We start from the raw sequence: 115,343 nt of genomic DNA, 5'->3' as shown, positions 1-115,343 counted from the left end.
TTTCAGATTTACCCCTTTAAAGTTCAGGCGAGGGATACCTTCAAATATATCTCTGAAAGAATCTCGGGAAACAATGGTGATTTCCAGATTGGGGTTCTGTTCGAGTATCTCTCGGAAGACGGGGGCGGTCATCGCTACATCTCCCAGAGCGGAAAAGCGATATGCAACTACTTTTATCAAGATTTCAACTGATATGCTACGGCGTAGAATTTTATTTGTTTAGTCATTGCAGCCAGTCCATTGGCTCGGGAGGGGGAGAGGAACTCTCTGAGCCCTATTTCTTCTATAAATTTAAAGTCAGAGGATAGGATTTCCTCCACAGGATGCCCGCTATATACGCTGGCAAGTAGAGCGACGATGCCTTTTGGGAGTATCCCGTCTGAATCTACATCAAAGTAGAGCTTGCCTTCTCGGAAATCAGGTGAAATCCATACTTGGGACTGGCAACCTTTGATGAGGTTTTCCTCCGTTTTCTTATCCTCAGCCATAGGTTTTAAGCCCTTACCGAGATCTATAATGTATTCGTATTTCTGTTCCCAGTCTTCGAGGAATTCAAAATCATTGATGATTTCCTGCTGTTTCTCCTGTATCGTCATCTTATGAATTTGAGGGTTTGTTTTTGCTCTCTTTTATCAAAAAGAATATTTGGACTACAGAGAGTATTGCATTGGGAATGATGACAGGGTAAAAAGGTTTGTCGCCACTGTAAAAACCATAAACTACAAAGCACATACAACCAATCATATTGATAATTCTAATGGTGGTTATATTCTTAAATACAAAACTTAATACGATGAAAATAGAGGCTGTATAACCGATATACTCGGCAATTTGGCTGTTCATAGAAATTTATTTTTGAGAGGGCAAATGTAACAAATCATTTTTATTTGGCTTCTGCCATAAAGTCAGAAACTCCATATTGGTAAAATATTTGTAATTTTGGTCGGCCTAAGGACAAAACCCCTTATTTTGTGAGAAAAGATTATGGATTACAAGTTATCAGAAGACTTTAAAAAAGTGCTTAGTCAAAGCACAAATGAAGCAAGAAGACTCAACAGTGAGTTTGTCAATACAGAACATCTCTTACTTGGGATTGTGAAGACAGAGAATACAGCGAGAGATTTATTACAATCTCTTAATGCAGACCTTACCCAAATCAGGCGAAAAATAGAAAACCTAAGCGAGGCAGTAGCTCCAAGCCCTCTGTCTGAACCTAAGCAGAGTATTCCGCTTACTAAAATGGCGAATTCGGCTATTCTTCGTGCTCAGCTGGAGTGTAGGCTGTATCAAAGTGAAGAGGTAAGCGCTATACACCTTTTGCTCGGAATTCTTCATAAACAAGAAGATCCAGCAGCTCATATCTTAGCAGCTTACGATATAGATTACAATAGAGTAGAGGAGGAGCTTAAATCTACCTTGAAAGATTCAGATGCTACCCAGCCCAAAATGGGCGCTTATGAAGATGAAGACGATAGAGAAGAATACAACCAGATGAAGCATCTTACAGGAAGTATCAGTTCTGGAAAGACTAAAACCCCTACGCTTGATAATTTCGGGCGAGACCTTACAGCTCTAGCAAGAGATGGAAAACTTGACCCCGTTATCGGTAGAGAAAAAGAAATAGAAAGAGTTTCGCAGATACTCTCCCGAAGGAAAAAGAATAATCCATTACTTATAGGTGAGCCTGGTGTTGGTAAATCTGCCATTGCAGAAGGTCTGGCACTTAGGATTCATCAGAAAAAAGTCTCTCGAGTGCTTTATAATAAAAGAGTAATTACCCTTGACTTGGCAAGTTTGGTTGCAGGGACAAAGTATCGTGGTCAGTTTGAAGAGCGAATGAAAGCCATTATGACCGAATTAGAGAAAAACAGAGATGTTATACTCTTCATTGATGAGCTTCATACCATCGTAGGGGCAGGAGGTGCAGCGGGCAGTTTGGATGCTTCCAATATGTTTAAACCTGCATTAGCAAGGGGAGAGATTCAGTGCATCGGAGCTACCACCCTTGATGAGTACAGGCAGTATATAGAAAAAGATGGTGCTCTGGAAAGGCGCTTCCAAAAGGTAATGGTAGAGCCAACTTCTGTGGAGGAGACCATTCAGATTTTAAATCAAATCAAGGATAAATACGAGGAACACCATAATGTAACCTATACATCGGAGGCTATTATGGCGTGTGTTAATCTCACTTCAAGATATATTACCGATAGATTTCTTCCAGACAAGGCTATTGATGCAATGGACGAAGCAGGCTCCAGAGTTTATATTAAGAATATAAAAGTCCCTACCAAAATCATTGAACTTGAACAAAAGATAGAAGAGGTAAAAAGCCTAAAACAGAAGGCTGCAAAAGCACAAGACTACCTTGAAGCAAGGACATATAAAGAAGAGGAAGAACATCTCCTTCGCGAACTGCAGGTAGTACAGGACGAGTGGGATAAGAATACAAAAGAAGCCAAAGAACTCGTAACCGAAGAAAATGTAGCTGAAGTAGTTTCTATGATGAGCGGAATCCCTGTAACCAAAGTAGGCAAAAACGAGCTGGATAAACTCGCACAGATGAATGAGCTTATCAATGGTAAGGTAATAGGTCAGACAGATGCGGTGAATAAAGTAGTAAAAGCCATACAGAGAAACCGCGCAGGGCTCAAAGACCCCAACCGACCGATAGGTACTTTTATCTTTCTCGGCTCTACTGGGGTGGGTAAAACTGAGCTTGCCAAAGTAATGGCTCGTGAGCTTTTTGACTCAGATGAAGCCCTCATTCGTATAGATATGAGTGAGTATATGGAGAAATTTGCTGTTTCTCGATTGGTAGGAGCTCCTCCAGGCTATGTGGGTTATGAAGAGGGTGGTCAGCTCACCGAAGCTGTACGCAGAAAACCCTATGCAGTGGTTCTACTGGATGAGATAGAAAAAGCACATCCTGATGTATTCAATCTGCTTCTTCAAATCTTGGATGAAGGCTATGTAACCGACTCTCTTGGTAGGAAAATAGATTTCCGAAATACCATCATTATCCTTACCTCAAATATTGGTACGAGGGATTTGAAGGACTTTGGAGATGGCGTAGGTTTTGGCACTGCAGCAAGACAATCTACCAGTGATGCCCGTGCTCGCGCAACTATAGAAAGTGCACTTAAAAAGGCATTTGCACCAGAGTTTCTTAACAGGATAGATGATATTATTATCTTCAACTCTCTGCAAAAAGAAGATATAAGAAAAATCATAGACCTTGAGCTTACTAAACTCTATACAAGACTGAATAAGCTCGGCTATAAACTTCAGCTTACTGATGAAGCTAAAGACTTCATTGCTGAAAAAGGCTGGGATAAAGACTTTGGGGCAAGACCTCTGAAACGAGTTGTTCAAAAATATATAGAAGACTTGCTGGCAGAGATGCTCGTCAATAAGCAGATTGATGAAGGTGAAGAACTCCTTCTCTCATTAAACGAGACCAAAGATGCGCTTGTGAAGGCATAGATAATATTTGACCTTTTAAAGGAGTAATAAACCAGGGCTATACAATTTGTATAGCCCTGGTTTAACATTAGTTTTTCCTCTCTTGTGAAGATTGTTCTAGAAAGGCAAGTCATCATCTTCATCCTCTTCAAAAACATTGGTAGAAGAAGATGTGTCTTGTACTTCCTGCTCTGGTGCTGGAGTAGCTTGAGTTGGCTCTGAATAGCCTCCATTGTCAGCTACTTTTTCTAGCCTCCAGGCTGTAATACTATTAAAGTATTTCGTTTCTCCCTGAGGATTTACCCACTCTCTTCCTCTTATATTAATACCTACTTTTACATTATCTCCTTCTGAAACATTGTCTAATAAATTCATTTTTTCAGATAGAAATTCGATGCTGACAGGCTGAGGATATTGCTCCTGGGTAAGTAAAATCATTTCTCTTTTTTGAAATCCTGAAGGAAAAGATTGGATTTCAAATATTTTTTTAATTGTTCCTTGTAATTCCATTTTCTTAAAAATTAATTATTGGCGTAAAAGTATAAAAAAATATCTGCCCGATAAAATCTGAGATTATTTTCTCCAAAAATTTGGAGAATAGAAAATTTATTCTATCTTTGCACCCACAAACAGCGAAGAGGTCTTTTATTTTAAGCGGATGTGGTGTAATTGGTAGCCACGCCAGACTTAGGATCTGGTGCCGTGAGGCGTGGGGGTTCGAGTCCCTTCATCCGCACATAATGCGAAAATAGCTCAGTTGGTAGAGCACAACCTTGCCAAGGTTGGGGTCGCGGGTTCGAGTCCCGTTTTTCGCTCAAAGAAAAGTAGAAGTTTCGGCTTCTATTTTTTTTGGCTGCCCTGGTGGTGGAATTGGTAGACACGCAGGACTTAAAATCCTGTGTCCGCAAGGACGTACGGGTTCAAGTCCCGTCTGGGGTACGATTAAAAAGAGTATATACTTTATACTCTTTTTTCTTTTTTCAAAAGATATAATCTACATTCTTAATCCTGAATATTTTCCAACTTTGATATAAAATAGTCTTTATCTCCCTAAGGAGGATAAGAGTTAAAGACCTGGTCAAAACAGAGTAGAGAAAAAGGAAAATCCCCTCTTTAAGCAATGCTTTAAAAAGGGAATTTAATAATCAAAAAGTACTAATATGATTTCTTAATTTATTACTTCACTGCGTGCCAAACTTGTGTTCTTACTGCTATTCCAAGAAGTAGAGCTTTCACTTTTAGGGTGTTTCCATCTTTTATAATGATGGTTTTGTAGTCTCTTCCATCGGCTGGGTTGGTTATTGTTCCGCCACTGTATTCATCGCCGTCTTTTTTCAGTCCGCGAATGATTTCCAGTCCAATCAAAGGCTTATCCTTACGGTCGTCTTTGCATTTCACACAGTTTTCATTTTTTGGAGGTTTCATCAGCTGGAGAATCTTTCCGTAGTATTTCCCATCGGATTTTTTAAAGATTTCTACAACGGATTTTGCTTTCCCTGTTTCGTCGTCTATGGTTTTCCATTTTCCCTCGATTTGAGCACTGGCAAGGCTTCCTAATACAAGTGCTGTAGCGAATATTAACTTCTTCATAAGTGATAAATATTAGTTTATGCCCGCTAAGATAGGCTTTTTCTATTTACTGCATAAAATAAGAAAGAATAATTTATATACCTTTGTTTTCCGATTGAAAGAAGGCAAGGCGAACTTTAAAATCAATTTTTGAAATGGCAAAAAAAAGAAAATACAGATCGAAGAAAAATGATAATAAACTGAAAGAAATAGGAAGGCAGATTATGCGTTTCCTCAATCAGAACACATCAAAAACCTATAATTATAAACAAATTTCCGATGCGATAGAGCATAAGAACCCTCGCCAGAGAGAGCAAGTGATACAGGCACTGCACCTATTGAGGGCTCAGGAGAAAATCAAGGAAACAGAAAAAGGAAGATATGCTGCAAATATTCTGATAGAAGCTACTGTAGAGGGTATTATTGATTTTAATCAGTCGGGAAATGCTTATGTAAATGCAGAGGGGATAGATGAGGATATATTCATCCACTCTAAAAATGTAAAAGATGCCTTGCAGGGAGACAAAGTCTTGGTTGTAACTTATCATTACAAAGGCAAGAGGTTAGAAGGCTCTGTTTTGCAGGTATTAGAACGGAAAAAAGACTCATTCGTCGGTACTTTTGAGTTTATTAAACATAAGGAATTTGGCTTTGTAGTAGGGGATAAGAAGACCATTAATACTGATATTTTTATTGCAAAGTCTCATTTTAATGGTGCTCAGAATGGTGATAAAGTCGTTGTAAGAATCCTAAAATGGGAGCCGCAATCCAAAAACCCCGAAGGTGAAATCATCCGTATTCTCGGTAAGCCAGGCGAGCACGAAACCGAGATACATTCCATACTTGCAGATTATGGTTTGCCACACGATTTTCCAGAAGAAGTAGAGCAGGAAGCTGCGCATATAGACCGCTCCATAAAGGAAGAAGAGGTACAAAAGCGCAGAGATATGCGAGAGGTGCTCACCTTTACCATAGACCCCAAAGATGCTAAGGACTTTGATGATGCCCTCTCCCTTCAAAAGTTGGAGAACGGTAACTGGGAGGTAGGCGTACACATCGCGGATGTTTCTCACTATGTGGTTCCCGATTCGCTGTTGGACGAGGAGGCTTACCACCGCGCTACCTCCGTCTATCTTGTGGATAGAGTTGTTCCAATGCTTCCCGAAATCCTTAGCAATGACCTCTGCTCCCTTCGCCCAAATGAAGATAAATACACCTTCTCGGCGGTATTTGAGTTGAATGATAATGCTGAAATCCAGAAACAATGGTTCGGCAGGACGCTTATACATTCCCGCAGAAGATTTACCTACGAAGAGGCTCAGGAGAGGATAGAAACCCAGGAAGGAGACCTCGCTGAGGAGATTCTTACCCTTGACCGATTGGCAAAAATCCTTCGTGAGAAGAGAATAAAAGATGGAGCCATCACCTTTGACCGCTCAGAAGTTCGTTTCAACCTTGATGAGAATAACGAGCCTATCGGAGTATATTTTAAGATGAGTAAAGATGCCAATCACCTCATAGAAGAGTTTATGCTCCTCGCCAATAAAAAGGTATCGGAGTTCATCTCCCTTAATCAGAGAAAAGAGCCTACGCACAAGACTTTCATCTATCGTATTCACGATAATCCCGACCCTACTAAGCTCGAAGCCCTCAGAGATTTTGTCTCTACTTTTGGTTATAAAATGGATATTTCAAATCCTAAAAATATAGCCCAGAGTATGAATCATCTGCTCAAAGAAGTAAAAGGCAAAGGCGAGGAGAATATGATAGAAACCCTCGCTATGCGCTCTATGAGCAAGGCCAAATACTCCACCGAGCCCATTGGGCACTACGGTTTGGGCTTTGATTATTATACCCACTTCACATCGCCCATCCGCCGATATCCAGACATTATCGCCCATCGGCTTTTGCAGTATTACCTTGATAAAGGCAAAAGCGTAGATGCCTCCGAGCTGGAAAGCCAGTGCAAACACTGCTCAGATATGGAGATGCTTGCCTCTAATGCCGAGAGAGAAAGCATAAAATTTATGCAGGTAAAGTTTATGGAAAAGCATATCGGAGAGGTTTTCACAGGGATTGTTTCTGGTGTAGCAGAGTTTGGCTTCTGGGTAGAAATCCCAGAGAATGGCGCCGAAGGACTGATAAAACTTCGTGATTTAATGGATGATTCCTATACCTACGACCCACAAACCCACTCCGTAATAGGCTCCCGAACAGGAAATGAGTACCGGCTCGGAGACCCCGTACAAATCAAAGTAATGAAAGCAAATCTCCTCCAAAAACAGCTTGACTTTAAAATCATTTCTTAGCCCTACACACCTTGCAGGTGTGTGCACTTAGCCCTAGCACGGCAGTCACACCGTAGCCAGTGATGCACTTAAAAACAATTCCTCTCCACGCACCTTGCAGGTGGAGCACTTAAAAAATAATTGCTCCCCACGCCAGTGGGCTGTCGGGAACAAAAATGAACTTGTCGGGAATAAAAATGGGCCTGTCGGAAAGGAAAATGAAATAATTGCTCCCCACGCTAGTGGGTTATTAGCCAATAGCAAATAGCAAAAAAAAATACAGCCCTTTAAAGGCTGTATTTTTTTTATTGCCAAAAGCTAGAAGCTAAAAGCCAAAAGCTACTTAACGAGGTCTATAATTTCGTTTACAATTTGTAGCTCTTCATTGGTTGGGATAATGAAGATTTTTACCCTTGCACCGTCTTTCTGTACTTCTACAGGGTGTTTTGGGTGGTTGAGCTGTTCATTCTTTTCTTCATCAAGCTCTATTCCGAGGAAGCTGAGGTCTTGGCATACCAGCTTACGAACGAGGGCATCGTTTTCTCCCAGACCTGCGGTAAAGATAATGGAGTCTAAACCATTGAGTGCTGCAGTATAGGCACCGATGAATTTCTTGATTCGGTAGGCATACATCTCGTAGCAGAGAATAGCATTGGCATCACCTGTGTGGTATTTATCCGAAACATCTCGAGCATCGGAGTATCCAGATACGCCGAGCATCCCTGATTTTTTATTGAGAATGGTATTAATTTCATCATTGCTAAGCCCCAGCTGAGAGCCCATATAGAAGATAACGCCTGGGTCTATCTGTCCGCATCTCGTACCCATTACCAAACCATCAAGAGGGGTGAAGCCCATAGAGGTATCTACGCATTTTCCTTCAGCATTTACGGCAGACATACTCGCTCCATTACCGATGTGTATTGTAATATTTTTAGCATTAGGTTTATTGAGGAGTTTTCTCGCTTCTCCATCTACAAATTTATGGCTGATACCGTGGAAGCCATACGCCCGTACTCCATTTTTCTCATAAAATTCAGCCGGGATAGCATATCTGTACGCTTTCGCAGGCATTGTCTGGTGGAAGGCAGTATCCAATACGGCACAGTGGGTAGCCTTTGCAAAGAGTTTTCTCGCTACGCGGATACCGCTGAGGTTGCCAGGGTTGTGAAGCGGAGCAAGGGGAATGAGCTCTTCTATGATTTTTTCTATTTCATCGGTGATGATGGTGGGCTGTACCAGTCTTTCACCTCCGTGGACTACTCTATGCCCTACGCCTTTTATATCATCAGGGTTGGAGATTACGCCCACTTCTGCATCGCACAAAAGCTCTGTTACAAGGTTGAGCCCCTCTTCGTGGTTGGCAATTGGGAGCTGTTTTTTCACCTCTATCTCTTTGCCGTTTTTTAGTGCTACATACTTTATGGTGCTACCATCTATTCCGATTCTGTCAACCAAACCTCTTGCTTTGGATTCTCCTGTTTGGGAGTCTATCAACTGATATTTTAGGGAAGAACTCCCAGAGTTTATAATAAGTATTTCCATTGAATAATCTATTTTAATGTTAATAATGAATGTTTTTTTTAGTGAGTTTAATCCTCCATTACTGCCTGTATAGCTGTGATGAGTACTGTGTTATAAATATCGGGGATTGTAGCGCCTCGGCTAAGGTCATTCACAGGCTTTTTAAGCCCTTGAAGCATTGGACCGATGGCAAGAGCTCCTGTTTCTCTCTGTACTGCTTTGTAGGTATTATTCCCCGTATTCAAATCTGGGAAGATGAGCACATTTGCTTGCCCAGCTACTGGAGAATTAGGAATTTTCTGTGAGCCCACCTTTGGATCTACCGCAGCATCGTACTGAATAGGACCTTCTACGAGGAGATCTGGTCTCTGCTCTTTCACAATGGCAGTTGCAGAGCGTACTTTATCTACATCGGCACCACTTCCAGAGTTTCCAGAGGAGTAGGAGAGAAGGGCTACTTTTGGCTCTATACCGAATGCTTTAGCAGAATCTGCAGAGGTAATGGCAATCTCTGCAAGCTGCTCTGCCGTAGGGTTTGGCACTATGGCACAGTCGCCATATACCAGCACTCTGTCTGGGAGGAGCATAAAGAATACGGAGGATACGGTATTCACTCCCGCTTTTGTTTTTACGAACTGTAGCGATGGGAGAATGGTGTGTGCCGTAGTATTTACAGCACCAGATACCATACCGTCGGCATCGCCTAAGAAGACCATCATTGTTCCGAAGTAGGAAACATCAAGCATTAGGTCTTTTGCTTGGGAGAGCTCCAAACCTTTTGCTTTTCTCAGTTCGTAGAGTTTCTCGTAATAGTCTTTATATTTCGGGCTTTCAATAGGGTTAATGATGGATATTCTGTCATTATTCCACTTCAATCCGAGTTCATTTACTCTTCTCAATATGCCGTCTCGCTCTCCTAAGATGGTGAGTGTTGCCAGCTCATCACTTGCGAGTTGAGAGGCAGCGGTAAGGATTCTGTCGTCTGTACCTTCTGGGAGTACAATATGTTTCTGTGCTTTTTTAGCAGCTTTTACCATATTGTATTGGAACATCCTTGGTGTAAGGGTGTCAGATTTAAAGGAGGAAATCCTTGTGTTGAGGTCAGAAATATCGGTGTGCTTATCGAAGAGCTGTAGGCAGAGTTTGATTTTCTCTTCACTTTCTGGATAGATTCTCGACCGTATATTCCCAATGATATTTGCCGTTTCGTAGGTTCCCGTCTGAGCGTGGATAATAGGAACACCAATGCTGGTTCCCTCGATGATTTTACTAATCGCCTCTTCTGGCTCAAAGCCACCATAGAGCACAATACCCGCTACTCTTGGGTAGTTGGTAGAGAAGCTCGCTGCAAGTGTCCCCACGATAAGGTCTGAGCGGTCTGCTGGTATTACTGCAATACAATTTTCGGTAAGGCGAGGCAGGAAATTGTGCAATCTCATCCCTCCAACGATGGTCTTTTGAGCGATTACATTTACATTTTTGTCTTCGTAGAGGAAGTCGGCATTAAGGGCATTGGCTATTTCCTTTAATGTTGGTTTTTCCAGAATTTCTTCCTGTGGAATGATGGTGAAATGTATGTTTTTAAATTCTCTTTCGAGGGTTTGTTTGGTTTCAGAAGTATGATTTTCGGCTTTGTTAATGAAAAGTCCGAGTACTTTTATCTCATTTTCCAGTAGGGTATTCAGCTCCACTCTGGTATGGCTAAGGAGGGCTTCTTCTGTGGTGAAGCTGTCTTTTACTACAGCTAAGGCAGGGGTGTTGAGCGAGCGAATGATGGAAATATCAAAATTAAAGTCAAAAGTGCTGGACTCCTTCGCAAGGTCTACCCCTTCTACAAGAACGAAGTCAAACCGCTCTTCCAAAGCCTTATATTTATTAATAATCGTATCATAGACCTCAGAGATTTTACCCTGATTTTTCAGTGTAATTGCCTGGTCTCGCGTAAAGGCAAATGCCTCTTCGTATTTCATATTCAGGTTAAACTGAGAAATCATCGTAGAGATATGATTGTCATCTGCTCGTTCCAGAATAGGTTTAAAGTAAGCCACATTAGGCGTATTTCTGATAATGGTTTGCATTATTCCAAGACTCACGAGAATCTTGCCGCTGTAGCTATCAGGAGTGATGATATAGATGGACTTATTCATTTTGATATGAGGTTATTATAGGGTTAATAATTAAAATAATGGCGTAAAAGTAAACATTTTTATGAGAATAATAAAGACTGATGCGTATTTTATTATAATAATTGTATTTTTCTATTAAATAGGGTGTATTTAAAATTTGATAATGGGATAGATAATTGGTGATTTCAGTAGGTCTGTACTATTTTTTTAGATATGATTAAATTTTTTTGTGGGGGACAATCCAGTTTTTATTGAATGTAGATTTCTATGATTAGAAAAAGCGGGCTAATAATTCATTAACCCGCTTTCAAATGATTAAGCTATGAAAAACTTACCTTACTGAACGATGAGCTTAGCCGTTTGCTTCTCGCCTTTGTTGTTGGTGAGGTGCAATAGATATACTCCTTTCGGATACTGAGTAAGGTTGAGATCTGCTCTGCTACCGCTATACTCCTTCTTGAAGATCAGCTTGCCTGAGAGGTCATACACTTGCGCTTCAAGGGAAGAAGTACCGCTACCCAGCTCGATGATAAATCTACCATCAGATGGGTTTGGATAGATTTTCAGACCGCCTTTCACCACTTCGGAAGAAGAGAGATCGGAGATGGTAATGCTTACGCTCACCTTATCAGACTTCTTACCATCGGAGTACACCGCATATACATCGTAGGTATAAGAACCTGTTTGGGTAAGAGTATCGGTATGCTTCAAGGTATTGATATCAGTGATATCGGTGAGTTTTACATTATTTCTCACGATTTCGTAGCCTTTAAGGGTGGGGAGATTGAGAACGCCCATCTCGGTAGGCAGCCCTTGAGAATTGACAGTAAGCAGCTCATCAGGCTTAGTATCGAGGATAAGAATATCTTCATTGGCATTGTTCTTCAAATCTGAGATAGGCACTGATGCCGACTGCTTTTTATTGGCCAGAGGAGTTTTGTCGGCGCTTACTCTGTCTCTATACCCCACTTGGATGTCGTCTAAAGCAAAGTAGAAACCTTTATCCTCTTTTTGGGTTCTGTGGTGGAATGCCACAAAGAAGTCCTGAGCGGTGTGTTGCTTAATGTCCACCGTGTTCTGCTTGAAGTCGCCACTTGTATAGCCTGCATCAAACTTATAGACGATGCTTCCAGTGTTTTTGATTTCATCAATGGTTGGGGCATTACCAGAAGTAGGAGCAGGGACTACATAGACATCATACCTCTCTTTGAAGAAGTGCTTCTCGTAGTATTTGAGGACTTCTGCACCGCTCTTGATTTTTGGAGTAATGAGCCAGTCATCCACAGTAATGTCACCAGTTTTACCAGAGGAGAAGTTTGCCACACCTTTCTGCCCAGAGTTAGGGTATTTAGTTGTTATTTCCCAGCTATTGCCATCTCTATTGGCATCTATCACTGTGATATCAGCAGGCATATCCAGCTCAAAACCTTCGGTATAAATGGGAGCAATGAGCGGTCTTACCCATTTCAAATCAACCGTATTATTTCGCTGGGTAGCGGTAAGGTGAGTAACCTTATTCAGCACTTTGGAGATGCTTATTTTCTGCTTCACTGTATTTGCATTATGAGGGGAGGTTGCCTTTAATGATATTGTATAATCTCCTTCTTTATTGAATTTGAGTATAGGGCTGGAGGAGGTGGTAGAAGTTCCGTTGATAAACTCAGCGTCTTCGCTTGGGCTTACAGTCCATTCAAACTCGGTAGGAAGAGGGTCTCCTGTGGATTGATTGATGAGTACAATGCCCTCACCTGCGTATGCCCTCGAATTAGAAGGGGTAAATACGGCTTTCGTAGGGGTATTCTTAATGGTAATAAGTGCTGTTTTTTGTATAGAATCTTCACCTGAAGTATTTTTGGCTTTTAAGGTTACAGAGTACGCTTTCTCTTCTATAAATCTCACTTTCGGGTGCTCGGAAGTACTAGCAGTACCGTCTTTATACTCTATTGTATTCGGGCTGAATGACCATTCATAAGTGGCAGGCTGCGAAGGAGCATTTGCTGTTTGGTTTAGTAGCTCTATAGTTTCGTAGGAATTGGCTTTCGTTTTACTCGGTTTGAAGTCTGCATCTGGCTTGCCTTCGGAGCGCCTTACAAGGATGTCATCTATACCAATAGCATAGGAGGATTTATCGGCATCTACCTTATTGTGGAAACCGAAATAGATAATCCCGTCTTGAGTTGGAGTAAATTCTCTAATGACTTGTTGGTACTCCAAATCTTCGGAGGCGATGAGCTTCTCACCGAGCTGATTTGTCATAGAAGTCTTATCTGGCTGTGCTCCATAGAATACTTTGAGGGATTCTTCTGCATCTTTATTGAGCTTTCGGAGGTAGAATCTCAGTCGGTAGGGCTTGCCACCTTTTACTTTTATTGGGTTGGAGAATAGCCAGTCGTCCGCTCCTTTAGTACTGTTAGGGAAATTCACTCCAAAGCTCTTGCCTGTTCTTGCTAATTTAATATCTGGATATACTCGCCAGGTTCTTCCGTTTCCATCTGTATCTTCTACTGTCCAACCGCTCTTTTCTAATTCTTCCTCAAAGCCGTAGGAATAGGATTCTCCTACATTCTCTACCGTTGCAATAATACCGTAGGCTTTTGCAGATACAGCGTTGTTTATAGCGACTTCATCACCTGTAAATTCTACTTCTGCCTCTATGCTATAGTTCACAAATGATTTGGATAAATCTACATTAAACGATTTGCTAAGCGTTACTCCTTTAGCAATTTCTTCCAATGCTACTTCTCCTGTGTGCTCTACTGTATCAGTATCTGCATTTACGAGTTTGTATTTAAGTTTAGCTCCTGTTGCAGATGTACTTCCTAAGTTCTCTACCTCTACCGTTACTGGTGTTTGGTCAGTATAGTCCTTCGCTTGTGGCAAGGATACAGATTTTAAGGCTAAGTCATTTGCAACACCTGTATTAATTCCCGTTGCAATCAGTGAGAAGTCTTGAGAAGTTGCTGGGACGAGTTTTCCATCATTATCATTCTTTCTTAGGCTTCCTTTATGGCTTACGGTAATAGTGTATTCCTGACCAGCAACTGGGTTTTCTATTACCACTTGCTCTACATTGTCTTTTACATTATTTCCTTTTGTAGCAGCGTTGGCTGGATTTTCCACATCCAATACCCAAGGGAAGAAAGTGGTTGCTCCATCAGAGATACGGAGGTCTAAGTCATTTACCAAGACAGATTCTCTGTTGTTTAATACATAATCTGGAAGTTTTTCTACTACGGCATCATCCCAAACAATGGTTACAATAAGTGGAGTATTCCCCAGAGCAGTGAGCTTGACTGTGTAAGGAGTATTGTTATTTAAAGTAGCTTCCTCTACTTTTGAGTACTTGTCTTTTGTTGATAATACCTTTGCGGCTTTATATGCATTGAGAAGCCCCCAACCGAATTGATAATCTGGACCAGGGTGCTTACCTGCCTCGTTCGCTGTATGAATTGCCAATGCTTTTAGGGTAGCAGATTTCATAAACGAACGGTACAATTTATTATGATGCTCTTGTAATAAGGCAAGAGAGCCCGTTACATTTGGAGACGCCATTGAGGTACCATTTAAAGAGGTGTATTGGTCATCGCCTGTGGAGTTGGTAGAATATACACCTACACCTATACCTGCTAAATCTGGCTTGATACGACCATCATCGGTAGGACCGAAAGCTGAGAAACTCGCTACTTTTACATCGCTTGGCTGTTTGTAACCTCCAGGGATTTTATGTGCTGCTGCGATAATGAGTCCATTTTTACTCGTTCCTCCGTTGGCAATACAATCAAAGCCACTTGCACCTCCGTTCTTTTGTCGGGTTTTGGTAGAGCGAACCCAAACGATGCGCTGATTTTCTTTCCTTCTTACATAATGAACTCCGCCAGGCTCTGGCCCGCCTCCTCTTGGGTTACCTGCTGCTTTTAGGAAGAGGTAGTACGGAGCGTTTCTCGAAATCAAGTCCCATTTTGCGTCTTTTTCTCCATAATGACCATAGCCTATGAATTCGGTTTCATCTTCCTCACCGAACCAGTGCCAGCCTGTAAATCCTGACCAGTTGCCTTGCTGATAGCCCGCTGTAGTACCATAGGAATGGTTAGAGAGAAGGGCTCCATTAGTTGCAGCGTCTGACATTTCTTTAGAATCATCCGTCCAATCATAGGCAATAAGCTCTGCTTTTGGTGCCATTCCTTTGGCTTGCTTATCTATACCGCTGGCGATCATCGTACCCGCCACATGGGTAGAGTGGCTATTAGGGAATTTAGAGGAATCTCCCATTTTAGCTCTTCCACCAAACTCTTGATGGGAAATTCTCACCGCTCCCGCATCCCACTCGCGAAGGGTAATACCATCTCCTTGGAGGTTAAACGCAGGGCTGTTTTGCAGGATGCTGGTGTAGACAGATTCGGCAGCCCCTACATTATCTGTTATATAATAGAAGGGCAGTCCATTATGATTGAAGCCTTGTAGCTGATACAGCTTGCCATCCACTTCCCCTGTGAAAGGGATATTGAGCTCTTTTGCTTTGGATTGAAGCCTTGCCGTGCTCATCTCTTCTTTTTGAATACGGCTACTGAGCTGGCTGAGGGCTTTTAGATCGGTTTTGCCTTGAATGGCTCTTATTTCCTCTGCATTCTGAGCGAATACTGCTGAAGCAAATAAGTAGCAGAGTGCTATGGGTAAGTTTCGTGCAAGCACTCCTACTTTAAATATAGATTTAGTCATTATTATTTTGATTTAAAATAAACTGAGCAATACTACGGATTTTTTAATTAAATACCAAAACCTAATGTTGGGGATTGATGTTGAATATTACTGTGCTTCCTAAACCTGAAAAAGAGTATTTCTATCTCCTAATTTGCAAACAAGGTATTTACAATTAAGACAATAAATCTTCTCAGTGGCAAGATCCGCAAGCGATAATAAATAAAGCAGTACAGAAATTCTATACTGCTTTTTATGCTTTTATGGAGCTTAATGGTCTTTCAATTGTGCGATGGTGTCTAGTCCACCCTTAGTAGTATCACCTATCTTACAGAGAATTTGAGTATCAAGGGGGAGGAATACATCCATTCGGGAACCGAATTTAATGAATCCGAACTCGTGCCCTGCTTTGGCATCATCACCTACATTCGTATAGAAGACGATTCTTCTGGCTATATAGCCCGCAATCTGGCGAAAAACTATTTTGTGATGAGTCTGAGTCTCTACCGCCACAGTAGTTCTCTCATTATCGGTGGAGGACTTTTCATTCCAAGCCATCAGGTATTTGCCTTTGTGGTATTTCTTGTAAATCACCTTACCTGTAACGGGATATCGGCAGATATGAACATTAAGCGGAGACATAAAAATGGAAACCTGTATGCATTTTTCTTTAAGAAATTCTGTTTCCTCCACTTCTTTTATCATTACCACCTTACCATCTACAGGGGCTATTACTTCTGTTTTGTACTCACCAATTTGTCTATTGGGTACTCGAAAGAACCACAAAACAAGAGCATAAAGCACCAAAAAGGGTAAAGTGATAAGCCAAGCCCAAGCACTTAAAAATAGAGTGCTGAGGATATACACCGCTAATACAATCACCGTAGCCAATACAATACTACCTTTTCCTTCTCTATGTAATTTCATAATTAATTATAAAAGTTTATCTAAAATAAAGTACAAATATAGAACAGGAGCACAAATCATAAAACTGTCGAGCCTGTCGAGTATCCCACCGTGCCCGGGAATAATGTTTCCACTATCTTTCACATTAAAGGTTCGCTTGAGCTGGCTTTCTACTAAATCACCCATCGGAGCGAATACAGCGACGAGGAAGCCTACAACCATCCAATTCCCCCGAAGATAGCCAAACTTCTGCTCAATAAAGTAAGAGAAGATCAGTGTAAGCAATACCCCTCCTGCAAAGCCTTCCCAAGTTTTTTTAGGGGAGATGGTGGGTGCCATTTTGTGCTTGCCGAATAGCCTTCCAGAGAGGTAGGCAAAGGAATCACTACTCCAAATCAATATGAAAAGAAATAAAGGTTCGAGACTGAAAGTGTTCTCACTATTATAATAAGGCAAAGCTAAGGCATAACCGAAAGTAAGAGGAACATAGATTAGGGTAAAAATGAGCTTCCCGCTTTCAAAGTCCAGTTCGCTTTTAAACCTGAACAGTGTAATGACAGCAATGAGAATAAGGGAAAGTCCTAAGATTTCAGATAGATTAAACTCAAATGAAAACCCGTGGTAGAAGTATTTCTTGGAAAATCTATACAAGATAAGTATTGCAATGGGGAAAACGGCAAGCCTCTCCCAGCCTTTCCTAAACTCCATTATTCTAACACACTCCCATAAACCCACGAGGATAAAGAAAACAATAAGCCCGTAATACAGCTGATACTGCTGTACAGGAAAAATATTTTGTAGTAATTCTGAACCCATAGGATGAGTGCAAAACACCACAACTAAACAATAAAGCAATCCGAAAACAATCCTCTGAAAAAAGTTTTTATCCAAAATACTAAGTTTTAATCTTCAAGTAATAATAGGAAGAGTTTGGTATGATTCGCCTCTGTACCTCCTAACTTAGACTGGCTACCACTGATGGAAGTAAGGTTTTTTAGCATAGTTTTTCGGCGTTTTATCTTCATCATTGCCATATTAAGATCAGGAACAATCTGAGAGACATTTGCCATAATAATCACCTTCTTTGGTAACCGAGAGGAATGATAATGTAAAATATTATTATACGAAAGCATTATACTTCCATTATGTGCTATAAGATATTCGCAAGTGATGAGTGCAGCATCGTTATTTAGCGTTAGCTCAGTTGATTGTGGTACATTAAGTACAGATAGAAAATTCTTTAAGTCTTCATCGCAGCAGAATACAGATTTCAAGTCTTCGTTCTTTATAATTTGATTGAGGATGCCGAGTGCTTCTGCTTCATCTACACAATAAGAAAATATACCGCCAGAATGACTAAAAAGCTGGGCAAACTTGTAGTCCATATCAGCATGTTTTAGCTCATCCCCCAATCTTACAAGATTAAGCTCATCATCTTCTTCCTGCTTTGGAGTAAATAGTTTTAGTATATTTCTAATTAATCTCAAGGTTAGCTAACTGATTTTGTAGACAAAAGTATAAAAATTATATAACTAAATGAAAAATGTAAGAATAATTTTTAAAAACAGACGAATTTCTCTAATAAAAAATGAGTTTGAAGATTATCTCCAAACTCGTTTAGTAATATTAAACCTTTAATTTTCCAATTTTATTTCTTCTGCTTCTTGCGTGCTGTCTTGTTCTTTATTGAGCTCCTCTTGGAGGGGTTGCTCTGTAAGTTCGGGGTCCCAAGCACGCTTTCCAAAAATCTCTTCGAGGTCTTCGCGGAAGATCACTTCTTTCTCCAAGAGCTTATTGGCAAGGATATCAAGTTTGTCCTTATTATCAGTCAAGATACTTATCGCTCGCTGATATTGGTTTTCTATAATGAACTTAATCTCTGCATCTATCTTGGTAGCTGTTTCTTCAGAATAAGGTCTATTGAAGCTATAATCTGACTGACCAGAGCTGTCGTAATAAGATATATTACCAATATTCTCGCTAAGTCCGTAGATGGTTACCATAGCTTGCGCCTGCTTGGTTACCCTTTCCAAATCTGATAGGGCTCCTGTAGATATATTATTAAATATCACTTGCTCTGCTGCTCTACCACCGAGGGTAGCACACATTTCATCGAGCATTTGTTCGGTAGTGGTAAGCTGTCGCTCTTCTGGTAGATACCAAGCAGCACCTAACGAGCGTCCTCTTGGCACAATAGTCACTTTAAGAAGTGGAGCAGCGTGCTCAAGAAGCCAAGATACAGTAGCGTGCCCTGCTTCGTGGTAAGCAACTCTTTTCTTTTCGGAGAGTTTAATTGCTTTATTTTTTTTCTCCAATCCTCCGATAATTCTATCCACAGCATCTAAGAAATCTTGTTTAGTAACGGACTCTCTTCCGTTTCTGGCAGCGATGAGAGCAGCTTCATTACATACATTTGCGATATCAGCACCGCTGAAGCCAGGGGTTTGTTTTGCTAGGAATTCTCTATCTACGGAGTCATCGATTTTTATGTTTTTAAGGTGTACCTCAAAGATTTCTCTTCTCTCGTGAAGTTCAGGAAGATCCACATAGATAGAGCGGTCGAATCTTCCAGCTCGGAGCAAGGCTTTATCCAATATATCTGCTCTATTGGTTGCTGCCATTACAATCACATTGGTATCTGTGCCAAAGCCATCCATTTCGGTGAGGAGTTGGTTGAGGGTATTTTCTCTCTCGTCATTACCTCCAGTAAAGTTTTTTCCACCTCTGGCTCTACCGATAGCATCTATTTCATCTATGAAAATAATCGCTGGAGATTTGGCTTTTGCCTGTGCAAATAAATCCCTCACCCGAGATGCTCCTACACCGACGAACATCTCCACAAAATCGGAACCTGAGAGGGAGAAGAAAGGTACTTGCGCCTCTCCTGCTACGGCTTTTGCCAATAGGGTTTTACCTGTACCTGGAGGGCCTACGAGGAGCATTCCTTTTGGGATTTTACCTCCAAGTTTGGTATATTTATCTGCATTTTTTAGGAAATCTACTACCTCTTGTACCTCTTCCTTAGCGCCTTCCAAACCTGCTACATCTTTAAAGGTAATTTGCATTTTATCTTTTTCATCAAAGAGCTTAGCTCTTGATTTTCCGATGGAGAACATTCCACCTCCAGAACCGCCATTCATTCTCCTAAATATAAAGTAATAGAATATACCCAATAGACCTACCCACATAAGTATGGGGAGGAGGATTTCCACCAATGGATTTCTCTCTTTGCTAAAATCCATTTTTGTTTGTACTTCGGGGTTTGATGCTTTTACTTTTTTAAACTCGTCTTGGAAGGACTTTATATCACCAAAAGTAAAGTCATAATCAGGAACAACTCTAGTCGTAAGACCATCTAATGGATTCATAGATGGTTTGTTGTTTATATGCTCGGTTTTAGCTTCTTTGGTTAAGAATACTTCAGCTTTATCGGTATCTTTATAAACTACAACTTTGCTTACTTTGCCTTCTTTTAATTTCTGAAAAAAGGTATCTTCATCTATCCTCTTAGCATCAGCTCCTCCAAACGAAGGCTGGAAAAAAATATACAATATACCTATAATGACAATTGGAAAAAACCAATTAAATCCTTTGCTATTCATTATCTTTTATTTCAATGATTATTGCTTAGTCTAAATTCTGTATTTCTGTAATTTTGGCATCTCCCCAAAGCTCTTCTATCTCGTAATAATCGCGTATATGCTTCTGGAAAATATGTACGACAACAGACACATAATCTACCAAAATCCAAAGTGCATTATCTGCCCCCTCCACATGCCAAGGTCTATCTTTTAACTCATTACGAACTTTTTTTTCTATACTCCCGGCTATGGCAGATACTTGAGTATTAGAGTTTCCACTGCATATAATGAAAGTCTCAGTTACTGAGTTTTCAATAGTAGAAAGGTCAAAGATCTTAATATCTTCACCTTTTGTATCTTGTATTGCCTCTACAATCTTGTCTATTAATAATTGTTTTTCTGTTAGTTTATTCATCTAAAATTAGGGTATAATCGTGCAAATTTATTGTTTTTTTCTGTATTAATGTTTAGGTTTGGCATCTCAATATTATAAATATTTCTTAAATGTATCCTCTCTTCTATCTATCAGAAAGCTTAGAATCTACCAATGAAGCCATCCTGAATTATCATACTCCCAGCCGACCAAATATCGCAATTTATACATTTAATCAGATAAATGGAAAAGGGCAGTATGGCAATACTTGGAAGATGCCCAAAGACCAAAATATAGCCTACTCTCTACTAATAGATGCGAGCTTAATCCCAATAGGGGGCAATTTTGTCAATTTTTATACCGCTGTTATTATTCGGGATTTTCTTGACAATTTGTCAGATGAGGAAGTCTTTATCAAGTGGCCTAATGATATTATTATCAATAGAAAAAAAGTAGTAGGGATTCTTATAGAGCAAATAAAAATTGATGGTAAGAGTTTTTATATTATCGGTATAGGGATTAATGTTCTACAGCGGGATTTTTCAGAGCTAACCAAAGCAGGCTCAATACTTACACAAACCCATCAAAGGTTTAATCTCACCTCATTATCTGAAAATTTTCATTTCTATTTTACAAAACATATCACTCATCAGCCTTCATACAACATCTTGGAAAGATATAATCACCACCTCTTCTGCCGAAATTCTGTAGCTCTTTTTTCTAAAAGTAATATCAGACAAAATGGCATTATTCAATATGCTGATGAGAAAGGTTTTCTTCATATTCTCCTCGAAAAAGATGGGCTCCAAAAATTTTTTCATAAAGAAATAGAAATGCTTTATTAATAATAGCTCAAGTCTGTTTTTGGTAATTTCAAAACTGTGTTTATACTGAAAAAAGAGCTTTTCTAAGCAGAAAATACAAATAAATTTTTATAATTTATAATGGCGATATTTTTATAATATCATAAAGATTGATAATGTGATTGAGGTATAAATATCACAATTTAACACTTATTTGAATGAATATTTATTGTTATATGGCTAATATAATGTATATAATTAAAAAATATCATCTATGAATTTTGTATATAATTAAAATGTATGTGTTTTGTGGTATAATTAATTTTATTGCATAAAATAATCGTTAATTATATTAAAAATTTATTAAAATAAATAAAATTTTGTAGTATTAAAAATATTGTGTAGTATTGTCCAGTTAATTTTAAATGAATTAATAATGAGAAAGTCTACATTAGAGTTCGGGTCATTTACCCGAAAATTGCCAGTAGCATTATGTTACTTATTTGCTACGGCAGTGTTTGCACAGAATGCCCAAGAGGTAAAGGTTCTTCAAAGCAAGACGAACCTAAAAGGATTGAATTTATTAGGCAAGCAATTCCGCAAAGGAACGCTAAGCAGAGCGCAGCTGGAGTCCAGAGCAAAGGAGATGAACATTCCGTTCACCACCGAGTTTGGAGGTAAGTTTTACCAGTTGCAAGGTTTTAACGCTAAGGGCTTCCCTTTGTACTATGTAACGAGCAATGCTGGAGCAGCAGAAGGTACGGGAGTTTCAAGGCTTCAGACGAGCCCAGGATTGGAACTTCAAGGAGAAGGTATTGTTCTCCGTGAGTGGGATGGAGGAGCTGTAAGGCTTACCCACCAGGAATTTGGAGGAAGAGCCAAAATGGGTGATACCTCTACACGGCTTAATAGCCACTCTACCCATGTGGCGGGGACAATGGTTGCCAGTGGAGTAGATAAGAAAGCGAAAGGAATGGCACCAAAAGCAGAGCTTATCGCCTATGACTGGAATGATGATGAGGATGAAATGACAACAGCTGCAACTAACGGGGCACTTCTTTCAAATCACTCTTATGGTTATTTAGGAGGTTTTGAGTATGGTAACTGGTCAGGAGCTACAGGTTGGCACTGGTTAGGAACTGATGATGATACAGAATATGTAGGCTATGGACATTATGGAGAAACGGATGCTCAATGGGATTTAATCTCAAAAAATGCTCCTTATTACTTGGCGGTAAAAGCAGCAGGTAACCCAAGAGGAGATGGTCCTGAACCTGGTGGAGCACACTATGTAAGAAAATTAGAGAATGGTAAATTAGTATGGGCAAAATCTACAAAAGTTCGCCAAAAGAATGGGGGAGCCAATGGTTTTGATTGTATTAACCACGGTGCAACAGGTAAAAATGGGCTTATTATCGGAGCGGCTCATAAAATCCCAGGTGGCTACAAACAGCCAAGTGATGTAAAAGCAGCGAGTTTCTCAGCTTTCGGTCCTACCGATGATGGTCGTATCAAGCCGGATTTAGCGGGGATAGGCGTAGGAGTTTATTCTACCACCTCCACCGGCGATAGCCAATATACCTCTTTGAGCGGTACCTCAATGGCGTCTCCGAATGTAACCGGTTCACTCGCTTTATTACAAGAGCATCACAATAAACTCTACAGCTCGTTTATGAAATCTGCTACGCTAAAAGCATTGGCGATTCATACAGCAAATGAAGCTGGCGAACATCCGGGACCAGATTATCAGTTCGGTTGGGGACTTCTCAATACTTTTAAAGCTGCAGAAGTATTATCCACCAAAAATAAATACTCAAAAGTAGAAGAGGTTACCTTAAATAATAATGGCACTTATACCCTAAAACTCACGGCAACGGGAAGTGCACCATTAGTTGTAACCATTGTTTGGGATGATGCCGTAGTAGAGAAACTTCCAGATGCTACGCTTAACAACAGAGAATCCGTATTGGTAAATGACTTGGATTTACGAGTATCCGATGGAGCAACCACTTTCTTCCCTTGGAAATTAGATGTAAATAATCCAGCGAACGCTGCTACCAAAGGCGATAATACCAAAGACAATGTAGAGCAGGTAGTGATAGAAAACCCGGTAGCAGGCAAGGAATACACCATCACCGTAAGCCATAAGGGTGACCTGAAAAAGAACGATGACCAGGGTAAATTAGTTCCTGCAGCTTCTCAAGACTTCTCTCTTATTGCAACGGGAATTAACAATGGTGTATCAAAAGACTTGGCATTAAAATCCGTATCCTTACCACCAGCTAAGGAGTATACAAACCAAACGCCAGTAACGGTAGAGGTAGAGAACTTAGGAAGTGCATCTGCAACAGGAGCTAAACTTAAATACAAACTCGTAAATGTAGACAATGGTAATGCCGTAGAGCATACAGGAGAAGTAGCATTAGAAGAAGTAGCACAAGGAAAGACGCTTAGCAAGTCGTTTAATGTAGATTTATCCAAATCATTTGTGAATTACAATGTAGAGGTAGAAGTAGTATTTGTGGGAGATGAGGTAACGATGAACAATACTGCATCAGTAAGTGCGTATGGGGTAGTTGCATCAGTAGAGAATCCGGGCGAGTCTCATTTCTTCGGTTTTGAGGAAGACTTCGAGAAGAGCGGCTGGGTATCTAAGGATGTAGATGGAAATGGAAGAACCTGGATGAAATATACAGATGCAGACTTAGCAAATACAGGAAAGAGCTTTGCGGTGAACTTCCCTAATAGAGCAAAAGGTACAGACGATTGGTTATTCTCCAACCCTATCAAGGTGAAAGCAGGTAAGCTCTATATGCTGGAGCTCTACGCAGGTAGATTCCAGAATGATGAAGAAAATCTTGAATTCTTCTATGGTGATAGCCCGGAAGTATCAGCAATGACCAATAAGTTAGGAGATAAATTAACCCTTGCTCCAAGTTATAATAAAGTAAATAGAGAATTTACTCCTACAAAAGATGGCGTCATTTATTTAGGCTTCCACAATAAGATGGACGCCGATAAGGCCTCTTATGCTGTAGCAGTAGATGATGTATTGGTAAGATTTGCAGAAGGGAAACCATCAGCAGACTTTACAGTGGCTAAACCAAGAGTTAATTCTTATGAGACAGTTCAGCTTAATAATAATACAACAACTGCCTCTACTCAGCCAGCGACTTATGAATGGTCATTCAGCCCGAATACAGTAGAGTATAAAGACGGTACAACAAGCACATCTAAAGATCCGAAAGTAAGATTTACAGAAGAGAAACAGTATTCAGTAACATTGAAGGCAACGAATTCTTCAGGTAATGATGTTAAGGAGAAAAAAGACTTTATCACTGTTAAGAATACGCCATCTCAAGCTAAATTTATCACTTCAGGAAATTCAATCTTTGAAACTGAAACGGTAGCATTTACTAATAAATCTACTGGTGATCCGCTTCCTACATCATTTGAATGGACGGTAACGCCAAGCGATAATACAGAATTTGTAAGTGGTACTACTTCTACATCTAATAACCCAGTAGTTAAGTTTAATAAATCCGGAGACTATAAAGTTTCTCTAAAAGCAACTTCTCCACAAAACGAAACCACTGCTGAGGTAGATATAAAAGTAGCAGGAGTACATAATTCCGTGAAAGATCTTTCAGCTACTCAAGAGAATAACAAGGTAAATCTCAAGTGGGTAAGGCCTAATATGAACCCTTCCTATACCGAAGGATTTGAATCTGGAAAAATACCTACCGAGATGACAGTCTATGACAATAATGCAGATAAAATGAGCTGGATGATTTCTGCTTTTAATAAAGCAAGTGGAAATTATGGACTACTCAATTATGGTTGGTACTTCAGAAGTATGGATGTAGATGACTGGATCGTAACTCCTAAAATAAAAGGAGGAGCAGAAGTGCTTAAATATTTTGTGAAACACGACTATGTAGAAAGATATGATGTGTATGTAGTGAAAGCACCAGCTTCTGGTAAAGCACCAACGATAGATGAAATCAAAGCAACAGGTGAAATTGTTTACAAGTTTGATGGAACTGAAAAAACTAAAGGTACATTTGTTGAAAGAGAAGTTGATATCAAAGAACACTCTAAGGATGACTTCTTCGTAGTGTTCCACCACAGAACTACAAAAGATGATGACGCTCTTCTCCTTGCATTAGATGATATCCAGATAGGATATAAAGATAATGTAAGCTCTGATAAGACAGTAGCTGCAAAACCATCTGATGAAGCATCTGTTGACTTGAAGCAAGTAGTAAGAGAAGGTACTAAGATTCTGAAATCTGGTGATTTTGAAGATCCATACAAAGCAGAAGCACGAGAGCAAGTGCCAGTAGAGTTTGGAGCTACAGACCTTCCTAAACTTGAGAAGTATGAGATTGTGAGAAACAATGTAAAACTCACCGATATCAATGACTATAACACATTGAAACACACAGATAATCTTACACAGACTGGTACTTATACCTACGATGTATACGCTGTGTACTCTGATGGTAAGAAGTCTGATAAGGCAAGTGTAACGATTGTTGTAGATAACCTTTCTGCTTCAGAGGTAGTGAAAGGTGGTCTGAAAATCTATCCAAACCCATCCAATGGTAGATTTACTATCGAGCTTGGTAGTGGAACTTCTTCAGTTCAAGCACAGGTTTATGACCTTTCAGGTAAGCTACTCTTCAAGAAGGATTATAGCGGTAGCAGAGCTGATCTCGACCTTACCCACTATCCGAAAGGCGCATATCTATTGCACCTTACCAATAGCAAAGGTGAGAAGCAAACGGCTAAACTCATCGTTCAGTAAGGTAAGTTTTTCATAGCTTAATCATTTGAAAGCGGGTTAATGAATATTAGCCCGCTTTTTTATTCAATAGTAAATCTATCTATCAATCCATTGATAAAAGGAGAAGTATCTGAAAGCAATTTATTTTTTTACTCTATATTTGCATCTTGATTTCATAAAAGAACTTATGTCGGGAAATAATTCCACTCAGCATCTTGATACAAGTAAGCTCACGCTCATTGGTCTTTTGGTATCTATGGGCATCGTTTTCGGAGATATTGGTACTTCTCCGCTCTATGTAATGAAGGCGATTATTAATGCCCGTTTGGAGACGGCAACTATGCCTTTGGACGAGTATATAGAGGGTGCACTCTCGTGTATTATCTGGACGCTTACCTTGCAGACAACCATAAAGTATGTAGCGATTGCCCTGAGGGCAGATAACAAAGGCGAGGGCGGGATACTCTCCCTCTACTCCCTTGTGAAGCGGATGAAGCGCAAGCATCTTTATCTCTTTGCGATTATTGGGGCATCTACTTTGGTTGCGGATAGTGTGATTACGCCATCGCTTACGGTAATATCGGCTATTGAGGGGCTTAAAATCTATAACCCCGATACTCCTGTGGTGCTTTATACCTGTTTTATACTCTTTATCGTATTCTTTGTGCAGCAGTTTGGCACGAGCAAAATAGGGAAGTTCTTCGGCCCAGTGATGATTATTTGGTTTCTGGCATTGGGGATTTTCGGGGCTAATCATATTATGGGCAACTTATCCATTCTTAAATCCTTTAACCCCATCTATGCGTATAATCTCATCTCCCATTCTCCGAGTGCCATTGTGGTGATGGGGGCGGTATTCCTTTGTACTACGGGTGCAGAGGCGATGTATTCGGATCTGGGGCATTGTGGGAAGCAGAACATCCGTGTGAGCTGGATTTTTGTGAAGGCAATGCTTATCCTGAACTATCTGGGGCAAGGTGCGTGGCTGCTCGATAATCATTTAAAGGTGCGTGAGGGAATTAATCCATTCTTTGGGATAATGCCAGATTATATGGTATTCCCAGGTGTGCTGCTCGCTACGATGGCAGCGATTATTGCCAGCCAGGCAGTAATCACGGGGGCATTCACGATGTTTTCTGAGGCAATGTCGGTTGCCTTTTGGCCTAATCAGCAGATTGAATACCCGAGTGGGGTAAAAGGGCAAATGTATATTCCGAGAATCAATTGGGGGCTAATGGCGCTTTGCTTCATCATCGTGCTCTACTTTCAGGAGTCTCACAAGATGGAGTCTGCCTACGGGCTTACCATTACCATTACGATGCTGATGACTTCTACGCTGCTCATCTTTTGGCTTAAAAAGAAACGGGTAAAGAAATGGCTCATCATCGTCTTTGCCATTACTTATCTCTCGATAGAGCTGGGCTTTTTCTATGCAAATATCATCAAGTTCTTAGATGGAGGCTGGATTACGATTGCCCTTAGCGGGTTTATGATGGTGTGTATGTATGCATGGTTTAATGGGAGAAAGATTAAGGCAAAATTCCTGAAATATGTGAAGTTTGAGAAGTATGTCTCCGTCATAAAAGATATGAAACTGGATGAGACCATCCCTAAATATGCTACTAATTTGGCTTTTCTTAGCCGTGCTAAAAGGGAGGACGAGATAGAGGCAAAAATCATCTATTCCATTATAAGGAAGCAACCGAAAAGGGCAGACCATTACTTTATTTTAAATATCATTAACCAAGAAGACCCTTATACATTTAAGTATTATGTAGATGAAATAATGCCGAGTACGATATATAAAATTAACTTCCTCCTCGGGTTTAAGGTAGATAGGAGGATTAATGACTATTTTGACCAAGTGCTGAAAGACTTGATGGAGGCCGAAGAAATCCCATCGAGGAGCGGTTTCCCATCATTGAGGCAGCATAATGTACCCCCAGATCTGAAGTATGTGATTATAGATAATACTTATATTAATGACAATCTCCTCACCCTGAAAGAGAAGATTATTCTCAATATCTATAGTTTTGTACGGTATATCGGCAGTGATGATTTCAAGGCGTGGGGGGTATCTCCTCACAATGTAGTGGTAGAATCTGCTCCTCTGCTCGACCAAGAGATTGTAACAAAAAAACTCGAGCAAATCGAGTTTAGAAGGTATCATGCGTAAAGGCTAATTGCTAATAGCCAGTTGCTAGAAACCGATTAGAGTTCTTTTCTAAGCCTTGCTACAGGTATATTGAGCTGCTCACGATACTTGGCAATTGTTCTTCTGGCGATATTATAACCTTTTTCTTTCAAGATGATTACAAGAGCATCGTCTGTATAAGGTTTTTTCTTGTCCTCTTTTGCAATAGCTTCGAGCAGGTGTGTTTTTATTTCTTTTGTAGAGACTTCTTCTCCATCGTCATTTATAAGGCTGTCTGAGAAGAGGTCTTTAAGAAAAACAATTCCATTGGGTGTATCCGCATATTTACTCCTCACCACTCTTGAAATCGTAGAGATGTCAAACCCTGTTTTATCGGCTACATCTTTTAGAATCATTGGTTTTAATGATTTATCATCTCCTGTAATAAAGAATTCTTTTTGTAGCTCTGTAATGGCTTTGATGGTTTGTAATAGTGTGTTTTGTCGCTGATTCACCGCATCTATATACCACTTAGCAGCATCGAGTTTTTGCTTGATGAAAAGCGCTGCTTGTCTATGCTCGGCAGAGTCTTTATTATGCGAGTAGGTAGAGAGGATATCTTTATACTCATCAGATACACGGAGGGTGGGTGCGTTTTTACTGTTGAGAAGAGGAACTACCTGTACATTTCCCTCGTTATCTTCATCGAGTTGGATAGTAAAATCGGGGATAATCTCCTGATTGATGGTGATGGTCTGGGTATCAAAATTTCCTGCAACTCTCGGTGAGAGTTTTGAAATCTCATCAAGGGCATCTTTCAGTTCTTCTTCAGAGATGCCGTATTTGTTCATTATTTTGGAGTAATGCCTATTGGTAAGGGCATCAAATTGATTTCTCAGGATATCTGCTGCAAGGGAAACTGCTTTATTACTGCTGATTTTTTTCTCTATTTGCAGTAGCAAGCATTCTTGGAGATTTCTGGCTGCTACACCTGGTGGGTCGAGTTTCTGTACATAGTTCTCCAGTATATTTTCTACCTTTTCTTGGGTAGTGTATATCCCTTGCGAGAAGGCAAGATCATCTACCAAGGACTTTACTTCCCGTCTTAGATAGCCATCCTCAGGGTTTAGATTTCCTATGATATAGTGTGCGATGTTGAGGTCTTCTTCAGAGAGGTCTGCCATACCTATTTGCTCCATCAGATAGTCGTAGAGGGTTTGTCCTTCAGTGAGGAGGCTTTGGTTATCAAATTCTTCGTCATCTGGGGAGTAGTTGCTGGCTGCTGTTTTATAGCTTGGCTCATCATCAAAGAGGTATTCATCTACATCAAAGTCGGTTTCTATGGATTCACTTCCTTCACTTTCAAGTTCTTCATCGGCTGCTTCGTATTCATCTTCATTATCATCGTCAGAGACTTTTTCAAGGGCAGGATTTTCTTCCAGCTCTCGTTCTAAGTCCTGTTCAAAGTCAAGGGTATGAAGCTGGATGAGCTTCATTAGTTGAATTTGCTGAGGAGCAAGTCTTTGACCTAATTTTAATTGAAGATTTTGTTTCAGCATAATTTGTTTTATTTATTTTGGCAAGGCTGATGAATTCCACATATTTAAAACTTAAAACTCTGCATTTTTTGGCGTTCTTGGGAAAGGGATTACATCTCGGATATTCGTCATTCCCGTGATGAAGAGCACAAGCCTTTCAAGTCCCAAGCCGAAACCTGCGTGTGGTACAGAGCCAAATTTTCGGGTATCAAGGTACCACCAAAGTTCTTTTTCATCTACATTCATCTCCTTCATTTTTTGGATGAGTACATCATATCTCGCTTCTCTTTCGGAGCCACCGATAATCTCCCCGATTCCTGGGAAAAGTACATCCATTGCTCCTACGGTTTTACCATCTTCATTGAGTTTCATATAAAACGCCTTGATTTCCTTAGGATAATCAAAGAGTACCACAGGGCATTCAAAGTGTTTCTCTACGAGATAGCGCTCGTGTTCAGACTGGAGATCTGCCCCCCAAGCCTCAATAGGGAATTGAAACTTGCCTTTCTTGTTTTCCTTAGACGCGAGTAAAATCTCAATAGCCTCAGTATAGGAAACCCGTTTAAATCGTTTGGAAACCACATTTTGAAGTTTCTCTATAAGTCCTTCTTTGGCTCTCTCTCTTTCGGGTTTTTGTTTTTGCTCTTCTGCAAATCGTTTGTCAAGGAATTCTAAATCATCTTTGCAGTTGTCTAATACATAATTGATAACGAATTTCAGGAAGTCTTCTGCAAGGTCTATATTATCCTCTAAGTTGTTAAAGGCTACTTCTGGCTCTATCATCCAAAACTCGGCAAGATGTCTTGTGGTGTTGGAATTTTCAGCTCTAAAAGTTGGCCCAAAAGTATAAATCCTTCCCAGTCCCATAGCTGCTGTTTCGCCTTCGAGCTGTCCAGAAACGGTTAGGTTGGTTTTCCTTCCGAAGAAATCTTGGGTATAATCAATCTCGCCATTCTCATCTTTTGGGAGGTTGTTCAGATCAAAATTTGTAACGGAGAACATCTCTCCAGCACCTTCTGCATCAGCTCCCGTGATGATGGGTGTATTAATATAGAAGAATTGGTTTTGATTAAAGAACTGATGAATAGCAAACGAAATAGCACTCCTCAATCTAAATACAGCACCGAAAAGATTGGTTCTGAAACGGAGGTGTGCCTGCTCTCTGAGTACTTCCAGAGAGTGTTTTTTAGGTTGAAGAACGGTTTTTTCCAGTTCCTCACTGAAATTGTCCCCTAAAACGGTGATTTTTTTTGCTAAGATCTCTATGCTCTGCCCCGCTCCTTGGCTTTCTATAACTTCACCTTCTATTTTGAGGGAAGAAGCGGTCTTGATGTTTTTAATAAGCTCTTCATCAAACTGTTCAAAATCTACTACTATTTGAAGATTAAGTATAGTAGAACCGTCATTAAGCGCGATAAATCTATTGGAGCGAAAAGCTCTTACCCATCCTTGAACAGTGATATTGTGATGAAGAAATCTCTTATAATCCGATAAAATATCTTTAATCGTGTGTTTTTTCATTGTCTAAAAATATGCTGCAAATGTAATAAAATACCCTTTATTCATCAGGAAGTAGTATGGGCTTTATTTCTTTTTCCTGTTGTAGAGGACTTCTGTGATTTTACCTCCTACCCAAGAGAAAGGGAAGAAGGTGAGGAAGATACATATCTTGTAAAAAGTAGGATGATGGGGAAAGATTATAATATCCAGCATTGCGAAAAACAGCAGAATAAAGCCTATCAGTAAAGCATAAGCTACTTTGGCATATTTCACGATGATGGCAGTAGCTACGCCTCCCACTATGGCAGAGATACCTGATAAAAAAAGCAGGTAGGCAAAGAAGCCTGTATCTCCTTTCCTCGTTTCCAGGAAGTTTTCCCAGTTCTGAAAGGGGGAGAAATGCTCGTAAGTAACCCATTCAGAGTTGAGCCTAATCCCCAAGCTGATAACGATACCCGAAACTAAAAGTCCAACAAATACTCCTAATGTATTCCTAAGAAAGTTCATTTCCAAAAATTTATTCAATAGCTCAATTGAGCACTATTGATGTGCAATCATAGAGATTTCCACCTCTACATTTTTAGGGAGGTAAGACACTTGAACCGTTTCCCTTGCAGGATAGAACCCCTCTTCCAAATATGAAGCATAAACCCCATTCATTACGGAAAAGTCCTCCATATTTTTAAGGTATATCGTAGTTTTTACTACATTTTTAAAAGTCATTCCTGCTTCTTTTAAGATGGCTTCAAGATTTCTCATTACTTGATGTGTTGCCTTCTCTATCCCTTCTATAATTCTCCCTGTTTCTGGGTCTGCGGGCATTTGTCCAGAGATATATAATATCCCGTTTGCCATATTTGCTTGTGCATAAGGTCCAATTGCCGCTGGGGCTTTTTCTGTAGAAATAATAGTCTTCATATACTTAAAATATGATGTATAAAATCTCACAAATATAATATTAACTCACAAACTGGCAAAACCGATAGCATTGGTTAAACAAGTATATCACTAAAAAATAATACATTTTTTTAAAAAAAAATTTGGAGGTTTCGAAAAAAGATATATCTTTGCACCCACAATTGAGACAGAGATATGGCAAATCATAAATCAGCATTAAAAAGAATCAGACAAAACGCAGTAAAAAGAATGCGTAACAGATACTATCATAAGACTGCAAGAACAGCTATGAAAGTATTAAGAAATGAAGAGGATAAAGCAGTGGCTCAAGAACAATTACCTAAGGTGATTTCTTTATTAGACAAGTTGGCTAAGAAGAATATTATTCATAAGAATAAAGCAGCTAACTTAAAAAGCAAGCTTACAAAGCATGTAAATAAATTAGCTTAATTATAAAGCTGGCCCGTTCGTCTATCGGTTAGGACTCAAGATTTTCATTCTTGCAAGAGGGGTTCGATTCCCCTACGGGCTACAAAAGGAGAAACTTATTTAAGTTTCTCCTTTTTGTTTTGGGTGGTTGCTCGCTATTGGTCAAATCCAGTACTTTGAGTAATATTACCATTATCCTCTATGATAAGATATTGATAGCTGGGAAATTTTTTAAGGAGGCGGAGCCCTTTTTCTTTGCCCAAAACCATTACGGAGGTGCTGAGCCCATTGGCAGTTTCTGCATTTTCTCCTGTGATGGTTACACTGGTGAGCCCTGTGGAGGGATAACCTGTTTTAGGATTGATGATATGGGAATAGCGTTTGCCACCAAATTCTACAAATTTTTGGTAATCCCCAGAGGTTACGATAGCTGTGTTTCGGAGTTTTAGAACTTTGAGGACTTCACCAGACTGGAAAGGGTCAGCAATACCTACCGTCCAAGCACTACCATCGGGTTGAGTTCCCCAGAGGGCAATATCCCCAGAGGCATTAATGATGCCAGCCTGTACGCCAAGTTGCTGCATTAGAGCTTTGGTCTTATCGGCAGAGTAGCTCTTTCCTGTAGCTCCAAAACCTATTTTCATCCCTTTGTTTTTTAGGAAAATGGTAGATTTTTTTCGGTTGATAATAATATTTTTATAGCCCACATTTCTTATTGAGGCTTTCACCTGTTGAGGAGTGGGTGGAGTATCCATAGAATCATCAAACCGCCAGATTTTATCCATTGCAGCGATACTAATATCAAATGCTCCATCTGTAATTTTGGAGAACCAAAGTGCCCTTTCAGTAAGTTTGATAACTTCTGGGCTCACTTTTACTGGGCGAATTCCTGCATTTTTATTCACCTCTGAAATCTCTGTGGAGGCTCGCCATTCCGAGATGAGGTTTTCTATTCGAGAGATTTCGGCAATGGCAATATTTATTTTCTCCTCTGCAGCGGTAGAGTCTTTATCTACGATGGTAATATCAAACCTGCTGCCCATTAGCATTATGGTTCTGTGCCTTGCGGTTTGGGCATAGGTGATTTGCAGGGAGAGTAAAAAGATAGCGAGGGTCTTCATTATTTAATAGCAATCACTTAGAATTCTGGAATTGTGTTTATATCTTTCAAGGCTTGGGAGCTGATGCCTTTCGCAGACTTCAGTGAGGTAGGCTTCTACATCGGCGAGCATAGAAAGCGCTCCACAAATCATAATAACACCATCGGATTTCAGGATTTGAACCAAAAATTCTTCATCTTCACGGATGAGGTCGGTTACCCGCTGAGGCTTTTCACCTCGAGAATATCCAACGGTGAAGCTATGCAAGTTTCCTTTTTGGATGAGGCTTTTTGCCGTTTCTTCTATCTGTTGAGTATTTGCATTTCTAAATCTAAAGCCGCAGTAGAGATGTTTCTTTACACCTGGATGTTGCTCACTCATCATTCCGAGGAAAGGTGCAGTACCTGTACCATTAGCAATCATCACTACATCGCTTGTGTCTTCTGGGAAGTGGAAGGCAAGGTTCTCTACCACTTTTGCTTTTATGGTTTGCCCCAGTGGTAATCTATACAAATACTGAGAGCCGAGCCCATTTTCGTGTAGCTTTACGAAGAGCTGAATGCTATTGCCCTTTTTTCCGATGGAGTAGAGCCTTTCTCTGCTGTCGTTTGCAGGATATACAGTGAGAATATCTCCAGATTGGAATGCTCTCTTGCGGAATTGAGGCTTAAGGGAGATGGAGAAGGTTTGATTATCTTCATCAAGAGGGGTTTTCTCCACTACTTTGAATTTTTTAAGTCCAGAAATCTTAGCATTATAGAATGAAGGAGAGGTCATCAGTGGGGTAGAGGTCTTTTCATTCCAGAGCTTCACCCATTCTACGAGTTCATCGGCAGATTTATCATTCACCAAATGTAGGGGGATACTTCTTTCTGCCCATTCTTGTGAGGAGAGGAGAGCATCTATCTTTTTAGCAAATCCACAGAAGTTGGAGTATGTTCTCGAACCGAAGCCCACAACAGAAAACAGGGTATTGGGGTTTTGCTTAATGTCGTTAGCGAGTAAAGTCTCAAATTTTTCAGCATTGGCAGGGGCATCTCCATCACCATAAGTGGAGGTGAAGATAAGGATGTGCTCCGCTTTTGGGAAATACTGATAGTTATTAAGATACGAGAGAAAGACTTTTTTGCCACTTGTGAGGAGCTGTTGCTGTACCTTATTAGCAAAACCTAATGTAGTTCCGTTTTCTGAACCTACGAGGATAATGCAGTCTGCATCTTGGGCTTTGAACTTATTCTTCACCTTGGACGCGGTTCTTTTTAGGGTGATAGCAAAGCCTGTGTAGATAAATACAAGAATGTTAAGCGTAGCAATTGCCAACACGATTGCCCACCAGAGACTGGTTCGTCCCGTATGTAAGTTCAGGCTGAGATTGGCTAAGAGTACAGCGGAAGGGTAGAGGGTTTCCTTAGTGATTTCACCAGAAAAAGCATTTACTTCTAATTCCTTGGACTTTAATTTTAATATAAAGACCTCGTCTGGGTCGTCATCTGAGAAGGGAAATTCTATTTTTTGTACCTCGCTGAGCTTGGTCTGCCTGAAAACTTCAAAATCGGCGATGTTTTTTTGTGTATCGGTGTGTTTTGCTTCATAGGTTTGGGTGATTTCTTTTTGTTCGGGGATGATTTTAAACCTTTTCAGAAATAAATAAGTCCCCGTAAGCGATACTACGAAGATGGGAACTAAGAACCACCTCCCCGCTGAGGTGTGTAGGAATTGCGAGAGCGAGTCTTTGTGTATTTTAGCAAAGAAACCGAAGAATCCTTTTTGTCTTTTGATAATCATTATGGTGCCTGTAAGGCTAATCATCAGGAGGAGAGCTGCCATTATCCCTACTATAAATCGTCCTTTTTCGTGGAGAAGAAGCGAGCGGTGAATCCCTTTTACTTCCTGTATAAATGGGCTTTTTTTAAGGGGCTTGCCAAGTATTTTCCCATTGTTTGGGTTGATGATGGCTTTTACTGCATTGCCGTCTTCATCAAAACCATCGATGCTTACGAAATGGTTAGGATCTATGCTCATCTCTGTAATCTCAGGGTAGTTTTTTTTGAGTACAGGCAGCGTTTTGGCAAGGCTAAGCTCTTCAAAATTCTCTACTTTATAAGGGTATTGGGTTTTATTGATAATGATATTCCCCGCTAAAATAACGCCTGTAATTGAGATCACGAGTAAGAATACCGACGAAATAATCGCAAGGATAAGGTGTGCTTTTCTCCAGATGGATGATGTCATTTTATTTTTTTAATAGATAATAATGCGTGTATAAATAGAAAAATCAGGGAGAAGACTTTTTTGGATGATTTCATCGCTGGTGCAATCTCCCCGATTGGTAGGCGGGTGCCTTTTGTATGGTGGTTAGAGTTTGTTCAGTTTTACGGTGCGCACATAGCCTTTGCCGCTTACTTTTTTAGAAAAATCAGCTTGAGTAAGGGGGATTACAGCGTCTTCCGTATGGTATTTTGCGTGTTCTACGGCAGATTCTATTCTGAGTTTGTAGCCTTTATCAAATACGGAATCATCTATATTGAGAACGGTAGTGCTTCTATCGCCTGCACCTACCGAAGCTCCCGTAATCGCACTGAGCTGCTCGGGTTTTTGGTTCTGAGCTTTAAACCACTCTTTGAGCCCTTTGTACCATTTCTTATTATCTCCCATTACGGCGAGGGTTTTTTCGTATTCCCCATTAGGATTGATGAGAGAGACTACAAGGTAAGCATTTTCTCCATCGTAATTGGTCATTTGGAGCATTAGTTTGTACTTGCTGCTCTGTGCCTGTGCTTGAGTGCTAAACAAGAGCGCAAAAAATCCGAATAAAAAACTTTGTTTTAAAAATCTCATAAAAATTTAATTTATAATTATTGATTCAATTTATTTTAAAAAGCTGAGGTCTATATTCTGATGAGCGAGGGCTTCATTATCCTTAGCGATGTCATAAGCCGTTTCGTCTAGGTCTGTTTTAATTTTTTTATCAGCCCCAAGCGAGATGAGGTATTTCAGAATCTGATCATCCTTTGCCACTAATGCTGCCTTGTGCAGCGCGGTGAGCCCATCATTATTCTTCGCATTAATATCTGCTTTTATAGGCGAAAGGCTTCGGATGAACTCCAAGTTATTCTTAGTCGCTGCGATATGATAAACCGTGCTCCCATCTCTGAAGGGCTGGGCAAAATTAATCCCTTTTTCTTGTAGGAGGAGGAGCTTCGGGAGGAAATCTTTATCGGCTTGCCTACCTTTTTTTGGTACTCGGAACGAATCCACGAGCACAAAAGCAAGGCTATTCCCCTTCGCATCGGTAGTGCGGAGGCTTGCACCCTTTTGGAGGAGGAAATTTACGATTTCTGTGCTCCCCGTTTTTACGGCATTCAGTAGGGCGGTCTCTCCATTCGCATTTTTAGCATTGATGTCTCGGCAATAAGGGAAAAGCTGTTTCACGATGCTAAGACTTTTACCACCGCAGACCAGCATAAAGGCGGTGTTTCCGTTTTTATCTTTTCGTGAGGCATCTGCTCCGCTTGATAAAAGGTAGTTGATCACTTCCTCCTGCTTAGGCTTCCTCGCTACGATGTGGAGCAAGGTCTCTCCTTGTACATTCGTGATTTTGGGGTCTAATTTCAGCTCACCGATAAGGTAGAGGTAGGGCTGCACACCATTCGTTACCTTATGTGCCCCTTCGGCTACGGCGAGCAGGGCAGAGGAGTCGTATTTTACCCCTCGTTTTACGAGCGTTCTCAGGTTTTCTACATTATCACCGACCAATGCCGCGTAGTAGAATGCACCTCGCCCCTTTTTGTCCTCTACTTGGAGGCTAAGCCCTTTGGAGATGAGCTCATCGGTTATTTTGAGCCCCTTATCCTGTCCAATGCAGAGCAGAAGCAGATCGGCATCCTCAAGCTGCGGGTATTTTTGGCGGATATCAAACCTATTTTTAATATAAAGTTCTAATATTTCTGGGGTAATATTCCCACCTCTACAAGCATAAACTAAGGGATTTGCCCCTTTATCATCTAAGGCATTCAGGTTGGCTCCTTTTTTTATCAGGTGCTTTACTACCTCGTAGAGTTTAGCATTGGTTGCCCAGTGCAGGTAAGTTCTCTCGTGGAAGATTTTTTTTTCTATATCCACCCCTTTTTGGTCTATGAGGTATTTGATGACCTCTGGGCTTGCTTTCGCCATTATGGCTGCGAAAATAGGGTCGCTCGCGCCTTCGGTATTTTTAAAGTCAAAGCCTTTGCGCACCTCTTTCTTTACTTCTTTTAGGCTTGGTGCGCCTTCCCAGAATTTAGCCTCCGAAAGAGGAGATTTTTGCTGGGCAGAAATCAGCATCCCAGCGCAAAAGAATGATGAAATGATGAACTTTTTCATAAAGCGGTATTTTATATTTTGCTTGCAAATATAGAGAACAAAAACCTGATAAGTGCCATTTATTTATAGATGGTCTTAATTAAAATTTCTGAATAATGAATTGAATAGATTGGAATGTCCTCTTTGCAAAACAATCCTTTGGATAAGGAGAAGAGAGAATAGTTAAAATGCTACAGCTTCGAGCTATTGAATGTGTCTAATTATCCATAGAATGCATATCATTAATAAGTGGGGTAGATCAACTAAGTAGTGGGATTGGTATAAAAATACTACCTTTGGTCACAAATTTTGATGAGATGCAGGGTATTCTTTATTTCGTACCTACACCTGTTGGGAATTTAGAAGATATGACTTTCAGAGCGATAAAAATACTGAAAGAAGCAGATTATATCCTCTGCGAAGATACCCGCACTTCGGGAGTTCTCTTGAAGCATTTTGAGATTTCAAAACCGCTGAAATCTTATCATTTGCATAATGAGCATCAATCCACCCAAAAAATTATAGACGATTTAATGAATGGGCAGCGCATCGCGATGATAACCGATGCGGGTACTCCTGGGATTTCAGACCCAGGCTACCTCCTTGCAAAAGCCTGTGCAGATAACGATATCCAGATGATATGCCTGCCCGGAGCTACGGCTTTTGTTCCCGCTTTGGTGGTATCGGGCTTGCCCAACCACGATTTTTATTTCGCGGGCTTCCTCCCTCAGAAAAAAGGGAGGCAAACCAAACTGAAACAGCTCGCAGAGGAGAAAAAAACCATCGTTCTCTATGAAAGTCCCCATAAAATCAACACAACTTTGGAGCAAATACAGGAATTTTTCGGCGAAAATACGAGGATAAGCCTTAGCCGAGAGATTTCTAAGAAGTTTGAAGAGACAAAAAGAGGTACAATCGCCGAACTGATCGCATTTTCCAAGTCTAAAACCCTCAAAGGAGAAATCGTTCTGGTGATTAATAACAGTATTTGATTTGAAATTTATAAACTATAACATAAAATGAAACAATTAGAAGGAAAAGTTGCCATTATTACAGGAGCAACACGAGGCATCGGAAGAGGTATAGCCGAAGTTTTTGCGAAAGAAGGAGCTAAAATAGCTTTTACCTACGCTGGCTCGGTAGATAAAGCTCAATCCCTCGAAAAAGAGCTTTCTGCGCTTACCAAGATTAAAGGTTATCAGTCTGACGCCTCCGATTTTGATGCCGCACAAAAGCTCGTAGATGAGGTTCTCACAGAATTTGGCCAGATCGATATCGTGGTGAATAATGCAGGGATTACTCGGGATAATCTCCTTCTCAGAATGGGGAAAGAAGATTGGGATACGATTATAAAAGTAAACCTTGACTCTGTATTTAATCTCACAAAAGCGGTTATAAAACCAATGATGAAGGCTAAATCTGGTGCTATTATCAATATGACTTCCGTAGTGGGCGTGAAAGGAAATGCGGGGCAAGCAAATTATGCGGCATCAAAGGCGGGAGTTATTGGCTTTACAAAATCTGTGGCATTAGAGCTCGGCTCGAGGAATATCCGCTGTAATGCTATCGCACCAGGTTTCATAGAAACAGAAATGACTGCCGTTCTTGATGAAAAAGTAGTGCAGGGCTGGAGAGATGCCATCCCTCTAAAACGAGGAGGTCAGCCAGAAGATATTGCGAATGCTTGTGTATTCCTCGCAAGCGATAAATCTTCTTATATTACAGGGCAAGTGCTTAATGTAGATGGAGGTATGCTTACCTAAATAAGAAAAAAAATAATGAGACTTTAAGGCAATTGGTTTTACCAGTTGCTTTTTATTTTATGCTTGTAATTCGTTGATTTTTAGATTTTGAAAATCTATATTATATGATGATTAAAATTTTTAGCCGGATATTCGTCTTTAAAAAGCTGTTGATTTTCAAAATATTTTACTGCTAAAATTTGGAGATAAGAAAATATTTTATACATTTGCGCACTCATTTTAGGGGTGTAGTGTGCTCATTTGAGAGCGAAGCCCTTAAAATACTGGAGAATAAAAAGATAATTTTTATATATATTTTTATAAACAATGTCAGGTATTATTGGAAAAAAAATCGGGATGACTTCCCTTTTTGACGAGAACGGAAAAAATATTCCGTGTACCGTTATTCAGGCGGGTCCTTGCTCGGTTTTACAAGTCAGAACCTTAGAAAAAGACGGCTATAAAGCTGTTCAGTTAGGTTTCGATGACAAGAGTGAGAAGAATGTCGGTAAGGCATTGGCTGGTCATTTTAAAAAGGCTGGTTCTACACCTAAGGCAAAGTTGGCAGAATTCTATCACGAATTCGTAGATACTTTGAATGTAGGTGATGAAGTGAAAGTGAATCTTTTTGCTGAAGGAGAGTATGTAGATGTTACAGGTACTTCTAAAGGTAAAGGATTTCAGGGGGTAGTGAAAAGACACGGCTTTGGTGGTGTTATGCAAGCAACTCACGGTCAGCATAACAGGCTAAGAGCTCCTGGTTCTATCGGTGCGGGTTCAGACCCATCAAGAGTATTCAAGGGGATGAGAATGGCTGGAAGAATGGGAGGTAAGCAAGTGACTGTTCAAAACCTTCAAGTGTTAAAAGTAGATGAAGAACAAAATCTTTTAGTTGTAAAAGGTGCTGTTCCGGGAGCTAAAAATTCTTATGTAATTATCAGAAAATGGAACTAGTAGTATTAAATACACAAGGAAAGGAAACCGGAAGAAAAGTAACTCTTGATGAATCAATTTTCGGAATTGAGCCTAATCAGCACGCGGTTTACCTAGAAGTGAAACAATACCTTGCAGCACAAAGACAAGGTACTCATAAGTCTAAAGAAAGAAGTGAAATAACCGCTTCTACTAAAAAGCTTAAAAAACAAAAAGGATCTGGTTCTGCAAGATATGGTGATATTAAATCTCCAGTATTTAAAGGTGGAGGTAGAGTATTCGGGCCTAAGCCAAGAGATTACAGATTTAAATTAAATAAAGCTGTTAAAAGATTAGCTAAAAAATCTGTTCTTTCTCAGAAATTGAGAGATAACAGCATTAAAGTTTTGGAAGATGTGCAGTTTGCTGCTCCTAAAACAAAGGATTTCATCAATGTATTAAATGCATTAGAGCTTAATGGTAAGAAATCTTTGTTTATCCTTCCAGAGGCTAATAAGAATGTATATTTATCTTCAAGAAACTTGCCAAAAACTAAGGTGTTAAATTATAATGAGATTTCTTCTTATGATTTAATCAATGCAGGTGAGATTGTTTTCTTAGAAGGTGCAGTAGATAAATTTCAAGAAAACTTAAAGAAATAAATCGTATGTCAGTAATTATCAAACCAGTTATTTCAGAAAAAGCTAACTATCTTACAGATCTTAGAGGGGCTTATTCTTTCTTGGTAGATACTAAGGCGAATAAGATCGAAATTAAGAGAGCGATAGAAGAGGCTTATGGAGTGAAAGTAGCAGATGTAAGGACGATGATTTATGCACCGAAAGTTTCTGCTAAGTATACAAAAAAAGGACTTCAAATCGGTAAGACAAATAAGCTGAAAAAGGCTGTTGTTACTCTTGCAGAGGGAGAAGTTATCGATATTTTTTCAGTATAAAATAAGTTTTAAGCAGTAAGTGAAATCGCTTATTGCTTAATCTATTAAGTGTAAATAAATAATTTAATAATTAATAAATAGTAATGTCTGTTAGAAAATTAAAACCTATCACCCCGGGACAGAGATTCAGAATTGTAAACAATTTTGAGGAAATTACTACTAACAAACCAGAGAAATCTTTGGTTGTAGGTATTAAAAAGTCAGGTGGGCGTAACAACACGGGTAAAATGACGATGCGTTACACCGGAGGTGGACACAAAAGGAAATACAGAATTATTGACTTCAAGAGAAACAAATTCAATGTTGAAGCTGAAGTTAAATCTGTAGAGTACGATCCAAACAGAACTGCTTTTATTGCTCTTCTTGAGTATGCAGATGGAGAAAAGAGATACATCATCGCTCCAAATGGTATTAAGGTAGGTCAGAAAGTGGTTTCAGGAGAAAATGTAGAGCCTAATGTAGGTAATGCAATGAAGTTGAAAAACATTCCATTAGGGACTGTTATTTCTTGTGTAGAAATGAGACCTGGTCAAGGAGCAATCCTTGCAAGAAGTGCAGGCTCTTCTGCTCAATTAACTTCAAGAGATGGTAAATATGCTATCATAAAGCTGCCTTCTGGAGAATCAAGAATGATTTTAGTAGAATGTGTAGCTATGATTGGTTCTGTATCTAATGGTGACCACCAGCTTACAGTATCTGGTAAAGCAGGTAGAAGCAGATGGTTAGGCAGAAGACCAAGAACAAGAGCAGTAGTAATGAACCCTGTGGATCACCCAATGGGTGGTGGTGAAGGTAGAGCTTCCGGAGGTCACCCAAGATCTAGAAACGGTAAACCAGCTAAAGGTTATAAAACCAGAAAGAAAAATAAAGTGTCTAACCGTTATATCGTATCTAAAAGAAAATAATTATGGCAAGATCACTTAAAAAAGGTCCTTTCATTCATTATAAATTAGAGAAAAAGGTTCAGGCAAATATAGAGTCTGGTAAAAAAACGGTAATTAAAACTTGGTCTAGAGCATCTATGATTTCTCCAGACTTTGTAGGACAAACCATCGCTGTACACAATGGGAAAACTTTCGTTCCTGTTTATATTACAGAAAATATGGTGGGTCATAAGTTAGGTGAATTTTCTCCGACAAGGTCTTTTAGAGGACACGCGGGTAATAAAAATAAAGGAAGCAGATAATGGGATCAAGAAAACAAGATAGTGCAATCGCAAGAAAAGAAGCAAACAAAGATGTTGTAAAGGCTTCATTGAACAATTGTCCATCTTCTCCGAGAAAAATGAGACTTGTTGCTGATATTATTAGAGGAGAAAAAGTAGATAAAGCACTTTATATCCTGAAATATTCTAAGAAAGAGGCTTCTAATAAATTAGAAAAACTCCTTCTTTCTGCTATTGCCAACTGGCAAGTGAAAAATGAGGGTGCTGATATTGAAGAAGCAAACCTTATTGTAAAAGAAATATATGTGGATAGTGCAAGACAATTGAAGAGACTAAGACCAGCTCCGCAAGGAAGAGGTTATAGAATCAGAAAAAGATCAAACCACGTAACAATAATCTTAGGTAATAAAGAAAATTAATTCAAGGTATGGGACAGAAGACAAATCCAATTGGTAATAGATTAGGTATCATCAGAGGATGGGATTCTAACTGGTTTGGAGGTAATGACTATGGAGATAAAATAGCAGAAGACTACAAAATCAGAAGATACCTTGAAGCGAGATTATCTAAAGGTGGTATTTCAAGAATCTTTATAGAAAGAACTCTTAAATTAGTTACAGTAACTATTACTACAGCAAGACCAGGGCTTATCATCGGTAAGGGCGGTCAAGAGGTTGATAAATTAAAAGAAGAATTGAAGAAACTTACTGAAAAAGAAGTTCAAATCAATATCTTCGAAATTAAGAGACCTGAACTTGATGCTGTATTAGTAGCTGATAGTATTGCTAAGCAAATTGAAAACAGAATTTCTTATAGAAGAGCTGTTAAAATGGCGATAGCAAGCACAATGAGAGTAGGAGCAGAAGGAATAAAAGTTATGATTTCTGGTCGTTTAAATGGTGCTGAAATGGCAAGAAGCGAATCTTTCAAAGAAGGAAGAATCCCATTGTCTACTTTCAGAGCAGATATAGACTATCACTGGGCAGAAGCTCACACTACTTATGGTAGATTAGGTGTAAAAGTTTGGATTATGAAAGGAGAAGTTTATGGTAAAAGAGAATTATCTCCACTCGTAGGACAACAAAAGAAATCTGCATCAAGAGGTGGTGATAGAGATAACAGAAGACCAAGAAGAAATAATAAATAATTAAAAATTTTAGATTAGACATTTTTAATTTTAAATTACCGTTACTTTTTTAAAATAGAAAATCTAAAATCTAAAATAGGAAATCTAAAATTTAGAAATTATGTTACAACCAAAAAGAACCAAGTTCCGACGAGTTCATAAAATGAAGATGAAAGGTAATGCTAATAGAGGTGCTCAATTAGCTTACGGAACATTCGGAATTAAAGCCATTGAAGGAGCTTGGATTACTGCAAGACAAATCGAGGCAGCTCGTATCGCGGCTACCAGATATATGAAAAGGGAAGGACAGCTATGGATTAAAATATTCCCAGATAAACCGATTACTAAAAAACCAGCCGAAGTAAGGATGGGTAAAGGTAAAGGTGCTGTGGAATACTGGGTAGCTGTAGTAAAACCAGGAAGAATAATGTTTGAAGTAGGTGGAGTGCCTTACGAAGTAGCAAAAGAAGCTCTTAGACTTGCTGCTCAAAAGCTTCCAGTGGTAACCAAGTTTGTAGTAGCTAATGATTTTGTTAAACCTCAATAATCTTTGAATAATGAAAAGTACTGAAATTAAAAATTTAAGTGTAGAGGATCTTCAAAATAAATTGGCAGAAGTTCAAGCTCAGTATCAGAAACTGACTTTGGCTCATAGAATTAGCCCAATTGAAAATCCTATTCAAATCAGAGATTTGAGAAGAACAATTGCAAGAATAAAAACGGAGTTAACTAACAAACAATAATTTCATTTTACAATGGAAAGAAATTTAAGAAAAGAAAGAATTGGAGTTGTTTCCAGCAATAAAATGGAAAAGACCATTGTTGTTAGTGAGACAACGAGAGTGAAACATCCGCTGTACGGTAAATTCGTTTTGAAAACGAAAAAATATACTGCACATGATGAGAATAATGAGTGCAACGAAGGAGATACTGTTCTTATCCAAGAAACAAGACCTTTGAGCAAAAATAAAAGATGGAGATTAGTAAGAATCATTGAAAAAGCTAAGTAATGTTACAAACAGAATCAAGATTAAAAGTTGCTGATAATACAGGTGCAAAAGAGGTACTTGTAATCAGAGTTCTCGGAGGTACGAGAAGAAGATATGCTTCAGTTGGTGATAAAATCGTAGTGACTATCAAAGATGCAACACCATCAGGAAATGCTAAAAAAGGTCAGGTTTCTAAAGCTGTTGTAGTGAGAACTAAAAAAGCGGTTAGAAGAAAAGATGGTTCTTACATCTCTTTTGATGACAATGCTTGTGTTCTTTTAAATGCAGCTGGAGAAATGAGAGGAACTCGTGTTTTCGGACCGGTTGCTCGTGAGTTGAGAGATAAAGAGTATATGAAAATCATTTCATTAGCTCCTGAAGTACTTTAATTTTTAAAATCTAAAAGAAATGGCAAAAGTTAAAATTAAAAGAGGAGATAATGTAATCGTTACTACTGGTAAAAATAAAGGTAGTAAAGGTGAAGTTATTGAAGTGATAAGAAAAGAAGGTCAAGATCCAAGAGTGATCGTAGCAGGTGTAAATATCGTGAAAAAACACGTAAAACCATCCGCTCAAAATCCTCAAGGTGGTATTATAGAGAGAGAGGCTTCTCTACATATTTCTAATGTAGCTTTGGTCGACAAAGACGGTAAAATCGTTAAAGTTGGCTTTAAGAGAGTAGAAGTAGAGAGAAATGGTAAGAAGAAAACGAGAAGCGTTAGAATCTCTAAGGCTACAGGTGAAACCTTATAAAGTAGAAAACAATGACGTATATAGCAAGACCAAAGAAAGCGTATAAAGAGAAAATTGTTCCAGCAATGATGGAAGAATTTGGCTACAAGTCTATTATGCAGGTTCCTAAATTAGAGAAAATCGTTGTTTCTCAAGGTTTGGGTGCTGCTACAGCAGATAAGAAAATTGTAGATTATGCTGTAGAAGAGCTTACTGCAATTACAGGTCAGAAAGCCGTTGGAACCGTTTCTAAGAAAGATGAGGCTTCTTTTAAATTGAGAAAAGGAATGCCAATCGGAGCAAGAGTTACCCTAAGAGCTGACAGAATGTATGAGTTCTTGGATAGATTAACTTCTTCTGCTCTTCCAAGAATTAGAGATTTTAACGGTATCAAAGCAGATGGATTCGATGGAAGAGGAAATTATAACCTCGGTATTACTGAGCAAATCATTTTCCCTGAAATCGTAATCGATAAAGTGAAAAAAATCCAAGGGATGGACATCACTTTTGTAACATCAGCAAAGACTGATAAAGAAGCAAAAGCATTATTAACTCACTTCGGTTTACCATTTAAAAAGAACTAAGAAATGGCAAAAGAATCAATGAAAGCGCGTGAGCGCAAAAGAGAAGCATTAGTTGCTAAATATGCTGCAAAAAGACAGGCTCTTAAAGAAGCTGGCGATTATGAAGCATTACAAAAACTTCCTAAAAATGCGTCTCCAGTGAGACTACACAATAGATGTAAACTTACAGGTAGACCAAGAGGTTATATGAGAACTTTTGGTATTTCCAGAGTAACTTTTAGAGAAATGGCTAACCAAGGTCTTATACCGGGAGTTAAAAAAGCAAGTTGGTAATAATTAAAATTTAATAACGATAATTAAGTTTAAAGGCAAATGGATGATGATATCATCTCTGCTTAGATTGATAAAATTGTCTTTTTGCCTTTGAAAACTGATTATTTTTGACCAATAATTAATAAATAAAGAATGTTAACAGATCCAATTTCAGATTTCCTGACTAGAGTAAGGAACGCACAAAGCGCAGGCCACAAAGTGGTGGAAATTCCTGCATCAAAAATTAAAAAGGAGATTACGAAAATCCTGTTTGATCAAGGTTATATCTTAAACTACAAGTTTGAAGATAACAATGTTCAAGGGACTATCAAAATCGCTTTGAAGTATGATAAAAAAACTGGAAAACCTGTGATTAAGAAGATTCAAAGGGCTTCTAGACCAGGTCTAAGACAATACGCTGGAGCTACTGAGCTGCCAAGAGTATTAAACGGTTTGGGTATCGCTATCATCTCTACATCTAAAGGTGTAATGACTGATAAAAAAGCGAGAGAAGAGAAAGTAGGAGGTGAAGTAATCTGCTATGTATATTAACCATTAATTAAAGGAAAATGTCAAGAATTGGTAAAGCAATTATAACAATTCCTGCTGGTGTTACTATTACAGAAAATCAAAGTGTAGTAACAGTAAAAGGTCCAAAAGGAGAATTATCTCAGGAGCTTACAGGAGGGATTACGATTGAGCAAAAAGATGGAGTACTTACAGTAAACAGACCATCTGATTCTAAACAGCATAAAGCACTTCACGGTCTTTATAGAGCTTTGATAAACAATATGATTGTTGGAACTCATCAAGGCTTCGAGAAAAAATTAGAACTTGTGGGTGTAGGGTATAGAGCATCTCATTCAGGTCAGAAACTTGAATTAGCTCTTGGTTTCTCTCACGGTATCGTGGTAGAACTACCAAAAGAGATTGCTGTAAATACAGAAACTGAGAAAGGTAAAAATCCAATCATTACTTTAACATCGCATGATAAACAGCTTCTAGGAATGGTGGCTGCGAAGATCCGTTCATTTAGAAAACCAGAGCCATATAAAGGTAAAGGTGTGAGATTCGTAGGTGAAGTTATTAGAAGAAAAGCTGGTAAATCTGCATAATAAATTTTAAGACAATGGCACTAAATAAGTTAGAAAAAAGAAATAGAATTAAAAGAAGAGTGAGAGGGAAAATCTCTGGCTCTGCAGAATTGCCAAGATTATCTGTATACAAAAGTAATAAAGAGATTTATGCTCAGTTAATCGATGATCAAAGCGGTAAGACTTTGGTATCTGCATCTTCAAGAGAGAAGGGAGTAGATGCTAAAGGTACTAAGACTGAAGTTTCTGCTACTGTAGGTAAAGCTATTGCTCAGAAAGCAAAAGCTGCGGGCATTGAGAAAGTGGTATTCGATAGAAATGGTTTCGTATATCACGGAAGAATCAAAGCTCTAGCTGATGGTGCAAGAGAAGGTGGTCTTCAATTCTAATCAAAAAATTTCGGAAAATTATGTTAGGACTAGATAATATAGAAAAAGTAAAACCGGGAGGATTAGAGTTAAAAGATCGTCTCGTAGCTGTAAATAGAGTAACGAAAGTAACCAAAGGTGGTAGAGCATTCGGATTTTCTGCTATCGTAGTAGTAGGAGATGAAAATGGGGTAATTGGTTTTGGTTTAGGTAAATCTAAAGAAGTTGCATCTGCAATTGCAAAAGCAGTAGAAGATGCTAAGAAAAACTTGGTTAGAGTGCCAGTAATGAACCATACTATACCTCACCAGACTTCTGCAAGATACGGTGGTGCGGATATATTCCTTAGACCAGCTTCCCACGGTACTGGGCTTATTGCTGGTGGTGCTGTAAGGGCTGTATTAGAATCCGCAGGTATCCACGATATTCTTTCAAAATCTAAAGGTTCATCTAACCCGCATAATGTGGTTAAAGCTACATTCAAAGCGTTATTAGATATTAGAAGACCTGAAGAGATTGCAAGATTGAGAGGTATTTCTTTAAGCAAAGTATTTAACGGTTAAAAAATTCACAACAATGGCAACTATTAAAGTAAAACAAGTTAAGAGCGCTATTGGGAGAACAAAAACCCAAAAAAGAACGCTTGAAGCATTAGGATTTAGAAAACTTCACCAGGTTGTAGAGCACGAAGCTACACCCGCTATACTCGGGATGATAGCAACTGTAGCACACTTAGTAGAAGTTCAAAAATAAATTACAGGTAGAGATTAGTATAATCCATTATTCTAATCTCTCCTTAATCATATTAATTAAATAAATAATGAATTTAAATAATATACAGCCAGCAAAAGGCTCTACTCATAACTCTAAAAGAGTAGGTAGAGGACAAGGAAGTGGAAAAGGTGGTACTTCTACAAAAGGGCACAAAGGTCAGAAATCAAGATCTGGTTATTCTGAAAAAATCGGATTTGAGGGTGGTCAAATGCCTTTGCAGAGAAGATTGCCTAAATTCGGCTTCAAAAATGTAAATAGAAAAGAATATAGAGGTGTAAACTTAGATACTATCCAGACCCTGATCGATACTAAAAATATCTCTGGAGATATTACAAAAGAAGTTTTAGTAGAAAATGGATTAGCATCTAAAAATGAACTTGTGAAAATTTTAGGTAGAGGAGAGCTTAAATCTTCAGTATCTATTACTGCTGACAAGTTTACTAAATCTGCTGAGGAATTAATTTCCAAAGCAGGAGGTAAAGCAATTACTCTATAAAAATAAAAACTGAATATGAAAGTAGGATTTATACAAACCTTAAAAAACATTTGGAGCCTCAAAGAACTGAGAGATAAGATACTCTTTACTTTGGGTATTATATTGGTGTATAGATTTGCTTCATATATTTCACTTCCTGCTATTAATATGGCAGAGGTGGGTAGTTTGTTGGAACAATACAGAAGCCAAGGAGGCGGCGGACAAGGTGCTGGCCTTCTTGGTTTGCTTTCATCTTTTACTGGTGGGGCTTTTAGCCGTGCATCCATTATGGCATTAGGAATTATGCCTTATATTTCGGCATCGATTATAGTGCAGCTGATGGGAATGGCGATCCCTTATCTTCAAAAACTACAGAAAGATGGAGAGAGCGGTAGAAATACTTTGAATCAGATTACAAGATGGCTTACAATTGCCGTGTGCTTAGTACAGGCACCATCTTATCTTACTTCAATTACACAGTATTTCTTACCATATAACCAGTTTGCACAAGCATATTATGTTGACCCAAATACATTTATGTTTTGGTTTCCAAGCATAGTAATCTTAGTTGCAGGCTCACTCTTCGCTATGTGGTTAGGCGAGAAGATAACAGATAAAGGCATTGGAAATGGTATTTCTATCCTCATTATGGTTGGTATTTTAGCAGATTTCCCTGCAGCATTCTTGCAGGAATTCTCTACTCAAACAGGTAAAGGAGGATTAGGAAATGTAATGATTCTTGTTGAAGTTCTATTCTGGATGTTGGTAGTTTTACTTGCAATTGTACTTTCAGTTGTGGTTAGAAAAATCCCTATCCAGTATGTGAGCAGAGCACACGCAAGAGGTGGAGCTACTCGTAACTTAACACAAGGAGCAAGACAGTGGATACCATTAAAAGTAAATGCAGCAGGGGTAATGCCAATTATCTTTGCACAGGCATTGATGTTTGTTCCAGGGCTATTGACGAATATTGATGAAACGAATCAGTTTTTCGCAGGATTCAAAAATGTATTCAGTTGGCAGTATAATGTGCTGTTTGCCATACTTATTATTATCTTTACATTCTTCTACACAGCAATTACGATTCCAGTAAATCAAATGGCTGATGACCTTAAGAAAAATGGAGGATTAATACCAAAAGTAAGACCTGGTAAAGACACAGCAGATTATCTTGATGATATTTTATCAAAAATTACTTTGCCGGGATCAATATTTTTGGCTATATTTGCCGTCCTTCCCGCATTAGTGTATGGATCTCTTGTACAGACAGACAGATTTGCGCTGTTTTTTGGAGGAACATCACTACTGATTATGGTAGGGGTAATTATGGATACCGTTCAGCAGATTAATACTTATTTGTTGAATCATCATTATGATGGCTTAACGCAATCAAAATTATCAAGAACAACCGGGCTATAATTATGGCAAAACAGAAACATATTGAACAGGATGGCGTAATAGTAGAAGCTCTTTCTAATGCTATGTTCCGCGTAGAATTAGAAAATGGGCATATACTTATAGCTCATATCTCTGGTAAGATGAGAATGCACTATATTAAATTGCTACCTGGAGATAAAGTAAGACTTGAAATGTCCCCTTATGACTTGACTAAGGGTAGAATTACATTTAGATATTAACGCTTATAAAGCAAAAAGAAATGAAAGTTAGAGCATCTATTAAAAAAAGAAGTGCTGATTGCAAAATTGTACGAAGAAAAGGAGTACTGTTTGTAATCAACAAGAAAAACCCAAAATTTAAACAAAGACAAGGTTAAGAATTAAATTATGGCGAGAATTGCAGGTATTGATTTACCAAAAAACAAAAGAGGTGTTATCGGTTTAACTTATATTTTCGGAATCGGAAGAAGTACCGCTTCTGAAATTCTTAAGGCTACCGGTATCAGCGAGGACAAGAAAGTCAATGAATGGAATGACGATGACTTGGCAGCAATTAGAACGTATATCTCCGAAAATGTGAAAGTAGAAGGAGAGCTTCGTTCAGAAATTCAACTAAACATTAAGCGATTAATGGATATTGGTTGCCAACGAGGAATACGTCACAGACTAGGATTACCTTTAAGAGGCCAAAGAACGAAAAACAATTCTAGAACCCGTAAAGGAAGAAGAAAAACTGTTGCTAATAAGAAAAAAGCAAGTAAATAATCGTTAAGAATTATGGCAAAACAAACAAAAACAGTTAAAAAAAGAAAAGTAAAAGTAGAGGCTATTGGAGAAGCACATATCCAGGCATCTTTTAATAATATTATTATTTCTTTGACAAATAAAAATGGAGAGGTAATCTCTTGGGCTTCCGCTGGTAAAATGGGGTTCAGAGGTTCTAAAAAGAATACTCCTTTTGCAGCTCAAATGGCAGCTGAAAATTGTGCAGCAGTAGCTCACGAAGCTGGTCTTAGAAGAGTAAAAGTATTTGTGAAAGGTCCAGGTGCAGGTAGAGAATCTGCTATCCGTTCTATTCACAATTCTGGAATTGAAGTGAGTGAAATCATTGATGTGACTCCTATGCCACACAATGGATGTAGACCACCAAAAAGAAGAAGAGTTTAATTTTTAGAATTTACCATTATGGCTAGATATATTGGACCTAAAACTAAGATTGCTAGAAAATTTGGTGCAGCAATCTATGGCGATGATAAAAACTTCGAAAGAAGAAGAAACCAACCACCAGGACAACACGGACCTAACAAAAGAAGAGGTGCAAAACGCTCCGAATACGCAGTGCAGTTAGCAGAAAAACAAAAAGCTAAATACACTTATGGTATCCTCGAGAGACAATTCGCAAACCTCTTTACTAAGGCTGATAGAAGTAAAGGAGTAACAGGTGAAGTTCTTTTACAATTATGCGAATCAAGATTGGATAATGTAGTGTATAGATTCGGTTTTGCTAAAACCAGAGCCGCTGCAAGACAATTGGTTTCCCATAGACACATCACTGTAAACGGAGAAGTTGTAAATATCCCTTCTTACTTGCTAAAAGCTGGTGATGTGGTTGCTGTAAGAGAGAAATCTAAATCACTCGATGTAGTAGCTGATGCCTTGGCTTCAAGAGTAAACTACGAGTGGTTACAATTTAATGACGAGAAAAAAGAAGGTACTTTTGTATCCGTCCCTGAGAGAATTCAAATCCCAGAAGATATAAAAGAACAACTTATCGTCGAACTTTACTCTAAATAATTTTATAATTAAATTTTTGCTCAACCAACAATATGGCAATTTTACAATTCATCAAACCCGATAAAGTAATCCTCCTTAATTCAGATAATTTTAAAGGTCAGTTTGAGTTCAGACCTTTAGAACCTGGTTTCGGCCTTACTATCGGTAATGCATTGAGAAGAGTGCTTCTTTCTTCTCTGGAAGGATATGCTATTTCATCTATCAAAATTGAAGGTGTAGAGCACGAATTTTCAACAATTCCAGGAGTTATTGAAGATGTAACTGAAATTATCCTAAACTTGAAACAAGTAAGGTTTAAAGCAAAAGCTGAAAACCAAGCTAATGAACAAGTTTCTGTGAAAGTCTCAGGTAAGAATACGGTAACAGCTGGCGATTTAGCTAAGTCAATAAGCGGTTTCGAGGTTTTAAACTCAGACCATATTATCTGCAACTTAGATAAGAATGTATCATTTGAGATAACTTTCAATATTGAAAAAGGTAGAGGATATGTACCATCAGAGCAGAATAAATCTAATAATGCTCCTATCGGAACTATCGCTATTGACTCTATCTTTACACCGATAAAGAAAGTGAAATATACAGTTGAAAACTATCGTGTAGAGCAAAAAACAGACTACGAAAAACTCGTACTGGATATAGAAACCGATGGTTCTATTTCTCCTCAAAAAGCACTTACAGAGGCTTCCAAGATATTGATATATCACTTTATGCTATTCTCAGACGAGAGAATTACATTAGAGACAGAAGCCGTGAAAGCATCCATCCAGTATGATGAAGAAACTCTACATACAAGACAACTACTCAAGTCTAAACTTTCAGATATGGATCTCTCAGTGAGAGCCCTAAACTGCCTGAAAGCAGCAGAAGTAGAAACTCTTGGTGAGCTGGTTTCTTATAGTAAGTCTGATCTTATGAAATTTAGAAATTTCGGTAAGAAATCTTTAACAGAATTGGAAGAGTTAGTACACTCTAAAGGTCTTAACTTCGGTTTTGACGTAGCAAAATATAAATTAGACGCTGATAATTAATAAAAAATGAGACACGGTAAAAAATTCAATCACTTAGGAAGAACTGCTTCTCACAGAAGCGCACTCCTTTCTAATCTCGCTTGTTCTCTTATCGAGCATAAAAGAATCAACACTACTGTTGCTAAAGCTAAAGCTTTAAGAGTATTCGTTGAACCCATTCTTACTAAAGCTAAAGAAGATACTACACATAACAGAAGAACAGTATTCTCTTACCTGCAAAATAAATATGCAGTAAGCGAGCTCTTCAGAACTATCGCTCCAAAAATTGCAGAAAGAAACGGAGGCTATACCCGAATCATCAAAACAGGATTTAGACCTGGCGATGCCGCAGATACTGCAATTATCGAGCTTGTAGACTTTAACGAGCTTTACAACCCTAAAGCTGAAGAGAAAAAAGCAACAAGAAGAAGTAGAAGATCTACTAAAAAAGCTATAGATGCACCCGCTGCAGAAGAAGCAAAAGTAGAAGCTACTGAAGAAAAGACTGAAGAATAATTTTTTCAGTATATAACCTAAAAAAGCCATTCAATCGAATGGCTTTTTTTATTTGGTGAGCTTGTTTAGTTCCTTATAAATCAGGTGGGTTGGTAGCCCCATAATGGTATAGTAGCTCCCCGAGATTTTATTTATTTTCGCCATCCCTATCCAGTCCTGTATCCCGTAGCTCCCTGCCTTATCCAGCGGTTTAAACTCATTGATATAGAAATCGATTTCCTCACTGCTGATAGGCATAAATTCTACTTCGGCTTTATCCGTAAGGGTGGTGGTTTTTGTGCTGGTTTTTAAGGTAATTCCCGTATAGACTTCGTGGGTGTTCCCAGAGAGTTTTTTTAGCATCTGGGCGGCTTCTTGTTTATCTCTGGGTTTTCCTAATATTTGGCCGCTACAGCTCACAATAGTATCTGCGGTGAGGAGGATTTCGCCCGAGCGCAGGTGAGTGTAGCTGTTGGCTTTTTTTAATGAAAGGTAAGCGGCTACTTCACAAATGGGGAGCTGGGAGGGGTAAGACTCATCGCAATGGATTGAGACGACCTCGAAGGGGAATCCCAAGCATTGGAGGAGTTCTTTCCTTCGGGGGGATTGGGATGCGAGCAGGAGTTTCATTTATATGGATGGGGTTTCATCGGTTACATCCCAGTGGCCCTGGGCTTTCAGTACTTGTTCTATCACATCGCGCACGGCGCCCGAACCTCCTTTTATGGGACTGATATAATCCGCTATTTTTTTTATTTCGGGTACGGCGTTCGGTGGGCAGGCAGCGATGTGGCTCTGCTTGAGCATTTCTCTATCAGGGATGTCATCACCCATTGAGAGTATTTCTTCGTCTTTCAGATTATAAATTGCTTTGAAATGCTCTAAATCTTTTATCTTGTCCTTAGACTTTGGGTAGTAATCCACCACTCCCAAGTATGAGAATCGGTACTTTACCATCGGGTCGCTCCCTCCTGTGATGATTCCTACTTTGTATCCTTGCTTCAGGGCTTTTATTACGGCGTAGCCATCTAAGGAGCTCATTGCTCTGCACATATTTTCGCCTGGGAGGAGGTATACCGTACCGTCGGTGAATACTCCATCTACATCAAAAACGAATGCCTTGATGTCTTTTAGTTTTTCTTTATAGTTCATTTATTATTATTTTTTGTTTGTGTAGTGTCCATTGTATTTTGGAGGGGAGAGTTAAGCGCTGACCATTTCTTTTATCAGGTTGAGTTTCATCAGTGCTTCGATGGGGGTGAGGGCATTGATATTGATTTTGTTGAGCTCATCGCGGATGCTTTCCAGCGTAGGGTCGTCCAATTGGAAGAAGGAAAGCTGGAGGTTCTTTTCGGTGGTTTGTTTAATCTTTTTAGACGCCTTTTGGCTACGGCTGCTCTCCAAGGTTTCCAATATTTCATTGGCGCGGTTAATCACTTTGGAAGGCATACCCGCCAGCTTCGCCACGTGGATACCGAAGCTGTGCTCGCTACCGCCTGCGATGAGCTTTCGGAGGAAGATAATGTTCCCTTTATTCTCTTGGATGGAGATGTGGAAATTTTTAATCCTCTCAAAAGATGCTGCCATTTCATTGAGCTCGTGGTAGTGGGTGGCGAAGAGGGTTTTGGGCTTTGTGGGGTGCTGGTGCAGATACTCGGCAATCGCCCAAGCGATAGATACCCCGTCGTAGGTGGAAGTTCCCCTCCCGATTTCGTCGAGGAGGATGAGGCTGCGCTCGGAGATGTTGTTTAAGATATTCGCGGCCTCGTTCATCTCCACCATAAAGGTAGATTCTCCAGCGGAGATATTGTCGGAGGCACCTACTCGGGTGAAGATTTTATCGAGCACTCCAATTTCGGCAGATTTTGCGGGCACGAAGCTGCCTGTTTGTGCCATCAGTGCGATGATTGCCGTCTGCCTTAGGATGGCGGATTTACCTGCCATATTCGGGCCTGTAACCATTAGGATTTGCTGGCTATCTCTATCCAAATAAATATCATTGGGGATGTATTTCTCGCCTAAGGGGAGGGTGTTTTCAATAATCGGGTGCCTTGCTTCTTTCAGGTTGATGGCGTATCCATCGTTTAATGAAGGTTTGGTATAGCCTTCGACAGTGGCGAGGTCGGAGAATGCCGTTGCGATATCGAGCTGGGCAGTGATTTGGCTGTTTTCCTGTATGAGGTCTATATATTTCATCGCTTCGTAGCAGGTTTCTTTGTAGAGCTGCTGCTCGAGTATGGAAATTTTTTCTTCTGCCCCCAAGATTTGCTCTTCGTAGTCTTTGAGCTCTTCGGTGATGTAGCGCTCTGCATTTACGAGGGTTTGCTTACGAATCCAGTCTGCGGGTACTTTGTCCTTATGGGTATTTCTCACTTCTATATAGTAGCCGAAGACATTATTAAAGCTGATTTTAAGGCTTGAAATCCCTGTTCGTTCTATCTCTCGGTTGCACATTTCTTCCAGATAGTCCTTTCCTTTGTTTTGAAGGCTTCTGAGGGCATCCAGCTCGGTATTTACTCCAGATTTTATTACATTTCCTTTGGCGATGCTTATGGGGAGCTCTTCATTAAGGTGGCTTTCTAAATAGGAGATGAGCTCGGAGAGTTCGTTAAGGGGTTTTATCCAAGCGAGGAGGTCGTGCTTAGGGCTGAGGAGCTCTTTTATCTTTCTAATATTGATAAGGCTCTGCCTCAAGTGCCCGAATTCTTTTGGACTAATGCGTTCGGAGGCGAGTTTTCCCATCAGCCTATCAAGGTCCGAGAGGCTTTTTAGAAGCTCTAAGATTTCAAACTTTAATGCGTCTTCTTTATTAAAAAAGTCTACGAGATGTAGCCTCCGTTCTATATCATTTACGGTTTTAAGGGGGAGGATGAGCCTCCTTCTGAGGAGCCGTGCCCCCATAGGAGTTGCTGTACGGTCTATGATGTCCAGCAGGCTTTTCCCTTCTTTGGAGGTTGGGTAGATGATTTCCAGATTTCTTAGTGTAAAGCCATCCATCAGCAGGTATTCGTCATCTGGAATTTTTTTTATGTTGATGATGTGTGCCAGCAGGTTGTGGTGTGTATCTTCTATCAGATAGGCGAGGATAGCTCCTGCGGCGGTTATTGCCAGTGGCATATCTTCTATACCGAAACCTTTTAAGGATTGGGTTTTGAACTGCTGGGTGAGTTTTTCCTTGGCATAGTTGTACTGAAATGCCCAGTCTTCCAGTTTAAAGGTTGCCCTGTTTTTCAGTTGTTCGGGTAGAGCTTGTGTTCGTTGGTAGATGATTTCGCTTGGGTCAAAGCTGTGGACAATATGGATGAGCTTCTCAAGATTGCCTTCGCTTACCAAGAATTCACCTGTGGAGACATCTATCAGTGCGATGCCAAATTTTTCCTTTTCCCTGTGCAAGGATAGCAGGAAGTTGTTTTTCTTTGAGCTAAGGACTTGGTCATTAAAGGTTACTCCAGGGGTTACAAGTTCTGTTACCCCTCGTTTTACGATACCTTTTACCATTTTGGGGTCTTCTAATTGGTCGCATACGGCTACCCTCAGCCCTGCTCTTACGAGTTTTGGCAAATAAGAATCTAAGGAATGATGTGGAAAACCTGCCAGTTCTGTATGTGAACTGCCATTATTCCTTTTGGTGAGGACAATGCCCAGTACCTCTGCCGTTCGCACTGCATCACTTCCAAAGGTTTCATAAAAGTCTCCCACTCTAAACAGTAGTATTGCGTCTGGGTATTTTGCTTTTATCGTATTGTACTGCTGCATTAGTGGGGTTTCTTTGCTCTTTTTTGCCATAATTTTTTATTGATGAGCAAAAATAAGGAATAATCTCATAGCCTTACGCTTTGTATGATGACAGGGTATTGTTTTATAACTATTTTACCTATAATTTACCCCCTTGGAAGGGGTGAAGAATAAGATTATTCTACCTTTAAAAATGGCTTTTCTTCCTTAAAGCAAAAGAAAAATATTTTTCTATCAAGAAGGAGGATATGCAGGAGTATTTTTAAGTTTCAGGGGAGTTTGTTATATGGTTTCTAATTAATTAGAGACCTCTTTGTCTTAATTAAAAAAAACTTATATTTGCTGATAAATATCATATCTATGTCAGTAGAGAAATATAATCATATCGAAGCAAGCCTCCATAAGGCACTTGATACAGAAGGACTGAGAGACAGATTGCCGAAAGAGTATTTTGATAGACTACTACGCTCACGGAAGTTTATAACTTTCCGAAAGGGAGATACGATGTTTGATGATGGAGATAATGCTAAGGGAGTTTATATTATAGAAAAAGGTATTGCTAAACTCTCCAAGTCTGGAGTTTATGGCAAAGACCAAATCCTCAGGTTTATAAAGGAAGGAGATCTTGTAGGCTATCGCTCACTTCTTTGCCATGAGGCGTTCCAGGCAAAAGCAGAGGCTATGACCAGTGTAGAGACTTACTTTATCCCTGCTGAGACCTTTCTCCTTATACTGGAACACGATTCTAAACTTGCCTATGCAATGCTTCAAAAAATAGCTTATGAGCTGGGAGAATCTTCCAATACCATTACACTACTGGCACAGAAAACCGTAAGAGAGCGACTTGCAGAAATCCTCCTCCTCCTCGAAGACCGTCTTGGCACAGACCCTGAAGGATACATAAAAATAGCCCTCACCCGAGAGGAAATAGCGAACCTTATCGGTACAGCAACAGAGAGTGCCATTAGACTCATCTCCGAATTTAAAGCCGATAGATTGATAGAGGTAGAAGGGAGGAATATTAAGGTTTTAGATCGCTCAAAGCTGATGAAACTTGGGCATTGTAACTAAAAGAAAAAAGGAAGCTAAATGTCAACCTACTCAGAAATAAAAAAAGTAACCACAGAGACTCTAAGAAAGATGAAGTTTGAAGGTGAGAAAATCACAATGCTCACCTCGTATGACTTTACCACTGCTAAAATGGTAGATGCAGGAGGGGTAGATGCTATTCTTGTAGGAGACTCTGCCTCTAATGTAATGGCAGGGCACGAAACTACACTCCCAATTACCTTGGATCAGATGATTTATCACACTCAATCCGTAGTGAGAGGCGTAAGTAGAGCATTAGTAGTGGCAGATTTACCTTTTGGGACTTATCAATCCAATGCCGAGAAAGCTCTCGAGTCTGCCGTGAGGATGATGAAAGAAGGCGGAGCACACGCCATAAAAATCGAAGGAGGTAAGGAGATAGAAGACTCCATACAAAAGATTGTAAATGCAGGAATCCCCGTAATGGGGCACCTGGGGCTTACTCCACAGTCCATCTACCAGTTCGGTACCTATAAAGTAAGAGCAAAAGAAGAGCAGGAAGCAGAGAAACTCATCTCCGATGCAAAACTCCTCGAGAAGCTCGGATGCTTTGCTATTGTATTAGAGAAAATCCCGGCAGAACTGGCAAAAAAAGTCTCCAAAAGTCTTACGATACCTACTATCGGCATTGGTGCTGGGGCAGATTGCGATGGTCAGGTGCTCGTCTATCACGATATGGTGGGGATGAATCAAGGCTTCTCACCTAAATTCTTAAGACGCTACCTTAATCTCTACTCCGAAATTACAGGAGCCGTTTCCCAATATGTAAAAGATGTAAAGGGAAAAGATTTTCCCAACTCAAACGAAAGCTACTAACCGATGCAAGACCAGATTCTGTATGAGGATAACCACCTTTTGATTATCAACAAACGGGCTGGGCAGCTCGTGCAAGGAGATAAAACAGGTGATGAATCTCTCTTGGAAACCCTAAAGCATTTTATCAAAGAGCGAGACCATAAACCAGGGAATGTATTCCTCGGCTTGGTTCATCGTATAGACAGACCTACTTCGGGCTTGGTGATTTATGCTAAAACCTCAAAGGCACTCTCTCGCCTTACTCAGATGATAAAAAACAGAGAGATAAAGAAAACCTATTGGGCTATTGTGCCTAAGGAAATCGTCCCTAAAAGCCAGAGGCTGGTGCATTACCTCAAAAAAAATGAGAAAAATAATAAGGCTATTGTCTTTACAAAGCCTACGGATGGGGCTAAGGAAGCCATACTTACCTATACCATTATAAAAGTATTGGATAATTACCAGCTCTTGGAGGTAGATTTAGAGACGGGCAGGCATCATCAGATTCGGGCACAGCTCTCAAAGATAGGCTTGCCGATTAAAGGAGATTTAAAGTATGGTGCACCGCGCTCAAACCAAGATGGAGGAATCTCTCTACACGCCAGAAAACTGGAGTTTATTCACCCCGTAACCCGAGAGCGTATAGAAATCACGGCTCCTGTACCTCAGCAAGATACCGTTTGGAGTGCGTGTGAGGAGGGGAAATAAAAAAAAGAGGCAATTCATTTGCCTCTTAAATAGTATTACCTGAATTAGAATGAGTATCAGAGAGATTTGCTGCCTGCTTTTCCAGTTTTTCTTTTTCCTTTTGCAGTGCTTTAAATTCCTTTTCTTTCTGAGCGGTTTTTATCGCTACACCTTTGGAAACATAGCCTACTACACCTCCAATGATAAGCCCAATACCAATTCCACAAATAATCCCCATTAGGATAGCGGATTCAAAAAGGTCTCGTACTTTAAAGTCGGCAATATAAAAAAATCCAGTAGCCACAGCTAAAAGGATTACTCCAATGATTAATAAACTTCGCATAGATTTAAATTTTAGGCGTCAAATGTATTAAAATATTTATTTACCTCCTGCTTGTTTGTAATAATTCAATGCTCGAGGCAAGTGCCTTGTGATATCTGCTCTTCGGCTTTCGGGGTGGGGGTGGGTAGAGAGAAACTCTGGATTTCTCTGTCCGCTGGATTGTGCCTCCATTCTCTCCCAGAAGGGGAGGGCTTGCCTTGGGTCATAGCCTGCCATTGCCATTAGGTAAAGCCCTATTTCATCGGCTTCTAATTCCTGACTACGGCCGTACTTTAGAAGCACCATCTGCGAGCCCAGAGGATAGGCCTCTTGGAATACCCTTGCCCATTGAGCATCTGAGATAGCACTACCGAGAATCGCTCCACCATACTGAGCTACCATCGCTTGAGATATTCTCTCATTACCGTGCCCTGCAAGTGCGTGGGCAATTTCGTGCCCCATTACTACTGCCATTCCTGTTTCATTTTTTGTTACAGGGAGTATCCCGGTATATACCGCTACTTTGCCGCCAGGCATACACCAGGCATTTACCTGTTTATCCTCTATGAGGTTAAATTCCCAGGCATAAGATGCCAAATCTCGCTCCCTTCCTATACTTCTGTAATAGGCGTGGGCAGCATTCCTTATCCTTTGTCCTACAGCTTTTACCTGCCTTGCTGCAGAGGTATTATTAATCACTTTGCTCTTGTTGAGTGTAGCTCTGTATTGGCTAAAAGAGCTCGCTTGTATCTCTGGGTTGAGAGAAGTTAGCTGAAAGGATTTTCTACCTGTAATAGGATTAGTAGTACAGCCGAGTAAAGATAGGGACACTAGCCCTGCTGAAATATATGCTGAAATTTTCATAATGATGCTATTAAATGCCGTGTAGATTTGCAATTAGTATTCCAAATGTGCCGTGATTTGCATAGATTTTGATGATAAGCTCCCTGTTTAATAATAAAAACTTCTCCCAATGAAAAAGTTCGTTTTGGTTTACTTTGGATTTTTAGTGGTTTTAAGCTCTTGTGCTTCTAAACGCTATGTAGAATCAGGGGTTTTATCTCAGATGATTGCAGAAGACCGTTTCTCTTTTGTGGCAGAGAAGGCTACGCCTATGGATTATTCGGCGGTAAATAATGCCTCTGCATCTATCCCTGGAGCAGTCCCTATGAGGATTTTAGATTTATCAGGGCAGGGCTATACATTAGAGGTGCAGAAAGACGCCCTCTTCGTACATCTCCCCTATTTCGGGAGGGCGTATAACCTCTCCTATGGTGGTAGAGATGCCGGTTTTAATTTTGAATCCAAGGATTTTTATATGACGAAAACCGATAGAGGCAAGCGCGGTATGCTCTATACCTTTGATGTAAAGGATCAGCCTTCGGTAAAAAGGATGAGCCTTGAAATTTTCTCTAATGGCAGGGCATATCTTTCTATAAGTTCATCTGATCGCCAACCGATTTCCTACGACGGTTTTGTAACCAAAGTAGAAGAGAAATAGCCCTCACTAAAACAATTCCCCTGGGTGAGAAGGCTTGGAAAGGTTGAGGTGCTTATACGCTTTCTCGGTAACCTCCCTACCTCGAGGGGTGCGGATGATAAACCCCTCCTGAATCAGGTAAGGCTCATAAACCTCCTCTAAGGTCTCGGGGTTCTCCCCAATCGAAGTCGCCAATGCGGAGATGCCCACAGGCTTACCTTTAAAGTTCTCTATCATCACCCGCATAATTTTATTATCCATATCGTCCAGTCCGTATTCATCTACATTGAGTGAGTTGAGTGCGTACTTGGCGATTTCTATTTCTATCTTGCCATTCCCCTTTATCTCGGCAAAGTCCCTCACTCTTCGCAGCAGGGCATTGGCTATTCTTGGCGTTCCTCGGCTTCGTCTGGCGATTTCTATGGCTGCATTTTCATCAATCGGAACCCCTAAAACCCTTGCTGTTCGCTGTATAATGCTACTCAGGAGCTCTATGTTGTAATACTCCAACCTGCTTTGGATACCGAATCTTGCGAGCATCGGTTTGGTAAGCATTCCGCTTCTGGTCGTAGCTCCGATAAGGGTAAAGGGATTGAGCCCTATTTGTACCGAGCGGGCATTAGGACCTGTCTCGAGCATTATATCGATTTTATAATCTTCCATTGCCGAGTACAGATATTCTTCCACGATGGGCGAGAGCCGATGTATCTCGTCGATGAAAAGCACATCATTTTCTTCTAAATTGGTCAATATCCCTGCGAGGCTACCGGGTTTATCCAGCACGGGACCTGAGGTTACCTTACAATTTACCCCCAGTTCATTAGCGATAATGTGCGAGAGGGTAGTCTTCCCCAGCCCTGGCGGGCCGTGAAGCAGGGTATGGTCAAGGGCGCTCCCTCTTTTCTTTGCAGCGGCAACGAATACTTCCAAGTTCTCAAGCGTCTTCCTCTGCCCCGCAAAATCGCTGAACGATTGCGGACGAATCCTCTCCTCCATATCCAAGTCCTGAGGCGAAAAATTCTCCTTATCTGGATGTAAAAAATCTGGCATTTTCTCTAATTTTTCCCGACAAATATACTAAAAAGGCAGTAGGCTTTAGGCAGTAAGCAGTAGGCGATGTGTGGTTAGGCTTACTGCCTAAAGCCTAAAGCAAAAAAGTACAGCCTCTTTAAAGGCTGTATTTTTTATTTATAGGTCTATCACCTGAGAGAGCGAGCCACCCTCGCCTGAGAGAGCGAGTCACCCTCGCCCGAGAGAGCGAGTCACCCTCGCCCGAGAGAGCGAGCCCGTCTCGCTTTTCTAATTACCCCAAGAGGATAGTAATATACAGCTTTAATAGCTCTATCATAGCCCCTCGTGCTAATGAGAGCGCCACCTGCGATATGCTGCGGCGTGGGAGGCGAGGGCAGTAAAGGAAACTACAGTAATGGAGCTTATCGGCATTAGAATGGCAGCAATAAGAGGAGAGAGATTGCCAGAAACAGCAAAGCCAAGCCCTATAATATTATAGAGAAAACTGATGACGAACATTGCTTTGATGATGTTCATCGCGTCTTTGGTCAGGGTGATGTAGTTTCTTAGGTGTGGGAGAACCTGCCCGCTCATAATAACATCGGAGGAGGGGGTAAAGGCATTGGTATCATCGGCTATAGCGATTCCTACGCTGCTTTGTTTTAGGGCTCCTGCATCGTTTAGTCCATCGCCCAGCATTGCAACTTTGCGCCCTTGCTCTTGCAGCCGTTGGATGAAGTTGAGCTTATCCTCAGGGCTTTGATTAAAGGATAATCCAGAGATATTCGGTGCTTTCTCGCGAAGGGTTTGCTCTTCGGAGGCATTATCACCGCTGAGGATATAGATTTTGTAGTCTTTTAGGTCTGAAAACATCTGTGAAATCCCCTTTCTGTATTCGTTTTTAAAGAGGTATTTGCCGAGAAATTCATTATCTCTTCGGATATAGACGGCGGTTTCTATTTCGGAGGAGGTCTCTCCTATGAATTGAGCAGAGCCGATGAGGTATTGATGGCTTCGTATGGTGGCAGAATAGCCTTTTCCAGAGGTTTCCTGGTAGTTCTCCACAGGGAAATATTCATCGGGGATATTCAGAAACTCATAGAGTGATTTGGAAAGCGGATGGTTGGAGTTCTTTAATAGGGTTTTGATATTTTGAGCATCAAATTCCGAGAGGGCTTTGCCTTTGTACTCTATCTGAGATTTCTTAGTCTGGGTAATGGTTCCTGTTTTATCAAAAACGAGGGTATCTATCTTTGAGAGTTTTTCTATGGTCAATGTATCTTTTACATAGAATTTATGCCGCCCGAGTATTCTCATTATATGCCCCAAAGTAAAGGGTGCCGACAGGGCTAAGGCACACGGACAGGCGATGATGAGAATGGCGGAAACGACTTGGAACATCTTCTCGAAATCTACTTGGCTCCAATAGACTCCTGCAATGAGTGTAATGGCGAGGATAACGAAGGTGAAGTACTTGCTTACGCGGTTGGTGAGGTTATCTAATCCCGTTTCTGCTTTCTTGAAAGCCTCTTTGTTCCAAAGCTGAGTCAGGTAGCTCTGATCTACGCTTTTTATCACTTCAAGTTCGAGGATGGAGCCGATTTGTTTTCCTCCGGCAAAGATTTTATCTCCTGCCTTTTTAGGAATGGTGGCGCTCTCTCCCGTGATGAAGGAGTTGTCTATATTCCCTTCGCCCTGTATCAGTATAGAATCTACTGGGATAATCTCTTGGTTTCTCACCATAATTCTGTCGCCTATTTTCAGTTGAGAGAGGAGGATGTTTTCCTGCTTGCCCCCAGCCTCTATTTTGGTAACAGCAATGGGGTAGAAGGATTTATAATCCCTGTCGTAGGAGAGGGAAGAGTAGGTGCGCTTCTGGAAAATCTTTCCAAGGAGCATAAAGAACAGCAGTCCGCACAGGGTATCGAAGTAGCCGGGACCAAAGTCGGTAAGCATCTCATAGATACTCCTGCCGTAGAGCACCAGAATGCCGAGTACGATAGGTACATCAATATTGACGATTTTGTTTTTTAGCCCAAAGTAGGCAGATTTAAAGTAATCCGAGGCAGAATAAAACACTACGGGAGTGGAGAGCAGGAAGACCATCCATCGGAACAGGTGTTTGTAGCTGTCCATCCAAAGGTCATTGGTACCTAAAATCTCCTGTGCGTATTCTGGAAAACTGAAAAACATTCCATTCCCGAAAGCAAAGCCTGCTATGGCAAATTTTATCAGTAGGGATTTATCTAAGGGTTCTTCCTTTTTGTCGGCTGTTTCCAGGTTGATGGCAGGCTTATACCCAAGGTTGGTAAGGAACTTTGCGAGCTCGCTTAGTTTGAGTTCATTGTGATTAAAAGATACTTGAAGGTTCTTCCTCGTGAAATTAACTTGCGAGTACTTGATATGAGGGTTCAGGCTGCTCAAGCTCTCTAAAAGCCAGATACAGGAGGAGCAGTGGATAACGGGAATCTTAAAGGTTACGAGTGTGGTCTCTCCTTCAGAGAAATCGGTTACTTTGCTGAATATTTCTGGGGTATCGAGGTAGTCAAACTGCGAGAGATTGTCATCTGGTCGTATTCCCGATTGTTTGTTCAGGGTATAGAAATTCTCTAAATGGTTTAGGTTTAGGATTTCGTAGACGGATTTGCAACCGTTGCAACAAAAGGCTTTCTCATCGAAGAAGATTTTTTCTTTATCAATCTCCTGTCCGCAGTGGTAGCAGTGCTGTTGTGAGGTCTTGCCCATAGGTTATCGGTTCATTTCAAGGAGGGGTTCTATGTATTCTCTTTCATTGCTGAGGCGTGGTACTTTGTTTTGCCCACCGAGCTTGTTTCGGGAAGACATCCACTCGAAGAAGAGGTTGGGCTTGGCTTTATGAATAATGGGTTCCCTTAGGGTCATATTATTGTATCGCTTCGCCTCGTAGTCGGAGTTGAGGTCTTTTAATGCAGAATCAAATTCTCGCTTAAAGGCATTGAAATCAGCAGGCTCATCATTAAACTCAAAAATCCATTCGTGGGCACCTTTGGAATTTCCTTCCATAAAGACGGGAGCACCTGTATAGTCCTTCACACTGGAATGAGTCTTCTTGCAGGCGATTTCTATGGCGGTTTCTACATTATCAATCATCAGCTCCTCACCGAATACATTGATGTGATGCTTAGTCCTGCCAGAGATTTTTATTCGGTAAGGCTCGGTAGAGGTGAAATAAACCGTATCTCCGATGAGGTATCTCCACAGCCCACCATTGGTAGTGATGAGCATTGCGTAATTTATTCCTTTTTCTACTTCTCCTATGGTATAGGTTCTTGGGTTTGCTTTCCCGAAGTCTTCCATTTTTATAAATTCATAGAAGATTCCATAGTCTAGCATAAGGAGGAGCTCATCTGAGCCGTGCCTGTCCTGTATCCCAAAGAAGCCTTCGGAGGCATTGTATATCTCGTAGTAGTTAATCTCTCTCCCGATAATCTGCTTATATTGTTCTCGGTAGGGCTTGAAGCTAATCCCCCCGTGGAAGAATACTTCAAGGTTTTGCCATAGCTCCCCGATATTTTCTTTGCCAGATTCCTCCAGTACTTTTTGCAGGAGAACCATCATCCAGCTCGGTACGCCAGAGAGACTACCTACATCAGCGGTGAGTACTTCGGAGACTATGGCTTTCATCTTGGTTTCCCATTCGGACATTAGTGAGACTTTTTTGCTCGGTACAGTGGTGATTTCTACCCAAAATGGGAGGTTGTCTATCAGGATGGCAGAGAGGTCTCCGTACTTGGTATCAAAGTTTTCATACATCTCGGAGCTACCGCCGAGTCTCAGGTTTTTGTTGGAGAATAATTGATTATCTGGGTGGTTATTAGCGTAGATAGATACGAGGTCTTTCCCCGCTTTATAGTGGCAGTCGTTAAGGCTTTCTTCCGTAATGGGGATGAATTTGCTCTTAGCATTTGTAGTGCCAGACGATTTTGCAAACCAGCGGATGCTACCTTGCCAGATAACATCTTTCTCTCCCTGCCTTGCCCGCTCTATATAGGGCTCAAAGTCTTCGTAGCTTACGATAGGCACTTGCCTCTGGAAGTCACTGATGGAATTAATATCCTTAAACCCGAATTCCCTGCCATAAACTGTGTCTTTGGCTTTTAGTAATTGCAGGAATAATACAGCTTCCTGAGTCTGTACGGGCTCTTTGATAAACTGCTCAATCTGGTCTATTCTCTTTTTGATAAACCAGTTTACTACTGAATTAAAAAGTGTTTTGGCTGGCATAGGACAAAGGTAATAATTTTTTGTAGAAAGCCTCTTTTTGTGTGGGATAATGGTCAATCTGTCATTATCTGTCATCTCAATTGCGAATAAAGTCTTAAATATGCCATTAGCCTTGTTAAACTTTGGTTAAAGTGGTAACATTTTTCAATGATGCTTTACTTATTTAGCATTAAATTTGTGGGGTAATTAAATGAATAAAGTAGATTAAAGTATAATATTAAAAACAGATGAATATGAATAAAACAGTAAAATCAATTCTATCCTACGCAGTGGTAGGAGTAGTTTCAGGAGCTACTACTTTTGGAGCTATTAAGGCTTTTGATAATGGGAATTCAGACAATGATTACTCTTACTTCGCACCAAAGGATAACAGCGGAGCACAGTTTGTGGGTATGAATAGTGCTGCAGTGGCAGATGACTTTGTAAAGGCAGCCAAAACTACCGTACCAGCAGTTGTAACCATTAAGAATTATAAGAGCAGAGTTTCTGGCAGAGTACAGAATCAGGATTTGTTTGATTTCTTCTTTGGAGACCCGTTTGGGAATAATAACAGTAGGCAGAGACAGCAGCAGCAAGCACCAGACAATATGCCTTCGGGTATGGGCTCTGGGGTTATTATCTCTCCTGATGGATACATCATCTCAAATAACCATGTGGTAGCAGGAGCTAATAAACTGGAAGTAGTCCTTAGTAATAAGAAATCCTATATCGCAACCCTTGTGGGCACAGACCCAAATACAGACATCTCCCTCTTGAAGATTGAAGAGAAAGGTCTTCCGTACCTGAATTTTGCCAATTCAGATGCTGTGGAAGTTGGGCAGTGGGTGCTTGCTGTGGGGAATCCATTAGGGCTAAACTCTACCGTTACCGCGGGTATTATCTCTGCAAAGGGTAGAGGTATCGGTCTCTTAGGTTCTAAGGGAGAGGCGTCCAATCCTATTGAAAACTTCCTGCAGACCGATGCTGCTATTAACCCAGGCAACTCGGGAGGTGCGCTGGTAAATGCCAATGGTGACCTTATCGGGATTAATTCAGCGATTTCTTCAACCAACGGATACTATCAAGGTTATGGCTTTGCAGTACCTTCTAACCTTGCAAGGAAGATTGTGGAAGATATCAAGAAGTTTGGAATTGTTCAGAGAGGCTTCCTCGGTGTCGGTGTTATAGACCTTTCTGATGAGCAGCAAATCGCTGCATATAACAGACAGGAGAAGACCAATATAAAATCAGGTTCTGGTGTGTATATACGAAGCGTTTCCTCTAAGAGTGGAGCAGAAGATGCAGGCTTAAAAATTGGCGATGTCATCAAAAAGATTGATAATTCCAATATCCTTGGCTACTCAGACCTTTCTGGAGCTGTTGGTAGCAAGAGACCAGGTGATAAAGTTCAAGTAACTTTTGTAAGAAATGGTAAGGAAACTACCGTAACCGTAACTCTGAAAGACCAGAAAGGAGGGACTTCCACAAGGAGAAAGGCAGACCTCAGCGTAACTGAGAAAATTGGTGCCGAGTTTGAGCCCCTTAGCGAGAGATTCAAAACTGCGTATGGGCTCAACTCAGGAGTAGTTGCCAAGAATGTAACCCAAGGTGGAGAGATGGCAAAGATAGGTGTGGTAGATGACTATATCATTATAGAGATTAATGGCAAGCCCGTAAGTTCTCAGAAAGATGTAGAGAAAATCCTCGATAAGCATACGGGTAATGTACAGGTGAAGTTCGTAGATGACTACGGGCGTATCTACACCAAAGGCTTTAAAATGCCAAACTAAAACAAGAGTATCATAAACCAAACAAACTGTTTCAGCATCTTTAGAGAGAAAGATAAGCTGAAACAGTTTGTTATTAGCTTCAAAAACCATAGAAATGAATATAGAAGAATTCCGAGATTTCTGTCTTTCTCTACCCCTCGCAACCGAAGATATGCCTTTTGGAGATGGGGTTCTTACCTTCCGCATACACAAGAAAATCTTTGCACTGGTCTCGCTTGCAGGGGCACCTACAAAAGTAAATCTCAAATGCGACCCTCAAAGAGCTCTTGAGCTCCGAGAAACCTACCCTGAAATAACGCCAGGCTACCATATGAATAAAAAACACTGGAATACCCTTCTTATAGAAAGCCTCTCCCAAGACCTTGTAAAAGAATTAATCCTACATTCTTATCACCTTGTAGGTGGCACCCACTGCGTGGGGAGCACTTAGCCCGTAGCCAGTCGGGCACTTACCACAAACTAACCACCCATAGCTAGTAGCTAAAAGCCAATAGCCAGAAGCTAATTGCCGCCTACTGCCTACTGCCTAAAGCTTACGGCTAAATGATTATCTTTGCTCAACTATTTTTCTATGCAGCACCTGAGTTTTAAAATTCCGATTCTAAGAATCCCTTATTCTAGCAGGGTAGAGCTTTATATCAAGCGAGAGGACCTTACGCACCCAGAGATTTCAGGTAATAAATACTGGAAACTTTTTTATAATATCCGAAAGTATAGGGAGAGGCAGGTTGCAGAGCCTTTGCTCGTAACCTTTGGTGGGGCTTTTTCCAATCATATTGCGGCTACGGCGGCTGTGGGGCGAGAGATGGGTATGAAGACTTTGGGGATTATTCGTGGCGATGAGCTTATAAATAAATGGCAGACGAACCCCACCCTTGCCAAAGCCTTTGAGGATGGGATGCGCTTTGAGTTCGTAACCCGAGAGGCGTACCGAGACAAGCAGAAGCTCTCGGAAGTCTTCCAGAAGAAGTTCCCCGATGCCCTCATCATCCCTGAAGGGGGCTCTAGCAGCCTTGCCGTAGAGGGAGTGCAGTTTATGCTCGATGAGCGCACAAAAGAATTTGATTATCTTTGCACGGCTGTGGGAACGGGGGGCACGCTCGCAGGGCTTTCCAAATTTGCAGAGGCACATCAGACAGCACTAGGCTTTAAAGCTGTGAACGATGATACCGAGCCCCGTATTGCAAACTGGTCGGGCAGGAATAATTTTCAAGTATTTGATGCCTCAGGCAGAGGATATGGAAAGGTTACTGATGAGCTTATCTCTTTCATTAATGATTTTTCGCAGAGGTTTGGCGTACAGCTTGACCCTTGCTATACAGGCAAAATGATGAAGATGCTCACCGAGAAGATAGATGAGGGCTTCTTCCCCGAAGGGGCGAAGATATTGGCATTTCATACTGGTGGCTTGCAAGGAATAGATGGGATGAATGAGCAACGAGCCCAAAAAGGAAAACCCATTATTATAAAAATATAAATTATGAAAAGACTCTTTCTTTTAGTATCATTTTTTGTTTTATCTAAAACCTTTGGGCAGACTTGGACTACCGAAGAGCAGTACATACAGCAGTTTGCCAAATATGCCGTAGAGGAAATGGAGAAGTACAAAATCCCCGCATCTATTACCCTCGCTCAAGGGTTGCTGGAAACAGGCGGAGGGCAGAGCCGGCTGGCAAGAGAAGGGAACAATCACTTTGGGATAAAATGCAAAGCCGAATGGACAGGCAGAAGTATGAAACATACAGATGATGCACCTAATGAATGCTTCAGAGTCTATGATAGCCCGCGGGATTCATACGAAGACCACTCGAAATTTCTCGCATTTAGGAAGCATTATCAGAATCTCTTTAAGCTCGATCCAAAGGACTATAAAGCTTGGGCTCACGGTCTGAAAAGAGCAGGCTATGCTACCAACCCGAGATATGCCTACATCCTCATCAGTAAAATTGAAAAGCATAAGCTTTACGAGTTTGATAATATCGCTGCAAAAGAAGTGAAATATACCCTTCAAAAGCTTTATCCAAATGTTGATTATAAGGAAGAAACTATTGCAGAGGCTACCCCAAAAACCAATACGCCACCAAAGAAAGAAATCAATCCGTTTAATTCTTCGCCTATTGCAGCTTCTCAGCCGTCTATAAAGAAAGAGAAAACCATAGATAGAGATCTTCTTGCTACGATTTCAGTAAAGAATCATCCTAATGGTGACAGGAAATACATCATCATCCCTGAAGATACAACGCTGGATTTTATCTCTGAGAAGTTTGGACTAAGAAAAGCAAGGCTTATTAAATATAATGACCTCGGTACAGACCTCCTTAGAAAGAATGATATTATCTTCCTTGAGAGTAAAGCAGGCTCGGGGAATATTAAAACCTATAAATCCAAGGGGGAAACAATGCATCAGATAGCGCAGAAGTTTGCCATTAAACTGAAAAAACTTTACAGAAAGAATGATATGGAGTACGGTTCTCAGCCCAAATACGGTCAGATTATCAAACTGAAATAAACTTATAGATTTTTAAATTCATCATTATGTTATACCAAAGAAGTAGTGCTTTGTTTAGCGAAGCTCAGCAATATATACCAGGGGGAGTCAATTCCCCTGTTCGTGCTTTTAAGTCCGTAGGTGGCGTTCCGCTATTTATGAAAGAGGCAAAAGGGGCTTACCTCACCGATGCGGATGGCAGGCAATATATTGATTATATCAACTCTTGGGGGCCAGCCATTGTAGGGCATACCCACCCTACAGTGCTCGAAGCAGTACAAAAACAGGCAGAAAAAGGGTTTTCCTTTGGGACGCCTACCGAGCTGGAAACCGAAATTGCCAAACTCATTATAGAGAATGTCCCGAATATCGACCAGATAAGAATGGTATCTTCAGGTACAGAAGCGTGTATGAGTGCAGTACGCCTTGCACGAGGCTTTACAGGGAGAGATAAAATTATCAAGTTTGAAGGTTGCTATCACGGGCATTCAGATGCATTTCTTATAAAAGCGGGGAGTGGTGCGGCTACCTTTGGAAACCCAAACTCACCAGGAGTAACGCAAGGGACAGCCAAAGATACTTTGCTCGCCAGATATAATGATATAGCGCAAGTAAAGGATATTTTTAGCAAGTTCGGAGCTGAGATTGCTGCCGTAATTGTAGAGCCCATAGCTGGGAATATGGGGTGTGTGCTTCCAGAGAACGACTTCCTTAAAGAACTTAGAAAGATTTGTGATGAGTATTCATCTCTACTCATCTTCGATGAGGTAATGACAGGTTTCAGACTTTCATTCGGTGGAGCTCAGGAGGCATTAGGGATAGAGGCAGATTTGGTTACCTATGGTAAAGTTATTGGCGGAGGAATGCCCGTAGGAGCCTTTGCTGGGCGACAGGAAATTATGAACTGCCTCGCTCCAAAAGGTGCGGTATATCAGGCGGGAACCCTCAGTGGGAACCCTCTGGCAATGCGTGCCGGGCTTACTACGCTTCAGCTTATTAGAGGGGATGATTCGTTCTATAACAGAATAAATCAAACAACTGAGACTCTGGATATAGAAGTTTCCAAACTATTAGCGACCAAAGGTATAGAGCATACGATCAACAGAAAAGGCTCTATGATGTCCATTTTCTTTGGGATAAACAAGGTTTCCAACTTTGATGATGCCGCGAGGGCAGATCACACGGCATTCAATCATTTCTTTCATTACCTCTTAGAAAGGGGAATTTACCTGCCCCCAAGTGGCTTTGAGACTTGGTTTATCTCCGATGCGGTAAAGGGAGAGGAAGTCAGCAAAACCCTTGAAGCAATAGAAAAATGGGAATATAAAAAGGATTAAACCCCACGGGGTTTAATCCACTTCATACTCGAGTTTTATGGTGATGGTCGCTTCTTTCTCCTTAGAAGAAGTGTTGAAAGTACCACCATAAGAGTATTCTTCATCAGAATAAGGCGCAGTAATCTGGATTACACCCATATTTGCTTTTTTCAAATTTCCGAGGCTACTGCCTGCATTTTCAGCAATTTTTTCGGCTCTTTGCTTTGCATCTTTGGTAGCATCTGCTATCATTTCCTGCTTTACATCGGCGAGTTTTGTGTAGAAATAGCTCGGCGCTGAGGAGGTGAATTCTATACCGAGGTTGATGATTTCGGTAATGTTTCTGGAAAGTTTCTCCACCTTGCTTACATCTTTACTTTTAATAGATACTGATTGAGAGAGTTGGTAGCCTGCAAATGTCTGTCTGCTATATCCGCTCGCATCTGTATTGTAGTTATAAAGCCGCTCCATATTCACAGCGGAGAACACAAGCTCTTCTTTTTTTATTCCCTGCGAAGTCAGGTATTTTTCTATAACTTTTCTGTCATTTACCAGTGCGTCATAGGCTTCTTTTAGTTCGTAGCTGTTTCGGCTAAAGTTGCCTGACCAGGTAATCAGGTCAGAGGTAAATTTCTTTGAGCCCAGCCCTGTTACAGAGATAGTGTTTTCAGCCTTGTTTCTGTTCTTTACAGCACTTCCGAGCACTGCCAGCCCACTCACAAAACCTATGGAGGCAATGGCAATTGCGATAATGTTTTTGTTCATAATGATAATAATTTTTTATTTAAAACAAGCTGATGCTTTTCAAAAATCATACCGATATTTAAGAAAAATTTAACATTTGTTAAAAATTCTCTAAAAGTCATCTTTTAATAAGAATATCAGGGTGATAAAAATTAATCCTTATTGAAATATAATAAACTGTATTATAGTATGATATAAAGTGTCTTGTTGTTTTAAGAAATATAAAAACAGGAAATTCTTATTTCGTACAGATGAAAATATAATTTCATACTGATAAAAAAGAAATTTCGTAGTGATGAAAATATAATTTCATAGTGATGAAATAGAAATTTCGTAGTGATGAAATAAAAATTTCGTAGTGATGAAAATATAATTTCATACTGATGAAAAAATATATCAGGAGTATGCGCTTGGCTACTTGGGTAGATATTTGTAACTTTACTACCGATAAATCAATAAAAAATTACAGATATGATTAGTATTATTTTGCCAGTAGATTTTTCTGAGGCAACCGACAAATTAGTGGCAGGAGCTATAAAATTTGCAAAGGAAGTGGGTGGTCAGCTGTGTGTTATCCATATTGCCCCTGCAGATTTAGGCTTCGCGATGAGTGATATAGGCGTGCAGTACTATCCAGAGGTAGAGAAATCTGAGACCCAAGAGAGCCAGAGACTACTCCAAAGAATAGAGGAAACTATCAGTCAGCAAGGGATAGCCTGTGAAACTGAGCTGAGGCAGGGAGTAGCTAAAGACCTTATTCTGGACTATGCTGAAGAGAAAAATGCTTCTTATATTGTGATGGGCTCGCACGGAAGAAGCGGTATTTACGATGTTTTTGTGGGTAGCCTTACTAAGGAGCTCACCAAGAACTGCCCACTCCCTGTTCTCGTAATCCCCATACACAGCAAAGGGAGATAGCAGGGTGGGCTAATCATTCAGGTAGATGATTTCCACTGTGGAGACCTTTCTACCCATAGATCTTAGCAGATGCTCGTAATGTTTTATCTGGCTCAGGTGTTCCTTTTTGGGGGCACCTGTTTTGAAATCTATTATTGCCCAGCCATCGCTTAGCTTTACCAACCTATCGGGGCGGTAGGTTTCTGCTTTTCCATTACCTCTATAGATGATGTCTCTTTCGGAAAGAGTGTTGAGCCCTTCAGCAAAATATTTGCTGTATCTGCTATCGGATACAATAGCATTTATCTTATTTTCAATCTGGTTTTTCTCAGTTTTTGTAATGCTCCCACTCAGGAGGTAGCTTTGGAGAACTTTGGAGATATCCGCCTTTGAATTGATTTTTGATAATATTTCGTGCGTAAGTATACCTTCTCTTACTTTGGCTTTCGTCTGCTGATAGTTTTTAGAAGGGGTGGCTATTTTTATGCTCTCTGCTTTTTTCTCCTTGTGGCTCAGGTCTTTTATTTGGAGAGAGAGGTGGGTGTTTTCTTTCTCTTTACCTGTTTTTCGGATGAGGGAGCTATCGGTAGGGTAGAGGTCTATGCTGTCTTCATTAGGTTCTATTGGGAAATGAGACTCTATGAAGCGCAAGATTTCTGTGGGTTCTCCTGTTTTTGAAGGTTTTTGAAGATAGAGATAAAGATGCTCTACGGCTCGGGTAGTGGCTACATAGAGTACGCAAAGCCTGTCGATTCTGTTTTTGTAGGCATTTTCTTCATTAAAATCTCGGATTTCTTTGTCGTATGAGTTGAGTTTTTTATCAAAATTATTTAGGTTGATGGACTTTAGCTCCTGCTCATCTCCTAAGCTGAACCACTGCTGGAAGTCGTTATCTTTATTGCCACTCTGCATTGGGAGGAGCACTACGGGAAACTCCAAACCCTTTGCTGCGTGTATAGTCATCAGCTTGATGGCATCAGTGTTATCGCTCGCCTGTATGGAGATGTTCTGTGCTTCTTCGTTCCAATACTTGATGAAGTCTTTTAAGGTTGCCCCTGAATTTTGGCTAAAAGCATAGAGATTTTCGAGGAAGTTGAGGATAAATTCCGTTTCCTTTCCCACTACCGAAAACTCTTGAGCGAAGTACTCTATATAGTTATACAGGTTGAGATTAAGCTCTATTTGCAAATTGAGGTGATATCTTTTCTGTAGCTCGTTTTCTATACTGTGGGGTGGCAAGCTGAGGATTTGAGACATTTCTAATGTGAAATCATCAATTTTAATTCTGTTCAGTTTGTTCAGATAATACAGCATTTTTACCAGGTACTGCCTGTTTTCTGGCTCTAGTTTCCAGTTGAGGAAATCGGCAAGAGCCTTTAGAGTATAGGAAATCCCCAGAGTAAGCCCTTTTTCGGAAATGGTTTTTATGTTTTGCTCTGCTCCGTTGTAGGAGATTTTCTGCTGTCCTAAAAGCGAAGAGTATTCCCTGATTTCTTTACCTGTACGGCAAATAATGGTGATGTCTGAGAGTTTAAATCCTAAATCTATGCAGTTTTGTATATCCTTTTTCATCTGCAGAGCCGAGTTTTCAAAGAAGACTTCAGAGCGTTTCTCGTAGTCGGTCAGGCTTGCTTTTACCCTGCCTGGGAAGTCTTTTATGGCATTTTGCTTGCCATCTATGGCAAAGAGCTTCTGGTGCTCTTCTCTCAATTCATTACCGATGAATTCATATAAGTCATTATTAAACTGTACGATATTCTTTGCCGAGCGCCAGTTATTCTCCAGATTTTCAATGCTTACAGGAGTGTTCGTGTATTCTTTTTGGTTGAGGATATTGAGCATTATTTCACTCTCTCCACCACGGAAACGGTAGATGCTCTGCTTAGGGTCTCCCACGATAGTGAAAGAATTACCACTTTCGGAGATATTATTATCCCTTAATGGCAGCAGGTTTTCCCATTGCATAAGGGAGGTATCTTGAAATTCATCAATAAAAAAATGATGGAATTTGGTGCCGATTTTTTCATAGAGAAAGTTGGAAGGCTCGTTTTTAAGGTTTTCATTTATAATGATATTAAATTTGGAGAGCAGTACCAGGTCGTTTTCAGTTTCTATAATATTCAGCTGGTCTTGTATTTCTTTGTTGAACTTAAAAGGGAGGAGCTCCTTGAGGATTTTTTCATTTTTTATCCTATATATATACAGGTGTATGATTTGCTCACGCTTGCTGATGAGCTCTTCTATAATGCTGAGTACGGTAGATTTTATGAGTTCGTTCTTGGAAGCACTTCCTTTTCTAAAGTTCTCAAGGGCTTTGTCTTCATCATCTGGGAAAGGGAAGTCTCTTTGTCCATCACAGAAATTCAGGATTTTTTTGAAGAAAACAGCAATTCCTCTACTACTCCCTCCTTGGAAGTCTTTTTCATCTAAATCCTTATCTGCAATGAGTTTTAAGGCAGATTTTGCTATTTCTTCCATCTTCTCTTTACTGATAGCTATTCTCTTCCTGATGTTTTCCTTTGTGTTTTTATAGGCTTCCCAATCGAAGTTTTTATTTTTTTTCAACTCAGAGTAGTGTACATCGTTTATATAAGTTTTTGCTTTGTTGTATAGTGTTTTGTTGATATTAACCCTTTCGTCGTTCTCAAAATTGTAATCTATCAAATCCATAAATGCAGATGAAATTTGCTCATCACTGCCGATTTCATCCAATAGCCTGTCAACGGCTTCTATTAGATAAGGCTCGTTTTGTATTTCAAGATTAAACTGATGAGGTAGCCCCAGCTCGTATGAAAAAGAACGCACCAGCTTGGAATTAAACTTATCAATTGTGCTGATATTAAGTGTAGAATAATGGTGGAGGATATAATCCAGCACCTCTTTCGCTCTGTGATGCAGTTCCTCTATACTTACTTTTATTCCGAGTTTTTCTAATTTTTCTTTTATTCCTTGAAGGTCTTTGTTCTGTGCATAATCTTCATCTGTAAAGCCTTTTAGCCAGTCTATGAGGCGTTTTTTCATTTCATTAGCTGCTTTATTCGTAAAAGTAAGTGCTAATATGTTTTTTATAGTGTCGTACCTTTTGGGATGGCTAAGGCAAATGATGAGTATCTTCTGAACCAGTGCATAAGTCTTCCCAGAGCCAGCAGAGGCATTAATCGCAGTATAAGGATGAAAAATCATAAGAAGAAAATTAGAGGCACAATTTATATATTTTTTTGAAATATTTACTGAAAAAATGGGTAGTGTTTTGCGTGTTAAAAATAAACCTATATATTTGCACCCGAAAATGAGATGTAAACTATGCTAATAATTCCAGTAAAAGATGGAGAGTCTATCGATAGAGCTCTTAAAAAGTACAAAAGAAAATTTGACAAAACAGGTGTTGTTAAGAAACTTAGAGCAAGACAGCAATTTATTAAGCCATCTGTAATTTTAAGACAAGGAAAACTAAGAGCAGCTCATAAGCAAAGAGCATTAAGCAAAGAAGAACAGGCTTAATATTTAAGTTGTAATAATTAATTTTTTATAGTGATCACTTTCTGAATATCAATTTAGGAAGTGATTTTTTTATATATTTGGTCTATGATAGATCGATTTTTAGATTACATAAAAGTTGAAAAACGCTACTCAGACAATACCATCGTTAGTTATAAAAGAGATTTGAAAGATTTCATTTCTTTTCTAAACGAAACAGAAAGCACTGATGATACTTTGAGTGTGGATAAGAGGACTATCCGCAATTTTATGGTGCGCCTCAATAAACATAAACTCGCAGAAAACAGCATCAATAGAAAGCTAACCACCCTGAGGGGGTATTATAATTTTTTATTAAAGATTGGAGAGATTAAAGTTTCTCCTTTAGAGAGTATTAAGTCTTTAAAATTCAACCCTAAGAAACAAATTCCATTATCGGTAGAAGAAATGGAAAGACTTTCAAAATTAGAATTTCAGGGAGAGCATTCTCTTTTAGAGATACTGATTATTGAAACGCTTTACCAAACAGGAATGCGAAGGTTTGAGCTCTGTAATATGGAGTTGCAAAATGTAGATTTGTCTAAAAATGAAATTAAAATATCGGGGAAAGGAAATAAAACAAGGGTGGTTCCCATTGCGGAAGACCTGTCTCGGTTAATGAGAGATTATATAGAAAAAGAGCGTAACCCCCTTGAAGCCTGCGAAAAGTATTTTTTTGTAAGCACAAAAGGTAAAAAAATTACTGAAAACTTTGTCTATGTAACTGTAAACTCATATCTTAGTGCCGTTACTTGTAAGGAGAAAAAAAGCCCTCATATATTGAGGCATACATTTGCTACACATATCTTAAATAATGGAGCAGAGATATCAAAGGTGAAAGCGATATTGGGGCATTCGAGTCTTGCGAGTACTCAAGTGTATACCAATGCAGATATTGAGCAAATGAAAAGGATTTTTAATACCTCTCATCCAAGGGCAAAGAAGAAAAATTAATGTTTAATATAAAAAAGTTGTCGTATGAAAATTTCCGTTCAGGCAATAGGTCTTACACCTCATCAGCCATTAGAAGAGTTTATTGATAAGAAATTAAGCAAATTGGATACATTCTATGATAAGATTATAGAATGTAAAGTAACTTTAAGATTAGAAAACAGCCACGATAAAGAAAATAAAACCGCAGAAGTTAGAGTAGTTATCCCTGGTGATGATATTGTAGTAAAGAAGACTTCCACAAGTTTTGAAGAAAGTTTGGATTTATGTTCAGAAGCTGCTAAAAAATTACTAATCAAAAGGAAAGAGAAATTATAATTGATAAGAAATAAAATTTTAATAGAAATATTTGTAGATTTCAGAAAAAACTCCATATATTTGCAACCGCAAAACGGAAAAGAGTTCCGTTTTTGAGATAAGAGTTCTTTTTGAAATCTAATGCCTCCATAGCTCAGTTGGCCAGAGCACGTGATTTGTAATCTCGGGGTCGTGGGTTCGAATCCCTCTGGAGGCTCTTTAAAAAGTTTGGGGAGATTCCAGAGTGGCTAAATGGGACTGACTGTAACTCAGTTGCTTCGGCTTCGTAGGTTCGAATCCTGCTCTCCCCACTTTTTTTACTAAAAGGCTTGCGGTATTAAAAAGTTTTATTAATTTTGCAGCCAATTATACCAGCTATCCTTTCTAAGGATAATAAAAAATGCGGAAGTAGCTCAGTTGGTAGAGCGTCAGCCTTCCAAGCTGAATGTCGCGGGTTCGAACCCCGTCTTCCGCTCTAAAGTCACACTGGTTGGTGTGGCTTTTTTTAGAGATTGCCGTTATAGCTCAGCGGTAGAGCGCTTCCTTGGTAAGGAAGAGGTCTCGGGTTCAAGTCCCGATAATGGCTCAAAGCAAATTCCCGAAGTTCTCTCGGGATTTTTTAGTAATAGGAAACTGGTGTTTGCTTGGTGTGATGATGAAAAGTCGGATTTGCCAGGTAGATCCTCAAATCAGAATATTAAACTTTTTTTAATAAAATAGTTTTGGTATTCAAAAAAATATTATATTTGCAGACCGAAAATAGAAATAAATAATTTAAAATAACTTAGAAATCATGGCAAAGGAAACGTTTAATCGTAACAAACCGCACTTGAACATTGGTACTATTGGTCACGTAGACCATGGTAAAACTACTTTAACTGCAGCGATCAGTAAAGTATTATCTGATAAAGGTCTTGCTGAGAAAAAAGACTTCTCTGCTATTGACTCTGCTCCAGAGGAGAAAGAAAGAGGTATTACTATTAATACTGCTCACATTGAATATGAAACTGAAAATAGACACTATGCTCACGTAGACTGTCCAGGTCACGCCGACTATGTAAAGAACATGGTAACTGGTGCTGCTCAAATGGATGGAGCTATCTTAGTATGTGCTGCAACTGATGGTCCGATGCCTCAAACAAGAGAGCACATCCTTCTTTGCCGTCAGGTAAATGTACCAAGAATTGTGGTGTTTATGAATAAAGTAGATATGGTAGATGATGCTGAGCTTCTTGAGCTTGTTGAGCTTGAGCTTAGAGATCTCCTTTCTTCTTATGAGTATGATGGTGATAACTCTCCAGTGATTCAAGGTTCTGCTCTTGGTGCACTTAATGGTGAACCAAAATGGGTAGAGACTGTAGAAAAATTAATGGAAGCAGTAGATAACTGGATCGAGCAACCAGTAAGAGATCAAGATAAACCATTCTTGATGCCGATCGAAGATGTATTCTCTATTACAGGTAGAGGTACTGTAGCAACTGGTAGAATCGAGTCTGGTGTTATCAATACTGGTGATCCAGTAGATATCGTAGGTATGGGTGAAGAGAAACTTACTTCAACTGTAACTGGGGTAGAGATGTTTAGAAAAATCCTTGACAGAGGTGAGGCTGGTGATAATGTAGGTCTACTTCTTAGAGGTATTGAGAAAACCGATATCAGAAGAGGTATGGTTATCGCTAAACAAGGTTCTGTAACTCCACACAAAAAATTCAAAGCAGAGGTATATATCCTTTCTAAAGAAGAAGGTGGTCGTCACACTCCATTCCACAACAAATATCGTCCTCAGTTCTATGTAAGAACTACTGATGTAACAGGTGAAATCTTCTTACCAGATGGTGTAGAGATGGTAATGCCTGGTGATAACTTGACTATTACAGTAGAATTGCTTCAACCAATCGCTCTTAATGTAGGTCTTAGATTTGCGATTAGAGAAGGTGGTAGAACAGTAGGTGCTGGTCAGGTAACTGAAATCTTAGACTAATTATTTAGTATAATAATAAAAGTTTCCGTAAGGAAATTACGGAAACTTTTTAATTTACGGGCATCGTCCAATGGTAGGATACCGGTCTCCAAAACCGTTGATCTGGGTTCGAATCCTAGTGCCCGTGCAAATTAAAATTTATGAGTTCATTAGTAGAATTTATAAAAGGCTCTTACAGTGAATTTAGAAATAAAGTAGAATGGCCTAAATGGGCAGACCTGCAATCTTCCACTATTGTGGTTACTGTGGGTACTGTTGTTTTAGCTTTATTTACTTTTGGTGTAGATTCTCTTTTTAGCAAAGCTATATCTAATATTCTTACTGGGCTGATTAACCTTTTCAACTAATAGTATTAATTAATCAATGAGCGAACTGAAGTGGTATGTGCTGAAAGCCATCAGCGGGCAGGAAAATAAAGTCAAAAATTATATTGAGAATGAAATTAAAAGATTAAATCTTGACGCTTTCGTTACTCAAGTAATTATTCCTATGGAAAAAGTTATCCAGATGAAAAATGGTAAGAAAGTTCCAAAGGAGAGACCTTATTATCCAGGCTATCTAATGGTAGAAGCTAATCTGGTAGGAGAAGTTCCTCATATTATAAAGAATATTCCAGGTGTAATTTCATTTCTGAGTCTTACAAAAGGAGGAGATCCAGTACCAATGAGAAAATCAGAGGTCAATAGAATGCTCGGGAAAATGGATGAGCTTGCAGAATTTGCTACCGATGTAGAGATTCCATTCATAGTAGGGGAGAATGTAAAAGTAATAGACGGACCATTCAATGGATTTACAGGTACAATAGAAAAAATCCTTGAAGACAAGAAGAAAGTGGAAGTTTCAGTTCTTATTTTTGGTAGAAAAACCCCTATGGAGCTAAGTTTTATGCAAGTAGAAAAAATTGTATAGGTAATAATTTATTAGATCTCAATATCCTCACTCTTATTCGGAGTGAGGTTTTTTATGCCAGCGCATTACGAACTTTATTAGTCTTTCAAAAAAGCTGTACATTTGGGCTTCAATTCATAAATGATAAGATATGCTTAATATAAATGATATACGAGCTCAGTTTCCTATACTTAGCCAAAAGGTAAATTCCAAGCCCTTGATTTATTTGGATAATGCAGCATCGTCTCAGAAGCCCGCCTCTGTGCTTGAAACTTTACAGAGATACTATACCGAGTATAATGCTAATGTCCACCGTGGAATACATACCCTAAGCCAGATGGCTACTGAGGAAATGGAGCTTGCAAGAAAGAAAATCCAGAAGTTTATTAATGCAAAGCACGATTATGAGGTGATTTTCACAAAGGGAACTACTGAGGGGCTGAATTTATTGGCGTATTCCCTCACTCAGCAGATTCAGAAGGGGGATGAGATTATTATTTCTCACCTTGAGCATCATTCTAATATCGTCCCTTGGCAGCTACTCTGCGAGCGTACAGGAGCGGTACTGAAAGTCATTCCCATTGATGAAAACGGTATCCTTCAGCTGGATTTTTTGGATAAAAATCTGAGTGAAAAGACCAAAATAGTTTCCGTAAATCAGGTTTCTAATGCCTTAGGCGTTATCAACCCTATTCAAGAAATCATCTCCAAAGTCAGAAAGAATACGAATGCGTATATTATTATTGACGGAGCACAATCGGCACCGCATTTTAAGATTGATGTACAGGCGATGGACTGTGATTTCTTTGTGTTTTCTGGGCATAAAATGTACGCTCCTATGGGTACAGGTATCCTCTATGGAAAGGAGGAAGCGCTTAGGGCTATTCAGCCGTTTCACGGAGGTGGAGAGATGATTGCCACTTGCTCTTTCGATAAGACCACTTATGCCGACTTGCCCTTTAAGTTTGAGGCAGGCACGCCCAATGTAGGGGGGAATATCGCTCTTGGTGCAGCAGTAGATTTTATGGAGAATATCGGGCAGGAAGCCTTGCAGACCTATGAACATCAGCTACTGGAATACGCTCAGAAAAAGCTATTGGAGATAGATGGGCTTACAATCTACGCCCTTAAAGCACCGCGTGCAGGCGCTATCTCTTTCAACCTTGAAGGCGCAGGGATTTCCTCTGATGTAGGGATGATTCTCGATAAGCTCGGGATTGCCGTACGCACAGGGCACCACTGCACCCAGCCGATTATGAACTTCTTTAATATTGTAGGTACCGTAAGAGCCAGCTTTGCAATCTATAACACCTTTGAAGAAATAGACACCCTTGCCGAAGGAGTGAAAAAAGCCAAAAAAATGCTCTCTCACTAACCCCACCTTGCAGGTGACGCACTTAGCCTCACCGGCTACGGTGAGGCGATTATTTTTAAGTACCTCCTCACGCTAGTGGGCTAATAGCCAGAAGCCAATAAATTAAGGAGACTAATTCCTAAAAAAGGGGCAGTGCCCCCTCCAATTAGGGATAATGAAAGAGATGAATCCCTAAAAAAAGGGGCAATGCCTCTAAAATTGACCCAACAGGATGTAAAGTTGACCCCATAGAGGAGGATGTAGTAGGTAGTGGAGATTAGTTTGTGGGCTAAAAGCCAATAGCCAGTCGCTAGTAGCTAAATTATGATTTATATCATAGTCTTATCAAGGGGTAAAACCTCTATTTATCGTAGCTTTGTAGGGCTTAAACAAAAAAATTAATTATATCATTGTTATGAAAAATCCGAACATTATTCAAGCATTGCAGAAGTTAGGGATTAAAGGTAATCCAGAGGTAGTGTATAATCCGAGCTTTGAGGAGCTTTATCAGGCAGAGGTTTCTCCGGAGAATAAAGGTTACGAGGTAGGAGAGGAAACCAACCTCGGTGCTGTGTCTGTAAAAACAGGAATCTTTACAGGGCGCTCTCCTAAGGACAGGTTCATTGTTTTAGATGATACTACCAAAGATACTATCCACTGGGGCAAAGTAAACCTGCCTACTTCTCCTGAGGTGTTCAACCACTGTAAAGACCTTGTACTAAAACAGCTCTCTACATCTAATAAACTCTATGTGGTAGATGCCTACTGCGGTACCAACCCAGATACCAGACTTAAAGTAAGGTTTATAATGGAGGTAGCTTGGCAGGCACACTTCGTTACGAATATGTTTATCCGCCCTTCTAGCTATGAGCTAGAAAACTTTGGAGAGCCAGATTTCATCATTATGAATGGCTCCAAGACAACCAACCCTAATTGGAAAGAGCAAGGCTTAAACTCCGAAAACTTTGTGATGTTTAACCTTACCGATAGAGTACAAATCATCGGGGGTACTTGGTATGGCGGTGAGATGAAGAAAGGAATGTTCTCCATAATGAACTACTACCTTCCACTCAAAGGTATGGCATCTATGCACTGCTCTGCCAATGTAGGTGAGAAAGGAGATGTAGCTCTTTTCTTCGGACTTTCTGGAACGGGGAAAACTACCCTTTCTGCCGACCCTAAACGATACCTCATCGGTGATGATGAGCACGGCTGGGACGATAGCGGAGTCTTCAACTTTGAGGGAGGATGCTATGCGAAAGTAATAGACCTCTCCGCAGAGAAAGAGCCAGACATCTACGGTGCTATCAGAAGAGATGCACTGCTTGAAAATGTAGTTGTAAATAAAGATGGAGAGCCAGATTTCACCGATAAGTCCATTACCGAAAATACAAGGGTTTCCTACCCAATCTATCACATCAATAAAATCGTTCTCCCTTCAAAAGCAGGGCACGCTAAGAAAGTTATCTACCTCTCTGCTGATGCTTTCGGAGTATTGCCTCCTGTTTCTGTACTCAATGAAGACCAGGCTCAGTACTACTTCCTCAGTGGTTATACTTCTAAATTAGCAGGTACCGAGAGGGGCATCACCGAGCCTCAGCCGTCATTCTCTCCAGCTTTTGGTGAGGCATTCCTTACCCTGCATCCAACGGCTTACTCCAAAACCCTTATCGGGAAAATGAAAGAGCACGGTGCAAAAGCATACCTCGTAAATACAGGATGGAACGGTACAGGTAAGAGAATCTCCCTGAAAGACACCCGCGCGATTATTGATGCAATTATAGATGGCTCAATAGAATCTGCACCTAAGCAGACTATTCCTGTCCTTAATCTTGAAATTCCTACGGCATTGCCAAATGTTTCCGAAGGTATCCTTGACCCAAGAAATACTTATGCTTCTGCTTCTGAATGGGAGGCTAAAGCAAAAGACCTTGCTGCGAAATACATTGCTAACTTCGAGAAATATACCGACAACGAAGAAGGTAAGAGACTTGTACCAGCAGGTCCTCAGTTGTAATTACTTATTACTTCATAAATTCAAAAGCCACTACAAAATTTTTGCAGTGGCTTTATTTTCTTGGGAGATTATAGGGCTATTCTTTTTTTGTAAGAGGAGAGTTTCTTCTGTTTCCTTTTTAGAGACAGACAATAATCTCTTAGCTCTTCTGTATTCATTTTATTATAAGATAATTTTTTAATAGGTAAGAGTATTTAGGGGTATAATATCTATCTCTTTTTCTTTAATCCCAGCATACCGAAAATTACTTTTGCCCCCTCTCTCATTAGAGTGTTGGTAAAGGTCTTCCCGGCACTGCTCTTCATTATTTGCTCAAAGATGCTTGGTTCTTCTTTTGTTTTAGGAGAATTTGTCTTTGTCTTTTCGGCAGGAGAGGCTGTCTGGTTTTCCATCCTTTTTGAAAGGAGCTCGTAGGCAGATTCTTTATTTATCGCTACTTCATATTTTTTCACCAGAGAGGAACTTTGCGTAAGCTGTAATACTTCGGTTTCTGTGAGTACGTCCATTCGAGATTCTGGGGAGATGAGGTAGGTATGTACCAATGGTGTAGGTATTCCCTTTTCATCTAATGCCGTTGTGAATGCCTCGCCAATTCCAAGGTTCTGTATAAGGTTAGATGCATTATAAAACTCGGTTATAGGATAGTTTTCTACTGCTTTGGAGATTTCCTTTCTGTCTTTTGCAGTAAAGCCTCTTAGTGCGTGCTGTATTTTCAGCCCTAATTGTGCCAGTACATTTTCTGGTACATCACCAGGGATTTGAGTAATGAAGTATATGCCCACACCTTTGGAGCGAATGAGTTTTACCATTGTCTCTATCTGAGAGAGTAGTGCCTTGGAGGCTTCATTAAAGATAAGGTGAGCTTCGTCTATAAACAATGCAAGTTTTGGTTTTCCAGAATCTCCTTCTTCTGGAAAGGTAAGGTAGATTTCTGCAAAGAGAGAAAGCATAAATGTGGAGAATAGCTGTGGTTTTGTTTGTATATTGGCAACCCTTAGAATATTGATGACACCTTTGCCATTTCTTGTTTTTAGCAAATCTTCCACATCAAAGCTGGGCTCTCCGAAGAAGTTCGCCCCTCCCTGTTGTTCCAATGCTACAATAGCCCGAAGAATAGCTCCGAGAGATGAGGAAGCTATTGAGCCATAACCATTGAGGAGTTCCTCTTTACCGTTTTTATCGCTGGTTACATATTGCAGTACTTTTTTCAGGTCTTCGAGGTCTATCAGTGGTAAGCCTTTATCATCACAATATTTGAAGATAATAGACATTATACTGCTTTGGGTATCGTTTAGTTCCAATATTTTGCTTAGCAATACAGGTCCAAACTCCGTTACCGTAGCTCTAAGTTTTACGCCTGCTTCTCCCGAGATGCTCATTAGCTCTACTGGGAAGCCCTGAGGGTCATACGTCAGCCCTGTTTTGGAGTATCTCTCATCTATTATCGTATTTCGGCTTCCTGCCATTGCAATACCTGAGAAGTCGCCCTTTATATCTAATACCAATGAAGGAACTCCTGCATGTGAGAGCTGCTCTACAAATACTTGAAGGGTTTTTGTTTTTCCTGTACCTGTAGCCCCCGCAATAAGCCCGTGCCTATTAATCGTCTTCAAAGGGATATTTACATCTACTTCCCTAACTACCTCACCATTGAGCATTCCCTTTCCTAATGTGATGAACTCCCCCTTAGGGCTGTATTTAGCATTAAGCTCCTGTATAAATTTTTCTCTATCTGCCATATCCATAATTTTAAGTGGTAAAGATAAAATATTTTCAGTGACTGGTTGGAAAGCTGTAGGCAGCAAGCTTAATTAGCGACTGGCTATTGGCTTTTAGCTGGTAGCCGTTAGTTTGTGCTAAGTGCGCCACCTGCAAGGTATACCTGTCATGCTGTGGCTAAGTGCCCGACCAGCTACGGTCAGAATTTTTGGGTTCTGCCGGTGTTGAAGCTTCGGTCTTTGTATTTTATGGCGTCTTGGAGGATGTTTGCTTTTATCCCGATATAGAAATCGTAGGTTTTATAGGCTCCGAAGGGTACCCAGTTAAAGTTTATGATAAAGCTCCGCTGGTCTCGGGAGAAGCCGAGAGTGGTGTAGGCGAGTTGTTTATTGACGATATCGTAATTGGTAGAACCTTGTATATTCCAGAAAGGGGTGAGTTTTATGTTTCCACTGATGCCGAGGGAGGCTACTTTGGTACCGAAACGGCTGAGGGTATTTCGTGTGTAGGCATAGTTGGCATTGAGGTTGAGCGTCCAGGGTTGTTCAAAATGTGAGTAGTGGTCATCATCAAAGTAATAGTTTTCATTCATTATATCGCCTTTGATGTGGTATTTCTTCTCGTCTTTTTTCTCATCTTTTTTTGTAAAGAGCTCGTTGCTTAGCGGGATGCTCATTTGTACATTGAAGCCTTGTATGCCGAAGCCTCCGATTTTCTCGTGCCTTGTACCTATGCCTTGGTGGTCAAAGGTTACTTTGTAGGGGTCGAGGGTAAGGCTGGTGTTGAGGCTTACTTTATCGTTGAAGAAGCTGGTTTGCCCAGAGATATTGATGATGGAGAGTTTGAATTTTTCTGCTGCAAAGTTGTAGTTCCCAGAGAGGTTTAAGCTTTCGAAGATTTTGACTTTTTTTACGCCTGTGGAGTCCGTCTTCGAGCGAACTTTCATCTGTATATTGTTATTAATACTTATCCCCAGAGCTTGTGTAAGCCCAGTGGAAGGTGTACCATAGGTACTCCCCTCAAAGATGGAGTAGGGAGTCATAGCTCCTGTGGCGTCTGTGTAGGTTTTATAGTACCCCCACTTTGGGTCTCCGAAATCAGGTGAGTAGGTAAAGCTCAGGCTGGGCATCATTATATGTCTGATGGCTTTAATGAGGAATTTATCACCGAAGTTTTTATCACCGTAGAGAGTCGTCTGCAAGCTGGCACTCGTGCTGAAAGTAGAGAAGCCGGCGATATTATTATGGCGGGTAGTTTCTACTTTATTGGTAGCGGTATTGTAGCTTTTGCTTACGGTTTTGTTGGTAAGTACATTATTTGCTGTAGCGGATAGGGTAAATGTGAAGTACTTCATCACATTAGTGTTTGTGGAGAGCGATAGAGGGATTTGCATACCTGTTTGCATATTGTTCCACATCTCCTTTTGGAAGAGCTCTCCCTGTTTTGTATTTACATAATTGGAGAAGTTGAGCCCTGTATTTACATTGATATTTTCTAATAATCCTTCGCGGATGGCACCATTCTTTGGTTTGAGGAGATAGAATTGATTGATAGCTACATTGAGCTGAGGCAATCGGAGATTGACCAGTCCTGTATTCAGATTTTGAGAATAGGATGCAGAGCCCGTTATGGTAAAGGGGAGTTTCAGAAATCTTTTTGTAAAGCTGATACTGGAGTTTTGCTGTGTGTTTAGTACATTTTTATTAAAGATATAATTGTTGTTGAGCGACTGGTTATAGAATGTAGAGCTGCTCACCATATCTACAGATGCAGAGAAGTTAAAGTACGGATTTGCTTTGGAATCCTGAGTGTGCCTCCACGATATACGGTAGTTATTGGTCTTGGAGTAGTCGCTTAATCCTTTTATCCCCTGCACTACGGTACCTATATCAGCACTGAAAGTCCCAGAATATCGGTAGTTTTTTTTGTAATTTACCTCTGGTCGGAAGTTCCAGCTCCCCTTGGTATAGATATCGGTGAGAATCTTCAAATCAAAATGCTCTCCAAGAGGTTGGTAATAGCCCAGCCCGTTTAGGTAGAAACCTACGGCTTCCCTCTCCCCAAAACTTGGAATCAAGATTCCCGCAGAGCGCTTATCCGAAAAGGGAAGTATGGCAAATGGCAGTACAAAAGGTGTAGGTACCTTCTCAATATACATCTGTATAGGTCCTGTGATGATTGAGGAGTTTTTCTTCCCTTTTAGTAGTTTGATATGAGGAGCCAAAAGGTAATAGTCGGCAATAGTATCTTTTTTCTGGATGAAGTATTCGTCTGTGGTATATCTCCCCCTCCGAAAGTAGAAAACCGTGTCGCTTACTTTCTTTGTTTTATCAGCTACGATTACTCCGCCAGATTCCTCTGTACGGGTGTTATAGGCTATTGCTTTTTTATCTTTAAAGTTAAAATTAAAGCTATCGGTTTCGTAGGTTTTACCGCCTTGGGTAGTCTTTACAGTTTCTGTGAGTTTGCCGTTTTCATCCAGTTTCCCTCGTGCGAAGATATTTCCTGTATCCCAATCCACAGAGATATAATCTGCCTCTATGGTCATATCCTGATAGTTGATTTTTGCATTATGATTCAGGTAACTCATTCTCTTAGGGATATCTGAGCGGATATTGTCTGCAGAATATCTTACGATAGCCTCTAATGCTTCTTTCTTGTTAGGTAGGCTGTCAGTCTTTGGAATAGTGTCATTAATAACCTCATTTTTAGTAGTCTCTTGTGCAAAGCAAATTGCTAAAAAACTGTTAAAAATTAGGAATATTAAAATATGTAATCTATTTTTGGACACTATTTTTGGCTTGAATGAGTTAAAGATTAACGGCGTCAAAAATAATATATTTTTAAATTCTGATAATGGATATTAAAACAAATTCTTTTAAAAAATATTTTTCAGTTGTTTTATTATTAGTCTTTTTGCTGGCAGGAGCCCAGAAAAAATTTGTTTTAGTCTTAGATGCTGGTCACGGTGGTACAGACACAGGTGCTAAGAGAAGTTATTCAGACTTAGGAATGGTGATGGAGAAAGAGATCACCCTTGCCGTAACCTTGAAAGTAGGGAGAATGCTCGAGAAGAGTAAAGATTTTAAGGTAATCTATACCCGAAAGATAGATACTTATCCATCTCTTACCGAGCGTACCAACCTCGCCAATAAGAGCAATGCAGATTTGTTTGTATCCATACATGTGAACGCTTCCAAAGGGAGTACTGCTAATGGTACGGAAATCTTTGTGCAAGGTCCTAATCAAAATAAAGAAAATCTCGAAGTAGCAAAAGCAGAGAATGATGTAATCTTCTTGGATGAGCAGGACAGGCAGACCTTTGCTTCCTATGACCCCAACTCCCCAGAATCTCTCATCGCTCTGAGGATACAGCAGAGTAAATACTTGGAAAAGAGTTTAATCTTAGGAGGTTTGGTAGAAGAGAACTTCGTAAAGAAAGATAATCGCTACTCTCGTGGGGTAAAACAGCATAACCTCCATGTCCTTCGCAGGAATGCAATGCCATCTATCCTTATAGAGATGGGTTTCCTCAGCAATTATGAGGATGCAGCGTATATGACTTCCGAAAAGGGGCAGAAAGAAATAGCAGAGAGCATTTATAATGCAATTATCAGCTATAAAAAAATTATTGACAGGAAAGGAAACATAGCACAGCAAGATAAGCAACCAGAAAAGCCAGCAGAAGTTCCATTAAAGAATGATTTCAGGATTTTATTGATGACCTCTCCTTATCGTTATCAGAGCAATGACCCTGCATTGAAAGGGCTCAACTATATCCTCACAATAAAAGAAGGGAATATATACAAGTATTATTATGCTACTACCAATCTGGCCTCTGTGAGGGATAGCAACTTGAAAACCGCTAAAGATGCAGGCTTCCGAAATGCAATTGCTGTAGGTTTTATCCCTGGGCAGAAGATGGCTACGGGCTATTATACTATTGAACTTGCTGTAACTAAGGAAAAGCTGAGCTCTAATTCGCCTCTCCTTCAAATCCTTGGTAAAGAAGTACAACGAAAAAAGGAGAGCGGGACATTCTATTATACCTATGGTAAATTTTCCTCTTTGGAAGAAGTTGTCACTGCTATTAAAGAGTTAGAAAATAAGGGTATAAAAGATGTAGTGATTCAAAAAGTATATAAATAATATAGCTGTCTATTGCAGGAATAAAAAAAAGATTTATTTTTGCACTCGCAAAATAAAGCTGGCCTATTCGTCTAGTGGTTAGGACTCAAGATTTTCATTCTTGCAACAGGGGTTCGATTCCCCTATAGGCTACCACAAGCCCCTAAAAAGGCATTAAAAGAAATAAGCAATCTATTGAACTGATATAATGAGGTTTTAATAGGTTGTTTTTTTATTATATAAATTTTGAAAACCTCCTTTACTTTTAGTACTTTATTTCTTAGTGAAGAGAAAGAATTAGATATAATTAATGAGATTTCTCTTGATGTTCTTTCCACTCTTTTGGTATATTGAGGGGAAATTTATTTTCTCTTTTTAGAATAACGATATCTTCAAATAGAGATTTTTTAAATCTGGACTCATATTTTGTTAAATCAATAGATTTACCATTAGAGATTAAATCAAGACTATTAGACCACTGATCCGGTGGGAAATATACAAATACCTTTGTGCCGTTTTCTTGGGCTAATTCTATTGCTGGAATCATATCACTATCAGCCGAGACTATAATAGCAATATCACATTTCTTTTTATAAGAGTCAGCAACAATTTGAGTAGCAATTCTTACATCAGTCTCCTTTTCTTCATAAGTATATCGCTTATCATTACAATTAAAGCAGCGTATTTCTTTCTTTATATATTTTCCAAGTATTAGTTGAAATTTAGGATTTTCTTTATTCGCTTGAAAAAATGCATTTTGACGAAGTCCTTGTTTGCTATCTGTAGATCTTGCAGAAAAATATTTTATACAAACCAATTCTTGATTATCTCTAATAAATTGCTCAAATAGTTTTACAATATTTAGCCAATAATACCTTTTCCAGCCTTTCCTCCTAAGACCATAGTAGAAATTAAACCCATCAATATAGATAATAACCTTTTGCTTTTCCATTGGCTAAAAAAATAAGCCCATTATAGTAATGGGCGGGCCTTAGTATTTTCCAACTAAGGGGGATTGTATAGTGCAAATCTACCAATAATAATTTATATATACAAATTTTTAATAATGAGTGAATAGAGCATACAGTACTCAAAATTCATTACTTTTGCGGGAAATTTAAAAACGATGGCAAAACAGGAAGATGTTTTCAAAAAAGTGGTTTCCCACGCTAAAGAATATGGTTTTATTTTCCCGTCAAGTGAAGTGTATGACGGGCTTTCGGCGGTCTATGATTATGGGCAGAACGGCGCCGAGCTTAAAAATAACATAAAACAATACTGGTGGAAGGCTATGGTGCAGCTTAATGAGAATATTGTGGGCATAGACTCCGCAATTCTGATGCACCCCACCGTCTGGAAAGCATCAGGGCATGTGGATGCTTTTAATGACCCTTTGATTGATAATAAAGACTCAAAAAAAAGGTTCAGAGCAGATGTTTTAATAGAAGATTACTGTGCAAAACTCGAAGATAAAGCACAAAAAGAGATAGAAAAAGCCGCGAAAAGATTCGGTGAAGCGTTTGATAAAGCCCAGTTTGAGGCAACCAATCCAAGGGTTATCGAATACAGGGAAAAGCAGCAGAAAATCCTTTCCAGAATGGCAAAATCTCTTGATGATAACAACCTCGCCGATGTAAAATCCCTAATAGAAGAGCTCGGTATAGCAGACCCTGATACAGGTTCTAAAAATTGGACGGATGTACGCCAGTTTAACCTGATGTTCGGTACAAAACTCGGTGCATCTGCCGAAAATGCAATGGAAATCTACCTAAGACCAGAAACTGCACAAGGGATTTTCGTGAATTTCCTCAATGTACAAAAAACCTCAAGGCATAAACTCCCGTTTGGGATTGCACAAATCGGAAAAGCATTCAGAAATGAGATTGTCGCAAGGCAGTTCATCTTCCGTATGCGAGAGTTTGAGCAAATGGAGATGCAGTTCTTCGTGCCACCAGGTACGGAGCTGGATTTCTACAAACAGTGGAAGGAAAAACGGATGAACTGGCACCTTGCCCTTGGTCTTGGTGAGGAGAATTATAAGTTTCACGACCACGAAAAGCTCGCGCACTACGCCAATGCTGCTACTGATATCGAGTTTAAGTTTCCTTTCGGGTTTAAGGAGCTCGAAGGCATACATTCAAGAACGAATTTTGACCTCTCTGCTCACGAAAAGCACTCGGGAAGAAAGCTCCAGTTCTTCGATCCAGAGAGAAACGAAAGCTATGTGCCGTATGTTGTAGAAACTTCCATCGGTTTAGACCGAATGTTCCTCGCGCTCTTCTCCCATTGCCTTAAAGATGAGGTGCTTGAGGACGGCTCCGAGCGTACCGTACTCTCCCTCCCACCGGCATTGGCACCGGTGAAGGCTGCCATCCTTCCGCTTGTGAAAAAGGACGGACTTCCAGACTTTGCTGAGAAGATTTTTAATGACTTGAAGTTTGATTTTAATGTGATTTCTGAGGAGAAAGACAGCATTGGTAAGCGATACAGAAGGCAGGATGCCATCGGTACGCCGTTCTGCATCACAGTGGATCACGATTCGCTGGCAGACAATACCGTTACCCTCCGCGAGAGAGATTCTATGGCTCAGGAGCGCGTAAAAGTAGAAGACCTCAGAAGAATCATCGATGAAAAAGTGAATTTCCGAACCCTATTAGCCAAGTTGTAGATGAGATAGAGCACTGTAATAATATCTTTGTATAGGGCATTATGGTGATAAAAGGTTAATAAACTGATAAAAGGAGCTAACTTGGCTCCTTTTTTATTTTATAGATGAAATGGGATTTAAATATAATATAAAAAAACCTCTCCGTACAGAGAGAGGTTTGGAAAATATACCATTTAAAGTTTATTTATTCTCGTAGAGTAGGTTGACGGTTTTAGAGACCACGGCTTTAATTTCGGTTCGCCTTACGATGAAATCTACGAAACCTTTTTCGAGTAAAAATTCGGAGGTTTGGAAGCCTTCTGGAAGGTCTTTACCGATGGTTTCGCGGATAACTCTTGGCCCCGCAAAGCCTATCAGCGCACCAGGCTCTGCCATTATGATGTCTGCCGTCATCGCAAATGATGCGGTAATCCCACCAAAGGTAGGGTCGCTAAGGTAGGAGATGTATGGGAGCCCTGCACAGGAGAGCTGCGCGAGTTTTGCCTGTACTTTTGCCATTTGCATTAGTGAGAAGGCGGCTTCTTGCATTCTTGCACCGCCTGACTGGCTGATAATCATAAACGGGAGGCGGTTTTGTATCGCGTGGTCTATAGCTCTGGCGATTTTCTCGCCCATTACGGAGCCGAGAGACCCGCCGATAAAGGCGAAGTCCATACACGAAATCACCATTTCTGTACCTCCGACTTTACCCACTGCACAGCGCACGGAATCGTTTAGTTTGGTTTTGGCTTTTACCTCTTTTAGCCTGTCGGAATAGGCTTTTGTGTCTTTAAATTTCAGGAAGTCGATGCTCTGTACTTTGGCATCGAGCTCTGTATATTTTTCGTCATCAAATAAGAGGGAGAAGTACTCATTACTCCCGATTCTTACATGGAAACCATCCTCTGGAGATACATAGTTATTGGCTTTGAGTTCATCATATTCTATAATCTTTCCCGTAGGGGTCTGGTGCCATAAACCTTTTGGTACATCCTTCTTCTCGGTAGTGGAAGTGGTGATGTTTTTATTCTTTCGTTTAAACCATTCGAATGCCATATTCTCTAAATTTAATTTTTGAAAATCGCCGATAATAAAGAGTTTCGGCTCTAAATAGGGGACAAAAGTAGAGTATTTATTTTAAATGAAAAAATGCCGTTGCACTCGTTTTTTTCAGGGGGTTGGGTCGGCGTCTATTTCTTTCAGCTGTTCGAGGTTTCTTTTGAGCCTGCCGATGATGAATCCATAGACGATTTTGTAGTAGAGCCACGCGATAAATGTCCCGATGCAGAGCATAGCGAGGAAAAATAGCCCTATGGCGAGTATCTCGGTGCGGTGCCCTTGTGAGCCGCTCTGCAAGACGATACTCAGCACGAAAAAGAAGATGAGAATAATGACGAGGACAAACCACGCGATGTTGAAGATAATGAAGGTATTGACCGTCCGTTTAAAGCTGATGATTTGTAAGATGAAATTTTTGAGGTTTTCTTCTATATTAATCCTCTTGTAGCTCTTGTAAAACTTGAAAATGAAGTAGAAGGTTGTAATCACCATACCGATTTTCATCAGCCAGTAAAAGCTATTGAAGTAGAGGTCTAAGGTTTCATTATGTGCTATATTGATGGTATTAACGATTTGGATGATATTATCGTTCCCGTTATCATAGATGATATCGTAGGCATTGAGGAGGAAAACCAAGATGGACTCTACAATACTGATGTAGAGGATGTATTTAATGTAGTTTCTGGATTTTCGGTTGAGCATAGAGCGGATGTCCTCCGATGCGTATTGGGAGGTGGCATTCTGCTGTTGCCATTGTTTTTTTAGGTTGTCAATATCAAAATCAGCCATACTTTTCCATTAGTTCTTTTAGGGTTTTCTTTAGTCGGTTCATTTTCACTCTGGCATTTCCTTCGGTTATCCCGAGGTTTGCTGCGATTTCCTTGTAAGGTAGGTCGTCCAGATACATCATTACGATAGCCCTCTCGGTATCTGGTAGCATTTTTATGACGCTGTACAGCGTAGAAATCTGGTGTTCTTGCTCGCTATTATCCTCCTCTTCTCTCTCCTTTTTATAGTGGAAATCTTGCAGTTCATCGGTTTTTATGGTTCTGGATTTTTTTCGGAAGAGGGTTATTGCCGTGTTGAGGGCTATTCTGTACATCCAAGTGGTGATTTTGGAGTTTCCCTTAAAGCTACCATAGCTCCTCCACAGCTGGAGGACAATCTCCTGAAAGAGGTCCTTCTCATCCTCCTGAGAGTGGGTATACATACGGGAGATTTTAATAATCAAACCTTGATTATCCTTTATTAAATCTGAAAACTCCCTTTCTTTCGTCATCTATTATTTTGTCTAATCTCCCACTTTTTTACACAGGCGAAGATAAGATTTTTAAAGAAATCCTCCACCCCCACCCACTGGCGTAGCACTTAGCTAATAGCGTGGCAGGTGATTATTCACAAACTAATCACGCACTGCCCATCGCCTACTGCCTGAAGCGTATAGCGCGAAGCTAGTTGCTATTTGCCACTCTCCAGAAGTCAATTGCTGCTTATAGCACAAACCACTGCTTTCTCTACATTCATTTTTTCGTAGCAGGTCTTTAGCCATTGTTGCCCTTCATCTGCGTAGAAGGAGCTGAAGTTGATAACCCTCTCTTGCCAGTTTTGCATTGGGTGGACTTCCAAGAAGAGGCGCTCCAGCTGTTCTAAGCGCTCGCTTTGTTTTATTTTTTCGGCTTTTAGAAGTCGTTTTTGCATTCGGAGAAAGGACTTTGTTTGCCTTTTTTCCTCCGCCTCTAATAGGTTTCTAAAGCTGATATCGGTGAGAGATGCCTTTGTTTTTAGCTCACCAAAGAGTTTTTTTAGTGTATTTTCTTTTTCCTTTAAGAGGGCTTCTAAGGGTTGGTTTTTCAGGAGCTGTTCGCTGATGACTTGTGCAAAATTTCGGAAAAAATCATTAATACTAAGCCCGAGTTTATGGATTTTTTTTAGGGTTTTTTCTGTGAGGAAAAGCATTGAGTTGCGGGGGATGAGGATAGGGTAGGGCAGGTTTAGGTACTGGAAATAGTCTTTGAGCTCGAGCCAGTACATTATCTCTGCATTCCCCCCGATATAGGCGAGGTTGGGCAGTACCGTCTCCTGGTATATCGGGCGCATTAGAGCATTGGGGCTGATGCGTTCTGGATGGCTCAGCTCTGCCAGCATTTCTTTTTTTGTAAAGCTCAATTCTGTATCTACAACCTTAAAATTTTCATTCTGTAGCTCAATTCTGTTTCGTGTATTGGTAAGGTAGAAGAGGTTGATGTCGCGAGGATTTACCTGTACTTTTTTGTAATCTTGGGAGAGGAAATCTACCAGTCTTTGGCTCTCTCTCTTTAAGGATTGATGGAGGAGTTCATCTCGGAAGATGTTGGTCATTTGCTGCTTCAGTTGTGGATGGTCGCCATCTATACAGAGCAGTCCATAGCTGGCAAAAAGCCGCTGGGCAATGCTTCTCGTTGCCTGGCTCAGGGTATTGCCTTTGGCATAGGCTTCCTTCATCCAGAGGATAAGTTCTGTTCCAAAGACAGTATCCTTAAATTCCTTTTCAAATTCTGAAATAAAGGACTGGTCTTCCACCTTTATCCTCCCTACAGCTCCGCCAGAGTGGGCTTTAAATTCGTAATAATGAGACGGAGTTTTGAAGTGGTTAATCTCCTCAAAGTCGTGGTCTTCGCTTGCCATCCAGAATACAGGTACAACCTTTTCTCCGAGCTTTTGGTTGAGGTATTCCGCTGTTTTTATAGTTTGGAGAATCTTGTAAATAAAGAAACTCGGACCTGTAAATAAATTCAGCTGATGTCCCGTAGTAATGCTAAAAGTATCCGATTCTTTTAGTGCTTCTAAGTTCTGCGTTTGGGCTTGGGTCAGTTCAAAATCTTGGTATTGCTCGGCTAAGACCTGACTAAGTATCTGTCTTTTTTCTGTGCTAAATGCCTCCTTTTTCTCTTTTATTCTCTCTTTTATATTCTCTAAGCTGAAGGTATAGTTGCTGAAGTCGGATAGCTTATGATTAAGAAAATCTTTAATTAAGAGGGGGATGCTATCTATATCTTGAAAGGGAATTTCTATGGATTGAGCTTGCATAGTTTGTAGGTTTAATGAGTAGACTAGTGGAAGAGATACCAAATAATCCCGATATTTAATCTAAAATCATAGAGCGGATAATACGGTGCTGTAAAAGCCTTGTTTTTTGCAAAAGTAGTACTGATATTCTGCCCTTCCAGGTAGATTTGCATTCGTTTTACTTTCATATTAAAGTAGGCTTCTACTATGGGCTGTCCACCGATATTATATCCATTAGCGGGTAGGATAAATTCGTTTAATATCGGTGCGTATTCCCTTGAGGCAAACTTTGTAAAGTAGTACAGTTTTATGCCTCCCATAATCTCTGCTGCCTTTTTAAATGCTGAAGTTTTGTAGTACAGATTTGCCCTACCGATGAATTTGGGGCTGGGGAATAATGCGTTCTCCGATAGGTTATGCTGGAAGTGCAACCGCATATTCAGGTGAAATTTATTATAGCTTAGTGTAGCTTCGCCCCCTATTTGGGAAATGTTGAGAGGGGAACTGCTCTGGGCAGACTGCCCCTCAGAGGTGAAATACGCAAAATTCTCTATCCTAAAATATCGAGCAAAAAATTCTGCATCAAACCATTTAATCCCCGCTCTACCGCCTATTTCTAATATATTTTCATTCTTAAAATCTCTAAAACCATAGTTAAAACCATTCACTGGTGAGAGATTTACCAAATAATTAAAGCTCGGTGCTGAGCTCTGGAACAGCAGTTTCCCATCTACAAAGAAATCTTTTACGGGCTCAAATTTCAGTTGGTTATCGGTTCTTAGGAAGTTCCCAAAAGATTTTCCATTGGAGTATTCCAAAGAAGAATGCAGTCCTACTTTATCCCAGAGATTGATTTTTAGGTTTCCTATAATCCCCAGCCTGTTTTCTTTTTTCTCTTCATTGTAAGGCGTATCTGCTGTATAGCTCTCCGCTCCCAAAATAATATTCTGGTGCCTCAACCCTGCATCCAAATAAAATGCAGGTCTGTCAAACACAAGACTAAAAGTATTGCTTAGCTGGTTGTAGTATTTCTTCGTATTTCCGTTTTTATTGGTGTCATAGTTATTAAAGGCAGCTATATCTGTACTTCCTATATTGAAATAGTATTTATTGATTTGATAATATAGCTTATGCGTTAGTTTAAAGGGCAGTTTCTCCTTATTAAAAGGTAAAAAGCTGTGGCTAAGGTAGTATCTTCTGTAAGAGAATTGTGAGTGAGTGTCCGTCAGTTTTACAGGGATTGTCTGCCTGTTGGTATAGTTATCATCATTCAGGAGTAGAGGGTTTTTCATTCCGCCATTTTCCTCATTGTCCATATTCTGATGTATAAAATGACCATAAAGCTGATACTTTTCGTCTTTGGACAAGTACCTTCCAGATAGGGTGATATTGTTATTAGATGCCAGGCTGTTGGTATAAAATCCCTGAGACCTCAGCCCTGTATATTCTATTGCGAGGTTCAGCCTTTTTCCGAAGTTTTGAGTGTAAAGGGTTTGTAATGCTCCACCGTTTTTCATAGAATTATGGTAGAGAAAAGCTGTTGTAGGAGTCTTTACATCGTAGTATTTTATATCGTCAATGCCTTGTATTGCGTAGCTCTTGTTCGTCGGTAGCAGGCTGAGGTTTTGTTCCTTATTTAGTCTGAATACCAAGCTATGAAATCCAGCTCCAATGTTATTAAACTGTATTTTCCCAAAATTATCTCTGTTGTTATATTGGGTATAGCTATAGCTTTTGCTTGCTGTAAATGTAGTATCTATACTTTGGAAATCCGCCGTTTCGGTTCTGAATTTATAGTCCTCAATCGTCGGTCGGAATATCGTTATTGAGTCCTTCCCACCGTTGTCTATCACTATTGAGTCCTTTCCTGTTGGTAGGCTTCTTTCTTCTTGTGCTTTTGCTGTAGCTCCCAGTATGATAAGTATAAAAAATAGGTACTTCATCTATTAAAAATAGTACGCAAATGTAAGCAAAAACTTTTTTCAGTTTTGATAATGAATTGCCCTTCTGAAAGCTGAAAATTTATTTAATAAATAAAGGAAAATACGGATGAATTTTTGAGATAATCCAATATCCAAAAGAGAAATGAGCAAAGAGAAAATAGAAATAGAGGTTTAGCACTAAGAAAAGTAATAAAAGGGTCTCTGACCCCTCAGACCCCTAGATAATATTTAGAATAGATTATATTTGCAGTTCATTAAATCATCAGTTTTGGAAAAGAATACAGACACTAAAATGAGCACATTTCCCCTTAACCAAGACGGTATTATCACTGGGTATGATAATGACTCCCTGCAAATGCCCTCAAAAATTATAGAAATGGGACTCTTGCCCAATACCGCATTTCGGATTCTTTATCAGGCACCTTTTGGCGGACCGCTGTATATAGAGTTTGGGCAGGAAAAGAGCCGAATCGCTCTTAGAAAAACCGAAGCCGAGTTCATCATCGTTCAAGAAAAACGATAAGCCTTCCAAAACGACGATAAATAAAAGATAATGCAACCAAATACCACCTCAAATACCAAAAAATTTCTCCTCGTAGGTAATCCAAATGTGGGTAAATCTACCCTCTTTAATGCCCTCTGCAACCGAAAACAAAAAACAGGGAACTATGCGGGGGTTACCGTATCCAGCCTTACGGGGGACTATATTTATAAGGAAGAGAAAGTCATCATTACAGACCTCCCAGGTTCGTACAGTGTCTATCCGACTTCTAAAGATGAAGCGGTTTTTAGCGAAAAGCTCCTCTCTTCCCAAAACGAATACAATGGCATTATCTACCTCCTCGAAGCACTCAGCATCAAGCGAGGTTTGCTCCTCTTTCGCCAGATTCAGGACTTGGGCATTCCCCTTATCCTCGTCATTAATCAAATAGACCAAGCGAAAAAACGAGGTATAGACATAAATATCGATATGCTGGAGCAAAAGCTCGGCGTAAAGGTCATTACCACCAATGCTAAAGATAATATCGGAGTAGATGAGCTTAGAGAATCCCTCTTCAATGCAGAATATACATCTACCGATACTCCTTCTTTCCATATTCCTTTGGAGCAAAAGCGTTTCATCTCAGAATCTGTATTAGACACTTCGAATGAATACCGTGCGTGGGTAGATTATGCCTCCTCGCTATCAAAAGATAGGGGTGTTAATATCAAAAGGCTTCAGGTACAGGAGACCGTAAGGCGCTATCAGAATATAGATGAAATCCTCACGGGGATTATTACCAAAAAGGCAGGGTTTAAAGAGCTCCTCACCGAGAAGCTCGACAAAGTTCTCGTGCATAAGTTCTGGGGTTATATCATCCTTACTATGCTCCTTCTGCTCATCTTCCAGCTGGTGTTCTCCATTGCTCAATATCCTATGGAATGGATTGAAGATGGCTTTGGAGCTATACAGGAGCTTACAGAAAGTCTCCTCCCCGAAGGTCCTATCAATAGCCTTATCACCAGCGGCATCATACCAGGTATAGGGGCTATTGTGGTCTTTGCACCTCAGATTTTCATCCTCCTTTATCTCCTCTATGTGCTCGAAGATTCTGGTTATATGGCAAGGGTTGTCTTCTTGATGGATAGACTCCTCCGTCCCTTTGGGCTCAATGGCAAGAGTATTGTGCCCCTTGTCTCTGGAACCGCCTGTGCCGTGCCTGCGATTATGGCAGCAAGGAATATCGAGAATGTAAAAGAAAGGCTCATCACGATTTTAGTAACGCCTTTTATGGCGTGCTCTGCTCGTCTCCCGATTTATAGCATCATCATCAGCCTTATTATCCCAGATGAAAGTTTCCTCGGTATTAGTTACAAAGCATTAATGCTCCTGCTGATGTATTTCCTCGGGTTTGCAATGGCGCTCATCTCCGCATTCGTACTGAAAAAAGTCATTAAGTCTAACCAACCCTCTTTCCTCGTGATGGATTTGCCAACCTATAAAATGCCCCTCTGGTGGGAGGATTTGAAGCTCACACTGAGCAAAGTCTGGGCATTTATCACTGGGGCGGGTAAGGTTATCTTCACCGTAAGCGTTATCCTCTGGGTGCTGAGCTATTTCGGGGAGAGTAAAAACCAAGATGAATGGGTTGCCACCGATGTAGAGCTTAAAGATTCTTATCTTTCACAGGTCGGAGCCGTGATACAGCCCGCAATAGAACCTCTCGGCTACGATTGGAAGATGGGTATAGGTATTCTGACCAGCTTTGCAGCAAGGGAAACTTTCGTGGCAACGATCTCCACCCTCTACAGCTTAGATGAAGACGCCCCCGAAGGTAAGATTATAGAAAAAATGCAAGCCGACCTCAAACCCGATGGTACAAAGGTCTTCAGTTTCGCTACAGGGCTCTCCATCCTGATGTTTTATGCCTTTGCAATGCAGTGTATTTCTACCATTGCCATCGTCTATAAGGAAACGAAGAGCATAAAGCTCACCCTCCTTCAGCTGGTCGGGATGACGGGGATTGCCTACATCGCCTCTCTCTTCGTCTATCAGATTTTTAAATAACAAAAAACCCTAAACAAGATGGAAATTTCATTAGTTTTTCAGTACATATTGCTCGCATTGGTCGTTATTTTCGCGTGCTACTCCATTTACAGGAAGATTAAAAACACCTTTTCCTCAAAAAATAATAAAGGTTGCGACAAAGGCTGCGGATGCTCATAAAACTTTGCCCTAAACTCTCACCCCTAAACCCTCTCCCACCCACTGGCGTGGGGCGCACTTAAAAATAATCGCCCCATCCACCCACTGCATAGAGCATACTTAGAAATAATCGCTTGCCACACCGTGGCTAAGTGCCTGCCACGCTGTAGCTGCCTCACCGGCTACGGTGCGGAGGAAAATTCGCGTGAATCTTGTCAATATTTTTCTCATTGGAGGAAAATTCGCGTGAATCTTGTCAATATTTTTCTCATCGGAAGAAAATTCGCGTGAATCTTGTCAATATTTTTCTCATCGGAAGAAAATTCGCGTGAATCTTGTTAATATTTTTTTCATTGGAAGAAAATTCGCGTGAATCTTGTCAATATTTTTTTCATTGGAAGAAAATTCGCGTGAATCTTGCCAATATTTTTCTCATTGGAGGAAAATTCGCGTGAATCTTGTCAATATTTTTCTCATCGGAAGAAAATTCGCGTGAATCTTGCCAATATTTTTTTCATTGGAGGAAAATTCGCGTGAATCTTGTCAATATTTTTTTCATTGGAGGAAAATTCGCGTGAATCTTGTCAATATTTTTTTCATTGGAGGAAAATTCGCGTGAATCTTGCTAATATTTTTCTCATCGGAGGAAAATTCGCGTGAATCTTGTTGCTTTTAAGTTTCGGATAATCAATATTCACTTGAAAACAGGTTGTTTTATTTATATAACTTATAAATATCAAAAGTTTTTATACCTTTGTACTGTGAGTTAATGGAAATACTCAAAGAAAATTCTCATATCTAACTTTTTTTAAATGATACTATTATGAAAGACATCAATGACATCAGTTTAGTAAGACTAAACAACGGAGCGCATTTCATGTTTATTAAGAATGTGAATGATAGGGTGCAAAGCAATAACACCCTCAAAACAAAATTGGGCGCGCTGGCAACTAACCTGAACGATGCCCTGAACAAAGAAGACGAGGCAATGCTCCTCTCCCAGAAATCCCTCATTACAGACGATATCGCCGCCGCTGATGAGCTGAGAGATAGCATCTACTCGGGCTATAAAAAAGTGGTGGATGGCTATAGAAAACTCCCCGTAGCCTCCATAGAAGTCGCTGCAAAGGAACTGTGGCAGCACATTAAGGACTACTCCATAAACCCTCAAGACCAGTTGGATAAAGAGACAGGAATGCTCCTCAACTTTATTGATGATTTGGAGACGAAATACGCCCCGCAAATCACTACCCTCTCGCTTACAGCATTCGTGGCCGAACTGAAAATAGCAAACGAGAAAGTCCGCAGGCTGACCAGCAAACGAACCGACGAACGCTCAACCCAAGCAGTAGGCGCACTGAAACAAGCCAGAAAAAACTCTGACAACGCCTACCGAGAACTCGTAAAAATGGTCAATGCCCTTGCCCTGATAGAAGGAATTGCCCCTTACGAGGACTTTATCGACTACCTAAACACCGAGATAGCCCACTTTAAACGAGAGGTAATCCCCAGCAAAAAGAAAGACCCAAAACCCTAAGGGGATTGCGAACAAATGAAACTCAGCCTCCCTCTTTACCATAAAAAAAGGGAGGTTTTTTTTCTCAGACAACCCAAAAACTACGAACAACACCTACTATTAATCAATAAATAATGAAACGGCTCTTAGAAATAGCAGGCGAGCGCAAAGGGCTCCTCATCGGCTCCTGTATTTTAGCGGGAGTATTCGTCCTCCTCAGCTTGGTTCCTTATATATTAGTGCTCTATATTTTGCGCGAGATTACCCACAGCAGTCCAGACTTTAGCACAATAGACCGCTATCTATGGTGGGCAGCATTTGCGGTGCTCATCAGTATGCTTGCCTTTTTGCTCTCGGGTATGCTCTCGCATATTGCAGCATTTAATATCCTCTTCGGTTTGCGAAAACGAATCACTGAAAAAGTGGGCAAATTGCCGATGGGATACTTGACCCACCGCAACTCGGGCGTGTTTAAGAAAATCCTTTCCGATGATGTAGAGCGCATCGAGACCTTCATCGCTCATCAAATTCCTGATTTTGTAAAGGCTATCGTACTGCCACTTGTAACGATTGCCTATCTTTTTAGTGAGGACTGGCGGTTGGCGCTCGCAAGCCTCTTCCCCTTAGTCCTGCTGGGGATACTGCTACCGCTCTTCGCCTCCAAGAAAGAGCGACAGCTCGTGGATCAATACAACGCCTCGCTCGAGGAGATGAATGCGGGCATTGTGGAGTATGTACGCGCTATCCCCGTGATGAAGATCTTCCAGCAGTCCGCCGAAAGTTTTGAAAAATACGGCGTAAAGGTGAAGAATTTCCACTATTTCGTCAGCGAATGGATTCGCACGAGCTCCACACCTTTTGCTGTCTTTATGAGCTTTGCAAGCAATGCCATACTTCCTGTATTAGCGGTGGGGCTCTACCTCTACTTCCACAATGGGCTTAGCCTCGCTACCCTGATGCTCTTCCTTATCTTGGGTACGGGCTATATCCGCCCTGTGCTGGTGATGAGCAATATGGTGATGCAGTTAGAGCTCATCAAGCGGGGAGTACAGCAGATCGATGGTATTCTCAATGAGCCAGAGCTCAGCTATTCTAATGAGAGCCATCCGCCTGCAGAGGGCTATAATATCCGTTTTGAGAATGTAAGTTTTGCCTACGATGGTGAGCATAAAGTACTCCACAACCTCAGTTTTGAGTGCAAAGAAGGCACGCTTACCGCTTTGGTAGGCCCATCAGGTGCAGGGAAGAGCACAGTAGCACAGCTCCTGCTACGGTTTTGGGACATACAAGAGGGCAGGATTTGTATTGGAGGAGTGGATATACGCTCGCTCCCCCCTGAGCAACTGATGCAGCAGGTTTCTTTTGTTTTTCAGGACAGCTTTATGTTTCAGCAGACGATGTATGAGAACATCCGTATGGGAATGGATAAAAGCCGCGAAGAGATAGAGAATGCTGCCCGCTCGGCACAAATTCACGACCTGATACTCAGCCTCCCTCAGGGCTATGATACGCCTTTCGGGGCAGATGGAGTGCACCTGAGCGGAGGTGAGCAGCAACGCTTCCAGCTTGCACGAGCTATGCTCAAAGATGCTCCTATTCTTATCTTGGATGAAGCCACTGCCTTTGCCGACCCAGAGAATGAGCACAAGATACGGCAGGTCATTAGAAAGCTGATTCATCATAAGACGGTAATGATTATTGCGCATCGCCTCAGTACGATTACAGATGCAGATCAGATTATCGTTTTTGATAAAGGGGAAATAAACAGCACAGGTACGCACACCGAGCTTTTAGAAAATTCAGCGCTGTACCGCAGAATGTGGGAGGCACATCAAAGGGCATCGAGCTGGCAAATGGGACAATAGAAATCACTCAAAGAAAAAAGAAAATTATGTATAAAAACATTAAATATATTACTTCGTTAGACCCTAAGGGTACGCGCAAAACGATACTTTTACAGATTATCCACAGCTGGTTTGTGGCAGCGCCTTCAGGATTTTTACTCGTAGTACTCTGGGAGCTCTTTTCTCCTCAACCCCGAATGTGGGTGATGTATTCTGTACTCCTCTCAATGCTCGTTTTGCTTATCGTGCAGCTTTTCGTAGCCGCTCGTGCTATGATAAGCTCTAACCTTTGGGTATATGGCATAGGTAAAACGGTACGCATACTTCTGGGGAATAAGTTACAAGGCTTTTCACTCGGATTTTTCAAGAAACGAGACCCAGGTGAGATTGGAGCCGTTATTTTACAAGATGTAGCTACTTTTGAGCATATCTTTAGCCATAGTTTTGGGAATCTCTGTGCAGCCATCTTCGGTACTGTAATGCTCTCGGGCTTCCTTTTCTTTTGCAATTGGCAACTGACGCTCTGCCTACTGGCAGCCCTACCGCTGCTCTACCCATTCATCAAAGGCGGTGCTTATATCGTAGATAAGCTACAGCTGAGTAAAGGGCAAGTGCAGGCACGAAATAAATCTGCCGCACAATTTTTAGAGTATGTACAGGGCATACGCCACCTGAAATCTTATGGATACACAGGAGAGAATTATAAACATCTTATAGCGATGTATGCCGACCTTAAGCGTAAGAGCATTCGATTGGAAACCATACCAGGACCGAGCGTTACCCTCTCGTTTATCCTATTGGAATTTGCTTTTTTGGTGATGATTGCACTCGGAATCTATTATCTTACCCATCATCAGATTACGGTACCCGTACTGCTCACTTTCCTTATCTTAGGTTATACGCTTTATAGCCCAATCAAAGTACTGCTGGTAGATTACCTGATGATTCGCTATATGAACGAGAGTATGACACGGGTGATTAGCGTACTGAACGAACCAACAATGCAGACCGCTAAAGATGATTTCCCAACAAGCTATGACATTAGTTTTGAGGATGTAGATTTTGGTTATTTAGAAGATAAACTAATGGTGAAAGGGCTTAGTTTTAGCGTACCTGAGCACTCAATGACGGCACTTGTAGGGCATTCAGGTTCGGGAAAGACGACCATCGCTTCCCTCATCGCACGCTTCTGGGATGTGAATAGCGGAACGATACGCATTGGAGGCATTGATGTGCGAAACATACGCCAAGAGAAGTTCTATGGGCTTATCAGCGAAGTATTCCAAGAGGTCTATCTCTTTGATGATACTATTTATAATAATATTAAGGTCGGCAAACCCACTGCTACCGAAGCTGAAATACACTCAGCCGCTGAGCGAGCACAAGTCCTCTCCTTTGCAGATGAGCTACCACAGGGGCTACATACCCCCGTAGGCGAAGGAGGAAGTAAGCTGTCAGGTGGACAAAAACAACGCATCAGCATCGCAAGAGCACTCCTAAAAGATGCTCCTATCGTACTCTTAGATGAAGCTACCGCAAGCCTTGACCCAGAAAATGAAGTCTATATACAGCAGGCAATAGAAGAACTCGTAAAGGAAAAGACCGTAGTAGTCATCGCACATAAGCTATCTACCATCAGTAAAGCCCAACAAATACTCGTACTTGAAGAAGGAAGTATTGCCGAACGAGGCACTCACCAAGAACTCCTTGCCCAGCAGGGCATCTACCATCGCCTCTGGACACTGCAGCAATCCCCCACTGCGTGGGGAGCACTTACACCGTAGCCGGTGGGGCGATTATTCCTAAGTGCTCCCTACGCGAGTGGGTGCGACACCTGCAAGGTGTGGAGTTTTTTAAGTACTTTTGCATACATTTTTAAAAGCAATATTTTTATGTCTTTAATAAAATCTATTTCAGGAATACGAGGTACGATTGGTGGGAGAGTAGATGAGAACCTTACCCCTCTCGATGTGGTGAAGTTCAGCTCTGCGTTTGGTACTTGGCTCCAAAACAAAAAAGGAAAGAAAGCGCTGAGCCTCGTTATTGGGCGAGATGCAAGAATCTCAGGGCAAATGGTCTCTGCATTGGTTTCCTCTACTTTGCAAGGGTTAGGGATTAATGTGATTGACCTTGGGCTATCCACCACACCAACAGTAGAAGTGATGGTTCCAGAGCTAAAAGCCGATGGGGGGATTATCCTCACCGCTTCCCATAACCCAAAACAATGGAATGCACTGAAACTCCTCAACGAGAAAGGTGAGTTTATCAATGCTGAAAACGGCGCTGAGGTATTAGCCCTCGCCGAAAGCGAAGATTTTAATTATGCCAAAGTAGATGCTCTCGGTAAGTACGAAAATAGAGAAGATGGCTTTGATATTCATATTCAGAAAATCCTTGCCCTGCCGATGGTAGATACAGTGGCTGTGAAGCAAAAGAGATTCAAGGTAGTCCTTGATGCCGTTAATTCCACTGGTGGGCTGGCGCTCCCTCCGCTGCTTGAAAAGCTCGGCTGCGAAGTGGTGAAACTCTACTGCGAGCCCAATGGAGACTTCCCACACAATCCAGAGCCGCTAAAAGAGCACCTGACAGACATCTGCGAACGGGTGAAGAAGGAGAAAGCCGACCTCGGCATCGTGGTAGACCCCGATGTGGATAGATTAGCACTGATAGACGAGACGGGCGAGATGTTTGGTGAGGAATATACGCTGGTAGCCGTAGCCGATTATCTATTGAGGCATAAAAAAGGTGTGGCGGTATCTAATCTCTCCTCGAGCCGAGCGCTGAGAGATGTGGCGAGTGGTCTCGGGTCTGGTTATTTTGCCAGTGCCGTTGGCGAGGTAAATGTAGTCCATCTAATGAAAGAGAAAAACGCCGTTATCGGTGGTGAAGGCAATGGCGGGATTATCTATCCAGATTTGCATTATGGAAGGGATTCGCTCGTAGGGGTGGCATTATTCCTCACCCACTTGGCAAAGGAGAATAAAACGGTATCGGCGCTTAGGGCGACTTATCCCGCTTATTTTATGGGCAAGAAGAAAATAGAACTCACCCCAGAAATCAATGTAGATAAGGTATTAGAACGACTGAAAACAAAGTACAGCAATGAGGAAATCTCCACAATAGACGGCGTGAAGATAGACTTTGCTGACGGTTGGGTGCATCTCCGAAAGTCCAACACAGAGCCGATTATCCGCATCTACACCGAAGCGAAAACCCAAAAAGAAGCCGATGAGCTGGCGGATCGCTTTATTAATGAAATCAAACTTATCATAGCGTAGGCATCGCGAGATTTTTCTTAATATATTAATTGAGCTATCACTGTTTAGGGATAGTTCAATTAATTTTTAAATATTCATTTAAGAGAGTATTAATTTTAATCTGCTTACATTTGCAGCATTGATAAAGAAATTTTACATCTCTTATCATTGATTTAAAACAAATAATTTGGAAGAAGAATTTTTAGAAAATGGGCTCGTTCAACGTTTTGAGGAAATGCTGGGGAATAATGACGAGTATTATTTTGATACGGATGAGCTGGAAGATATTATCATCTATTACCTTGAAATAGGAGATATAAACTATGCTGAGCTTGCTGTGCGGTATGCCTCCAGGCTACACCCAAACTCTATTGAAATCAAAACAAAACGCCTGGAAGTACTGCTGGAATTGGAGCAATATTCTGAGGCAAAAAAATTAATCAACGAATTGCAGGAAATCTCTATGGACAGTATGGATTTCTTGGTTTGCTGTGCAAAATATTATTCCAGCCTTGGAAACCCAAAACGCTCGATAGATTATTGCAAAAAAGCATTGGAATATGGTGAGGAAGAAAATTTCCTCTACAACTTCATCGCTGATGAGTATATAAATTTAGATGAACCTTTTCTTGCATTAAACTACTATAAAAACGCTTTGGAAGCAGACCCAAATGATGCCTACCCACTCGAAAACATAATGTCTTGCTATGCAAAATTGAAAAGACCCAAAGAGGCAATAGAATTTTTAAATTCCTATCTCGATAAATACCCTTATTCCGAGACTGCTTGGTTTGAGTATGGGCAGTTCTACTTCAACAGGAAGAATTACAGAGAAGCGATCAAAGGGTTTAATTATATTTTAGCCATCAACAGTGAAGCAGTAGGTATCTACTCTAATAAAGCAGCTTGCTACGAAGCGATGAAAGATTGGGAGAAAGCAATAGAAACCTATCAGGAAATGCTACTCCAAGAATACACAAAAGCGTATACCTTCTACCGAATAGGGCTCTGCTATAAAGAGATGAAAAGCATTCTCAACGCCATACACACCTTTAAGGAATCTCTAAAAGAAGACCCTCAGTTTTATCTTTCTATGGTAGAGCTTTCGTTTTTGTATGAACAAATAGGGAGTGTGGCAGAAGCGATTTATTATACAGAAGAAGCGATTTCCCTCAATGAAAATAATATTGAGTATTACAAGAGGCTGGCTTTTCTCTATATCGATTCTAACCGTTTTGAAGACAGTTTGAAATGCCTTAAAAAAATCACTGAAACCGAACCCGAAGGCTTCTATAACTGGTATGCCTACGCAGAAGTATTAATGCTTATAGAGGAATATGAAGAAGCAGTAACAGTAATTAATAGGGCGCTTAACCTGCATCAGCGGGCGGAGCTCTACTATCAACTGAGCAATGCTTATTACAACTTGAATAATAAGTCTGAGGGTAAACAATCTTTAGAAAAAGCATTAAAACTGGATGATAACCTCTTTGAAGATATGCTTAGGAAATATCCTAACATTAGCAGAGAGGATAAAAAAGGAAAGAAAAACCTAAAAGATGATATAAAATAAGGACTATGATTTAAATCATAGTCTTTGATTTACTATGCACTCAACCCCGTTGATTACCGTGTATTCATACATTCATAACCCATTACGTCCAAATAATTAGACTAATGTAAGATTATTATGTACATTTGTACCCATTATTAAAAAAAATTAAAAGACAATGAAATTAAACTTATTTTATTCTATTGCTCTTGTAGCAAGTACTTCTATTAGCGCATTTGCACAAAATACAGACGAGAATGGCTACTCTACTGTAAATCTTTCTCTTAAACAGAATTACTATGAAAGAGCATACTTTAATTTTGATAATGGAGCTATTGAAAATAGAAGAGCAAAAAACTGGGATATTGCTTTCTATAGAGGTAAGGAAGTGGGTACAAGGCTTAATGATATGAATGGAATGTCTGCCTATCTGGTAAGTAATGATATAAGCGATTGGGATAAAATAGGAAATGCAGAAGATATAGTTGCTGGTAAGGAAAAGGAGGCGCTATATAACCCAAATGAAACCGATAAAGTCTATAACGGAGCTCTACAGCAAGTAAAATGGTGGGAAGAAAAGGAGAATACAATAAAAGGAAATAAGATTTTCATCATTAAGCATAATTACAGCCAATACCCAGAATACAGAAAGTTTATGATTGAAGAGAGAAGTGAAAAAGGAGACTATCTTATTAAATATGCTTTTTGGACTGGTGCTGGGATAAATGAATGGGGAGCAACAAGAACATTTACTATTCCGAAAGGAGAGGGAAAAGCATTGTTTGATTATTACCAGTTTTATAAACATAGTACTAGGGAAAGAGACCTCATTATTAATAATGCAGAGCCTAATGATACCACTTGGGACTTAATGTTTGAAAGATACCATTTGAATGACATAGGATTATATGCTGTAGGAGCTGTGCAAAATCTTAACCTTAGAGTTGCCAAACATACAGATGAAACTCAAGCAACCGTTAAATTTGATGAGCCTAAGGAATCTGAATTTTCTGATATGATTACCACAATCGGGCATGACTGGAAAAATTTTGATAGTAATTCTTTTCAATTCATATTAAAAGATCGCTATGTCTATTATGTAAAAAAAGGTGCTAATTACTATAGAATGTACTTTACCAGAATGAGTGGTTCAGTTACGGGTAACCTATCCTTTAAATATAAAAACATCACTGAAGAGCTCGGTGTACAAGACTTAAATAAAAAAGCTGATTTTGGTATCTATCCAAATCCTACTGTAGATAAAAAAGCTACCCTACTTTTTGATGTAAAAGAAAAGGATAACAATAAAGGTACAGCAGAACTCTACGACTTCAGTGGTAAAAAAGTATATGAAACTACTCTTTCTAACCAAACAGGGCTTTATAAAAAGGAAATCAACCTCCAATCTCTATCCACAGGGACTTATATTTTAAAAGTATCTTACGGTGGAGCCTCTCAAACCAGAAAGATTATCGTTAAATAGATGAGTATTTAGAACTCAAGTTTTAGAAATCCCTTTTTCTTTGCTGAAAAAGGGATTTTTATAATATATTTGCATTTACTTTCTTAAAAAGAGGGAGATAAAAAATAATCAATTATGTTCCGAACACATACTAATGGAGAGCTGTCTCTAAAAAATCTAAATCAGACCGTTAGCCTTGCTGGTTGGGTGCAGACCATCAGAGACAAAGGCTTTATGATTTGGGTAGATTTGAGAGACCGATATGGCATCACTCAGCTTGTTTTAGATGAAGAAAGGTCGTCCAAAGACTTACTCGAAAAAGCAAAAAAACTTGGGCGCGAGTTTGTTATTCAAGTAGAAGGTAAAGTAATAGAAAGAACTTCTAAAAACCCTAAAATCCCAACGGGGGAAATTGAAATATTAGTTGAAAATCTACATATTCTTAATGAATCTCAGCTTCCACCTTTTACCATAGAAGACGAAACCGATGGCGGTGAGGAGCTCCGAATGAAATACAGATATCTGGACATCAGGAGAAATCCCGTAAAGGATAAATTAATTTTCAGACATCAAATCGCTCAAAAAGTTAGAAATTACCTTTCAGAGCAGGGTTTCATAGAAGTTGAAACTCCCGTATTAATTAAATCTACTCCCGAAGGAGCAAGGGATTTTATCGTACCGAGTAGGATGAATCAGGGGCAGTTCTACGCCTTGCCACAGTCTCCGCAGACCTTTAAGCAGCTGCTTATGGTAGGAGGGATGGATAAGTATTTTCAGATTGTGAAATGCTTCCGAGATGAGGATTTGCGTGCCGATCGCCAGCCCGAATTTACACAGATAGACTGCGAAATGGCATTTGTGGAGCAGGAAGATATTATGAAAGTCTTTGAAGGTTTGGCTAAAAAACTTTTAGAAGAAATTACAGGCAACACCATTGGTGACTTTCCAAGAATGACCTTTGATGAGGCAATGAAAAGATATGGTAATGACAAACCAGACATTCGTTTTGGAATGGAATTCATTGAGCTCAATGAAGTTGTAAAAGGTAAAGATTTCAAAATATTTGATGAAGCAGAACTCGTAGTAGGTATCAATGTAGAAGGAAAAGCGGACTACACAAGGAAGCAAATAGATGAGCTTATCGACTGGGTAAAGCGCCCACAAATCGGCGCAAGCGGAATGGTTTGGGTTAAGTATCAAGAAGATGGAACCCTCACTTCCTCTGTGAATAAATTCTATAACGAGGAGGATTTAAAGGGTATAGCGGATAAGTTTAATGCTAAAAAAGGAGATTTAATTCTCGTAATGAGTGGAGAAACCAATAAGGTTCGTGCTCAGCTTTCGGCTCTTAGAATGGAGCTCGGCAATAGATTAGGCTTAAGAAAGGGCAATGAGTTTGCTCCGCTATGGGTAGTAGACTTCCCTCTTCTCGAATGGGATGAAGAAACTGGAAGATACCACGCTATGCACCATCCATTCACCTCACCAAAAGAGGAGGATATCCCTCTTTTAGAAACAGAGCCTGGGAAAGTTAGAGCTAATGCTTATGATTTGGTTCTCAACGGAAATGAAATCGGTGGTGGCTCAATCAGAATCTTTAATCAAGAGCTTCAATCCAAAATGTTTGATTTATTAGGCTTTACCAAAGAAGATGCTGAAGCTCAGTTTGGTTTCCTGATGAATGCCTTCAAATACGGAGCGCCTCCACACGGCGGCTTGGCCTTTGGTTTTGATAGATTGGTTGCTATTTTAGATGGGAATGAAGTGATTCGTGATTATATCGCTTTCCCTAAAAACAATTCAGGAAGAGATGTGATGATAGACGCTCCGTCTCCTGTACATCAAGAGCAATTGGATGAATTGAGTATTCAAGTAAAATAAAAATATTATTATAGAGTTCTTAAAGAAAATAATTAAAAAGCAAATGATATGAAACAGTTATTATTAATTTTAGGTATATTCTCTTTTGTATTTGTGGGTGCTCAGAGCCAAAAGAAAAACTATCGTAATATTATGAAGAGTTATAATATTTACGAACTTGATGCCTTTCTAAGAGATGCAGCACCTAACGACCAAAGGAGAGCTGTATTAAAACCAAGACTTATGCAACTCCTTGAGGAGTACATACAGAATGCTTTTCCTTTTGACCAAAGGGTATCGCAAATGCAGGATATGCTTGCTACACTAAAAAAGCATCCATCTACCAAGATGACTTTTCAGGAGTTTAGTGCAAAAATCCGTGAAAGACAAGTTGCCAAGATTAAAGAAGATCTCATTAACAGCAGTAATATGACGGAAGATGATGCTAAAAATATCTATAAGCAATATCAGCACGGAAACTCTGGCTCTGCAGTAGCTATGGCTGCAGGTACAGCAAATTATGTAAATCCAGAAGAAGCAGAATTTAATAAGCTTATATCCATATCTCCTGCAGAGCAGAAGAAAAAATCTGTGAATCTACTTAACTCTTTATTTGATAATGACCCGTCTTCTAAAGAGGCGGTTGTTATGATAGAAAACACTTCCGACTGTAATATTATCGTGCGTATGGAGGGAGCTGGTGGTAAGAAATACAGTCTCCCTGTTCCTACTAAAAAAGAAAACTCTATAGTAGTAGAGAAAGGAAGCTATTTGTTCACAAGTCTAGTATGTGGTGCTCAATATGCCTCACAGAAGAAAATAGACAAAGCTTTAATGCTCTCATTAGGTAATCCTGAACCTGTAAAATAAAGATATAAAGACTTAAATATCTTTTATTTATGTAGAGTATAGCATAATAAAAAATGATGATATTTAGCATATCACTTCCCTCTAAGAGAGAAGTGATATGCTTTTTTTATGAAGCTGTATTTTCATTCGATTTTTCCTTTATTATAATATAATTAGCAGTATATCATTATTTTAAATTTATCGATTTCATTAATCATAAAATAGACTAAAAATAATTAACAATCAACATAGATTATCCC

Annotated in this window: 106 protein-coding genes and 10 tRNA genes (1 of these 116 only partly in view); 77 read left to right on the top strand and 39 right to left on the bottom strand. The window is 40.2% G+C overall.

What is annotated here, in order from left to right; genetic code table 11:
- The 3 genes in view from DBX24_RS04275 to DBX24_RS04265 are tightly spaced (at most 1 nt apart) and all read right to left on the bottom strand, a layout consistent with a single transcriptional unit that may run on beyond the window.
- Window positions 1–177 carry the start of a glycosyltransferase family 9 protein gene (locus DBX24_RS04275; RefSeq protein WP_120489650.1) on the bottom strand. 801 nt of this gene lie to the left of the window's left edge, so only the first 177 of its 978 coding nucleotides appear in the window; it begins with the start codon at window positions 175–177; the stop codon falls past the left edge of the window.
- Window positions 177–596, bottom strand: coding sequence for a SufE family protein (locus DBX24_RS04270; RefSeq protein ID WP_120488222.1), 420 nt, complete (start codon window positions 594–596; stop codon window positions 177–179). Before DBX24_RS04270 ends, DBX24_RS04275 begins: the two co-directional genes overlap by 1 nt.
- A 1-nt stretch (window position 597) precedes the next feature.
- Complete coding sequence (locus DBX24_RS04265) at window positions 598–843, bottom strand: uroporphyrinogen decarboxylase (RefSeq protein WP_120488223.1); 246 nt, start codon at window positions 841–843, stop codon at window positions 598–600.
- 141 nt (window positions 844–984) lie between these two features.
- Between DBX24_RS04265 and DBX24_RS04260 the strand changes: the two genes are divergently transcribed.
- Window positions 985–3,483 carry an ATP-dependent Clp protease ATP-binding subunit gene (locus DBX24_RS04260; protein ID WP_160224064.1) on the top strand — a complete coding sequence of 833 codons (2,499 nt, stop codon included), beginning with the start codon at window positions 985–987 and terminating at the stop codon, window positions 3,481–3,483.
- Between the two features lie 96 nt (window positions 3,484–3,579).
- On the opposite strand, the gene DBX24_RS04255 is transcribed toward DBX24_RS04260, so the two are convergent.
- The gene (locus DBX24_RS04255) at window positions 3,580–3,972 is read right to left on the bottom strand and encodes a DUF3127 domain-containing protein (RefSeq protein ID WP_120488225.1); all 393 of its coding nucleotides are present in this window, start codon (window positions 3,970–3,972) and stop codon (window positions 3,580–3,582) included.
- A gap of 144 nt (window positions 3,973–4,116) precedes the next feature.
- On the opposite strand from DBX24_RS04255, the gene DBX24_RS04250 reads away from it, so the two are divergent.
- From DBX24_RS04250 to DBX24_RS04240, 3 genes are all read left to right on the top strand, one after another.
- Window positions 4,117–4,198: transfer RNA gene (locus tag DBX24_RS04250), tRNA-Leu, on the top strand.
- 6 nt (window positions 4,199–4,204) lie between these two features.
- Window positions 4,205–4,277 (top strand) — tRNA-Gly (locus tag DBX24_RS04245).
- A gap of 40 nt (window positions 4,278–4,317) precedes the next feature.
- A tRNA-Leu gene (locus tag DBX24_RS04240) sits at window positions 4,318–4,401 on the top strand.
- 237 nt (window positions 4,402–4,638) lie between these two features.
- Here the strand turns inward: DBX24_RS04240 and DBX24_RS04235 are convergent.
- On the bottom strand, window positions 4,639–5,052 hold the full coding sequence (locus tag DBX24_RS04235; RefSeq protein WP_120488226.1) for a DUF2147 domain-containing protein: 414 nt from the start codon (window positions 5,050–5,052) through the stop codon (window positions 4,639–4,641).
- Window positions 5,053–5,186: 134 nt separating this feature from the next.
- Here DBX24_RS04235 and rnr point away from each other — a divergent pair, with 134 nt between their 5' ends.
- Window positions 5,187–7,340, top strand: coding sequence for a ribonuclease R (rnr, locus tag DBX24_RS04230; protein ID WP_160224063.1), 2,154 nt, complete (start codon window positions 5,187–5,189; stop codon window positions 7,338–7,340).
- A 318-nt stretch (window positions 7,341–7,658) separates the two neighbouring features.
- Here the strand turns inward: rnr and DBX24_RS04225 are convergent, their stop codons facing one another.
- From DBX24_RS04225 to rsfS, 8 genes are all read right to left on the bottom strand, one after another.
- Entirely contained in the window at window positions 7,659–8,864 is a 1,206-nt protein-coding gene (locus DBX24_RS04225) for an acetate/propionate family kinase (protein ID WP_120488229.1), read from the bottom strand.
- Between the two features lie 47 nt (window positions 8,865–8,911).
- A complete protein-coding gene (gene pta, locus DBX24_RS04220) occupies window positions 8,912–10,990 on the bottom strand; it encodes a phosphate acetyltransferase (protein ID WP_160224062.1) in 2,079 nt (692 codons plus the stop codon).
- 315 nt (window positions 10,991–11,305) lie between these two features.
- Complete coding sequence (locus DBX24_RS04215; protein WP_160224061.1) at window positions 11,306–15,685, bottom strand: T9SS-dependent choice-of-anchor J family protein; 4,380 nt, start codon at window positions 15,683–15,685, stop codon at window positions 11,306–11,308.
- A 249-nt stretch (window positions 15,686–15,934) separates the two neighbouring features.
- A complete protein-coding gene (locus tag DBX24_RS04210; RefSeq protein WP_120488232.1) occupies window positions 15,935–16,591 on the bottom strand; it encodes a phosphatidylserine decarboxylase family protein in 657 nt (218 codons plus the stop codon).
- A 6-nt stretch (window positions 16,592–16,597) separates the two neighbouring features.
- On the bottom strand, window positions 16,598–17,461 hold the full coding sequence (locus DBX24_RS04205; RefSeq protein ID WP_120488233.1) for a phosphatidate cytidylyltransferase: 864 nt from the start codon (window positions 17,459–17,461) through the stop codon (window positions 16,598–16,600).
- Between the two features lie 11 nt (window positions 17,462–17,472).
- Entirely contained in the window at window positions 17,473–18,057 is a 585-nt protein-coding gene (locus DBX24_RS04200) for an LUD domain-containing protein (protein WP_245957157.1), read from the bottom strand.
- A 147-nt stretch (window positions 18,058–18,204) separates the two neighbouring features.
- Window positions 18,205–20,175 carry an ATP-dependent zinc metalloprotease FtsH gene (gene ftsH / locus DBX24_RS04195; protein ID WP_374210833.1) on the bottom strand — a complete coding sequence of 657 codons (1,971 nt, stop codon included), beginning with the start codon at window positions 20,173–20,175 and terminating at the stop codon, window positions 18,205–18,207.
- 22 nt (window positions 20,176–20,197) lie between these two features.
- Window positions 20,198–20,566 carry a ribosome silencing factor gene (gene rsfS, locus DBX24_RS04190; protein WP_120488235.1) on the bottom strand — a complete coding sequence of 123 codons (369 nt, stop codon included), beginning with the start codon at window positions 20,564–20,566 and terminating at the stop codon, window positions 20,198–20,200.
- An 89-nt stretch (window positions 20,567–20,655) separates the two neighbouring features.
- Between rsfS and DBX24_RS04185 the strand changes: the two genes are divergently transcribed.
- The 3 genes from DBX24_RS04185 (at window position 20,656) to DBX24_RS04175 (ending at window position 28,292) form a co-directional block, all read left to right on the top strand.
- Entirely contained in the window at window positions 20,656–21,369 is a 714-nt protein-coding gene (locus DBX24_RS04185; RefSeq protein WP_120488236.1) for a biotin--[acetyl-CoA-carboxylase] ligase, read from the top strand.
- Between the two features lie 394 nt (window positions 21,370–21,763).
- Complete coding sequence (locus DBX24_RS04180) at window positions 21,764–26,137, top strand: S8 family serine peptidase (protein ID WP_160224059.1); 4,374 nt, start codon at window positions 21,764–21,766, stop codon at window positions 26,135–26,137.
- Between the two features lie 166 nt (window positions 26,138–26,303).
- Window positions 26,304–28,292, top strand: coding sequence for a KUP/HAK/KT family potassium transporter (locus DBX24_RS04175; protein ID WP_160224058.1), 1,989 nt, complete (start codon window positions 26,304–26,306; stop codon window positions 28,290–28,292).
- Between the two features lie 35 nt (window positions 28,293–28,327).
- On the opposite strand, the gene rpoN is transcribed toward DBX24_RS04175, so the two are convergent.
- From rpoN to DBX24_RS04155, 4 genes are all read right to left on the bottom strand, one after another.
- Window positions 28,328–29,809 (bottom strand): RNA polymerase factor sigma-54, encoded by a 1,482-nt coding sequence (gene rpoN, locus DBX24_RS04170; RefSeq protein ID WP_120488238.1) that lies wholly within the window; start codon window positions 29,807–29,809, stop codon window positions 28,328–28,330.
- Window positions 29,810–29,860: 51 nt separating this feature from the next.
- Window positions 29,861–31,309, bottom strand: coding sequence for an asparagine--tRNA ligase (gene asnS, locus DBX24_RS04165; RefSeq protein WP_160224057.1), 1,449 nt, complete (start codon window positions 31,307–31,309; stop codon window positions 29,861–29,863).
- Window positions 31,310–31,372: 63 nt separating this feature from the next.
- Window positions 31,373–31,795 carry a hypothetical protein gene (locus tag DBX24_RS04160; RefSeq protein WP_160224056.1) on the bottom strand — a complete coding sequence of 141 codons (423 nt, stop codon included), beginning with the start codon at window positions 31,793–31,795 and terminating at the stop codon, window positions 31,373–31,375.
- A 33-nt stretch (window positions 31,796–31,828) separates the two neighbouring features.
- Window positions 31,829–32,206, bottom strand: a complete 378-nt coding sequence (locus DBX24_RS04155) for a Rid family detoxifying hydrolase (protein ID WP_120488241.1) — start codon at window positions 32,204–32,206, stop codon at window positions 31,829–31,831.
- A 174-nt stretch (window positions 32,207–32,380) separates the two neighbouring features.
- Here DBX24_RS04155 and rpsT point away from each other — a divergent pair, with 174 nt between their 5' ends.
- On the top strand, window positions 32,381–32,635 hold the full coding sequence (gene rpsT / locus DBX24_RS04150; RefSeq protein WP_120488242.1) for a 30S ribosomal protein S20: 255 nt from the start codon (window positions 32,381–32,383) through the stop codon (window positions 32,633–32,635).
- A gap of 10 nt (window positions 32,636–32,645) precedes the next feature.
- Window positions 32,646–32,717 (top strand) — tRNA-Glu (locus DBX24_RS04145).
- A gap of 52 nt (window positions 32,718–32,769) precedes the next feature.
- On the opposite strand, the gene DBX24_RS04140 is transcribed toward DBX24_RS04145, so the two are convergent.
- The 4 genes from DBX24_RS04140 to DBX24_RS04125 all read right to left on the bottom strand — a co-directional run bounded on the left by DBX24_RS04140 (window position 32,770) and on the right by DBX24_RS04125 (window position 38,076).
- Window positions 32,770–33,735, bottom strand: coding sequence for an FAD:protein FMN transferase (locus tag DBX24_RS04140; RefSeq protein ID WP_160224055.1), 966 nt, complete (start codon window positions 33,733–33,735; stop codon window positions 32,770–32,772).
- Window positions 33,736–33,738: 3 nt separating this feature from the next.
- Window positions 33,739–35,946 (bottom strand): PepSY domain-containing protein, encoded by a 2,208-nt coding sequence (locus DBX24_RS04135; protein ID WP_160224054.1) that lies wholly within the window; start codon window positions 35,944–35,946, stop codon window positions 33,739–33,741.
- A 123-nt stretch (window positions 35,947–36,069) separates the two neighbouring features.
- Window positions 36,070–36,552 carry a DUF2271 domain-containing protein gene (locus DBX24_RS04130; protein ID WP_160224053.1) on the bottom strand — a complete coding sequence of 161 codons (483 nt, stop codon included), beginning with the start codon at window positions 36,550–36,552 and terminating at the stop codon, window positions 36,070–36,072.
- Between the two features lie 30 nt (window positions 36,553–36,582).
- Window positions 36,583–38,076: an ankyrin repeat domain-containing protein gene (locus tag DBX24_RS04125; protein WP_160224052.1), complete on the bottom strand. Its 1,494-nt coding sequence runs from the start codon at window positions 38,074–38,076 to the stop codon at window positions 36,583–36,585.
- A 296-nt stretch (window positions 38,077–38,372) separates the two neighbouring features.
- Between DBX24_RS04125 and rsmI the strand changes: the two genes are divergently transcribed.
- The 30 genes from rsmI (at window position 38,373) to rplQ (ending at window position 53,937) form a co-directional block, all read left to right on the top strand.
- The gene (gene rsmI, locus DBX24_RS04120) at window positions 38,373–39,047 is read left to right on the top strand and encodes a 16S rRNA (cytidine(1402)-2'-O)-methyltransferase (protein WP_160224051.1); all 675 of its coding nucleotides are present in this window, start codon (window positions 38,373–38,375) and stop codon (window positions 39,045–39,047) included.
- Window positions 39,048–39,074: 27 nt separating this feature from the next.
- A complete protein-coding gene (fabG, locus tag DBX24_RS04115) occupies window positions 39,075–39,818 on the top strand; it encodes a 3-oxoacyl-[acyl-carrier-protein] reductase (RefSeq protein ID WP_160224050.1) in 744 nt (247 codons plus the stop codon).
- A gap of 306 nt (window positions 39,819–40,124) precedes the next feature.
- Window positions 40,125–40,751, top strand: coding sequence for a 50S ribosomal protein L3 (rplC, locus tag DBX24_RS04110; RefSeq protein WP_120488248.1), 627 nt, complete (start codon window positions 40,125–40,127; stop codon window positions 40,749–40,751).
- A complete protein-coding gene (rplD, locus tag DBX24_RS04105) occupies window positions 40,742–41,371 on the top strand; it encodes a 50S ribosomal protein L4 (RefSeq protein ID WP_120488249.1) in 630 nt (209 codons plus the stop codon). The genes rplC and rplD overlap by 10 nt, the downstream gene beginning before the upstream one ends.
- 5 nt (window positions 41,372–41,376) lie before the next feature.
- Complete coding sequence (gene rplW, locus DBX24_RS04100; RefSeq protein ID WP_120488250.1) at window positions 41,377–41,664, top strand: 50S ribosomal protein L23; 288 nt, start codon at window positions 41,377–41,379, stop codon at window positions 41,662–41,664.
- A gap of 83 nt (window positions 41,665–41,747) precedes the next feature.
- On the top strand, window positions 41,748–42,569 hold the full coding sequence (gene rplB / locus DBX24_RS04095; RefSeq protein WP_120488251.1) for a 50S ribosomal protein L2: 822 nt from the start codon (window positions 41,748–41,750) through the stop codon (window positions 42,567–42,569).
- Between the two features lie 2 nt (window positions 42,570–42,571).
- Window positions 42,572–42,850 carry a 30S ribosomal protein S19 gene (gene rpsS, locus DBX24_RS04090; protein ID WP_120488252.1) on the top strand — a complete coding sequence of 93 codons (279 nt, stop codon included), beginning with the start codon at window positions 42,572–42,574 and terminating at the stop codon, window positions 42,848–42,850.
- Window positions 42,850–43,248, top strand: a complete 399-nt coding sequence (gene rplV / locus DBX24_RS04085) for a 50S ribosomal protein L22 (RefSeq protein ID WP_120488253.1) — start codon at window positions 42,850–42,852, stop codon at window positions 43,246–43,248. Before rpsS ends, rplV begins: the two co-directional genes overlap by 1 nt.
- 8 nt (window positions 43,249–43,256) lie before the next feature.
- Window positions 43,257–43,976 carry a 30S ribosomal protein S3 gene (gene rpsC, locus DBX24_RS04080; protein WP_120488254.1) on the top strand — a complete coding sequence of 240 codons (720 nt, stop codon included), beginning with the start codon at window positions 43,257–43,259 and terminating at the stop codon, window positions 43,974–43,976.
- A gap of 100 nt (window positions 43,977–44,076) precedes the next feature.
- Window positions 44,077–44,502, top strand: coding sequence for a 50S ribosomal protein L16 (gene rplP, locus DBX24_RS04075; protein ID WP_120488255.1), 426 nt, complete (start codon window positions 44,077–44,079; stop codon window positions 44,500–44,502).
- Window positions 44,503–44,512: 10 nt separating this feature from the next.
- Window positions 44,513–44,698, top strand: a complete 186-nt coding sequence (gene rpmC / locus DBX24_RS04070; RefSeq protein ID WP_120488256.1) for a 50S ribosomal protein L29 — start codon at window positions 44,513–44,515, stop codon at window positions 44,696–44,698.
- 12 nt (window positions 44,699–44,710) lie between these two features.
- Window positions 44,711–44,965: a 30S ribosomal protein S17 gene (gene rpsQ, locus DBX24_RS04065; protein WP_120488257.1), complete on the top strand. Its 255-nt coding sequence runs from the start codon at window positions 44,711–44,713 to the stop codon at window positions 44,963–44,965.
- Window positions 44,965–45,333 (top strand): 50S ribosomal protein L14, encoded by a 369-nt coding sequence (rplN, locus tag DBX24_RS04060; protein WP_120488258.1) that lies wholly within the window; start codon window positions 44,965–44,967, stop codon window positions 45,331–45,333. Before rpsQ ends, rplN begins: the two co-directional genes overlap by 1 nt.
- 19 nt (window positions 45,334–45,352) lie before the next feature.
- Window positions 45,353–45,697, top strand: a complete 345-nt coding sequence (gene rplX, locus DBX24_RS04055) for a 50S ribosomal protein L24 (protein WP_160224049.1) — start codon at window positions 45,353–45,355, stop codon at window positions 45,695–45,697.
- An 11-nt stretch (window positions 45,698–45,708) separates the two neighbouring features.
- The gene (gene rplE / locus DBX24_RS04050; protein WP_120488260.1) at window positions 45,709–46,260 is read left to right on the top strand and encodes a 50S ribosomal protein L5; all 552 of its coding nucleotides are present in this window, start codon (window positions 45,709–45,711) and stop codon (window positions 46,258–46,260) included.
- 3 nt (window positions 46,261–46,263) lie between these two features.
- Window positions 46,264–46,533, top strand: a complete 270-nt coding sequence (gene rpsN / locus DBX24_RS04045) for a 30S ribosomal protein S14 (protein WP_009087322.1) — start codon at window positions 46,264–46,266, stop codon at window positions 46,531–46,533.
- A 132-nt stretch (window positions 46,534–46,665) separates the two neighbouring features.
- On the top strand, window positions 46,666–47,064 hold the full coding sequence (gene rpsH / locus DBX24_RS04040; RefSeq protein WP_160224048.1) for a 30S ribosomal protein S8: 399 nt from the start codon (window positions 46,666–46,668) through the stop codon (window positions 47,062–47,064).
- 17 nt (window positions 47,065–47,081) lie between these two features.
- The gene (gene rplF / locus DBX24_RS04035; RefSeq protein ID WP_120488262.1) at window positions 47,082–47,627 is read left to right on the top strand and encodes a 50S ribosomal protein L6; all 546 of its coding nucleotides are present in this window, start codon (window positions 47,082–47,084) and stop codon (window positions 47,625–47,627) included.
- Between the two features lie 14 nt (window positions 47,628–47,641).
- Window positions 47,642–47,995, top strand: coding sequence for a 50S ribosomal protein L18 (gene rplR, locus DBX24_RS04030; RefSeq protein WP_120488263.1), 354 nt, complete (start codon window positions 47,642–47,644; stop codon window positions 47,993–47,995).
- Between the two features lie 20 nt (window positions 47,996–48,015).
- Entirely contained in the window at window positions 48,016–48,537 is a 522-nt protein-coding gene (rpsE, locus tag DBX24_RS04025; RefSeq protein WP_120488264.1) for a 30S ribosomal protein S5, read from the top strand.
- A gap of 13 nt (window positions 48,538–48,550) precedes the next feature.
- Window positions 48,551–48,727: a 50S ribosomal protein L30 gene (gene rpmD, locus DBX24_RS04020; RefSeq protein WP_120488265.1), complete on the top strand. Its 177-nt coding sequence runs from the start codon at window positions 48,551–48,553 to the stop codon at window positions 48,725–48,727.
- A 67-nt stretch (window positions 48,728–48,794) separates the two neighbouring features.
- A complete protein-coding gene (gene rplO, locus DBX24_RS04015; RefSeq protein ID WP_120488266.1) occupies window positions 48,795–49,244 on the top strand; it encodes a 50S ribosomal protein L15 in 450 nt (149 codons plus the stop codon).
- 15 nt (window positions 49,245–49,259) lie between these two features.
- A complete protein-coding gene (gene secY / locus DBX24_RS04010; protein ID WP_160224047.1) occupies window positions 49,260–50,642 on the top strand; it encodes a preprotein translocase subunit SecY in 1,383 nt (460 codons plus the stop codon).
- A gap of 2 nt (window positions 50,643–50,644) precedes the next feature.
- On the top strand, window positions 50,645–50,860 hold the full coding sequence (gene infA / locus DBX24_RS04005; protein WP_120488268.1) for a translation initiation factor IF-1: 216 nt from the start codon (window positions 50,645–50,647) through the stop codon (window positions 50,858–50,860).
- A gap of 20 nt (window positions 50,861–50,880) precedes the next feature.
- Window positions 50,881–50,997, top strand: a complete 117-nt coding sequence (gene rpmJ, locus DBX24_RS04000) for a 50S ribosomal protein L36 (protein ID WP_007839480.1) — start codon at window positions 50,881–50,883, stop codon at window positions 50,995–50,997.
- A 10-nt stretch (window positions 50,998–51,007) separates the two neighbouring features.
- Window positions 51,008–51,385: a 30S ribosomal protein S13 gene (gene rpsM, locus DBX24_RS03995; protein WP_120488269.1), complete on the top strand. Its 378-nt coding sequence runs from the start codon at window positions 51,008–51,010 to the stop codon at window positions 51,383–51,385.
- A gap of 12 nt (window positions 51,386–51,397) precedes the next feature.
- Window positions 51,398–51,787: a 30S ribosomal protein S11 gene (gene rpsK, locus DBX24_RS03990; protein WP_120488270.1), complete on the top strand. Its 390-nt coding sequence runs from the start codon at window positions 51,398–51,400 to the stop codon at window positions 51,785–51,787.
- 18 nt (window positions 51,788–51,805) lie between these two features.
- Window positions 51,806–52,414, top strand: coding sequence for a 30S ribosomal protein S4 (rpsD, locus tag DBX24_RS03985; protein WP_120488271.1), 609 nt, complete (start codon window positions 51,806–51,808; stop codon window positions 52,412–52,414).
- 32 nt (window positions 52,415–52,446) lie between these two features.
- Window positions 52,447–53,442, top strand: coding sequence for a DNA-directed RNA polymerase subunit alpha (locus tag DBX24_RS03980; RefSeq protein ID WP_120488272.1), 996 nt, complete (start codon window positions 52,447–52,449; stop codon window positions 53,440–53,442).
- A 6-nt stretch (window positions 53,443–53,448) separates the two neighbouring features.
- Window positions 53,449–53,937 carry a 50S ribosomal protein L17 gene (gene rplQ, locus DBX24_RS03975; RefSeq protein ID WP_120488273.1) on the top strand — a complete coding sequence of 163 codons (489 nt, stop codon included), beginning with the start codon at window positions 53,449–53,451 and terminating at the stop codon, window positions 53,935–53,937.
- 48 nt (window positions 53,938–53,985) lie between these two features.
- Here rplQ and DBX24_RS03970 read toward each other — a convergent pair whose 3' ends face one another.
- Genes DBX24_RS03970 through mutS form a run of 3 tightly spaced genes read right to left on the bottom strand, consistent with a single transcriptional unit; the run spans window position 53,986 to window position 57,702 of the window.
- A complete protein-coding gene (locus DBX24_RS03970; RefSeq protein WP_120488274.1) occupies window positions 53,986–54,546 on the bottom strand; it encodes a Maf family protein in 561 nt (186 codons plus the stop codon).
- Entirely contained in the window at window positions 54,547–55,068 is a 522-nt protein-coding gene (locus tag DBX24_RS03965; RefSeq protein WP_120488275.1) for a KdsC family phosphatase, read from the bottom strand.
- A 51-nt stretch (window positions 55,069–55,119) separates the two neighbouring features.
- Entirely contained in the window at window positions 55,120–57,702 is a 2,583-nt protein-coding gene (mutS, locus tag DBX24_RS03960) for a DNA mismatch repair protein MutS (RefSeq protein ID WP_120488276.1), read from the bottom strand.
- Between the two features lie 309 nt (window positions 57,703–58,011).
- On the opposite strand from mutS, the gene DBX24_RS03955 reads away from it, so the two are divergent.
- The 3 genes from DBX24_RS03955 to DBX24_RS03945 are packed head-to-tail and all read left to right on the top strand — an operon-like array spanning window position 58,012 to window position 60,243.
- Complete coding sequence (locus tag DBX24_RS03955) at window positions 58,012–58,722, top strand: Crp/Fnr family transcriptional regulator (RefSeq protein ID WP_120488277.1); 711 nt, start codon at window positions 58,012–58,014, stop codon at window positions 58,720–58,722.
- 18 nt (window positions 58,723–58,740) lie between these two features.
- Window positions 58,741–59,556, top strand: coding sequence for a 3-methyl-2-oxobutanoate hydroxymethyltransferase (gene panB, locus DBX24_RS03950; RefSeq protein ID WP_120488278.1), 816 nt, complete (start codon window positions 58,741–58,743; stop codon window positions 59,554–59,556).
- Between the two features lie 3 nt (window positions 59,557–59,559).
- Window positions 59,560–60,243, top strand: a complete 684-nt coding sequence (locus DBX24_RS03945; RefSeq protein ID WP_160224046.1) for an RluA family pseudouridine synthase — start codon at window positions 59,560–59,562, stop codon at window positions 60,241–60,243.
- Between the two features lie 25 nt (window positions 60,244–60,268).
- Here the strand turns inward: DBX24_RS03945 and DBX24_RS03940 are convergent, their stop codons facing one another.
- Both DBX24_RS03940 and DBX24_RS03935 read right to left on the bottom strand, forming a co-directional pair.
- On the bottom strand, window positions 60,269–60,565 hold the full coding sequence (locus DBX24_RS03940; protein ID WP_120488280.1) for a hypothetical protein: 297 nt from the start codon (window positions 60,563–60,565) through the stop codon (window positions 60,269–60,271).
- 36 nt (window positions 60,566–60,601) lie between these two features.
- The gene (locus DBX24_RS03935; protein WP_160224045.1) at window positions 60,602–61,408 is read right to left on the bottom strand and encodes a M48 family metallopeptidase; all 807 of its coding nucleotides are present in this window, start codon (window positions 61,406–61,408) and stop codon (window positions 60,602–60,604) included.
- Between the two features lie 109 nt (window positions 61,409–61,517).
- Here DBX24_RS03935 and DBX24_RS03930 point away from each other — a divergent pair, with 109 nt between their 5' ends.
- The gene (locus DBX24_RS03930; protein WP_120488282.1) at window positions 61,518–62,045 is read left to right on the top strand and encodes a DUF4251 domain-containing protein; all 528 of its coding nucleotides are present in this window, start codon (window positions 61,518–61,520) and stop codon (window positions 62,043–62,045) included.
- A 6-nt stretch (window positions 62,046–62,051) separates the two neighbouring features.
- Here the strand turns inward: DBX24_RS03930 and ruvB are convergent, their stop codons facing one another.
- The 3 genes from ruvB to DBX24_RS03915 form a co-directional block, all read right to left on the bottom strand.
- Window positions 62,052–63,074 (bottom strand): Holliday junction branch migration DNA helicase RuvB, encoded by a 1,023-nt coding sequence (ruvB, locus tag DBX24_RS03925; protein WP_120488283.1) that lies wholly within the window; start codon window positions 63,072–63,074, stop codon window positions 62,052–62,054.
- A gap of 309 nt (window positions 63,075–63,383) precedes the next feature.
- Window positions 63,384–65,780: a heavy metal translocating P-type ATPase gene (locus DBX24_RS03920; RefSeq protein ID WP_160224044.1), complete on the bottom strand. Its 2,397-nt coding sequence runs from the start codon at window positions 65,778–65,780 to the stop codon at window positions 63,384–63,386.
- A 3-nt stretch (window positions 65,781–65,783) separates the two neighbouring features.
- The gene (locus DBX24_RS03915; RefSeq protein WP_160224696.1) at window positions 65,784–67,298 is read right to left on the bottom strand and encodes a GH3 auxin-responsive promoter family protein; all 1,515 of its coding nucleotides are present in this window, start codon (window positions 67,296–67,298) and stop codon (window positions 65,784–65,786) included.
- A gap of 233 nt (window positions 67,299–67,531) precedes the next feature.
- Between DBX24_RS03915 and DBX24_RS03910 the strand changes: the two genes are divergently transcribed.
- From DBX24_RS03910 to hemL, 5 genes are all read left to right on the top strand, one after another.
- The gene (locus tag DBX24_RS03910; protein WP_160224043.1) at window positions 67,532–69,067 is read left to right on the top strand and encodes a trypsin-like peptidase domain-containing protein; all 1,536 of its coding nucleotides are present in this window, start codon (window positions 67,532–67,534) and stop codon (window positions 69,065–69,067) included.
- A 94-nt stretch (window positions 69,068–69,161) separates the two neighbouring features.
- Window positions 69,162–69,497, top strand: a complete 336-nt coding sequence (locus DBX24_RS03905) for an MmcQ/YjbR family DNA-binding protein (protein ID WP_120488286.1) — start codon at window positions 69,162–69,164, stop codon at window positions 69,495–69,497.
- Between the two features lie 141 nt (window positions 69,498–69,638).
- Window positions 69,639–70,544, top strand: a complete 906-nt coding sequence (locus DBX24_RS03900; protein ID WP_120488287.1) for a 1-aminocyclopropane-1-carboxylate deaminase/D-cysteine desulfhydrase — start codon at window positions 69,639–69,641, stop codon at window positions 70,542–70,544.
- 3 nt (window positions 70,545–70,547) lie between these two features.
- On the top strand, window positions 70,548–71,576 hold the full coding sequence (locus DBX24_RS03895; protein ID WP_160224042.1) for a glucosaminidase domain-containing protein: 1,029 nt from the start codon (window positions 70,548–70,550) through the stop codon (window positions 71,574–71,576).
- A 26-nt stretch (window positions 71,577–71,602) separates the two neighbouring features.
- Window positions 71,603–72,892: a glutamate-1-semialdehyde 2,1-aminomutase gene (gene hemL, locus DBX24_RS03890; RefSeq protein ID WP_160224041.1), complete on the top strand. Its 1,290-nt coding sequence runs from the start codon at window positions 71,603–71,605 to the stop codon at window positions 72,890–72,892.
- Window positions 72,893–72,904: 12 nt separating this feature from the next.
- On the opposite strand, the gene DBX24_RS03885 is transcribed toward hemL, so the two are convergent.
- Complete coding sequence (locus DBX24_RS03885; RefSeq protein WP_160224040.1) at window positions 72,905–73,636, bottom strand: SIMPL domain-containing protein; 732 nt, start codon at window positions 73,634–73,636, stop codon at window positions 72,905–72,907.
- Between the two features lie 450 nt (window positions 73,637–74,086).
- Between DBX24_RS03885 and DBX24_RS03880 the strand changes: the two genes are divergently transcribed.
- Window positions 74,087–74,533: a universal stress protein gene (locus tag DBX24_RS03880; protein ID WP_160224039.1), complete on the top strand. Its 447-nt coding sequence runs from the start codon at window positions 74,087–74,089 to the stop codon at window positions 74,531–74,533.
- A 9-nt stretch (window positions 74,534–74,542) separates the two neighbouring features.
- On the opposite strand, the gene DBX24_RS03875 is transcribed toward DBX24_RS03880, so the two are convergent.
- The gene (locus DBX24_RS03875; RefSeq protein ID WP_160224038.1) at window positions 74,543–77,695 is read right to left on the bottom strand and encodes a UvrD-helicase domain-containing protein; all 3,153 of its coding nucleotides are present in this window, start codon (window positions 77,693–77,695) and stop codon (window positions 74,543–74,545) included.
- Window positions 77,696–77,815: 120 nt separating this feature from the next.
- On the opposite strand from DBX24_RS03875, the gene rpsU reads away from it, so the two are divergent.
- From rpsU to pckA, 13 genes are all read left to right on the top strand, one after another.
- Window positions 77,816–78,013: a 30S ribosomal protein S21 gene (rpsU, locus tag DBX24_RS03870; protein ID WP_120488293.1), complete on the top strand. Its 198-nt coding sequence runs from the start codon at window positions 77,816–77,818 to the stop codon at window positions 78,011–78,013.
- Between the two features lie 84 nt (window positions 78,014–78,097).
- Window positions 78,098–78,982, top strand: a complete 885-nt coding sequence (locus tag DBX24_RS03865) for a tyrosine-type recombinase/integrase (RefSeq protein WP_160224037.1) — start codon at window positions 78,098–78,100, stop codon at window positions 78,980–78,982.
- 24 nt (window positions 78,983–79,006) lie between these two features.
- The gene (locus tag DBX24_RS03860) at window positions 79,007–79,297 is read left to right on the top strand and encodes an HPF/RaiA family ribosome-associated protein (RefSeq protein WP_160224036.1); all 291 of its coding nucleotides are present in this window, start codon (window positions 79,007–79,009) and stop codon (window positions 79,295–79,297) included.
- Between the two features lie 122 nt (window positions 79,298–79,419).
- Window positions 79,420–79,493: transfer RNA gene (locus DBX24_RS03855), tRNA-Thr, on the top strand.
- A 13-nt stretch (window positions 79,494–79,506) separates the two neighbouring features.
- Window positions 79,507–79,587, top strand: a tRNA-Tyr gene (locus DBX24_RS03850).
- A gap of 91 nt (window positions 79,588–79,678) precedes the next feature.
- Window positions 79,679–79,751, top strand: a tRNA-Gly gene (locus DBX24_RS03845).
- 39 nt (window positions 79,752–79,790) lie between these two features.
- A tRNA-Thr gene (locus DBX24_RS03840) sits at window positions 79,791–79,862 on the top strand.
- Window positions 79,863–80,069: 207 nt separating this feature from the next.
- Window positions 80,070–81,257 carry an elongation factor Tu gene (gene tuf, locus DBX24_RS03835; RefSeq protein WP_120488296.1) on the top strand — a complete coding sequence of 396 codons (1,188 nt, stop codon included), beginning with the start codon at window positions 80,070–80,072 and terminating at the stop codon, window positions 81,255–81,257.
- Window positions 81,258–81,313: 56 nt separating this feature from the next.
- Window positions 81,314–81,384 (top strand) — tRNA-Trp (locus DBX24_RS03830).
- 13 nt (window positions 81,385–81,397) lie between these two features.
- Window positions 81,398–81,604 (top strand): preprotein translocase subunit SecE, encoded by a 207-nt coding sequence (gene secE / locus DBX24_RS03825; protein WP_120488297.1) that lies wholly within the window; start codon window positions 81,398–81,400, stop codon window positions 81,602–81,604.
- 16 nt (window positions 81,605–81,620) lie between these two features.
- Complete coding sequence (gene nusG, locus DBX24_RS03820) at window positions 81,621–82,166, top strand: transcription termination/antitermination protein NusG (RefSeq protein ID WP_120488298.1); 546 nt, start codon at window positions 81,621–81,623, stop codon at window positions 82,164–82,166.
- Window positions 82,167–82,296: 130 nt separating this feature from the next.
- Window positions 82,297–83,520, top strand: coding sequence for an aminotransferase class V-fold PLP-dependent enzyme (locus DBX24_RS03815; protein ID WP_160224035.1), 1,224 nt, complete (start codon window positions 82,297–82,299; stop codon window positions 83,518–83,520).
- 394 nt (window positions 83,521–83,914) lie between these two features.
- On the top strand, window positions 83,915–85,516 hold the full coding sequence (gene pckA / locus DBX24_RS03810) for a phosphoenolpyruvate carboxykinase (ATP) (RefSeq protein WP_120488300.1): 1,602 nt from the start codon (window positions 83,915–83,917) through the stop codon (window positions 85,514–85,516).
- A 209-nt stretch (window positions 85,517–85,725) separates the two neighbouring features.
- On the opposite strand, the gene DBX24_RS03805 is transcribed toward pckA, so the two are convergent.
- Both DBX24_RS03805 and DBX24_RS03800 read right to left on the bottom strand, forming a co-directional pair.
- A complete protein-coding gene (locus DBX24_RS03805) occupies window positions 85,726–87,255 on the bottom strand; it encodes a helicase HerA-like domain-containing protein (RefSeq protein ID WP_120489655.1) in 1,530 nt (509 codons plus the stop codon).
- Window positions 87,256–87,434: 179 nt separating this feature from the next.
- Window positions 87,435–89,825: a putative LPS assembly protein LptD gene (locus DBX24_RS03800; protein ID WP_260392839.1), complete on the bottom strand. Its 2,391-nt coding sequence runs from the start codon at window positions 89,823–89,825 to the stop codon at window positions 87,435–87,437.
- Between the two features lie 266 nt (window positions 89,826–90,091).
- On the opposite strand from DBX24_RS03800, the gene DBX24_RS03795 reads away from it, so the two are divergent.
- Both DBX24_RS03795 and DBX24_RS03790 read left to right on the top strand, forming a co-directional pair.
- Window positions 90,092–91,384, top strand: coding sequence for an N-acetylmuramoyl-L-alanine amidase family protein (locus DBX24_RS03795; RefSeq protein ID WP_120488302.1), 1,293 nt, complete (start codon window positions 90,092–90,094; stop codon window positions 91,382–91,384).
- A 60-nt stretch (window positions 91,385–91,444) separates the two neighbouring features.
- Window positions 91,445–91,519 (top strand) — tRNA-Glu (locus DBX24_RS03790).
- 151 nt (window positions 91,520–91,670) lie between these two features.
- On the opposite strand, the gene DBX24_RS03785 is transcribed toward DBX24_RS03790, so the two are convergent.
- The gene (locus DBX24_RS03785) at window positions 91,671–92,315 is read right to left on the bottom strand and encodes an NYN domain-containing protein (protein WP_120488303.1); all 645 of its coding nucleotides are present in this window, start codon (window positions 92,313–92,315) and stop codon (window positions 91,671–91,673) included.
- 174 nt (window positions 92,316–92,489) lie between these two features.
- Between DBX24_RS03785 and DBX24_RS03780 the strand changes: the two genes are divergently transcribed.
- Window positions 92,490–94,031: a glycine--tRNA ligase gene (locus tag DBX24_RS03780; RefSeq protein WP_120488304.1), complete on the top strand. Its 1,542-nt coding sequence runs from the start codon at window positions 92,490–92,492 to the stop codon at window positions 94,029–94,031.
- A gap of 180 nt (window positions 94,032–94,211) precedes the next feature.
- Here DBX24_RS03780 and accD read toward each other — a convergent pair whose 3' ends face one another.
- The 5 genes from accD to DBX24_RS03755 form a co-directional block, all read right to left on the bottom strand.
- On the bottom strand, window positions 94,212–95,066 hold the full coding sequence (gene accD, locus DBX24_RS03775) for an acetyl-CoA carboxylase, carboxyltransferase subunit beta (protein ID WP_120488305.1): 855 nt from the start codon (window positions 95,064–95,066) through the stop codon (window positions 94,212–94,214).
- Window positions 95,067–95,180: 114 nt separating this feature from the next.
- Window positions 95,181–95,858, bottom strand: a complete 678-nt coding sequence (locus DBX24_RS03770) for a DUF8845 family protein (protein ID WP_120488306.1) — start codon at window positions 95,856–95,858, stop codon at window positions 95,181–95,183.
- Window positions 95,851–96,348, bottom strand: a complete 498-nt coding sequence (locus DBX24_RS03765; protein ID WP_160224033.1) for an RNA polymerase sigma factor — start codon at window positions 96,346–96,348, stop codon at window positions 95,851–95,853. Before DBX24_RS03765 ends, DBX24_RS03770 begins: the two co-directional genes overlap by 8 nt.
- 200 nt (window positions 96,349–96,548) lie before the next feature.
- A complete protein-coding gene (bshC, locus tag DBX24_RS03760; protein WP_160224032.1) occupies window positions 96,549–98,135 on the bottom strand; it encodes a bacillithiol biosynthesis cysteine-adding enzyme BshC in 1,587 nt (528 codons plus the stop codon).
- Window positions 98,136–98,158: 23 nt separating this feature from the next.
- Window positions 98,159–100,057, bottom strand: a complete 1,899-nt coding sequence (locus DBX24_RS03755; protein WP_160224031.1) for a putative porin — start codon at window positions 100,055–100,057, stop codon at window positions 98,159–98,161.
- A 292-nt stretch (window positions 100,058–100,349) separates the two neighbouring features.
- On the opposite strand from DBX24_RS03755, the gene DBX24_RS03750 reads away from it, so the two are divergent.
- The 11 genes from DBX24_RS03750 to DBX24_RS03705 all read left to right on the top strand — a co-directional run bounded on the left by DBX24_RS03750 (window position 100,350) and on the right by DBX24_RS03705 (window position 115,104).
- Entirely contained in the window at window positions 100,350–100,580 is a 231-nt protein-coding gene (locus tag DBX24_RS03750; protein ID WP_120489656.1) for a FeoA family protein, read from the top strand.
- A 30-nt stretch (window positions 100,581–100,610) separates the two neighbouring features.
- Entirely contained in the window at window positions 100,611–102,605 is a 1,995-nt protein-coding gene (feoB, locus tag DBX24_RS03745; RefSeq protein WP_160224030.1) for a ferrous iron transport protein B, read from the top strand.
- Between the two features lie 18 nt (window positions 102,606–102,623).
- Entirely contained in the window at window positions 102,624–102,764 is a 141-nt protein-coding gene (locus DBX24_RS09555) for a FeoB-associated Cys-rich membrane protein (protein ID WP_486598971.1), read from the top strand.
- 802 nt (window positions 102,765–103,566) lie between these two features.
- Window positions 103,567–104,280 (top strand): DUF6261 family protein, encoded by a 714-nt coding sequence (locus DBX24_RS03740; RefSeq protein ID WP_160224029.1) that lies wholly within the window; start codon window positions 103,567–103,569, stop codon window positions 104,278–104,280.
- A gap of 113 nt (window positions 104,281–104,393) precedes the next feature.
- A complete protein-coding gene (locus DBX24_RS03735) occupies window positions 104,394–106,124 on the top strand; it encodes an ABC transporter ATP-binding protein (protein WP_160224028.1) in 1,731 nt (576 codons plus the stop codon).
- Window positions 106,125–106,150: 26 nt separating this feature from the next.
- Window positions 106,151–107,887, top strand: coding sequence for an ABC transporter ATP-binding protein (locus DBX24_RS03730; RefSeq protein WP_160224027.1), 1,737 nt, complete (start codon window positions 106,151–106,153; stop codon window positions 107,885–107,887).
- Between the two features lie 108 nt (window positions 107,888–107,995).
- On the top strand, window positions 107,996–109,381 hold the full coding sequence (glmM, locus tag DBX24_RS03725) for a phosphoglucosamine mutase (protein WP_160224026.1): 1,386 nt from the start codon (window positions 107,996–107,998) through the stop codon (window positions 109,379–109,381).
- 214 nt (window positions 109,382–109,595) lie between these two features.
- A complete protein-coding gene (locus tag DBX24_RS03720; RefSeq protein ID WP_160224695.1) occupies window positions 109,596–110,933 on the top strand; it encodes a tetratricopeptide repeat protein in 1,338 nt (445 codons plus the stop codon).
- Between the two features lie 157 nt (window positions 110,934–111,090).
- Window positions 111,091–112,395, top strand: coding sequence for a T9SS type A sorting domain-containing protein (locus DBX24_RS03715; protein ID WP_120488314.1), 1,305 nt, complete (start codon window positions 111,091–111,093; stop codon window positions 112,393–112,395).
- Window positions 112,396–112,509: 114 nt separating this feature from the next.
- Window positions 112,510–114,255 carry an aspartate--tRNA ligase gene (gene aspS / locus DBX24_RS03710; protein WP_160224025.1) on the top strand — a complete coding sequence of 582 codons (1,746 nt, stop codon included), beginning with the start codon at window positions 112,510–112,512 and terminating at the stop codon, window positions 114,253–114,255.
- 48 nt (window positions 114,256–114,303) lie between these two features.
- The gene (locus DBX24_RS03705; protein WP_160224024.1) at window positions 114,304–115,104 is read left to right on the top strand and encodes a DUF6759 domain-containing protein; all 801 of its coding nucleotides are present in this window, start codon (window positions 114,304–114,306) and stop codon (window positions 115,102–115,104) included.
- The last annotated feature ends 239 nt before the right edge of the window (window positions 115,105–115,343 follow it).

It is taken from the genome of Bergeyella cardium (genome assembly GCF_009914665.1).
GTDB lineage: Bacteria > Bacteroidota > Bacteroidia > Flavobacteriales > Weeksellaceae > Bergeyella_A > Bergeyella_A cardium.
Note: the sequence above shows the minus strand (reverse complement) of the source record. Positions and strands in the feature narration are given on the sequence as shown.

What these genes read in the sequence shown, in the direction of transcription:
- DBX24_RS09555 (WP_486598971.1), top strand. Translation starts at nt 102,624, where the DNA reads ATGGAAATTTCATTAGTTTTTCAGTACATATTGCTCGCATTGGTCGTT.
- rpsT (WP_120488242.1), top strand. Translation starts at nt 32,381, where the DNA reads ATGGCAAATCATAAATCAGCATTAAAAAGAATCAGACAAAACGCAGTA.
- rpsE (WP_120488264.1), top strand. Translation starts at nt 48,016, where the DNA reads ATGTTAGGACTAGATAATATAGAAAAAGTAAAACCGGGAGGATTAGAG.
- DBX24_RS04175 (WP_160224058.1), top strand. Translation starts at nt 26,304, where the DNA reads ATGTCGGGAAATAATTCCACTCAGCATCTTGATACAAGTAAGCTCACG.
- DBX24_RS03915 (WP_160224696.1), bottom strand. Translation starts at nt 67,298, where the DNA reads ATGCCAGCCAAAACACTTTTTAATTCAGTAGTAAACTGGTTTATCAAA.
- DBX24_RS04210 (WP_120488232.1), bottom strand. Translation starts at nt 16,591, where the DNA reads ATGAAATTACATAGAGAAGGAAAAGGTAGTATTGTATTGGCTACGGTG.
- rpsK (WP_120488270.1), top strand. Translation starts at nt 51,398, where the DNA reads ATGGCAAAACAAACAAAAACAGTTAAAAAAAGAAAAGTAAAAGTAGAG.
- rplF (WP_120488262.1), top strand. Translation starts at nt 47,082, where the DNA reads ATGTCAAGAATTGGTAAAGCAATTATAACAATTCCTGCTGGTGTTACT.
- secE (WP_120488297.1), top strand. Translation starts at nt 81,398, where the DNA reads ATGAGTTCATTAGTAGAATTTATAAAAGGCTCTTACAGTGAATTTAGA.
- DBX24_RS03980 (WP_120488272.1), top strand. Translation starts at nt 52,447, where the DNA reads ATGGCAATTTTACAATTCATCAAACCCGATAAAGTAATCCTCCTTAAT.
- rsfS (WP_120488235.1), bottom strand. Translation starts at nt 20,566, where the DNA reads ATGAATAAACTAACAGAAAAACAATTATTAATAGACAAGATTGTAGAG.
- DBX24_RS03770 (WP_120488306.1), bottom strand. Translation starts at nt 95,858, where the DNA reads ATGGCTGATTTTGATATTGACAACCTAAAAAAACAATGGCAACAGCAG.
- rpsQ (WP_120488257.1), top strand. Translation starts at nt 44,711, where the DNA reads ATGGAAAGAAATTTAAGAAAAGAAAGAATTGGAGTTGTTTCCAGCAAT.
- DBX24_RS04125 (WP_160224052.1), bottom strand. Translation starts at nt 38,076, where the DNA reads ATGAAAAAGTTCATCATTTCATCATTCTTTTGCGCTGGGATGCTGATT.
- DBX24_RS03740 (WP_160224029.1), top strand. Translation starts at nt 103,567, where the DNA reads ATGAAAGACATCAATGACATCAGTTTAGTAAGACTAAACAACGGAGCG.
- bshC (WP_160224032.1), bottom strand. Translation starts at nt 98,135, where the DNA reads ATGCAAGCTCAATCCATAGAAATTCCCTTTCAAGATATAGATAGCATC.
- DBX24_RS03935 (WP_160224045.1), bottom strand. Translation starts at nt 61,408, where the DNA reads ATGAAAATTTCAGCATATATTTCAGCAGGGCTAGTGTCCCTATCTTTA.
- DBX24_RS03705 (WP_160224024.1), top strand. Translation starts at nt 114,304, where the DNA reads ATGAAACAGTTATTATTAATTTTAGGTATATTCTCTTTTGTATTTGTG.
- rsmI (WP_160224051.1), top strand. Translation starts at nt 38,373, where the DNA reads ATGCAGGGTATTCTTTATTTCGTACCTACACCTGTTGGGAATTTAGAA.
- DBX24_RS03965 (WP_120488275.1), bottom strand. Translation starts at nt 55,068, where the DNA reads ATGAACTATAAAGAAAAACTAAAAGACATCAAGGCATTCGTTTTTGAT.
- panB (WP_120488278.1), top strand. Translation starts at nt 58,741, where the DNA reads ATGTCAACCTACTCAGAAATAAAAAAAGTAACCACAGAGACTCTAAGA.
- DBX24_RS03735 (WP_160224028.1), top strand. Translation starts at nt 104,394, where the DNA reads ATGAAACGGCTCTTAGAAATAGCAGGCGAGCGCAAAGGGCTCCTCATC.
- DBX24_RS03765 (WP_160224033.1), bottom strand. Translation starts at nt 96,348, where the DNA reads ATGACGAAAGAAAGGGAGTTTTCAGATTTAATAAAGGATAATCAAGGT.
- rplE (WP_120488260.1), top strand. Translation starts at nt 45,709, where the DNA reads ATGACGTATATAGCAAGACCAAAGAAAGCGTATAAAGAGAAAATTGTT.
- DBX24_RS04215 (WP_160224061.1), bottom strand. Translation starts at nt 15,685, where the DNA reads ATGACTAAATCTATATTTAAAGTAGGAGTGCTTGCACGAAACTTACCC.
- DBX24_RS03905 (WP_120488286.1), top strand. Translation starts at nt 69,162, where the DNA reads ATGAATATAGAAGAATTCCGAGATTTCTGTCTTTCTCTACCCCTCGCA.
- rpmC (WP_120488256.1), top strand. Translation starts at nt 44,513, where the DNA reads ATGAAAAGTACTGAAATTAAAAATTTAAGTGTAGAGGATCTTCAAAAT.
- rpsD (WP_120488271.1), top strand. Translation starts at nt 51,806, where the DNA reads ATGGCTAGATATATTGGACCTAAAACTAAGATTGCTAGAAAATTTGGT.
- rplX (WP_160224049.1), top strand. Translation starts at nt 45,353, where the DNA reads ATGGCAAAAGTTAAAATTAAAAGAGGAGATAATGTAATCGTTACTACT.
- pckA (WP_120488300.1), top strand. Translation starts at nt 83,915, where the DNA reads ATGAAAAATCCGAACATTATTCAAGCATTGCAGAAGTTAGGGATTAAA.
- DBX24_RS03930 (WP_120488282.1), top strand. Translation starts at nt 61,518, where the DNA reads ATGAAAAAGTTCGTTTTGGTTTACTTTGGATTTTTAGTGGTTTTAAGC.
- pta (WP_160224062.1), bottom strand. Translation starts at nt 10,990, where the DNA reads ATGAATAAGTCCATCTATATCATCACTCCTGATAGCTACAGCGGCAAG.
- rplN (WP_120488258.1), top strand. Translation starts at nt 44,965, where the DNA reads ATGTTACAAACAGAATCAAGATTAAAAGTTGCTGATAATACAGGTGCA.
- DBX24_RS04235 (WP_120488226.1), bottom strand. Translation starts at nt 5,052, where the DNA reads ATGAAGAAGTTAATATTCGCTACAGCACTTGTATTAGGAAGCCTTGCC.
- fabG (WP_160224050.1), top strand. Translation starts at nt 39,075, where the DNA reads ATGAAACAATTAGAAGGAAAAGTTGCCATTATTACAGGAGCAACACGA.
- rpoN (WP_120488238.1), bottom strand. Translation starts at nt 29,809, where the DNA reads ATGCTGAAACAAAATCTTCAATTAAAATTAGGTCAAAGACTTGCTCCT.
- DBX24_RS04155 (WP_120488241.1), bottom strand. Translation starts at nt 32,206, where the DNA reads ATGAAGACTATTATTTCTACAGAAAAAGCCCCAGCGGCAATTGGACCT.
- aspS (WP_160224025.1), top strand. Translation starts at nt 112,510, where the DNA reads ATGTTCCGAACACATACTAATGGAGAGCTGTCTCTAAAAAATCTAAAT.
- DBX24_RS03800 (WP_260392839.1), bottom strand. Translation starts at nt 89,825, where the DNA reads ATGAGTTACCTGAATCATAATGCAAAAATCAACTATCAGGATATGACC.
- rpmJ (WP_007839480.1), top strand. Translation starts at nt 50,881, where the DNA reads ATGAAAGTTAGAGCATCTATTAAAAAAAGAAGTGCTGATTGCAAAATT.
- DBX24_RS03955 (WP_120488277.1), top strand. Translation starts at nt 58,012, where the DNA reads ATGTCAGTAGAGAAATATAATCATATCGAAGCAAGCCTCCATAAGGCA.
- rplQ (WP_120488273.1), top strand. Translation starts at nt 53,449, where the DNA reads ATGAGACACGGTAAAAAATTCAATCACTTAGGAAGAACTGCTTCTCAC.
- DBX24_RS03860 (WP_160224036.1), top strand. Translation starts at nt 79,007, where the DNA reads ATGAAAATTTCCGTTCAGGCAATAGGTCTTACACCTCATCAGCCATTA.
- DBX24_RS03940 (WP_120488280.1), bottom strand. Translation starts at nt 60,565, where the DNA reads ATGCGAAGTTTATTAATCATTGGAGTAATCCTTTTAGCTGTGGCTACT.
- DBX24_RS03900 (WP_120488287.1), top strand. Translation starts at nt 69,639, where the DNA reads ATGCAGCACCTGAGTTTTAAAATTCCGATTCTAAGAATCCCTTATTCT.
- rpsN (WP_009087322.1), top strand. Translation starts at nt 46,264, where the DNA reads ATGGCAAAAGAATCAATGAAAGCGCGTGAGCGCAAAAGAGAAGCATTA.
- DBX24_RS03780 (WP_120488304.1), top strand. Translation starts at nt 92,490, where the DNA reads ATGGCAAAACAGGAAGATGTTTTCAAAAAAGTGGTTTCCCACGCTAAA.
- rpsH (WP_160224048.1), top strand. Translation starts at nt 46,666, where the DNA reads ATGTTAACAGATCCAATTTCAGATTTCCTGACTAGAGTAAGGAACGCA.
- DBX24_RS03815 (WP_160224035.1), top strand. Translation starts at nt 82,297, where the DNA reads ATGCTTAATATAAATGATATACGAGCTCAGTTTCCTATACTTAGCCAA.
- nusG (WP_120488298.1), top strand. Translation starts at nt 81,621, where the DNA reads ATGAGCGAACTGAAGTGGTATGTGCTGAAAGCCATCAGCGGGCAGGAA.
- DBX24_RS03885 (WP_160224040.1), bottom strand. Translation starts at nt 73,636, where the DNA reads ATGAACAAAAACATTATCGCAATTGCCATTGCCTCCATAGGTTTTGTG.
- rplW (WP_120488250.1), top strand. Translation starts at nt 41,377, where the DNA reads ATGTCAGTAATTATCAAACCAGTTATTTCAGAAAAAGCTAACTATCTT.
- DBX24_RS03875 (WP_160224038.1), bottom strand. Translation starts at nt 77,695, where the DNA reads ATGATTTTTCATCCTTATACTGCGATTAATGCCTCTGCTGGCTCTGGG.
- secY (WP_160224047.1), top strand. Translation starts at nt 49,260, where the DNA reads ATGAAAGTAGGATTTATACAAACCTTAAAAAACATTTGGAGCCTCAAA.
- accD (WP_120488305.1), bottom strand. Translation starts at nt 95,066, where the DNA reads ATGGCATTCGAATGGTTTAAACGAAAGAATAAAAACATCACCACTTCC.
- DBX24_RS03910 (WP_160224043.1), top strand. Translation starts at nt 67,532, where the DNA reads ATGAATAAAACAGTAAAATCAATTCTATCCTACGCAGTGGTAGGAGTA.
- DBX24_RS03795 (WP_120488302.1), top strand. Translation starts at nt 90,092, where the DNA reads ATGGATATTAAAACAAATTCTTTTAAAAAATATTTTTCAGTTGTTTTA.
- rpsU (WP_120488293.1), top strand. Translation starts at nt 77,816, where the DNA reads ATGCTAATAATTCCAGTAAAAGATGGAGAGTCTATCGATAGAGCTCTT.
- rnr (WP_160224063.1), top strand. Translation starts at nt 5,187, where the DNA reads ATGGCAAAAAAAAGAAAATACAGATCGAAGAAAAATGATAATAAACTG.
- infA (WP_120488268.1), top strand. Translation starts at nt 50,645, where the DNA reads ATGGCAAAACAGAAACATATTGAACAGGATGGCGTAATAGTAGAAGCT.
- rpsS (WP_120488252.1), top strand. Translation starts at nt 42,572, where the DNA reads ATGGCAAGATCACTTAAAAAAGGTCCTTTCATTCATTATAAATTAGAG.
- DBX24_RS04225 (WP_120488229.1), bottom strand. Translation starts at nt 8,864, where the DNA reads ATGGAAATACTTATTATAAACTCTGGGAGTTCTTCCCTAAAATATCAG.
- DBX24_RS04140 (WP_160224055.1), bottom strand. Translation starts at nt 33,735, where the DNA reads ATGAAGACCCTCGCTATCTTTTTACTCTCCCTGCAAATCACCTATGCC.
- ruvB (WP_120488283.1), bottom strand. Translation starts at nt 63,074, where the DNA reads ATGCCAGATTTTTTACATCCAGATAAGGAGAATTTTTCGCCTCAGGAC.
- rplO (WP_120488266.1), top strand. Translation starts at nt 48,795, where the DNA reads ATGAATTTAAATAATATACAGCCAGCAAAAGGCTCTACTCATAACTCT.
- mutS (WP_120488276.1), bottom strand. Translation starts at nt 57,702, where the DNA reads ATGGCAAAAAAGAGCAAAGAAACCCCACTAATGCAGCAGTACAATACG.
- rplD (WP_120488249.1), top strand. Translation starts at nt 40,742, where the DNA reads ATGGAACTAGTAGTATTAAATACACAAGGAAAGGAAACCGGAAGAAAA.
- feoB (WP_160224030.1), top strand. Translation starts at nt 100,611, where the DNA reads ATGCAACCAAATACCACCTCAAATACCAAAAAATTTCTCCTCGTAGGT.
- DBX24_RS04260 (WP_160224064.1), top strand. Translation starts at nt 985, where the DNA reads ATGGATTACAAGTTATCAGAAGACTTTAAAAAAGTGCTTAGTCAAAGC.
- tuf (WP_120488296.1), top strand. Translation starts at nt 80,070, where the DNA reads ATGGCAAAGGAAACGTTTAATCGTAACAAACCGCACTTGAACATTGGT.
- DBX24_RS03785 (WP_120488303.1), bottom strand. Translation starts at nt 92,315, where the DNA reads ATGGAAAAGCAAAAGGTTATTATCTATATTGATGGGTTTAATTTCTAC.
- DBX24_RS03945 (WP_160224046.1), top strand. Translation starts at nt 59,560, where the DNA reads ATGCAAGACCAGATTCTGTATGAGGATAACCACCTTTTGATTATCAAC.
- DBX24_RS03970 (WP_120488274.1), bottom strand. Translation starts at nt 54,546, where the DNA reads ATGAAACTCCTGCTCGCATCCCAATCCCCCCGAAGGAAAGAACTCCTC.
- DBX24_RS04160 (WP_160224056.1), bottom strand. Translation starts at nt 31,795, where the DNA reads ATGAACTTTCTTAGGAATACATTAGGAGTATTTGTTGGACTTTTAGTT.
- DBX24_RS03730 (WP_160224027.1), top strand. Translation starts at nt 106,151, where the DNA reads ATGTATAAAAACATTAAATATATTACTTCGTTAGACCCTAAGGGTACG.
- DBX24_RS04135 (WP_160224054.1), bottom strand. Translation starts at nt 35,946, where the DNA reads ATGACATCATCCATCTGGAGAAAAGCACACCTTATCCTTGCGATTATT.
- DBX24_RS03865 (WP_160224037.1), top strand. Translation starts at nt 78,098, where the DNA reads ATGATAGATCGATTTTTAGATTACATAAAAGTTGAAAAACGCTACTCA.
- DBX24_RS03880 (WP_160224039.1), top strand. Translation starts at nt 74,087, where the DNA reads ATGATTAGTATTATTTTGCCAGTAGATTTTTCTGAGGCAACCGACAAA.
- rpsM (WP_120488269.1), top strand. Translation starts at nt 51,008, where the DNA reads ATGGCGAGAATTGCAGGTATTGATTTACCAAAAAACAAAAGAGGTGTT.
- hemL (WP_160224041.1), top strand. Translation starts at nt 71,603, where the DNA reads ATGTTATACCAAAGAAGTAGTGCTTTGTTTAGCGAAGCTCAGCAATAT.
- DBX24_RS03895 (WP_160224042.1), top strand. Translation starts at nt 70,548, where the DNA reads ATGAAAAGACTCTTTCTTTTAGTATCATTTTTTGTTTTATCTAAAACC.
- DBX24_RS03750 (WP_120489656.1), top strand. Translation starts at nt 100,350, where the DNA reads ATGAGCACATTTCCCCTTAACCAAGACGGTATTATCACTGGGTATGAT.
- rplB (WP_120488251.1), top strand. Translation starts at nt 41,748, where the DNA reads ATGTCTGTTAGAAAATTAAAACCTATCACCCCGGGACAGAGATTCAGA.
- DBX24_RS04255 (WP_120488225.1), bottom strand. Translation starts at nt 3,972, where the DNA reads ATGGAATTACAAGGAACAATTAAAAAAATATTTGAAATCCAATCTTTT.
- DBX24_RS03755 (WP_160224031.1), bottom strand. Translation starts at nt 100,057, where the DNA reads ATGAAGTACCTATTTTTTATACTTATCATACTGGGAGCTACAGCAAAA.
- rplP (WP_120488255.1), top strand. Translation starts at nt 44,077, where the DNA reads ATGTTACAACCAAAAAGAACCAAGTTCCGACGAGTTCATAAAATGAAG.
- DBX24_RS04185 (WP_120488236.1), top strand. Translation starts at nt 20,656, where the DNA reads ATGTATCCTCTCTTCTATCTATCAGAAAGCTTAGAATCTACCAATGAA.
- DBX24_RS04270 (WP_120488222.1), bottom strand. Translation starts at nt 596, where the DNA reads ATGACGATACAGGAGAAACAGCAGGAAATCATCAATGATTTTGAATTC.
- asnS (WP_160224057.1), bottom strand. Translation starts at nt 31,309, where the DNA reads ATGAAAAAACACACGATTAAAGATATTTTATCGGATTATAAGAGATTT.
- rpmD (WP_120488265.1), top strand. Translation starts at nt 48,551, where the DNA reads ATGGCAACTATTAAAGTAAAACAAGTTAAGAGCGCTATTGGGAGAACA.
- glmM (WP_160224026.1), top strand. Translation starts at nt 107,996, where the DNA reads ATGTCTTTAATAAAATCTATTTCAGGAATACGAGGTACGATTGGTGGG.
- DBX24_RS03920 (WP_160224044.1), bottom strand. Translation starts at nt 65,780, where the DNA reads ATGGGCAAGACCTCACAACAGCACTGCTACCACTGCGGACAGGAGATT.
- DBX24_RS03805 (WP_120489655.1), bottom strand. Translation starts at nt 87,255, where the DNA reads ATGGCAGATAGAGAAAAATTTATACAGGAGCTTAATGCTAAATACAGC.
- DBX24_RS04180 (WP_160224059.1), top strand. Translation starts at nt 21,764, where the DNA reads ATGAGAAAGTCTACATTAGAGTTCGGGTCATTTACCCGAAAATTGCCA.
- rplR (WP_120488263.1), top strand. Translation starts at nt 47,642, where the DNA reads ATGGCACTAAATAAGTTAGAAAAAAGAAATAGAATTAAAAGAAGAGTG.
- rplV (WP_120488253.1), top strand. Translation starts at nt 42,850, where the DNA reads ATGGGATCAAGAAAACAAGATAGTGCAATCGCAAGAAAAGAAGCAAAC.
- DBX24_RS03715 (WP_120488314.1), top strand. Translation starts at nt 111,091, where the DNA reads ATGAAATTAAACTTATTTTATTCTATTGCTCTTGTAGCAAGTACTTCT.
- DBX24_RS04265 (WP_120488223.1), bottom strand. Translation starts at nt 843, where the DNA reads ATGAACAGCCAAATTGCCGAGTATATCGGTTATACAGCCTCTATTTTC.
- DBX24_RS04130 (WP_160224053.1), bottom strand. Translation starts at nt 36,552, where the DNA reads ATGAGATTTTTAAAACAAAGTTTTTTATTCGGATTTTTTGCGCTCTTG.
- rpsC (WP_120488254.1), top strand. Translation starts at nt 43,257, where the DNA reads ATGGGACAGAAGACAAATCCAATTGGTAATAGATTAGGTATCATCAGA.
- rplC (WP_120488248.1), top strand. Translation starts at nt 40,125, where the DNA reads ATGTCAGGTATTATTGGAAAAAAAATCGGGATGACTTCCCTTTTTGAC.
- DBX24_RS03720 (WP_160224695.1), top strand. Translation starts at nt 109,596, where the DNA reads ATGCTGGGGAATAATGACGAGTATTATTTTGATACGGATGAGCTGGAA.